Annotated in this window: 107 protein-coding genes and 24 pseudogenes (1 of these 131 cut by a window edge); 57 read left to right on the top strand and 74 right to left on the bottom strand. The window is 60.8% G+C overall.

All coding sequences use genetic code 11. The annotated features are described in order from the left end of the window. Positions 1-415, top strand: a pseudogene (locus tag H9L15_RS16325) (LL-diaminopimelate aminotransferase) (it extends 763 nt beyond the left edge of the window). A gap of 1 nt (position 416) precedes the next feature. Here the strand turns inward: H9L15_RS16325 and H9L15_RS16320 are convergent. Then, on the bottom strand, positions 417-974 hold the full coding sequence (locus H9L15_RS16320; protein WP_187714725.1) for a D-Ala-D-Ala carboxypeptidase family metallohydrolase: 558 nt from the start codon (positions 972-974) through the stop codon (positions 417-419). A gap of 71 nt (positions 975-1,045) precedes the next feature. Between H9L15_RS16320 and H9L15_RS18245 the strand changes: the two are divergent. From H9L15_RS18245 to glpX, 4 genes and pseudogenes are all read left to right on the top strand, one after another. Continuing rightward, positions 1,046-1,965, top strand: a pseudogene (locus tag H9L15_RS18245) (alpha-L-fucosidase). Positions 1,966-2,065: 100 nt separating this feature from the next. After that, positions 2,066-2,488, top strand: a complete 423-nt coding sequence (locus H9L15_RS18240; protein WP_223276759.1) for an alpha-L-fucosidase — start codon at positions 2,066-2,068, stop codon at positions 2,486-2,488. A 197-nt stretch (positions 2,489-2,685) separates the two neighbouring features. Beyond that, complete coding sequence (locus tag H9L15_RS16310; protein WP_187714726.1) at positions 2,686-3,162, top strand: DUF2721 domain-containing protein; 477 nt, start codon at positions 2,686-2,688, stop codon at positions 3,160-3,162. A gap of 63 nt (positions 3,163-3,225) precedes the next feature. After that, positions 3,226-4,213: pseudogene (glpX, locus tag H9L15_RS16305) on the top strand (class II fructose-bisphosphatase). Here the strand turns inward: glpX and H9L15_RS18235 are convergent. The 4 genes and pseudogenes from H9L15_RS18235 to H9L15_RS16290 form a co-directional block, all read right to left on the bottom strand. Next, positions 4,210-5,361, bottom strand: a complete 1,152-nt coding sequence (locus tag H9L15_RS18235) for an SDR family oxidoreductase (protein WP_223276758.1) — start codon at positions 5,359-5,361, stop codon at positions 4,210-4,212. The pseudogene glpX and the gene H9L15_RS18235 sit on opposite strands and share 4 nt — an antisense overlap. A 233-nt stretch (positions 5,362-5,594) precedes the next feature. Further along, complete coding sequence (locus H9L15_RS18230; protein ID WP_223276757.1) at positions 5,595-6,251, bottom strand: family 1 glycosylhydrolase; 657 nt, start codon at positions 6,249-6,251, stop codon at positions 5,595-5,597. Between the two features lie 121 nt (positions 6,252-6,372). Continuing rightward, the gene (gene glf, locus H9L15_RS16295) at positions 6,373-7,557 is read right to left on the bottom strand and encodes a UDP-galactopyranose mutase (RefSeq protein ID WP_187716050.1); all 1,185 of its coding nucleotides are present in this window, start codon (positions 7,555-7,557) and stop codon (positions 6,373-6,375) included. Continuing rightward, positions 7,554-8,767, bottom strand: a pseudogene (locus tag H9L15_RS16290) (glycosyltransferase family 1 protein). Before H9L15_RS16290 ends, glf begins: the two are co-directional and overlap by 4 nt. A gap of 283 nt (positions 8,768-9,050) precedes the next feature. On the opposite strand from H9L15_RS16290, the pseudogene H9L15_RS16285 reads away from it, so the two are divergent. The 4 genes and pseudogenes from H9L15_RS16285 (at position 9,051) to H9L15_RS16270 (ending at position 12,373) form a co-directional block, all read left to right on the top strand. Next, positions 9,051-10,533, top strand: a pseudogene (locus H9L15_RS16285) (acyl-CoA carboxylase subunit beta). Between the two features lie 281 nt (positions 10,534-10,814). After that, a pseudogene (locus tag H9L15_RS16280) lies at positions 10,815-11,275 on the top strand (OsmC family protein). Then, positions 11,272-11,690, top strand: a pseudogene (gene mce, locus H9L15_RS16275) (methylmalonyl-CoA epimerase). The pseudogenes H9L15_RS16280 and mce overlap by 4 nt, the downstream one beginning before the upstream one ends. Next, positions 11,690-12,373: an alpha/beta hydrolase gene (locus H9L15_RS16270; protein WP_223276756.1), complete on the top strand. Its 684-nt coding sequence runs from the start codon at positions 11,690-11,692 to the stop codon at positions 12,371-12,373. The pseudogene mce and the gene H9L15_RS16270 overlap by 1 nt, the downstream one beginning before the upstream one ends. On the opposite strand, the gene H9L15_RS16265 is transcribed toward H9L15_RS16270, so the two are convergent. From H9L15_RS16265 to H9L15_RS16225, 9 genes and pseudogenes are all read right to left on the bottom strand, one after another. Then, a complete protein-coding gene (locus H9L15_RS16265) occupies positions 12,354-14,360 on the bottom strand; it encodes an acetyl-CoA carboxylase biotin carboxylase subunit (protein WP_187716048.1) in 2,007 nt (668 codons plus the stop codon). The two genes, H9L15_RS16270 and H9L15_RS16265, sit on opposite strands and share 20 nt — an antisense overlap. 13 nt (positions 14,361-14,373) lie before the next feature. Beyond that, the gene (locus H9L15_RS16260) at positions 14,374-14,763 is read right to left on the bottom strand and encodes a lysozyme inhibitor LprI family protein (RefSeq protein WP_187716047.1); all 390 of its coding nucleotides are present in this window, start codon (positions 14,761-14,763) and stop codon (positions 14,374-14,376) included. Continuing rightward, the gene (scpA, locus tag H9L15_RS16255) at positions 14,760-16,892 is read right to left on the bottom strand and encodes a methylmalonyl-CoA mutase (protein ID WP_187716046.1); all 2,133 of its coding nucleotides are present in this window, start codon (positions 16,890-16,892) and stop codon (positions 14,760-14,762) included. The genes H9L15_RS16260 and scpA overlap by 4 nt, the downstream gene beginning before the upstream one ends. Before the next feature lie 45 nt (positions 16,893-16,937). Continuing rightward, positions 16,938-17,342: an alpha/beta hydrolase gene (locus tag H9L15_RS16250; RefSeq protein ID WP_187716065.1), complete on the bottom strand. Its 405-nt coding sequence runs from the start codon at positions 17,340-17,342 to the stop codon at positions 16,938-16,940. Positions 17,343-17,985: 643 nt separating this feature from the next. Next, positions 17,986-19,500, bottom strand: a complete 1,515-nt coding sequence (locus tag H9L15_RS16245; RefSeq protein ID WP_223276755.1) for an AMP-binding protein — start codon at positions 19,498-19,500, stop codon at positions 17,986-17,988. Next, a complete protein-coding gene (locus H9L15_RS16240; RefSeq protein WP_187716045.1) occupies positions 19,497-19,889 on the bottom strand; it encodes a RidA family protein in 393 nt (130 codons plus the stop codon). The genes H9L15_RS16245 and H9L15_RS16240 overlap by 4 nt, the downstream gene beginning before the upstream one ends. Continuing rightward, a pseudogene (locus tag H9L15_RS16235) lies at positions 19,886-21,033 on the bottom strand (acyl-CoA dehydrogenase family protein). Before H9L15_RS16235 ends, H9L15_RS16240 begins: the two are co-directional and overlap by 4 nt. A 143-nt stretch (positions 21,034-21,176) precedes the next feature. Continuing rightward, positions 21,177-21,986, bottom strand: a complete 810-nt coding sequence (locus H9L15_RS16230; RefSeq protein WP_187716044.1) for an enoyl-CoA hydratase family protein — start codon at positions 21,984-21,986, stop codon at positions 21,177-21,179. Further along, positions 21,983-22,750, bottom strand: coding sequence for an SDR family NAD(P)-dependent oxidoreductase (locus H9L15_RS16225; RefSeq protein WP_187716043.1), 768 nt, complete (start codon positions 22,748-22,750; stop codon positions 21,983-21,985). The genes H9L15_RS16230 and H9L15_RS16225 overlap by 4 nt, the downstream gene beginning before the upstream one ends. Before the next feature lie 61 nt (positions 22,751-22,811). Between H9L15_RS16225 and H9L15_RS16220 the strand changes: the two genes are divergently transcribed. From H9L15_RS16220 to H9L15_RS16200, 5 genes are read left to right on the top strand one after another with little or no spacing between them, the layout of a single operon-like run. Beyond that, positions 22,812-23,489: a type 1 glutamine amidotransferase gene (locus tag H9L15_RS16220; protein WP_187716042.1), complete on the top strand. Its 678-nt coding sequence runs from the start codon at positions 22,812-22,814 to the stop codon at positions 23,487-23,489. Between the two features lie 31 nt (positions 23,490-23,520). Next, positions 23,521-24,633, top strand: a complete 1,113-nt coding sequence (locus tag H9L15_RS16215; RefSeq protein WP_187716041.1) for an S-(hydroxymethyl)glutathione dehydrogenase/class III alcohol dehydrogenase — start codon at positions 23,521-23,523, stop codon at positions 24,631-24,633. An 11-nt stretch (positions 24,634-24,644) separates the two neighbouring features. Beyond that, positions 24,645-25,031, top strand: a complete 387-nt coding sequence (locus H9L15_RS16210) for a VOC family protein (protein WP_187716040.1) — start codon at positions 24,645-24,647, stop codon at positions 25,029-25,031. A gap of 2 nt (positions 25,032-25,033) precedes the next feature. After that, complete coding sequence (gene fghA, locus H9L15_RS16205; protein ID WP_187716064.1) at positions 25,034-25,873, top strand: S-formylglutathione hydrolase; 840 nt, start codon at positions 25,034-25,036, stop codon at positions 25,871-25,873. Further along, on the top strand, positions 25,867-27,129 hold the full coding sequence (locus tag H9L15_RS16200) for an MgtC/SapB family protein (RefSeq protein WP_187716039.1): 1,263 nt from the start codon (positions 25,867-25,869) through the stop codon (positions 27,127-27,129). Before fghA ends, H9L15_RS16200 begins: the two co-directional genes overlap by 7 nt. Before the next feature lie 326 nt (positions 27,130-27,455). Here H9L15_RS16200 and H9L15_RS20690 read toward each other — a convergent pair whose 3' ends face one another. From H9L15_RS20690 to H9L15_RS16190, 3 genes and pseudogenes are all read right to left on the bottom strand, one after another. Continuing rightward, positions 27,456-27,911: a LytR/AlgR family response regulator transcription factor gene (locus H9L15_RS20690; protein WP_398287044.1), complete on the bottom strand. Its 456-nt coding sequence runs from the start codon at positions 27,909-27,911 to the stop codon at positions 27,456-27,458. After that, positions 27,909-28,121, bottom strand: a pseudogene (locus H9L15_RS19230) (LytR/AlgR family response regulator transcription factor); the annotation flags it as partial. The pseudogene H9L15_RS19230 and the gene H9L15_RS20690, both read right to left, overlap by 3 nt. Before the next feature lie 109 nt (positions 28,122-28,230). Next, a complete protein-coding gene (locus H9L15_RS16190) occupies positions 28,231-29,313 on the bottom strand; it encodes a sensor histidine kinase (protein ID WP_187716037.1) in 1,083 nt (360 codons plus the stop codon). A 184-nt stretch (positions 29,314-29,497) separates the two neighbouring features. Between H9L15_RS16190 and H9L15_RS16185 the strand changes: the two genes are divergently transcribed. After that, the gene (locus tag H9L15_RS16185; RefSeq protein WP_187716036.1) at positions 29,498-30,001 is read left to right on the top strand and encodes a PadR family transcriptional regulator; all 504 of its coding nucleotides are present in this window, start codon (positions 29,498-29,500) and stop codon (positions 29,999-30,001) included. Positions 30,002-30,115: 114 nt separating this feature from the next. Here the strand turns inward: H9L15_RS16185 and H9L15_RS16180 are convergent, their stop codons facing one another. The 6 genes from H9L15_RS16180 to H9L15_RS16155 all read right to left on the bottom strand — a co-directional run bounded on the left by H9L15_RS16180 (position 30,116) and on the right by H9L15_RS16155 (position 37,438). Further along, positions 30,116-31,531 (bottom strand): TonB-dependent receptor domain-containing protein, encoded by a 1,416-nt coding sequence (locus H9L15_RS16180; RefSeq protein ID WP_187716035.1) that lies wholly within the window; start codon positions 31,529-31,531, stop codon positions 30,116-30,118. A gap of 403 nt (positions 31,532-31,934) precedes the next feature. Then, complete coding sequence (locus H9L15_RS16175) at positions 31,935-32,372, bottom strand: hypothetical protein (RefSeq protein WP_187716034.1); 438 nt, start codon at positions 32,370-32,372, stop codon at positions 31,935-31,937. An 89-nt stretch (positions 32,373-32,461) separates the two neighbouring features. Next, complete coding sequence (locus H9L15_RS16170) at positions 32,462-33,505, bottom strand: TonB-dependent receptor plug domain-containing protein (protein WP_187716033.1); 1,044 nt, start codon at positions 33,503-33,505, stop codon at positions 32,462-32,464. Between the two features lie 73 nt (positions 33,506-33,578). After that, the gene (locus H9L15_RS16165; protein ID WP_187716032.1) at positions 33,579-35,378 is read right to left on the bottom strand and encodes a TonB-dependent receptor; all 1,800 of its coding nucleotides are present in this window, start codon (positions 35,376-35,378) and stop codon (positions 33,579-33,581) included. Then, complete coding sequence (locus H9L15_RS16160) at positions 35,375-36,745, bottom strand: TonB-dependent receptor plug domain-containing protein (protein ID WP_187716031.1); 1,371 nt, start codon at positions 36,743-36,745, stop codon at positions 35,375-35,377. The genes H9L15_RS16165 and H9L15_RS16160 overlap by 4 nt, the downstream gene beginning before the upstream one ends. Positions 36,746-37,000: 255 nt before the next feature. Beyond that, positions 37,001-37,438: a BlaI/MecI/CopY family transcriptional regulator gene (locus tag H9L15_RS16155; protein ID WP_187716030.1), complete on the bottom strand. Its 438-nt coding sequence runs from the start codon at positions 37,436-37,438 to the stop codon at positions 37,001-37,003. A gap of 335 nt (positions 37,439-37,773) precedes the next feature. Between H9L15_RS16155 and H9L15_RS16150 the strand changes: the two genes are divergently transcribed. Continuing rightward, positions 37,774-38,562: a hypothetical protein gene (locus tag H9L15_RS16150; protein ID WP_187716029.1), complete on the top strand. Its 789-nt coding sequence runs from the start codon at positions 37,774-37,776 to the stop codon at positions 38,560-38,562. A gap of 6 nt (positions 38,563-38,568) precedes the next feature. Beyond that, a complete protein-coding gene (locus H9L15_RS16145) occupies positions 38,569-39,030 on the top strand; it encodes a tyrosine-type recombinase/integrase (protein WP_187716063.1) in 462 nt (153 codons plus the stop codon). A 109-nt stretch (positions 39,031-39,139) separates the two neighbouring features. Here the strand turns inward: H9L15_RS16145 and H9L15_RS16140 are convergent, their stop codons facing one another. The 10 genes from H9L15_RS16140 to H9L15_RS16105 form a co-directional block, all read right to left on the bottom strand. Further along, the gene (locus H9L15_RS16140) at positions 39,140-40,066 is read right to left on the bottom strand and encodes an HNH endonuclease (RefSeq protein WP_187716028.1); all 927 of its coding nucleotides are present in this window, start codon (positions 40,064-40,066) and stop codon (positions 39,140-39,142) included. A gap of 20 nt (positions 40,067-40,086) precedes the next feature. Next, a complete protein-coding gene (locus H9L15_RS16135; RefSeq protein WP_187716027.1) occupies positions 40,087-40,497 on the bottom strand; it encodes a (deoxy)nucleoside triphosphate pyrophosphohydrolase in 411 nt (136 codons plus the stop codon). 6 nt (positions 40,498-40,503) lie between these two features. Then, the gene (locus H9L15_RS16130) at positions 40,504-41,520 is read right to left on the bottom strand and encodes a hypothetical protein (RefSeq protein WP_187716026.1); all 1,017 of its coding nucleotides are present in this window, start codon (positions 41,518-41,520) and stop codon (positions 40,504-40,506) included. Between the two features lie 305 nt (positions 41,521-41,825). Then, entirely contained in the window at positions 41,826-42,413 is a 588-nt protein-coding gene (locus H9L15_RS16125; RefSeq protein WP_187716025.1) for an ATP-binding protein, read from the bottom strand. A gap of 188 nt (positions 42,414-42,601) precedes the next feature. Then, positions 42,602-42,904 carry an ABC-three component system middle component 5 gene (locus H9L15_RS20685; protein ID WP_398287021.1) on the bottom strand — a complete coding sequence of 101 codons (303 nt, stop codon included), beginning with the start codon at positions 42,902-42,904 and terminating at the stop codon, positions 42,602-42,604. Then, positions 42,901-43,197, bottom strand: a complete 297-nt coding sequence (locus tag H9L15_RS18225; protein ID WP_223276754.1) for an ABC-three component system protein — start codon at positions 43,195-43,197, stop codon at positions 42,901-42,903. Before H9L15_RS18225 ends, H9L15_RS20685 begins: the two co-directional genes overlap by 4 nt. Then, entirely contained in the window at positions 43,167-43,454 is a 288-nt protein-coding gene (locus H9L15_RS16120; protein WP_187716024.1) for a hypothetical protein, read from the bottom strand. The genes H9L15_RS18225 and H9L15_RS16120 overlap by 31 nt, the downstream gene beginning before the upstream one ends. 4 nt (positions 43,455-43,458) lie before the next feature. Next, a complete protein-coding gene (locus tag H9L15_RS16115) occupies positions 43,459-43,656 on the bottom strand; it encodes a hypothetical protein (protein WP_187716023.1) in 198 nt (65 codons plus the stop codon). Between the two features lie 81 nt (positions 43,657-43,737). Beyond that, positions 43,738-44,361 carry a hypothetical protein gene (locus tag H9L15_RS16110; RefSeq protein WP_187716022.1) on the bottom strand — a complete coding sequence of 208 codons (624 nt, stop codon included), beginning with the start codon at positions 44,359-44,361 and terminating at the stop codon, positions 43,738-43,740. Then, the gene (locus tag H9L15_RS16105) at positions 44,361-44,573 is read right to left on the bottom strand and encodes a hypothetical protein (protein WP_187716021.1); all 213 of its coding nucleotides are present in this window, start codon (positions 44,571-44,573) and stop codon (positions 44,361-44,363) included. Before H9L15_RS16105 ends, H9L15_RS16110 begins: the two co-directional genes overlap by 1 nt. A 120-nt stretch (positions 44,574-44,693) precedes the next feature. On the opposite strand from H9L15_RS16105, the gene H9L15_RS16100 reads away from it, so the two are divergent. Continuing rightward, positions 44,694-45,872 carry an IS1 family transposase gene (locus H9L15_RS16100; protein WP_187716020.1) on the top strand — a complete coding sequence of 393 codons (1,179 nt, stop codon included), beginning with the start codon at positions 44,694-44,696 and terminating at the stop codon, positions 45,870-45,872. 15 nt (positions 45,873-45,887) lie between these two features. On the opposite strand, the gene H9L15_RS16095 is transcribed toward H9L15_RS16100, so the two are convergent. Together H9L15_RS16095 and H9L15_RS16090 are read right to left on the bottom strand one after the other, a co-directional pair. Next, positions 45,888-46,406, bottom strand: a complete 519-nt coding sequence (locus H9L15_RS16095; protein WP_187716019.1) for a hypothetical protein — start codon at positions 46,404-46,406, stop codon at positions 45,888-45,890. Between the two features lie 8 nt (positions 46,407-46,414). Then, positions 46,415-47,449 (bottom strand): YaaC family protein, encoded by a 1,035-nt coding sequence (locus H9L15_RS16090; protein ID WP_187716018.1) that lies wholly within the window; start codon positions 47,447-47,449, stop codon positions 46,415-46,417. Between the two features lie 288 nt (positions 47,450-47,737). Here H9L15_RS16090 and H9L15_RS16085 point away from each other — a divergent pair, with 288 nt between their 5' ends. The 4 genes from H9L15_RS16085 (at position 47,738) to H9L15_RS20680 (ending at position 50,390) form a co-directional block, all read left to right on the top strand. Further along, on the top strand, positions 47,738-48,349 hold the full coding sequence (locus H9L15_RS16085) for a hypothetical protein (RefSeq protein WP_187716017.1): 612 nt from the start codon (positions 47,738-47,740) through the stop codon (positions 48,347-48,349). A 104-nt stretch (positions 48,350-48,453) separates the two neighbouring features. After that, positions 48,454-48,816 (top strand): DUF3768 domain-containing protein, encoded by a 363-nt coding sequence (locus H9L15_RS16080; protein ID WP_187716016.1) that lies wholly within the window; start codon positions 48,454-48,456, stop codon positions 48,814-48,816. A gap of 349 nt (positions 48,817-49,165) precedes the next feature. Further along, a complete protein-coding gene (locus H9L15_RS16075; RefSeq protein WP_223276753.1) occupies positions 49,166-49,420 on the top strand; it encodes a hypothetical protein in 255 nt (84 codons plus the stop codon). Between the two features lie 247 nt (positions 49,421-49,667). Continuing rightward, positions 49,668-50,390, top strand: coding sequence for a beta-1,6-N-acetylglucosaminyltransferase (locus H9L15_RS20680; protein WP_187716014.1), 723 nt, complete (start codon positions 49,668-49,670; stop codon positions 50,388-50,390). A gap of 348 nt (positions 50,391-50,738) precedes the next feature. On the opposite strand, the gene H9L15_RS16065 is transcribed toward H9L15_RS20680, so the two are convergent. The 7 genes and pseudogenes from H9L15_RS16065 to H9L15_RS16035 form a co-directional block, all read right to left on the bottom strand. After that, positions 50,739-50,948 (bottom strand): hypothetical protein, encoded by a 210-nt coding sequence (locus H9L15_RS16065; RefSeq protein WP_187716013.1) that lies wholly within the window; start codon positions 50,946-50,948, stop codon positions 50,739-50,741. Positions 50,949-51,797: 849 nt separating this feature from the next. Then, positions 51,798-52,097: a hypothetical protein gene (locus tag H9L15_RS16060; RefSeq protein ID WP_187716066.1), complete on the bottom strand. Its 300-nt coding sequence runs from the start codon at positions 52,095-52,097 to the stop codon at positions 51,798-51,800. Next, complete coding sequence (infA, locus tag H9L15_RS16055; RefSeq protein ID WP_187716012.1) at positions 52,054-52,317, bottom strand: translation initiation factor IF-1; 264 nt, start codon at positions 52,315-52,317, stop codon at positions 52,054-52,056. The genes H9L15_RS16060 and infA overlap by 44 nt, the downstream gene beginning before the upstream one ends. 454 nt (positions 52,318-52,771) lie before the next feature. Next, positions 52,772-52,969: pseudogene (locus tag H9L15_RS18220) on the bottom strand (cold-shock protein); the annotation flags it as partial. 785 nt (positions 52,970-53,754) lie between these two features. Continuing rightward, a complete protein-coding gene (locus H9L15_RS16045; RefSeq protein ID WP_187716010.1) occupies positions 53,755-53,931 on the bottom strand; it encodes a hypothetical protein in 177 nt (58 codons plus the stop codon). A 13-nt stretch (positions 53,932-53,944) separates the two neighbouring features. Next, entirely contained in the window at positions 53,945-54,181 is a 237-nt protein-coding gene (locus H9L15_RS16040; RefSeq protein WP_187716009.1) for a hypothetical protein, read from the bottom strand. Between the two features lie 345 nt (positions 54,182-54,526). Further along, positions 54,527-55,360, bottom strand: a pseudogene (locus H9L15_RS16035) (aldo/keto reductase). Between the two features lie 86 nt (positions 55,361-55,446). Here H9L15_RS16035 and H9L15_RS16030 point away from each other — a divergent pair. The 3 genes and pseudogenes from H9L15_RS16030 (at position 55,447) to H9L15_RS16020 (ending at position 59,261) form a co-directional block, all read left to right on the top strand. After that, a complete protein-coding gene (locus H9L15_RS16030) occupies positions 55,447-56,262 on the top strand; it encodes a TMEM175 family protein (RefSeq protein ID WP_223276752.1) in 816 nt (271 codons plus the stop codon). Between the two features lie 36 nt (positions 56,263-56,298). Then, a complete protein-coding gene (locus H9L15_RS16025; RefSeq protein ID WP_187716008.1) occupies positions 56,299-56,613 on the top strand; it encodes a putative quinol monooxygenase in 315 nt (104 codons plus the stop codon). Positions 56,614-56,654: 41 nt separating this feature from the next. After that, positions 56,655-59,261 (top strand): annotated as a pseudogene (locus tag H9L15_RS16020) (excinuclease ABC subunit A). Positions 59,262-59,571: 310 nt separating this feature from the next. Here the strand turns inward: H9L15_RS16020 and H9L15_RS16015 are convergent. The 4 genes and pseudogenes from H9L15_RS16015 to H9L15_RS16005 form a co-directional block, all read right to left on the bottom strand. Beyond that, positions 59,572-60,512: pseudogene (locus tag H9L15_RS16015) on the bottom strand (hypothetical protein). Positions 60,513-61,234: 722 nt separating this feature from the next. Then, positions 61,235-61,443 (bottom strand): annotated as a pseudogene (locus H9L15_RS20765) (glutathione S-transferase family protein); the annotation flags it as partial. 371 nt (positions 61,444-61,814) lie between these two features. Further along, positions 61,815-62,030, bottom strand: coding sequence for a hypothetical protein (locus H9L15_RS16010; protein ID WP_223276751.1), 216 nt, complete (start codon positions 62,028-62,030; stop codon positions 61,815-61,817). Positions 62,031-62,120: 90 nt separating this feature from the next. Next, a complete protein-coding gene (locus H9L15_RS16005; RefSeq protein WP_187716006.1) occupies positions 62,121-62,456 on the bottom strand; it encodes a hypothetical protein in 336 nt (111 codons plus the stop codon). 414 nt (positions 62,457-62,870) lie between these two features. Here H9L15_RS16005 and H9L15_RS16000 point away from each other — a divergent pair, with 414 nt between their 5' ends. From H9L15_RS16000 to H9L15_RS15990, 3 genes are all read left to right on the top strand, one after another. Next, positions 62,871-63,875, top strand: coding sequence for an LLM class flavin-dependent oxidoreductase (locus H9L15_RS16000; protein WP_187716005.1), 1,005 nt, complete (start codon positions 62,871-62,873; stop codon positions 63,873-63,875). Positions 63,876-64,103: 228 nt separating this feature from the next. Then, complete coding sequence (locus H9L15_RS15995; protein WP_187716004.1) at positions 64,104-64,262, top strand: hypothetical protein; 159 nt, start codon at positions 64,104-64,106, stop codon at positions 64,260-64,262. A 379-nt stretch (positions 64,263-64,641) separates the two neighbouring features. After that, entirely contained in the window at positions 64,642-65,661 is a 1,020-nt protein-coding gene (locus H9L15_RS15990) for a sensor histidine kinase (RefSeq protein ID WP_187716003.1), read from the top strand. Between the two features lie 144 nt (positions 65,662-65,805). Here the strand turns inward: H9L15_RS15990 and H9L15_RS15985 are convergent. The 6 genes and pseudogenes from H9L15_RS15985 to H9L15_RS15960 all read right to left on the bottom strand — a co-directional run bounded on the left by H9L15_RS15985 (position 65,806) and on the right by H9L15_RS15960 (position 70,205). Next, positions 65,806-66,482: pseudogene (locus H9L15_RS15985) on the bottom strand (aquaporin). Next, complete coding sequence (locus H9L15_RS15980) at positions 66,472-66,975, bottom strand: arsenate reductase ArsC (protein WP_187716002.1); 504 nt, start codon at positions 66,973-66,975, stop codon at positions 66,472-66,474. The pseudogene H9L15_RS15985 and the gene H9L15_RS15980 overlap by 11 nt, the downstream one beginning before the upstream one ends. Beyond that, positions 66,972-67,415, bottom strand: a complete 444-nt coding sequence (locus tag H9L15_RS15975; protein ID WP_187716061.1) for an ArsI/CadI family heavy metal resistance metalloenzyme — start codon at positions 67,413-67,415, stop codon at positions 66,972-66,974. Before H9L15_RS15975 ends, H9L15_RS15980 begins: the two co-directional genes overlap by 4 nt. A 13-nt stretch (positions 67,416-67,428) precedes the next feature. After that, positions 67,429-67,752 (bottom strand): annotated as a pseudogene (locus H9L15_RS15970) (ArsR/SmtB family transcription factor); the annotation flags it as partial. Between the two features lie 721 nt (positions 67,753-68,473). Then, entirely contained in the window at positions 68,474-69,067 is a 594-nt protein-coding gene (locus tag H9L15_RS15965; RefSeq protein WP_187716001.1) for a methyltransferase, read from the bottom strand. Positions 69,068-69,318: 251 nt separating this feature from the next. Further along, positions 69,319-70,205 (bottom strand): annotated as a pseudogene (locus tag H9L15_RS15960) (iron-containing redox enzyme family protein). 52 nt (positions 70,206-70,257) lie between these two features. Here H9L15_RS15960 and H9L15_RS15955 point away from each other — a divergent pair. Both H9L15_RS15955 and H9L15_RS15950 read left to right on the top strand, forming a co-directional pair. Then, positions 70,258-70,674, top strand: coding sequence for a hypothetical protein (locus tag H9L15_RS15955; protein WP_187716000.1), 417 nt, complete (start codon positions 70,258-70,260; stop codon positions 70,672-70,674). A 2-nt stretch (positions 70,675-70,676) separates the two neighbouring features. Beyond that, positions 70,677-71,558 (top strand): phosphoribosylglycinamide synthetase C domain-containing protein, encoded by an 882-nt coding sequence (locus H9L15_RS15950; RefSeq protein ID WP_187715999.1) that lies wholly within the window; start codon positions 70,677-70,679, stop codon positions 71,556-71,558. Here H9L15_RS15950 and H9L15_RS15945 read toward each other — a convergent pair. Both H9L15_RS15945 and H9L15_RS15940 read right to left on the bottom strand, forming a co-directional pair. Beyond that, entirely contained in the window at positions 71,486-71,896 is a 411-nt protein-coding gene (locus H9L15_RS15945) for an SET domain-containing protein (RefSeq protein WP_398287041.1), read from the bottom strand. The genes H9L15_RS15950 and H9L15_RS15945 overlap by 73 nt on opposite strands. 182 nt (positions 71,897-72,078) lie before the next feature. Continuing rightward, positions 72,079-72,321, bottom strand: coding sequence for a DUF6582 domain-containing protein (locus H9L15_RS15940; RefSeq protein ID WP_187715997.1), 243 nt, complete (start codon positions 72,319-72,321; stop codon positions 72,079-72,081). Between the two features lie 445 nt (positions 72,322-72,766). On the opposite strand from H9L15_RS15940, the gene H9L15_RS15935 reads away from it, so the two are divergent. Together H9L15_RS15935 and H9L15_RS20675 are read left to right on the top strand one after the other, a co-directional pair. Further along, complete coding sequence (locus H9L15_RS15935; RefSeq protein WP_187715996.1) at positions 72,767-73,867, top strand: alpha/beta fold hydrolase; 1,101 nt, start codon at positions 72,767-72,769, stop codon at positions 73,865-73,867. Between the two features lie 187 nt (positions 73,868-74,054). Further along, positions 74,055-74,336, top strand: a complete 282-nt coding sequence (locus tag H9L15_RS20675) for a UrcA family protein (protein WP_187715995.1) — start codon at positions 74,055-74,057, stop codon at positions 74,334-74,336. Positions 74,337-75,543: 1,207 nt separating this feature from the next. Here H9L15_RS20675 and H9L15_RS15925 read toward each other — a convergent pair. From H9L15_RS15925 to H9L15_RS15915, 3 genes and pseudogenes are all read right to left on the bottom strand, one after another. Continuing rightward, positions 75,544-75,783 carry a type II toxin-antitoxin system HicB family antitoxin gene (locus H9L15_RS15925; RefSeq protein ID WP_187715994.1) on the bottom strand — a complete coding sequence of 80 codons (240 nt, stop codon included), beginning with the start codon at positions 75,781-75,783 and terminating at the stop codon, positions 75,544-75,546. A 1,476-nt stretch (positions 75,784-77,259) separates the two neighbouring features. Further along, positions 77,260-77,433: pseudogene (locus H9L15_RS15920) on the bottom strand (DUF1214 domain-containing protein); the annotation flags it as partial. A 90-nt stretch (positions 77,434-77,523) separates the two neighbouring features. After that, positions 77,524-78,225 carry a LysR substrate-binding domain-containing protein gene (locus tag H9L15_RS15915; protein ID WP_223276749.1) on the bottom strand — a complete coding sequence of 234 codons (702 nt, stop codon included), beginning with the start codon at positions 78,223-78,225 and terminating at the stop codon, positions 77,524-77,526. A gap of 314 nt (positions 78,226-78,539) precedes the next feature. On the opposite strand from H9L15_RS15915, the gene H9L15_RS15910 reads away from it, so the two are divergent. The 6 genes from H9L15_RS15910 to H9L15_RS15885 all read left to right on the top strand — a co-directional run bounded on the left by H9L15_RS15910 (position 78,540) and on the right by H9L15_RS15885 (position 84,099). Beyond that, positions 78,540-79,082 carry a YybH family protein gene (locus H9L15_RS15910; RefSeq protein ID WP_223276748.1) on the top strand — a complete coding sequence of 181 codons (543 nt, stop codon included), beginning with the start codon at positions 78,540-78,542 and terminating at the stop codon, positions 79,080-79,082. A gap of 343 nt (positions 79,083-79,425) precedes the next feature. Next, a complete protein-coding gene (locus tag H9L15_RS15905; RefSeq protein WP_187715992.1) occupies positions 79,426-79,632 on the top strand; it encodes a cold-shock protein in 207 nt (68 codons plus the stop codon). 375 nt (positions 79,633-80,007) lie between these two features. Then, on the top strand, positions 80,008-80,232 hold the full coding sequence (locus H9L15_RS15900) for a hypothetical protein (protein WP_187715991.1): 225 nt from the start codon (positions 80,008-80,010) through the stop codon (positions 80,230-80,232). Positions 80,233-80,453: 221 nt separating this feature from the next. After that, a complete protein-coding gene (locus H9L15_RS15895; protein ID WP_187715990.1) occupies positions 80,454-80,801 on the top strand; it encodes a DUF6481 family protein in 348 nt (115 codons plus the stop codon). Between the two features lie 92 nt (positions 80,802-80,893). Beyond that, the gene (locus H9L15_RS15890) at positions 80,894-82,549 is read left to right on the top strand and encodes a carbon-nitrogen hydrolase family protein (protein ID WP_187715989.1); all 1,656 of its coding nucleotides are present in this window, start codon (positions 80,894-80,896) and stop codon (positions 82,547-82,549) included. Positions 82,550-83,430: 881 nt separating this feature from the next. Beyond that, a complete protein-coding gene (locus H9L15_RS15885; protein WP_187715988.1) occupies positions 83,431-84,099 on the top strand; it encodes a Crp/Fnr family transcriptional regulator in 669 nt (222 codons plus the stop codon). A gap of 165 nt (positions 84,100-84,264) precedes the next feature. On the opposite strand, the pseudogene H9L15_RS20670 reads toward H9L15_RS15885, so the two are convergent. From H9L15_RS20670 to H9L15_RS15865, 4 genes and pseudogenes are all read right to left on the bottom strand, one after another. Next, positions 84,265-85,628: pseudogene (locus H9L15_RS20670) on the bottom strand (HD-GYP domain-containing protein). 339 nt (positions 85,629-85,967) lie between these two features. After that, on the bottom strand, positions 85,968-86,177 hold the full coding sequence (locus tag H9L15_RS15875; protein ID WP_187715987.1) for a hypothetical protein: 210 nt from the start codon (positions 86,175-86,177) through the stop codon (positions 85,968-85,970). Positions 86,178-86,620: 443 nt separating this feature from the next. Beyond that, positions 86,621-87,145, bottom strand: coding sequence for a hypothetical protein (locus H9L15_RS15870; RefSeq protein ID WP_187715986.1), 525 nt, complete (start codon positions 87,143-87,145; stop codon positions 86,621-86,623). Positions 87,146-87,264: 119 nt separating this feature from the next. Next, a pseudogene (locus H9L15_RS15865) lies at positions 87,265-88,073 on the bottom strand (NYN domain-containing protein). Positions 88,074-88,719: 646 nt separating this feature from the next. Here H9L15_RS15865 and H9L15_RS15860 point away from each other — a divergent pair. Further along, positions 88,720-89,070: a hypothetical protein gene (locus H9L15_RS15860; RefSeq protein ID WP_187715985.1), complete on the top strand. Its 351-nt coding sequence runs from the start codon at positions 88,720-88,722 to the stop codon at positions 89,068-89,070. Between the two features lie 484 nt (positions 89,071-89,554). On the opposite strand, the gene H9L15_RS15855 is transcribed toward H9L15_RS15860, so the two are convergent. After that, positions 89,555-89,749 carry a GlsB/YeaQ/YmgE family stress response membrane protein gene (locus tag H9L15_RS15855; RefSeq protein WP_187716058.1) on the bottom strand — a complete coding sequence of 65 codons (195 nt, stop codon included), beginning with the start codon at positions 89,747-89,749 and terminating at the stop codon, positions 89,555-89,557. A gap of 625 nt (positions 89,750-90,374) precedes the next feature. Here H9L15_RS15855 and H9L15_RS15850 point away from each other — a divergent pair. The 4 genes and pseudogenes from H9L15_RS15850 to H9L15_RS15835 all read left to right on the top strand — a co-directional run bounded on the left by H9L15_RS15850 (position 90,375) and on the right by H9L15_RS15835 (position 92,029). After that, positions 90,375-90,848, top strand: coding sequence for a GAF domain-containing protein (locus H9L15_RS15850; RefSeq protein ID WP_187715984.1), 474 nt, complete (start codon positions 90,375-90,377; stop codon positions 90,846-90,848). 88 nt (positions 90,849-90,936) lie between these two features. Beyond that, positions 90,937-91,164 carry a hypothetical protein gene (locus H9L15_RS15845; RefSeq protein WP_187715983.1) on the top strand — a complete coding sequence of 76 codons (228 nt, stop codon included), beginning with the start codon at positions 90,937-90,939 and terminating at the stop codon, positions 91,162-91,164. A 23-nt stretch (positions 91,165-91,187) separates the two neighbouring features. Continuing rightward, positions 91,188-91,301, top strand: a pseudogene (locus H9L15_RS15840) (PEPxxWA-CTERM sorting domain-containing protein); the annotation flags it as partial. Between the two features lie 407 nt (positions 91,302-91,708). Next, complete coding sequence (locus H9L15_RS15835) at positions 91,709-92,029, top strand: SOS response-associated peptidase family protein (RefSeq protein WP_262985004.1); 321 nt, start codon at positions 91,709-91,711, stop codon at positions 92,027-92,029. An 871-nt stretch (positions 92,030-92,900) separates the two neighbouring features. Here the strand turns inward: H9L15_RS15835 and H9L15_RS15830 are convergent. After that, the gene (locus tag H9L15_RS15830; protein WP_223276745.1) at positions 92,901-93,347 is read right to left on the bottom strand and encodes a hypothetical protein; all 447 of its coding nucleotides are present in this window, start codon (positions 93,345-93,347) and stop codon (positions 92,901-92,903) included. Positions 93,348-93,975: 628 nt separating this feature from the next. Between H9L15_RS15830 and H9L15_RS15820 the strand changes: the two genes are divergently transcribed. The 8 genes and pseudogenes from H9L15_RS15820 to H9L15_RS18200 all read left to right on the top strand — a co-directional run bounded on the left by H9L15_RS15820 (position 93,976) and on the right by H9L15_RS18200 (position 99,769). Next, positions 93,976-94,881 carry a Crp/Fnr family transcriptional regulator gene (locus H9L15_RS15820; RefSeq protein WP_187715980.1) on the top strand — a complete coding sequence of 302 codons (906 nt, stop codon included), beginning with the start codon at positions 93,976-93,978 and terminating at the stop codon, positions 94,879-94,881. A 767-nt stretch (positions 94,882-95,648) separates the two neighbouring features. Further along, positions 95,649-96,089, top strand: a pseudogene (locus tag H9L15_RS20665) (PAS domain-containing protein); the annotation flags it as partial. Positions 96,090-96,187: 98 nt separating this feature from the next. Next, positions 96,188-96,475: pseudogene (locus tag H9L15_RS20660) on the top strand (PAS domain-containing protein); the annotation flags it as partial. A 9-nt stretch (positions 96,476-96,484) separates the two neighbouring features. Then, positions 96,485-96,934: a hypothetical protein gene (locus H9L15_RS20655; RefSeq protein ID WP_398287039.1), complete on the top strand. Its 450-nt coding sequence runs from the start codon at positions 96,485-96,487 to the stop codon at positions 96,932-96,934. Then, the gene (locus tag H9L15_RS15810; protein WP_187715978.1) at positions 96,859-97,830 is read left to right on the top strand and encodes a GGDEF domain-containing protein; all 972 of its coding nucleotides are present in this window, start codon (positions 96,859-96,861) and stop codon (positions 97,828-97,830) included. The genes H9L15_RS20655 and H9L15_RS15810 overlap by 76 nt, the downstream gene beginning before the upstream one ends. A 28-nt stretch (positions 97,831-97,858) precedes the next feature. Beyond that, positions 97,859-98,541: pseudogene (locus H9L15_RS15805) on the top strand (EAL domain-containing protein). A gap of 69 nt (positions 98,542-98,610) precedes the next feature. Continuing rightward, positions 98,611-99,108, top strand: a complete 498-nt coding sequence (locus tag H9L15_RS18205; RefSeq protein WP_223276744.1) for a serine hydrolase — start codon at positions 98,611-98,613, stop codon at positions 99,106-99,108. A 49-nt stretch (positions 99,109-99,157) separates the two neighbouring features. Next, positions 99,158-99,769 carry a serine hydrolase domain-containing protein gene (locus H9L15_RS18200; RefSeq protein ID WP_223276761.1) on the top strand — a complete coding sequence of 204 codons (612 nt, stop codon included), beginning with the start codon at positions 99,158-99,160 and terminating at the stop codon, positions 99,767-99,769. Positions 99,770-100,263: 494 nt separating this feature from the next. Here the strand turns inward: H9L15_RS18200 and H9L15_RS15795 are convergent, their stop codons facing one another. From H9L15_RS15795 to H9L15_RS15765, 7 genes are all read right to left on the bottom strand, one after another. Beyond that, on the bottom strand, positions 100,264-100,710 hold the full coding sequence (locus H9L15_RS15795) for a hypothetical protein (RefSeq protein ID WP_187713850.1): 447 nt from the start codon (positions 100,708-100,710) through the stop codon (positions 100,264-100,266). Between the two features lie 123 nt (positions 100,711-100,833). Beyond that, positions 100,834-101,307, bottom strand: a complete 474-nt coding sequence (locus tag H9L15_RS15790) for a hypothetical protein (protein ID WP_187713849.1) — start codon at positions 101,305-101,307, stop codon at positions 100,834-100,836. 150 nt (positions 101,308-101,457) lie between these two features. Further along, positions 101,458-102,162 (bottom strand): fimbrial biogenesis chaperone, encoded by a 705-nt coding sequence (locus H9L15_RS15785; protein ID WP_187715976.1) that lies wholly within the window; start codon positions 102,160-102,162, stop codon positions 101,458-101,460. Continuing rightward, a complete protein-coding gene (locus H9L15_RS15780; protein WP_187715975.1) occupies positions 102,159-102,896 on the bottom strand; it encodes a CS1-pili formation C-terminal domain-containing protein in 738 nt (245 codons plus the stop codon). Before H9L15_RS15780 ends, H9L15_RS15785 begins: the two co-directional genes overlap by 4 nt. Positions 102,897-103,209: 313 nt before the next feature. Next, positions 103,210-104,571, bottom strand: a complete 1,362-nt coding sequence (locus H9L15_RS15775) for a TcfC E-set like domain-containing protein (protein ID WP_187715974.1) — start codon at positions 104,569-104,571, stop codon at positions 103,210-103,212. 60 nt (positions 104,572-104,631) lie between these two features. Beyond that, a complete protein-coding gene (locus H9L15_RS15770; RefSeq protein ID WP_187715973.1) occupies positions 104,632-105,147 on the bottom strand; it encodes a hypothetical protein in 516 nt (171 codons plus the stop codon). A 42-nt stretch (positions 105,148-105,189) separates the two neighbouring features. Next, on the bottom strand, positions 105,190-105,735 hold the full coding sequence (locus tag H9L15_RS15765; protein ID WP_187713844.1) for a hypothetical protein: 546 nt from the start codon (positions 105,733-105,735) through the stop codon (positions 105,190-105,192). Positions 105,736-106,835: 1,100 nt separating this feature from the next. Here H9L15_RS15765 and H9L15_RS15760 point away from each other — a divergent pair. After that, positions 106,836-107,273 (top strand): hypothetical protein, encoded by a 438-nt coding sequence (locus H9L15_RS15760; RefSeq protein WP_187715972.1) that lies wholly within the window; start codon positions 106,836-106,838, stop codon positions 107,271-107,273. Here H9L15_RS15760 and H9L15_RS15755 read toward each other — a convergent pair. Continuing rightward, complete coding sequence (locus H9L15_RS15755) at positions 107,264-107,572, bottom strand: hypothetical protein (protein WP_187715971.1); 309 nt, start codon at positions 107,570-107,572, stop codon at positions 107,264-107,266. The two genes, H9L15_RS15760 and H9L15_RS15755, sit on opposite strands and share 10 nt — an antisense overlap. Before the next feature lie 136 nt (positions 107,573-107,708). Between H9L15_RS15755 and H9L15_RS18195 the strand changes: the two genes are divergently transcribed. From H9L15_RS18195 to H9L15_RS15745, 5 genes are all read left to right on the top strand, one after another. Beyond that, positions 107,709-108,488, top strand: coding sequence for a glycosyltransferase family 2 protein (locus tag H9L15_RS18195; protein WP_223276743.1), 780 nt, complete (start codon positions 107,709-107,711; stop codon positions 108,486-108,488). Positions 108,489-108,493: 5 nt separating this feature from the next. Continuing rightward, positions 108,494-108,733, top strand: coding sequence for a glycosyltransferase (locus H9L15_RS18190; protein WP_262985009.1), 240 nt, complete (start codon positions 108,494-108,496; stop codon positions 108,731-108,733). Between the two features lie 26 nt (positions 108,734-108,759). Continuing rightward, positions 108,760-108,984 (top strand): hypothetical protein, encoded by a 225-nt coding sequence (locus tag H9L15_RS18185; RefSeq protein WP_223276741.1) that lies wholly within the window; start codon positions 108,760-108,762, stop codon positions 108,982-108,984. 226 nt (positions 108,985-109,210) lie between these two features. Further along, positions 109,211-109,744, top strand: a complete 534-nt coding sequence (locus tag H9L15_RS18180; RefSeq protein WP_223276740.1) for a hypothetical protein — start codon at positions 109,211-109,213, stop codon at positions 109,742-109,744. 46 nt (positions 109,745-109,790) lie between these two features. Next, positions 109,791-110,027: a hypothetical protein gene (locus H9L15_RS15745; RefSeq protein ID WP_187715970.1), complete on the top strand. Its 237-nt coding sequence runs from the start codon at positions 109,791-109,793 to the stop codon at positions 110,025-110,027. 534 nt (positions 110,028-110,561) lie between these two features. Here the strand turns inward: H9L15_RS15745 and H9L15_RS15740 are convergent. The 3 genes from H9L15_RS15740 to H9L15_RS20645 all read right to left on the bottom strand — a co-directional run bounded on the left by H9L15_RS15740 (position 110,562) and on the right by H9L15_RS20645 (position 113,261). Beyond that, positions 110,562-110,741, bottom strand: a complete 180-nt coding sequence (locus tag H9L15_RS15740) for a helix-turn-helix domain-containing protein (protein ID WP_187715969.1) — start codon at positions 110,739-110,741, stop codon at positions 110,562-110,564. Positions 110,742-111,324: 583 nt separating this feature from the next. Beyond that, positions 111,325-111,582 (bottom strand): MarR family transcriptional regulator, encoded by a 258-nt coding sequence (locus H9L15_RS20650; protein ID WP_398287036.1) that lies wholly within the window; start codon positions 111,580-111,582, stop codon positions 111,325-111,327. A 932-nt stretch (positions 111,583-112,514) separates the two neighbouring features. Beyond that, on the bottom strand, positions 112,515-113,261 hold the full coding sequence (locus tag H9L15_RS20645; protein WP_187715968.1) for a TorF family putative porin: 747 nt from the start codon (positions 113,259-113,261) through the stop codon (positions 112,515-112,517). Positions 113,262-113,320: the final 59 nt, after the last annotated feature.

Here is a 113,320-nt window from a genome sequence, read left to right as displayed (position 1 = left end):
GCGCCTGATCGCTGCCCTTGCCCGCGTGAAGTCGTACCTCGACTATGGCGCTTTCACGCCCATTCAGGCCGCCGCAGTTGCCGCCCTCAACGGCCCGCAGGACATCATCGAGGCGAACCGCAAGCTCTATCGCAAGCGCCGCGACGTCCTGGTCGAAAGTTTTGGCCGCGCCGGCTGGAACATTCCGGTCCCGGAGGCCAGCATGTTCGCCTGGGCGCCGATCCCCGAGCGGTTCCACAATCTCGGCGCGATGGAGTTTTCGAAACGGCTGCTGACTGAAGGCCATGTCGCGGTCGCGCCCGGCGTCGGCTTCGGCGAAGAAGGCGAAGGTTATGTCCGCATCGCGCTCGTCGAAAATGAGCAGCGGCTGCGCCAGGCCGCGCGCAGCGTGAAGAAGATGCTGGCCGGGTCCTAAATCAGCGCAGCAGGGCGCTGGAAACCGTCACCACGCCCCACTGGGTCATCTCACCCTTGCTCGGGATCGAGGCGATGCGGGTCGAACCGCCGAATGCGAACGCGAAGTGACTGTGATCGCCCTCGTCCAGGGACTCGACGAGTTGATAACCGGCATTGCGGAACGCCGCTGCAATCATCGAGTGGGTCACGCCGGGCCGGCGAGCGATGTCGATCGCACGACCACGCAAATGATAGCTGTTCCGTACTCCGCCGACCGCTCGATTGTGCGCCGGAGTGCGGTACGTGCTCGTCACGCGGCCCCAGTGCGAACCGACATTGGCAGCGGAATTGAGACTGCCCGACCCGCCGCCGATCGGCGCCCAGTTGCCGCCGGCCAGGACAGGCTCGGAGGCGACGCGTGCCTGCACATTGGTCGATTCGCGGACGGCGGCCTTTTCGGCAACGCCAACCCTGACCGTCGCACGCTGTCCGGACAGTGTACGGATTCCGAAGTCCGTTCCTGCCGAAGCGCTCGTCGCGCTTGATAACAGTATCAAACCGATGACGAATCGCGTCATACATGAGCCCCCGCTCTATGCGGCTTTCTTAGCTCTTTCAGTGAGTCCCAACAATCGTCAGTAATCAGGGCATGTTCTCAAGACGGGACAGCATCGCCGCCGGGGCCGCAGCATTGCTTGCCGGTTCGGCATCTCCGTCCGCCGCATCGGAAGCCGGCGAGAGCATGGCGAGCCACCCTGTTCCCGACTGGTTTCGCGACGCCAAGTTCGGTCTCTGGGCGCATTGGGCCCCCAATGCGTGCCCGAAATGGGCGATTGGTACGGGCGGCTCATGTACGTGCCCGGGTTCGCCGCGTGTGATCATCACGCCCGCACCTACGGGCACCCCAGCCGCACAGGCTTTCTCGACATCATCGGCCATTGGAAGCCCGACGAGTGGCAGCCGGAATATCTCCTGCGCCGCTACAAGCAGGCGGGGGCGAAATATTTCGTCGCGATGGCCTGCCATCACGACAATTTCGATCTTTTCGATAGTGCCCACCATCCCTGGAACAGCGCTAGCGTCGGCCCGAAGCGAGATTTCGTCGGAACCTGGGCAAAGGTCGCACGGGACGCCGGACTGAGGTTCGGCGTATCGAACCACAGCAGCCATGCCTGGCATTGGTGGCAGACCGCTTACGGCTACGACGCCGAAGGTCCAATGCAAGGTCGCCGCTACGATGCATATTGGCTGCGGAAGCAGCATGGCCGCGGAACCTGGTGGGATGGTCTCGACCCGCAGGATCTCTACACCGGCCCCAGTTTCGTCCCGCCCGATGGCCTCAACAGCAACAAGGCGATGGCCGACTGGCACGGCGCACGCGATGGCCAGTGGCTGGAAGATGCTCCGCAAAATCCTGGGTTCGTCCGCAAGTGGCTGCTTCGACAGAAGGATCTCGTCGAGAAGTATCGGCCCGACCTCCTCTACTTCGACGATTACGGCGTCCCGTTTGGTCCAACGGGCCTGGAAGCGGTTACCCATTTCCAATCGCTGACGCCGGAGGGGTTTTGACCGCGAAGCAGCTCAACGACGACCAACGCAGATATGTCGTCGAGGACGTGGAGCGGGGTTTTCTCGCCGATACCCGGCCGAGCGCCTGGCAGACCGATACGTGCATCGGCAACTGGCACTACGATCGCCCCCTCTACGAGAAGGGGGCTACAAGAGCGCGAAGCAGGTCATTCAGCGCCTTGCGGATGTGGTTTCCAAGAATGGCTGTCTGCTGCTCAGCATTCCCGTTCGCGGCGACGGATCCATCGACGACAAGGAGGAGCGCGTCCTCGACGGGCTGGCGGCCTGGTTCCAGGTCAACGGAGAGGCGATTTACGGCACGCGGCCGTGGCGCCGCTTCGGCGAAGGCCCGACCAAGCCACCCCTGGGGGTCATGGCCGAAGCGGAAGCGAAGCCTTTCACGAGCGAGGACATCCGCTTTACCTCTCGCGGTGGGACGCTTTACGCCTTGCTGCTCGACTGGCCATTGAGCGACATTACCATTCGTTCGCTCGGCAAGCCGAGGGTGAAGTGCATCGCCTGACGTTACTCGGGGACCTGAGCTGAAATTCAGCCAGGACCGGCAGGCTTTGAAGCTCTCTGCCCTACCACCTGGCGACGGCCGCTTCGTTCCCGTTCTGAAGGTCGAGGGCAATGGCTTGGCGGCGTGACTGCGGATCGCAGAATGGGGCCGCCGTCGGAACGCTTTGACAAACCCACCCGCTGGCGCACAGAAATCGCATGGCCATCGACTCCCCGGCATCCGCCTACAATGTCGCACAGATCATCCAGCTAGCTGTCGCTCCCGTGTTCCTGTTCGCCGGGATCGGCGCCTTCCTGAACGTATGCACCGGCCGTCTTTCGAGAATCGTCGACAGGGCACGCGACGTTGAGCCCTTACTCCTCGCCAGCAGGGGATCGGAACATGAGAGATGGCTCAACGAACTTCGCGTGCTCGATCGCCGAATGGTGCTCGTGAGCCGCGCAATCTTCCTTGCCGTGCTGGCCGCCGTGCTGACCTGCGCAGTCGTCGTCCTTCTGTTCGCCGCAACTCTCACCAACGACAAGTTCGGCACGGAAATCGCCGTGCTGTTCATCGTCTCGATGCTGTCGATCGGTGCGGCGTTTGCGGTCTTCCTGATCGAGACCCGAGTCGGCTCGCGGGCGGTCCGTATTCGGTCCGAACTTTTGGCGCATGAGGCCGATCCGGACGCCTAGCGTCGCCTCGACAAGAGCGGTCGCCCCCCTTATCGCGCTTCCCATTAGGGAGACCCGCCAACCATGCTTCAACACCCTCGCGTACCCGCGTCCCAGGTCCTTGACCGAGTCCTCGTGCTGGAAATGGTCCGCGTGACCGAGGCGGCTGCGGTTGCTGCCTCCAGGTGGATCGGCCGGGCGACAACGATGCGGCGGATGCGGCGGCGGTCGAAGCCATGCGTGAAGCGCTCAACGAGCTCCCGTTCGATGGAACGGTCGTCATCGGCGAGGGCGAGCGCGACGAAGCGCCCATGCTCTACATCGGGGAGAAGGTCGGCTCGGCCCAGGGGACCGGTCCGAAGATCAACATCGCGCTCGACCCGCTCGAGGGAACGACGCTGACTGCGAAGGCAGGGCCCAATGCGCTCTGCGTGCTGACCATTTCAGAGGAGGGAGGCCTCCTCAACGCACCCGACACCTACATGGACAAGCTGGCGATCGGGCCGGGCTATGCTGAAGGAACGATCGACATCTCGCGCAGCGTTACGGACAACATCCGCGCGATCGCCGAGGCGAAAGGCGTCCCGGCCAATGAAATCATCGCCTGCGTCCTCGACCGGCCTCGGCACGACGCGATCATCGACGAGCTGCGGTCTCTCGGCTGCGGTGTGAAGCTGATCACCGACGGCGACGTTGCGGGTGTGATTGCGGTCACCGATCCCGACACCAGCGTCGACGTCTATCTCGGCAGCGGCGGAGCGCCCGAAGGCGTGCTCGCGGCGTCCGCGCTTCGCTGCGTGGGCGGTCAGATGCAGGGCCGCCTCGTCTTCCGCAACGATGATGAGGTCGCCCGCGCGCGCCGCTGGGGATCGAAGACCTCGACCGGGTCTACTCGCTCGAGGAAATGGCGAAGAGCGATTGTATCTTTGCCGCCACCGGGGTCACCGACGGCTCATTGCTCAAGGGCGTCCATCGCCGCGGCGATCGCTTGACTACGGAAAGCATCGTCATGCGCGCCAGCTCGGGGACCGTCCGCAGGGTCTGGGCCGAGCATCACAAGTGGGACGACTAGGCCGCCTCATCCAATAGCCGCCTCAGCGGCTCGGAGCTGTCGACAAAGTCCGAGATTGCACGGTCCAGCGGGCGAAGCAGGACGCCTCGGCTGCTCGTCAGGCTGGTATCCGACGGTTCGTCGTGGTCCGGAACGATGATCTTCCCAGCATCGGAACGGGTGTGGTCGGCGACCGCCTGGGCAAGCTCATGCCAGCTCATCGATCCCTGGTTGGTCAGGTGCCAGATGCCCTTCTCCTCATCCAAGAGCAGATCCAGCGTCGCGTGGACGAGATCGGGGACATAGGTCGGCGAGACGATCGTCCGCGCGCTGGCGAAGACGTCTTCACCGCGCCGCAGTTGCTCGATCGTATTGAACAGGAAGTTGTGCCGGTCCCAGGGGCCGAAGAAGGCGCTGGTGCGGACGATTAATGCGCCTGCATCGATCGAAATCAGTCGTGCCTCCGCCTCCGCCTTGCTGCGGCCGTACTCGCAAAGCGGTGCGGGCGCGTCGGGTTCGACATAGGACCGCCCGAGTTGGCCGTCGAACACCAGGTCCGACGAAAAGGTGACGAACGGAATGCCGTGCAGCTTGCAGGCCTTCGCCAGGAGCTCGGGCCCCGTGACGTTGGCGAGAAAGCATTCGTCCGCCTTCTCGTCGGCCTCCCACGTCCGGACGAAGCCGGCGGTGTTGATGATCGCCCACGGCTTGACCCGGGCTATCGCGCTCGCAATCGACCCTTCGTCGCAAATGTCGAGCTGGGAACGTTCCGTGAGCACGAACGGCAGGCCGCGATGCGCGCAAATCCGCGCAAACGCCTGGCCAAGCGTTCCGGTCGCCCCGGTGATCAGGATCGAGCGGGCATTCGCCGCCCTTCGCGGCAGGGTCTCGAACCTGCGGCGCGCGTGTGTTCGTCCAGGCCGTCGCCACCATCCCGGCAAGTCGAGAACGGGGTGTTCCAGCCGATCCCCCCGCCCTAGCGCCGCGGCTGCCTTCGCAAAAAGGGTGGGTCGCGGAATATCGGACCGCGTATCGAACGCACCGGCGTCGTAAGCGCCTTCCTTCTTCGTTAGCAAAGATCGCCAGTCGACCAGGCCGAAAAGCGCCCAGACGGTCACCGCCCGGATGTCGGCACCTCTGGCTCGCTCCTGTTCGGCGGCGGTCCACATCTCGTGAAGCCAGCGTACCTGCTCCTCTCGCGTACAACCGTGGTGAACCTCGGTGATCGCGATCGGCGTTCGGTACCGCTCCCAGATCTCGCGAAGGCGCAGCCCTGGACCGACCTTGGACCGGAGCTTGGCGACGCGGACCGCCTCGACGTCGACATAGGTGTCACGCCCGTTGGAGCCGGGCTCGACGTCCGGATATCGCTCGGTGCGGTGATCGAGGAAGCGGTCGCTGGTCAGGTAGTGGTCGAAACCGATGATGTCCGGCCGCCCTCGCCCGTAGCCAGCTCGTCGAGCACCTCCTGGGACGCGGCCTTGTTGCCGAGCCAGCGCCGGAACTGGTGTCCCTCAACCACTCGGCCGAACAACAGGTCGAAGGTCAGCCAGCGCCGGCCATTGTCATGCTCGGCTTGATAGGCGAGTTCCGGCGTCGAAAAGGTTTGACCGACATCCTCGGTCGCGATCAGCTTCGAGTGAGGGCTGTCCTTGCGGATCGCCCGCATCGCGCGAAGGGTCCCCAAACACTGATTCACCGTCGCCCGGAACGCGGAATTGATGTCGTGAAGGTGCGGGTGCCAATGCCCGTAAAGGCAGGAGAAGCGAGCCGTCGTGAACGGCTCGTTCACCGGCGTCCACATGTCGATCCACGGATAGCGCTTCGCAACCCGAGTGGCGTACGCCGCCAGCTTGTCGGCGAAATCGGGATCGAGAAGGCTCGTATATCTGGGCCCCGCCCCGTGATGGACCAGGCCGGCAATGATCTTCATGCCGTGGTCGCGAAGGCGTTTCAGCCGCTCGTCGTGCCACGAGAAATCGAGTTCGTCCGGGCTCTCTGGAGCGACCGTCTCCCAGATGATCGGATAGCGAACCGCCTTGACGCCGAGATCGGCCATGGCGTCGATGTCGGATAACCTCGACGCATGACCGGTCTCGACGACCTGGTTGCGGAATTCGTCGCCGATCCGGACGACGCTGCATTCGACGCCGCCCAGAGTTCCAGCGCGGGAGGCTTCACTAGGCCGCTTCGACCGCTTCCGGCTGCGGCCGCTCCTTGCTCAGCTTTTCGTCCATGCGCCGGAACGTTGCGAGCGCCTGCCCGACGATCTGGTCCATGTTGTAGTAGCGGTAGGTCGCCAGCCGCCCGACAAAGGTCACATTGTCGGTCGCGTCGGCCAGCGCCTCGTACTGCTTGAACAGTTCCTGGTTCTCCGGCCGCGGGATCGGGTAATAGGGATCGCCCTCCGCCGAAGGATATTCATAGGTTATCGTAGTCACGGGCGCAGTCTGTCCGGTCAGGTGTTTGTACTCGCTGATCCGGGTGAACGGCACATCCTCGTTCGGATAGTTCACCACCGCGACCTCCTGGAACTGCTCCTGCTCCAGGGTCTGGTGGTCGAACTTCAGGCTGCGATACGGCAGCTTGCCGAAGCGGAAGTCGAAATATTCGTCGATCGGCCCCGTGTAGATGAGGTGATCGGCGATCTCGAAGGCGTTGTCCTTGAGCTCGGCGAAATCCACGCCCGTCCGGATATCGATGAGCGGATGGTCGAGCATCCGCTCGAACATCTTCGTATAGCCTTCCAGCGGCATGGCCTGGAACGTGTCGCCGAAATAGCGATCGTCCGTATTCGTCCGCGTCGGGATCCGGGACGTAACCTGCTTGTCGAGCTCCGACGGGTCCAGGCCCCACTGCTTGCGGGTGTAGCCGCGAAAGAACAGCTGATAGAGCTCGCGCCCAACGGCGTTGATCACAACGTCCTCGGACGTCTGGATGTCCGCTACCGGCTCCGCCCGCGAAGCGAGATACTCCGCCGCCTGTTCGTCGGTCTGAAGGTCAAGGCCAAACAGCTTGTTCAACGTCGTCCGGTTGATCGGAATCGGAACCAGCTGCCCGCGCACATGCGCCAGTACCTTGTGCTCGTACGGTCGCCATTCCGTGAACTGCGAGAGATAGTCGAACACCTGCTCGCTGTTCGTGTGAAAGATGTGCGGCCCGTACTTGTGGTACAGGATGCCCGCCGCGTCCTTCTCGTCGTAGGCATTGCCGCCGACATGCGGCCGACGATCGATCAGGAGGACACGCGCGCCACGCTGGCTGGCAAGTCGCTCGGCAATCACGGAGCCGGCGAAACCGGCTCCGACGATGAGATAATCGTATTTGGCCGGGCTGCCTGGCGGAGTGAAGCTGAACGCGTTCATTCGGCGGCCACCAGCAGAGCCGGCGCCTCCTCGTCGGCACGTTCGCCCAGCACGTTGGCGATCAGCCCGGACATTCGCGCCTGCGTCGTGTCCCAGCTCGTCGCCGAGAGCATCAGATCCGCCTCGGCGAGCCAGTCGCCACCTTCGCGCGACTGTTCCAGCGCCTTTTCGCAGCAATGGACGAAGCCGTCCGCGTCGTGGGCAATGTGGACGCCCTGCAGATGCCCATAGGTCCGAACCACGTCGCGAACTGGCGTCGACACCACCGGCTTTCCGCCCGCAAGATATTCGGGGTCTTGGTTGGCGAGATGAATTGCGTGGATTCATTCATCGCGAACGGCATCAGCGCCACGTCCCAGCCGGACAGGTACACCGGAAGCTGCTCGTAGGTTTTCCCGCCCAGGTAGTGGATGTTCGCGGCGCGCGGCAGCTCATCCTCGCCGATCTTTACGACCGGACCGACCATGACGAACGACCAATCCGGTCGCATGTCCGCCATTTCGCGCAACAGGTCGATGTCGAACCGCTCGTCGATGACACCGTAGAAGCCGAGGCGCGGGTGCTTCAGCTCCACCTGGTCAACGGGCTGCTCCAGCTCACGACGCGCCTTGGCGAAGTGCGGGCGATCGACCGAGGACGGGAAGCAATGGACGCTGTGGTGGCGGCTCTTCTTCGCCTCGTAGAGGCTGGCGCCGCCGGTAAAGACCAGGTCCGCCTGGTCGATCAATTCTTGCTCCAGGTCGAGCAGACGCTCGGGTGCGAAGCGGAACTTGGAAAGCTCGTCCATGCAGTCGTAGATTGTCGCGGTGGCGTCGAGATGCCGCGAGAACGGCAGCATCATCGGCGTGTAATACCAGGTGATGAGCGGACGGGCGCAGACGCTCACGTGCGCGTCCAGCAGCCGGCGCAGCGTTTGCTCACGCTGTTCCTCGCTCAGTCCCTCCGGAATGTGAGGGGTCGCGATCCGCACCGCAGGGAAGTCTTCGGCCTGACGCACGCGCAGATAGGCGGTCTCCCGCTTGGCGACCTCGATCGGCTCTTCCCAGAAGATGACCGTCATCTCCCGCGCGAAGCGGCTCATGATGTGCTGCGGGCGCTGGAAGACGAAATCCCACCGCAAGTGCGAAAAACAAAGCAAAGTTGGACGTGATGGATCCGGCGCCGAATAGTCGGCCTCAGACGCAACAGGGACACCGGCGCTCGTAAGCATTTTAGACGTAACCTCCCGTTTTTCGGAAACTTAAGCTTCCAACGGTGGCACGCGGTTACGGTTCCGGAACCTTGACCGAGATTAAGACGAATGGAGCCATGTTGCGGTGCACAATGCGCTCAACTGCGATTCGTCAGCGCCCAAATGAAAATTTAACCGGAAACGAAGCGGCTTGCCGGCGGTCATTGACCGTGCCGGGCGACCGTGGAAGGACGCTGAGCCAAGGAGATTGGCCTTGGCCACAACAATCGAAGAACTCGAAAAGCGCCGTGCCGCGGCGCAGATGGGCGGCGGCGAGAAAAGGATCGCCGCCCAGCACGCCAAGGGCCGCCTGACCGCCCGCGAGCGGCTGAGCGTCCTCCTCGATGAGGGCAGCTTCGAAGAATATGACATGTACGTCGAGCACAATTGCGTCGACTTCGGCATGCAGGACCAGACCTTCCCCGGCGACGGCGTGGTCACCGGCTCCGGCACGATCAATGGCCGCCTGGTCTACGTCTTCGCGCAGGACTTCACCGTGTTCGGCGGCTCCTTGTCCGAGCGGCACGCTCAGAAGATCTGCAAGGTCATGGACATGGCGATGAAGGTCGGCGCGCCGGTGATCGGTCTCAACGACAGCGGCGGCGCCCGCATCCAGGAAGGCGTTGCGTCCCTCGCCGGCTATGCCGAGGTCTTTCAGCGCAACGTCCTCGCTTCGGGCGTCGTCCCGCAGATCAGCCTCATCATGGGCCCATGCGCGGGCGGCGCGGTCTATTCGCCAGCGATGACCGACTTCATCTTCATGGTGAAGGACAGCTCGTACATGTTCGTCACCGGCCCGGACGTGGTGAAGACGGTCACCAACGAGGTCGTGACCCAGGAAGAGCTTGGCGGCGCAATCACCCACACCACCAAGTCGGGCGTTGCCGACGTCGCGTTCGAGAACGACATCGACGCTTTGCTGGCGACCCGCGAGTTCTTCGACTTCCTGCCGCTGTCGAACCGCCACGATTTGCCGGAGCGGCCGACCAGCGATGCAGGCGACCGCATCGACGAAAGCCTCGACACGCTGATCCCGCCGAGCGCTAACCAGCCGTACGACATGCACGAGCTGATCCGGAAGGTCGCCGACGAGGGCGAATTCTTCGAGCTTCAGCCCGGACATGCCGCCAACATCATCGTCGGCTTCTGCCGCATCGAGGGACGCACGGTCGGCGTCGTCGCCAACCAGCCGATGGTCCTCGCCGGCGTGCTCGACATCGCCAGTTCGAAGAAGGGCGCCCGCTTCGTCCGCTTCTGCGATGCTTTCGAGATTCCGATCCTGACCTTCGTCGACGTGCCGGGCTTCCTCCCGGTGTCGCGCAGGAGCATAACGGCATCATCAAGAACGGCGCCAAGCTGCTCTTCGCCTATGCCGAGGCGACCGTCCCGAAGATCACCGTCATTACCCGCAAAGCCTATGGCGGCGCCTACGACGTCATGGCCTCCAAGCACCTCCGCGGCGATTTGAATTACGCCTGGCCGACCGCCGAAATCGCGGTGATGGGCGCCAAGGGCGCGGTCGAGATCATCTTCCGCAAGGACATCGGCGATGCCGAGAAAATCGCCGAACGCACCCGCGAATATGAAGAGCGCTTCGCCAACCCTTCGTCGCCGCGAGCAAGGGCTTCATCGACGAAGTGATCATGCCCCACTCGACGCGGCGCCGGGTCGCACTCGGACTACGCAAGCTGCGCAACAAGCAGTTGGAGAACCCGTGGAAGAAGCACGACAACATTCCGCTGTAGATCCGGATTCGGTCACGCCCGAGGAGATCGGCCTCGCACTTCTGGCGGGCTGGCTGGATCGCCGTGGCAGCTGGAATCGTCTGCCAGATCATGTTGGGCGGCCGATATGCCTTACTGGGCATTCTGGCGTTCGCATTATCCAGAGCGCTGATGAGGATCTGGCAGCTCGCACGCCGGCAGTCCTTCCCTCGAAACAAGGCATCTTCCCGGATGATTAGGGGTCTCGCGATCTTCTGGCTGTTCCTCTCGCTCTGCTTGAGCCTACCGTTCTGGGCTGTGAAATGAGCACCTACACCGCCACCATCCGCTGGACCCGCAAGGACGAGAGCGACTTCCTCAAAGGCCAGTACAGCCGCGCGCACACGTGGCAGTTCGACGGCGGCGTGACCGTCCCTGCCTCCCCAGCCCACATGTCGTGCCGCAGCCCTGGTCCGACCTCAATGCGGTCGATCCCGAGGAGGCCTTTGTGGCGTCCCTCTCCTCCTGCCACATGCTCTTCTTCATCGACTTGGCCCGCCGGGCGCGGTTCGTTATCGACAGCTACGTGGACAATGCCGAGGGCGTGCTCGACAAGCGCCCGGACGGCCGCATGGCCATGACCCGAGTCACCCTCCGACCGCAGGTTCAATGGGGCGGCGAAAGCCAGCCCGACGCCGCCGCCATCGCCGACCTCCACCACCGCGCCCACGAAGCCTGTTTCATCGCCAATTCGGTGACCTCGGAAGTGACAATCGAACAATGAAGCTTGGCCGCCTGAACCATGTCGGCGTTGCCACGCCCTCGATCGAGCAGAGCCTCGAACTCTATCGCACTCTCTTCAACGCCGAGCCGCACGGCCCGGCCTTCGACCTCCCGCGCAGGGCGTTCGCGTGTGTTTCGTCGATACTCCGAACTCGCAGATCGAATTGATCGAGCCGCTCGGTGAGAACTCCCCAATCGCGAAGTTCCTCGAGAAGAACCCGCTAGGCGGCCAGCATCACGTCTGCTTCGAAGTTCCCGAAATCCACACAGCCAAAGCCGAGTTCGAAGCGAAAGGCGCCCGCGTCCTTGGCGAACCTCGCATCGGCGCCCATGGCACCCTGGTGTTCTTCGTCCACCCCAAGGACATGGGCGGAGTGCTAACGGAAATCATGGAGACTCCGAAATCCGCGCATTGATGCGAGCGTTGATCGTGGCCGGTGCGGCGTTGCTCGCGATGCCGGCCGGATCGGGTGAAGCGCGGACGCCTGCGGTCGTCCAGCAGGTGACGCCGAAGGCGTTCTCCTATGTTCCGGCAAACCTCACGGCTCCTGCCCCGCTGGTCGTGCTGCTGCATGGCGCCGGTGGCGACGCGCGCAATTTCCTCCGCCAATTTGAGCGTGACGCCGACGAGCGCGGCGTGATCCTGCTTTCCGTCCAGTCAGCCGGCCGCACATGGGCACAGCGCAAGCCTACTGACGAGGAAAAGGACGTTGCCGACATAAAGGCTGCGATCGTAGCGCTGTCCTCACGGTCCCAGGTCGCGGACGGTCGGACTTCGGTCATGGGATTCTCCGACGGCGCGAGCTACGCGCTATCGATCGGCCTCGCCTATCCGGAGCTGTTCCGCACCATTGTCGCCTTCTCGCCCGGCTACGCCTTTGGCCCCGCTGAGCTCGACACGACGCAACGCATCTTCATCGCGCATTCCCGCCGTGACCCCGTGCTTCCCGCCGCCAACGTCCGCGCGATGGTAAAGGCGTTCGAGGAAGCCGGCTACGCGCCAGAGGTAAACTGGTTCAACGGCGGCCACGAAATCGACCCACAGCTCAGAAAACTGGCATTCGACTTCGCGCTCGCGCCTACTCAAACTCCACGATGACCTGATCGACGGCGACGCTTTCGCCGGCTTTCACCGGTGTCGCCTTGACCGTCGCGGCCTTGGGCGCGCGGAGGATGTTTTCCATCTTCATCGCTTCCATGATCGCCACCGTCTGGCCCGGCTCGACCTGGTCGCCGGTCTTCACGTCAAGGCGCGTCACCAGGCCCGGCATTGGCGCGAGCAGCAGCCGTGAGAGGTCGGGCGGCGCCTTTTCGATCATGTGCACCGACAACTCGGCGACGTGCGGGTCGAGCACTTGAACCTTGTGTGTCGCACCGCGTGTCGCAAGCTCCCACTTGCGGCCCTGACGGTCGACCTGCACCGTCCGTTGGCGTCCGCCGATGGTCAGGCCCAGCAGCCGTTGGCCCGGCGTCCAGCTGCCGAAAATCTCGACCGGCGCGCCGCCGTCGACGCTCGCCATCGTCCCGCCCTCGAACGGCTCGATGTGCACTCGGTGGACGGCCCCGCCGATCTTCACCGCGTGGTCACGCGGCGGTTCGATGTTCGTGTCGAGCTGGTCGCTGATCAGGCCCGCGCGCGCTTCCCGCGTCGTCTCGATCATCGCGGCGATGGCGGCGAGGTCGGCGATCAGCTGTTCGTCAGCCGGAGCGCCCTCGAAGCCTTCCGGATATTCCTCGACGATGAAGTTGGTGGTGATGTTTCCTTCGCGGAAGCGCGGGTGCTGCATCAGCGCGGAGAGGAAATCGACGTTGTGGCCGATGCCGTCGATCTCGAACGCGTCGAGCGCCGCAACCTGCGCGTCGATCGCGGCTTCGCGGGTCGGCGCCCAAGTGACCAGCTTGGCGATCATCGGGTCGTAGAACATCGAAACTTCGCCGCCTTCGAACACGCCATCGTCGACGCGGACGACGATGCCGTCGCGCTTCTGAGGTGAAGGCCGATAGCGGACGAGGCGGCCGGTCGAGGGCAGAAAGCCGCGATATGGGTCTTCGGCATAGACGCGGTTCTCGACGGCCCAGCCGTTGAGCTTCACGTCGTCCTGCTTGAGCTTCAATTTCTCGCCCGCTGCGACGCGGATCATCTGCTCGACGAGGTCGAGGCCGGTGACTTCCTCGGTCACCGGATGCTCGACCTGCAGCCGTGTGTTCATCTCGAGGAAGTAGAAGCTCTTGCCACTCGTGTCCGCGCCGGAAACGATCAGCTCGACCGTGCCCGCGGAATAATATCCGACCGCGCGGGCGAGGGCGACGGCCTGCTCGCCCATCGCCTTGCGCATTTCCGGCGTGACGAAGGGCGACGGCGCCTCCTCGACTACTTTCTGGTGGCGGCGCTGGATCGAGCATTCGCGCTCGCCAAGATAGAGAATGTTGCCGTGCTGGTCGCCGAGCACCTGGATCTCGATGTGGCGCGGCTGCTCGATGAACTTCTCGATGAAGACGCGGTCGTCGCCGAAGCTGTTGAGGCCTTCGCGCTTGGTGGCGTCGAAGCCCTCGCGCACATCCTTCTCCGACCACGCTAGGCGCATGCCCTTGCCGCCGCCGCCGGCGGAGGCCTTCATCATGACCGGATAGCCAATGTCCTTGGCAATCTTCACCGCATCGTCGGTCGTAGCGATGTCGCCGAGATAGCCGGGGACGACGTTCACGCCCGCTTTCTGCGCGAGCTTCTTGGACTCGATCTTGTCGCCCATCGCGGCGATCGCCTTGGGCGGCGGACCGATGAAGGCGATGCCGGCCTTTTCGAGCGCCTTGGCGAAGGTCGTGCGCTCCGACAGGAAGCCGTAGCCGGGATGCACCGCTTCGGCGCCGGTCGCCTTGCAGGCATCGATGATCAGCTCGGCCTTGAGGTAGGATTCCGACGCGGGCGGCGGGCCAAGTCGAACCGCTTCGTCGGCCATGCGAACATGCGGCGCGCGAGCGTCAGCATCGGAGTAAACCGCGACCGTCTTGATGCCCATGCGCTTCGCCGTGCGAATGACGCGGCAGGCGATTTCCCCGCGATTGGCGATCAGGATTTTCTTGAACATCAGTACCGGAACCTCACAGGGGCTCGTCGCTATTGGGATTGATCGTCAACGTCCGCAATTCCTCGGTGCGTGCACGGGTCATTCCAAACATGCAAACGTAGTAGTTCATTGGCGCGATCGTCCCGGCGGAAATCCGGGCCGATGTCTCACAGCTTTGTTCGCGGTACATCAGCCAGGCGCGTTGTGCTTTCAACAAAGTATCAGCGCTGGCGCCTCGGTATGATGGCCACTCGCTCATGGCTTTGTCGTGGCGCCGAAGCGTTGCGAGCGTCTTTGTCCACTGGACGTTAAGTTCGCGATCGGCCTGCTTGTAATATCTCGCTGCACATTCGTTCAGTTCGCGCTGCGATCCGTCACAAGTTTCCGGCTCGGGAGCTGCGACCGCCAACAACAATGCAATCACTCAGCGGCCTCATCGAGCGGCGGGCGGTTGTGGCCGAGCAGGCGCAACACTTCGTCGGCCGCGTCGGCGAGGTTCGTGCCTGGGCCGAAGATCGCCTGCACGCCCGCCGCGCGTAGGAGCGCATAATCCTGTGCGGGAATGACGCCGCCGGCAACGACCTTGATGTCAGCGCGGCCCATGTCTTTCAGCGCCTCGATCATTTCCGGAATGAGCGTGCGGTGGCCTGCGGCGAGCGACGACGCGCCGACGACGTCGACATCATTCTCAATCGCCATTTGCGCGGTCTCGCGCGGGGTCTGGAACAAGGGTCCGGGGATTACTTCGAAGCCGAGGTCGGTGAACGCCGACGACACGAGGTTAGCGCCGCGGTCGTGGCCGTCCTGACCCATCTTGGCGATCATGATTCGCGGCTTGCGGCCGAGCCGATCGGCGACCGAGCGCGTTCCGCCTTCCGCAGCTTTCCAGCGGTCGTCGTTGCGCGTCTTGCCGTAGATGTCGCGCACCGGTTCGGGCGTCGTGTGGTAGCGGCCGAAGGCGCGCTCCAGCGCGTCCGAAATCTCGCCGAGCGTCGCGCGTTCGCGCGCTGCCGCGACGCTCAGTTCGAGCAGGTTCGCATTGCCGCGCGCGCCTTCTTCCAACGCCGTGAGTGCCACGCGCACCTTGTCCTCGTCGCGTGACGCGCGCGTCTTTTCGATCCGCGCAATCTGGCCGGCCCGAACGCGGGCGTTGTCGACCTCGAGAATGTCGACCTCCGGCTCATTTTCCAGCCGGTAGCGGTTGACGCCCACGATCACCGTTTCGCCCGTATCGACCTTCGCTGCACGAGCCGCGGCCGCTTCTTCGATGCGATGCTTCGGCAGTCCTTCGGCGACCGCCTTGGTCATCCCACCGTGCTGCTCGACTTCCTGGATCAGCGCCCACGCGCGCTCTTCCAGCTCTCGGGTCAGTTTTTCGACATACCAGCTTCCGCCGAGCGGGTCGGCGACGGCGGTGATGCCGCTCTCCTCGGCTAGGATCAGCTGCGTGTTGCGGGCGATGCGCGCGCTGAAATCGGTCGGCAGCGCAATTGCTTCGTCGAAGCTGTTGGTGTGCAGCGACTGCGTGCCGCCGAGCACCGCCGCCAGCGCCTCGACCGTGGTGCGCACGATATTGTTGTACGGGTCCTGCTCGGTGAGGCTGACGCCCGACGTCTGGCAGTGCGTGCGCAGGCGCTTGGACTCGTCCTTCTGCGCGCCGAGGTCGGTCATGATCCGGTGCCAGAGCGTGCGCGCCGCGCGCAGCTTCGCGACCTCCATGAACAGGTTCATGCCGATGCCGAAGAAGAAGCTGAGGCGTCCGGCGAAGGCGTCGATTTCGAGCCCCTGCTTCATCGCCGCGCGCGCATATTCCATGCCGTCAGCGAGCGTGTAGGCGAGCTCCTGCACCGCCGTCGCCCCGGCCTCGTGCATGTGATAGCCGCTGATCGAGATCGAGTTGAACTTCGGCATCTCGCGAGCGCAGAAAGCGATCACATCCGACACGATCCGCATGCTCGGCTCGGGCGGATAAATGTAGGTGTTGCGGACCGCGAACTCTTTGAGAATGTCGTTCTGGATCGTGCCGGTCAGCTGCGCGTGCGGGACGCCCTGTTCCTCGCCCGCAACGATGAAGAAAGCCATGACCGGAAGCACCGCGCCGTTCATGGTCATGCTGACCGACATCTCGCCGAGCGGGATGCCGTCGAACAGAACCTTCATGTCCTCGACGCTGTCGATCGCGACGCCCGCCATGCCGACGTCGCCCGCAACGCGCGGATTGTCGCTGTCGTAACCGCGGTGGGTGGCTAGGTCGAAGGCGACGCTCAGCCCCTTCTGACCCGCGGCGAGGTTGCGGCGGTAGAAGGCGTTGGACTCTTCGGCGGTCGAAAAGCCGGCGTACTGGCGGATCGTCCACGGCCGGCCCGCGTACATCGTTGCATAGGGGCCGCGGGTGAACGGAGCGACGCCCGGATAGCCGCTGTCGATGCCGGCGTCGGGTCCGTAGACATTGTCGAGGCGGATGCCCTCGAAGGTCTCGCGCGTCAGATCCTTGCCCCGCGACTCCTTCGCAGCGAGCGTCTCCCAGGCGGATTTGGTCGGCTTGTCGGTCACCGCGAAGCCACTAGCGCGGGCCGCGGCGAACCTCCACCCTTGCCGCTACGGCGCGAGCGCGAAGTCGAAGGCGGCTTTCTTGAGCTGTGGATCGATTTCGTGACCGCCGTTGAACCAATGAACCTCCGGTTCGAAGCCGGCGCGCTCCAGTCCCTCGACCATCCGCCGCGTGTTGTCTGCCGGCAGGATCGGGTGGCGGCGGCCATGCGAGATGAAGATGCGCTGCGTCGTATCGAGATTCCACGGCGCGAAGGCATAACCGGGTGAGAAGGCAACGATGGTGCGGAAGAGCTTCGGATAAGCCATCCCGACGGACAGTGCGTAACTGGCGCCGTCAGAGAAACCCATTACGACTGTGCGCTCTGGTGCGATCAAAGTTTTCCCCGACAAGCTCGCGATCGCCGCCTTGATGTTGGCGACGTCCGCTTCCCCGTCCCTCGGCTTCCGCAGCGCCCAGGTTTTGCCGGTAGATTGGACCGATAAGAGAAGTACGCCCTTCGAGCTCGCATCCCGCTTGAACTTTCAATGAATTCGCGAGCGTCACCACTCGCGCCGTGCAACAAGACGATTAGAGGCGCAGGGTCCGACAAGTTCGCTGGCACATAAAGATAAGCTTTGGGACTCACGAGCTGCACAGATTCGTAGGAGTGCGCCAAAGTCGGCTGCGAAAGCACCGAAAAGATCACAAGCACCAAAGAAACACCTGAAGTGACTTTGATTTAAAAAGAATATTGGTAGTATTACGGAAAAACAGGACACTCTTGATCTCGCCGATTCTGTCTTCTTTTGAGAAAGGCTTCGTGACTTCGTAATGGAAAGGGAACTTGTCGCATGCTATAGCATTTTTCTAACCAGACACTGGACGGTAACGGGATTTGGCCATTGACCTAGGTAGGCGAGCACCGAAAGGATGAAGGTGCCACGTCAGCTATCCGACCGTTCTTTGCGCTCGGTTCAGGAACGCTCCCCGGCCTGCCCGCTCCAGTGTCGTCTTTCCCGTGCTTGAACCGATGGCGATTCAACCTGGGTCACCTCCTTAATTCGCTTCGCCGGAGCTTACCCGTCGCCGTCTTCGGCAAGGCCTCCACGAATTCTATCTCGCGGGGTATTTGTAGGGGGCGATCTGGTCTTTCACGAAGGACTGGAGCTTTTCCTTTAGCTCGGGGCTGGGTTCGGCGAAGTCGGCGAGGACGATGAAGGCTTTCACCTTCTGGCCGCGCTCGGCGCAGGGGATGCCGATGACGGCGCATTCGGTGACCGCGGGGTGCGCCAGGAGGGCGTTTTCGACTTCGGGAGCACCGATGTTGTAGCCGGAGCTGACGATCATGTCGTCGCTGCGGGCGAGGTACCAGTAGTAGCCGTCGGCGTCGCGACGGTAGGTGTCGCCGGTGATGTTCCAGCCGTTCCCGACGTATTTCGCCTGACGTTCGTCATCGAGGTAGCGGCAGCCGGTCGGTCCCTTGATCGCGAGCCTGCCTTCGCCTTCTTCCATCGGTTTGCCGGCGTCGTCGAGGATGGTCGCGGTGTAGCCCGGAACCGCTTTACCGGTTGAGCCGGGGCGAATGTCCTCGCCAGCCGCAGAGACGAAGATGTGCATCATCTCGGTTGAGCCGATGCCGTCGGTTATCTTGATGCCCGTCCGCTCATGCCAAGCACGCCAAGTCGCTTCGGGCAGATGCTCGCCGGCGGAGATGCAGTAGCGCAGGAGCTTCAGAGCCTCGTCGAGACCGGATTGCGACAGCATCGCCTTGTAGGCGGTCGGTGCGGTGCCGAGGTGTGTCACGCCGTGCTTCACCATCGCTTCGATCATCTTCGGCGGCGTTGCCTGCTCGATCGTCGCGGCAGCGGCGCCGAAACGCAGCGGGAACATCAAGGTGATACCGAGACCGAAGGTGAAGGCCATCGGCGCGCTGGTCATGAACACGTCGCCCGGCTTCGGTCCGACGAGGTGCTTCGCGAACGTGTCGCACGGCGCGAGAATGTCGCGGTGGAACTGGACGCAGCCCTTGGGCACGCCGGTCGTGCCGCTGGTGAAGGCGATCAGCGCGGGGTCGTCGCGGTGCGTGTCCACTGGCGTGAGCGGTTCGAGCGGTCCCGTGCGGGATTCCAGTTCGCCGTGCCCGTAGTCGCCGTCGTATTTGACGATGTGCTTGACGAAGTGGGTCTGGTCGACCGCCTCACGGAAGTCGCCGATGAAGCGGCTGTCGACGATGGCGTGACTGATCTGCGCGCGTTCGATCACCGTCGCGATCTCGCCCGGGCGCAGCAGCGGCATGGTCGAGACGACGACTCCGCCGGCTTTCAAGACACCGAGCCAGGCGGCGAAGATGGTGTATCCATTCGGCCCGCGCAGGAGCACGCGCTTGCCCGGAATGAGCCCCTCTTCCTCGACCAGCAGGCGCGCAATGCGGCCGCTGAAATTGTCGAGGTCGGCGTAGGTCCAGCGGCCATGATCGTTGACGATCGCAAGCGCGTCGGGCGCTCCGCCTTTCAACAATTCGGCGGCTGCGTTCAGGCGATCCGGATACTGAACTTCGGGCAGATCAAAGCGAAATTCCGGAAGCTGATCCGGAGCGGGCAATCGTTCTTCGACGAACCGGTCTCTCACTCCGGTACCACCGCCGTCGCCTCGATTTCGACCTTGGCCTGCCGCTCGACCAGCCGAACGACCTCGACCAGCGCCATCGCCGGATAATGCTTGCCCATGATCTCGCGCCAGGCCGCGCCGATTTCCTTCGCGCTTTCGAGATATTCGTCGATCGAGGTCACGTAGCAAGTCAGGCGCACAATTCGCGAGGCGTCGGCGCCGTCGCAGGCGAGGATGGCGACGATGTTACGCAGCGCCTGCGCGAACTGGTCGGCAATGCGATTGGACGCGAAGCGCTCGTCCTTGTCCCAGCCGATGACACCGGCGGTCACCACGACCCGCCCACGCGCGGCCATGCCGTTGGAATAGCCCTTCGGCCGGGGCCAGCCGGGCGGCTGGAGCGTTTTCATGCGCGATGTTCCTTGAGCAGATCGCGGGCGATGATCTGGCGCTGCACCTCGCTGGCACCTTCGTAGATTCGGAGCGCGCGGATCTCGCGATAGAGTTCTTCGACCTTGGCGCCCTTCGTGACGCCCATGCCGCCGTGCATCTGCACCGCCGCGTCAATCACCTGCTGGGCGGATTCCGTCGCAGTCAGCTTGGCCATGGCGGCCGCACGGCGATGATCGGTTCCGCCGACGTCTTGCTGCCACGCCGCCCGATAGATCAGCAGCGCCGACGCATCGATGGCGGTCGCCATGTCGGCGAGCTTGGCCTGCGTCACGGCATTTTCGGCGAGCTTGCCGGTGCCGAGGCGGCGGTTCGACGAAAAGGCCAGCGCTTCGTCCAGCGCCCGTCGCGCGAAGCCAAGCGCCGCAGCGCCGACGGTCACGCGGAACAGGTTCAGCGTTTCCATGCCAACGCGAAAGCCTTCGCCCGGTTCGCCGACAATCGCATCCGCAGGGATTCGGACATTGTCATACTTGAGGCGCGCCAAGGGGTGGGCGGCAATGGCGTCGATGCGCTCGACGATTTGGACACCGCCGGCCGGCACAATGAAGGCGGATAGCCCCGCGATCCTTCGCCCTCACCGGTGCGCGCGAAGGTCAGATAGAAGTCTGCAATGCCGCCGTTGGAAATGTAGGTCTTCTCGCCGACCAGCACCCATTCGTTGCCGTCGCGCATCGCCGAGCTCGCCATGTTCGCCGCGTCCGATCCGCATTCGGGTTCGGTCATGGCAAAGGCAGCCACGGCCTTGCCGCTGGCGACACGCGGAAGCCATTCGCGCTTCTGCTCGATGGTGCCGAACAGGCTGATCGCCCCGGAGCCGAGCCCCTGCATGGCGAAAGCGAAATCGGCGAGGCCGTGATAGCGCGCGAGGATCTCGCGGCAGATGGCGAGGCTGCGGACGTCAGGTCGAGAATCCCCATCGCCGACGCACAACTTCAGGAAACCCGCGCTCCCCAGCTCCTGCACGAGCGAGCGGCAAGCCTCGTCCGGGTCGGCGGCTTCGGCATCGTGAATCGTAGCTTCGCACCAAGCTTCGAGTTCCGCCGCCAGCGCACGGTGTCGCTCCTCGAAGAAGGGCCAGGCGAGGAAAGTGCGATCGCTCACCGCGAATGTTCCCAATGTTCGCAGTGACGAGCATGATTCCGCGACGGAACACGAGCTGCGTTCGAGCTGACATTCGACCGAAAAGATGCGCGGCTCGACATCGGACGACGCCTAACCCAAATCATAGGCTGTAGGACAGCCGGTCAATCGCCCTTGAACTCCGGCTTCCGCTTGTTGGCGAAGGCCTCGTAGGCGCGGTGGAAGTCTTTGGTCTTCATGCAGATCGCCTGCGCCTGCGCCTCCATCGTGATCGCCTCATCGATGGACACATGCCATTCGGCATCGAGCTGGCGCTTGGTCATCGCGTGCGCGAAGGTCGGACCGCGTGCGAGCTCCAGCGCAAGCGCATTCGCTTCCGCCAGAACGTCCTCGACCACGCGGTTCCAGAAGCCCCAGGCGAGGCCTTCGTCGGCGCCCATAGACCGGCCCGTGAACAGCAGTTCCGACGCGCGTCCGTGACCGATGATGCGCGGCAGGATCGCGCATGCGCCCATGTCCGCACCGGACAGGCCGACGCGTGTAAACAGAAATGCGGTCTTGGCGCTTGGCGAGGCGAAGCGGATGTCGCTCGACATCGCCAGGATCGCTCCCGCGCCAGCGCAGACGCCTTCGACAGCGGCAATGATCGGTTGCGGGCAGGCACGGATGGCTTTGACAAGGTCGCCGGTCATCGTCGTGAACTGCAACAGGCCGGAGTCATCCATTCTGGTCAGCGGGCCGATGATCTCGTGCACGTCGCCGCCAGAGCAGAAATTGCCGCCCTCGCCGCAAATGACGACGACCTTGACGTCCTTCGCATCAGTCAGCGCGCGAAAGGTATCGCGAAGCTCGGCATAGCTTTCGAACGTCAGCGGGTTCTTGCGCTCTGGCCTGTTGAGCGTGACCGTCGCGACGCCGCCTTCGAACTTCCACAGGAAGTGTTCGGGGCGAAACGTCGCAGGATCGAATCTCACGCGGCCGTGCCCCCATCGATGGTGATCGCCGCCCCGTTGATGTCGCGACTGAGCGGCAGGCAGACCGTCAGCACCAAATTGGCGATCGCCGTCGGATCGACCAGCCGGCCGCTCGCATTCATGTTGGTGATCGCCGACCGCGCGAAATCGTCGCCCTTCCCCGTAATCTGCGACACGCGCGATACGGATTGGTCCGTCATCGGCGTATCGACATAGCCCGGGCAGATCGCGTTCACAGTCATCCTGGACTTGGCATACTCCGCCGCCATCGACCGCATCAGGCCGAGCAATCCGTGCTTCGATGCAGCATAGTGCGCCGCGTAAGGAACGCCGCGCAGGCTGGCCACCGAAGCAATGAACACGACGCGGGCATCTTCGGCCTGGAGCAGGTCCGGAAGGCCGGCCTGAACCGTGTCGAAGGCGCCGGTCAGATTGACCGCAATGATGCGATCCCAGCTCTCTCGGGTCATCTTGTGGAAGGGCGCGCTCTCAGCGATCCCGGCGTTGACGATCAGAAGATCAATCAGGCCATTGGCAGTCCGCGCCTGCTCGAACGCGCGCGTGATGTTGTCGTGGTCCGTCACGTCGCACTGAACCGGTGTCCCGCCGACGGCACTGGCGACGTCGCACAGGGGCTCCAGCCGGCGTCCGAGCAGCGAAATTCGTGCGCCCGCCGCATGGAGAAGCTCCGCGGTTGCGGCGCCGATGCCGGTGCCGCCGCCGGTGATCAGCGCGTGACGGCCTTCGAGCGGTCTGTCAGTCATCGCTCTCCCCTTTCACGCAAACGCATTGGCCGAAGCCAAATCCGGTGGCAAGGCGGCGGCCATGAAGCTTGCAATCCTGGAGACGGGGCGCGCGCCCGGCCGGCTTGCCGAGGAGTTCGGCAGTTACCCCGCAATGTTCGAAGCGATGCTCGGCCCTGGGTTCGAGATCGAGGTGTTCGACGTGCAGGCCGGCGAGTTGCCCGATCCCGGCAAGCATGATGCCTGCCTGGTCACGGGGTCGCCGGCGGGCGTGTACGACCCGCTTCCGTGGATTCCCGGCCTGCTGGAGTTCATCCGCGCGGCGAAAGACAGCCGCATGGTCGGGATCTGCTTCGGGCACCAGGCAATGGCGGAAGCGCTCGGAGGGCGCGTCGAGAAGTCCGACAAAGGCTGGGGCGCAGGCCTTCATCGTTACGACATCGTCCATCGGGAGCCATGGATGGATAGTGCGACCACGATCGCCGCGCCCGCCTCGCACCAGGATCAAGTGATAATTCAGCCATCGGATACCGAAATTATTGCGCGGTCCGATTTCACACCGTTCGCCGGTCTCGCCTGGACCGACCGGCCCGCTATCTCCTTCCAATTCCACCCGGAGTTTTCTCCGGCATTCGCCAAGGCGCTGATCGAGAAGCGCTACGATGTCGTCCCTGACCCGGACGCGGCGATTGCCTCGCTGGACGCTCCGAACGACAATGCGCGCGTTGGCGGTTGGATCAGGCGCTTCTTGGAGGCATAGGCACGGCCAGACCGATTGGGGGAACCGACTCATGAAGACCCGCGCAGCCGTAGCTTTCGAGGCGAAAAAGCCGCTCGAAATCGTCGAACTCGACCTCGAAGGTCCGAAGGAAGGCGAAGTCCTGGTCGAGATCATGGCGACCGGCATCTGCCACACCGACGCCTACACGCTCGATGGCTTCGACAGCGAAGGCATCTTTCCCTCGGTCCTCGGCCACGAGGGCGCGGGCGTCGTTCGCGAAGTCGGGCCGGGCGTCACCAGCGTGAGGCCCGGCGACCACGTCATCCCGCTCTACACGCCGGAGTGCGGCAAGTGTAAAACCTGCCTGTCGGGCAAGTCCAACCTCTGCACCGCGATCCGCGCAACCCAGGGCAAGGGATTGATGCCGGACGGTACCAGCCGCTTCAGCTACCGTGGCGAGACCATCTACCACTACATGGGCTGCTCGACCTTTTCGAACTTCACCGTGCTGCCCGAGATCGCCGTCGCGAAGATCCGCGAGGACGCTCCGTTCAAGACCAGCTGCTACATCGGCTGCGGCGTGACCACCGGCGTCGGCGCGGTGATGAACACCGCCAAGGTCCAGCCGGGGGACAATGTCGTCGTCTTCGGTCTCGGCGGCATCGGCCTCAACGTCATCCAGGGCGCCAAGCTTGCCGGGGCGAATAAAATCCTCGGCATCGACATCAATCCCGACCGCGAGGAATGGGGCCGCCAGTTCGGCATGACCGACTTCCTCAACACCAAGGGCATGAGCCGCGAGGACACGGTCGCCAAGATCGTCGAGATCACCGATGGCGGCGCGGACTATAGCTTTGACGCGACCGGCAACACCGAAGTGATGCGGACCGCGCTCGAATGCTGCCACCGCGGCTGGGGTACGAGCGTCATCATCGGCGTTGCCGAGGCCGGCAAGGAAATCGCCACGCGACCGTTCCAGCTCGTCACCGGCCGCAACTGGCGCGGCACCGCGTTCGGCGGAGCCAAGGGCCGTACCGACGTCCCGAAGATCGTCGACATGTACATGGACGGGAAGATTGCCATCGACCCAATGATCACCCACGTGCTGACGCTCGACGAGATCAACAAGGGCTTCGACCTGATGCACGCGGGCGAGAGCATCCGGAGCGTAGTCGTCTACTAGGGAGAGGAATCATGTTCAGCCACGTCATGCTGGGATGCAGCGACCGCGAACGGTCGAAAAAATTCTACGACGCGACGCTGGGCGCGCTCGGGCTTTCGCCCGGCCAGGACTTCGGCAAGTCCGACTGGTGGATGACGAAGCAGGGCGCACTTGGAATCGGGGAGCCACTCAATGGTGAGGCGTGCAGCCACGGCAATGGTTCGACAATCGGCTTCGCCGCACCAAGCCCTGAGGCCGTCGATGCCTGGCATGCGGCCGGTCTCGCCAACGGCGGGACAGCGATCGAGGATCCGCCCGGAATCCGCGACGGCGGCTTCGGCAAGCTGTACCTTGCCTACCTGCGCGATCCCGACGGCAACAAGCTCTGCGGATTCTACCGGGTCCCGGCGGGCCAGTGAGTTTGGAAATCGTCAGCGACGTCCGGTCGCACGGCGGGCGCCAGCTTGTCGTGAAGCATGCGTCGGCCGCGACCGGCACGGACATGACGTTTTCGATCTTCCTGCCTCCGCAAGCCGAAGGCGGAGGGAAGCTCCCGGTCATTTGGTACCTGTCAGGCCTGACCTGCACGCATGCCAACGTGACCGAGAAGGGCGAATATCGAGCGGCGTGCGCTGAGCATGGCCTGATCTTCGTCGCGCCTGACACAAGCCCGCGCGGCGAAGGCGTCCCGGACGATCACTCCGGATCTTACGATTTCGGCCTCGGCGCCGGCTTCTATGTCGACGCGACACAGGAGCCTTTTGCGAAGAATTATCGCATGTGGACGTACGTCACCGAGGAACTTCCCGCACTTGTTGCGGCAGAGTTTCCGGCAGACATGGGTCGGCAAGGTATCACCGGTCATTCAATGGGAGGGCATGGCGCTCTGACCGTGGCTCTGAGCCATCCTGGCCGCTTCTCGAGCGTCTCGACCTTCGCTCCCATCGTCGCCCCGAGCCAGGTTCCGTGGGGTGAGAAAGCGTTGGGAGGATATCTCGGCGACGAGCCGGAGCAGTGGCGCCAGCATGACTCCGTCGCCTTGATTGAAGACGGCGCGAGACTGGATGAGCTGTTGGTGGACGTTGGCACGGCCGACCCCTTCCTCAATACGGAGCTGAAGCCGGAGCTTTTGCGGCGGGCCTGCGAGGATGCGGGCATCGACCTGCAGCTGAACCTCCGCGAAGGCTATGATCACAGTTACTATTTCATCTCGACCTTCATGTCGGCGCACCTCGCCTGGCACGCGGAGCGGCTTTGCTGATCGGCGCCTGGTACCTACAAGCGCTTGCGGTTGGCACCGCGATTGCCTGCGGCCTGCTGATCGGAATAGAGCGCGGCTTCACCCTTCGTAGCGAGAAGGAAGGCGCCCGTGTCGCCGGCGTCCGGACCTTCACCCTGATTGGAATGGCGTCTGGCCTTTCCGGTCTCATCAGTAGCCAGGGTCATCAACTGGCTGCCGGAGCCGTGGTCGCCGGAGCTGCGGCCGTCATGACAATCGGCTATGCGCACCGGGTCGACATCAATGATCGCCCCGACGCAACGAGTCCGATCGCGGCCATGGCGACCATCGCGCTTGGCTTCGTAGCGGGAAGTGGCAACCCGGCGCTCGCCATCGTCGGCGCAACACTCGTGACTCTCGTCCTCGCCCTGAAGGCAGAGGTGCACGATTTCATCGACCGGCTGGATCAGGAAGACGTGAAGGCCCTCGCCCGTTTTGCGGTGATCGCTGGCGCGATTCTGCCGTTCCTGCCGGATGGGCAATACGGTCCCTACGGAGCCTGGAACCCGCAGAAGCTTTGGCTCGTGGTGGTCCTCGTCACCGGTTTCTCATTCCTCGGATACGTGGCGAACCGCATTTTCGGGGAACGCCACGGGACCATCGCGACGGCCGTCATCGGCGGGCTGTACAGCTCGACCGCTGTAACCCAGTCGCTTGCCCAGCGTCTCGGCTCCGACCAGCGCGCGGGAGCCGAGCCGGCGGGCATCGCGCTCGCTTCTGCGATCATGTACCTGCGCGTGCTGGTGCTGGTGGGGCTAATCGCCACGCGGCTGCTCGTGCCGTTCGCTCTGATCGTCGCCCCGGCAGTGATCGTCGCTGCTCTGGCAGGATGGTGGCTTTACCGGAGTGCACCGCACAACGAAGGATCATCAGCGCCCGGCAATCCGATCGCGCTGCTGCCCGCACTTGCCTTCCTCGTCTTCGTCGCGGCCGCCGCCGCGGCGGGCGCCTGGGCGCAGGGCCGGTTCGGCGAACGAGGCATTGCCGTGCTGCTCTTGATTATCGGAACGATGGACGTCGATGTAGCAATCGTGACTGCCGGTGGTCTGCGTCCAGAGATGATCGGCGCCACATTTGCCGCGCTGGCCCTTGCCGGCACCATTCTCGCCAACATGGCGGTCAAGCTTGGCATTACCCTTGCCTACGCCCGGTCGAAGGGCAAATCCGCCGCACTCGCGCTCGCTGCAAGCATGCTGGCGCTGGCCGTCAGTATCGGGATTACTTTCCTGTCGCTCTAACGATCGCTCCGACTAACCGTCGGGAATCCGGCAGGATTGTCGTTGAAGGGACCCGAAACAGGCCGTTCACCGAACCAAACGTGCGAGTCGGCGAAAAGGCACTCCCGAAGCTAACTCCGGTCAACGTAACGCCTGGAGGAGCGACTAAGGCGTTTAGCGGTCGCCCCTGTGGAGTCCGGCATGAGTCGAGTTGAGCCAAGTTCAGTCTGGCAAAAGGTCGAAAGAAAGCCGTTCGATGACGGCAATCGCCGGTCGAACCGGAATTCGACCGTCCAGTCTGAACCGAGTAAGCCTGTCGCTCGCCCCAGGCCGGGCCTCTACTAGGATCAGATTCCTAGCGCCGCGCGCGTCGCCTTTTTGTACGTGCGGCTGACCGAAACGGCCGATCCATCCACGAGACGCAGCTGGAGGACGCCGAACTCCGTCCTGCCGACGCCCGCGACGGAATGTGTCGCCACAATCGCGCTGCGGTGGACTCGAAGGAATTTCTCCGGGTCGAGACGCGATTCGAGGTCCCGCAGGCTGTCGTGGATAAGGTAATCTCCGCCTTCAGCGTGAACGACGACGTAATCGCCCTCCGCCTGAAACCAGCGAACCTCACTGACCGGCACACGCGTGACATGTCCCCGCGAACTCACCCAGAGGTGCTTTTCGTAGCGTGATTGCTCCCGAGCTTCATCCTCGATCTGGAGCGACGTGAGCGCACCGCGCAATTCAGCGATACGTTCCCCGGCATCCCGGGTCTCGAGCGACCGCCGGGCACGATCGACGGCAATTGCCAGGCGCTCCTCATCTAACGGCTTGAGCAGATAGTCGATCGCGCCCTCCCGAAAGGCATCGACCGCGAAGCTCTCATACGCGGTGATGAATATGACTGCGGGAGGCGACGGAGAATCCAGCGCTTCGATGAGCTGTAGGCCCGACAGTTTCGGCATTCGGATATCGAGCAAGACTACGTCCGGGCTTAGTTCGGTGATAAGCTCAAGCGCCTCTTCTCCGTCCCTGCCGAACCGACGATCTCAATGTCATGCAGGTTGCCAAGAGCAATCTGCAAGCGGCGAACCGCGAGGGGCTCGTCGTCCGCAATCACGACGCGTAGCGTCAAGCCGCGGCCTTTTTCAGCGGCAGCGCGAATTCCACCCGATAGCCGTTCGGGCTCAGCGGCCCGTCGTCGAAAGTGTATCGGTCGCCGAAGCGGCTCGCGAGCCGTTTCTGGACGTTGACCAAGCCGATGCCTGTTCCCGGAAGACCTTTGCTTCCGGCTTTGCCGTCGTCGGTCACCGACAGTTGCAGCATCCCGCCAACATCTCGTGCCACGATTCTGATCGTCGTCCGTTCGTTGCTCGGCGCAACGGCATATTTGACCGCATTCTCCACAATTGGCTGGAGGATGAAGCTCGGGACAAGTGCGTTCCGCAACTCGTCGGGAATGTCGACTTCCACTGACAGGCGCTCCGGAAACCGAAGCTGCTCGATGTCGAAATAGAGCCGCTGGTGATCGACCTCGTGTTGGAGCTGGACGTCGTCCAGTGAATCGCCCGCCAATCCCTGCCGAAGGAACCCTGACAGCTTGCGGAGCATGGTTTCCGCGACGCGGGCGTTGCCGTCGAGCATCAAGGCGGCGATTGAGTTGAGCGTATTGAACAGGAAATGCGGATTGAGCTGGTACCGCAGCGCGCGCATCTGAGCCTCATGGGCGAGCGCCAAAGCCTCGGCACGAAGGCGCTGCTCACGCCGGGCGCGTAGATTGTATTGCAGCGCCAGCAGGCAGACTGCCCAGCCGAAGTAGATCCACACCCACGACGTTGCCGATCGAACCAGCTCCATGAGCATGGATCCCTCAATGGTCAGGGGCACGCCGGTGGCAACCTTCGAAAAGTAGACCGCGCCCGCCTGGATGAAGGCTGCCGGGAAGCACAATAGTCCCGCGATGAACAGCTGCGTCGCGAACCGTGAATCGCGGAACTGACCAAGAATGAAGTAGATGGCGGCGCAGATTGCGGCTCCCATTAGGGTCCAGCCGGTCCGAAGGACGACGACCGTAGCCAGCTGGGCTCTTTGAACGACGAAGTCGCGCGCCGTGAAGATGACATAATGGGCGACCCAGACCGCTACCGTCAGCGCGAGGGCTTCCCGCCGAAACGAGCGCCTTTCCGCACTACTGAAGACTTCCGGCCTCACCATGCTGACTCGCCCCCGCGACTTCTACGATCGAGCATCACCATTTCGTCAACAAGCATTGCGACACTCTTGTTACATACGCTTGCCCAACGATACGCCCCTCTTTATCTCTCGGTGCAGGCTTAATTTCTAGGCGAGCGGCCGTTGTGCCAAGGGGAAGCGCGACCTGACCGATAACGAGGGCACATTGCTCTCGCTCGTGCTGCGCATTCAACCGACGACATCGTACCAGATCATCAAGATCTACTCGGACTCTCCGATCAGCAATTTCAATACGAGCAAGGGCAAGATCTACCCGCTGATCAGCCGGTTGGAAGAAGAAGGGCTGATTTCGAAGCGTCGAAAGGATGCCGATCGACGCGGAACAGAGGAGCTGAGCTGCACAGCGCTGGGCCGACGGGCAGTCAAGGACTGGGTGCTGAAGATACGCCCCGATCACCTCCTTCTGGATGATCCATTACGCACCCGTGTGCAGTCATTTGAACTGCTGAGCGCGGATGAGCGGGCGCGATGGGTTCTCAATGCGAAGGAGCAGCTTCACTCGAAGCTTGACGAACTCGAAGAGTACGGCCGGTCGGTCGAAGTGCCGTTCAAGGAGTTCGTCCACGACAGCGCCGTTCGTTCCCTGCGGTCCAGGATCGACTGGCTCGACCGAATGTACATTTTCCTGAAGAACTCCGAAGCCGCGTAGCTCTTTCGATCTTGGAGCTGAGCAGGCTCTCACGGCTCGTCTTGCCCTCCTGCCAAAGAAAAGGGCGGCGGACCGTTTGGTCCACCGCCCCAATCTTCGAGCTAGCGTTTCCGCTTAGCCGCGCTCTGGCGCCGGCGGCGGCGGCGGAGGCGGCGGCGGCGGAGCCGGGCATGCCTCGGTCGCCAGGATCACCGAGCCGTCCGGGCACGTCTGCGTGGCAGGCGGCGGCGGGGGCGGCGGCGGAGGCGGCGGCGGCGGTGCAACCGGAGCCGGAGCCGGCTTCGGCGGCAGGAAGTCGATCGTCGCGCCTACCCAGAGGAGACGGCCGAGCGCATCCCAGGTGCCCGGGTACGTGTTGCCGTTGCACGGACCAGCCGGGCAAAGGTTCGAGCCGGCACGACCTGCGTTGCCACCCGTGATGAGCGGCGGATCGTTGTCGGTCAGGTTGTTGACACCGGCACGCAGGTTGATCCGATCCATCAGCGTGTAGGTTGCCGACAGGTCGAGGTAGTTCTGCGCCTTCACGTGCAGGCCCGGATCGAAGTTGAACGCACCGTTGACGGTGTTGCTCGGATCCAGCGTTTCCGCCTTGACCTTCCCGATATGACGCCACTGCAGCGACAGCCCGAGGCCGAAGTTCGACGTCCAGGTCGTCCGCAGCTTGTGCCTCCAGGTCGGGATCGGCGCCGACGCGGCAACCGTGCCGCCGGAGCAGACCGGACCATAGCGGCCCTTACAGGAGTAAGGCTGCGACAGGCCGTTGTTGACGTCGTACTTGTCCATGTACGTCCCGACGAAGCTCCAGCCGAGCTTGCCGAGGTTGAACAGTCCATGGGAGTAGGACGCGTTCACGTCGAGGCCGGCTTCCTTGATCGTCGCCGTATTGACCGGCGTGTCGACCACGAAACCGTTCGGCGTCAGCCAGATCGAGCCGGCGGCATCGCGCTGGATGAGAGCGCAGGCCGGGGACACGAACGTCGCGGTCGTATCACCAACGCAGGTGTTGATGATCGCGTCCGCACCATAGCCCTGGATGGCGTTCTCGAGCTTGATGTTCCACCAGTCGATCGTCAGCGCGAACCTCGGGATGAAGCGCGGCTGGATGACCGTACCGATCGTCCAGGTCGTGCCCTTCTCCGGCTTGAGGTTCGGGTTGCCGCCGAGCAGGCCGTTATACTGGCCGGCCGGGTTGGCAGTCGGCGACTGGCCGACGACCAGGCCCTGCGCAAGGCAGCCATAGTCGGTCGCGGTAATGACCTTGGCGCAAGGATCGTTGGCGCCATCGAGGCCGACGAACTGCGGAGCGAACAGCTCCTGGATGTTCGGGGCACGAGCCGCACGGTTGTACGAGCCGCGGAACCGGATGTCGCTCACCGGAGCGAACTCGGCCGAGATCTTGTACGTGTCGGTGTCATAGCCACCGCCGCTGCTGATGTCGTACCACGACTTCCGGTAACCGAGGCCGATCGTGAACTCCTCGATCCCTGGTTCTGGATGATCGGGATCTGGGCTTCGCCGAACACGTCCCATACGCGGAAGTTGCCGCTGACTGGAAGCGTCGGTGCACCCTGACCCGTCAGATCGCCCGTCTGGAACGACGTGTCCGGGTTCAGCTCGAGCGATTCACGCCGGTACTCGACACCGACGTTGATGCCCACGCCATCTTCCGCCCACGGCGTCTTGATGCCGGCATCGCCAAGCAGGCCGGTGATGTCGAAGTGGCCGATCTGTTCCGACGTGATGCCCTGGATGACGCCGAAGACGTTCAGGTAGTTGATCGACGCCGCCGACGGAGCTGCGCCGAACGGATCATACGGGACGCAAGTCGGATCACTGTTGTCGAGCACCGAGCGGCAGACGATCGACGAACCGGGCGTTCCGACCGGGACGACGACGCCATTGGCATCGACGTTCACGGCGTTGAGCGCGCGGTTCAGGCGAGCGATCGAGAACTCGTTCTTGTAGACCTGCGTGTAGTTCGTGCGGCCGTACTGGAAGTAGGCGTCGTACGAGAAGATGCTCGACAGGTCGCCCTTGGTTCCAAGAACCCGCGCCACGCCTGGTGACGAAGGTCGGAAATACGCGGGCCGCCTTCCGTGTTACGACGGAGAAGCTGGAAGAACGCCTGGTTATAGGTGTTGCCGCGGGCGTCGAAGAAATTGATCGGCGCCGCACCCGGGTTCGGATTGTACGGAGCGCCGGTCGCCAGCGGGAAGTTCCCGACGAAACCGTTGATGACGTTGTTCGGATTGCCGCAGATCACCGCCAGCTGCGCAGCCGACATCAGCGGGTTGTCGCAGTTGATGGTCAGCGTGTTGCCGAAGTCGCCCGAGGGCGCGATCTGCGCCAGCGTCCGGTCGTCCATGAACATGAACTCGAGGTACGGCTTCAGCGCAGGGCTGATCTCGTAATCGGCGAACGCGCCGGCGATGTAACGCTCGTCCGGCCGCTGGAAGTAGTTCAGCGGCGCGAAGTTGTAGAGGTTCTGGGCGAACGGCGTGATCGTTCCCGGCCGAGTGCCGCAACCGTCGACGTAATGGCCGTGCCATTGGTCGTCGTGGTCGCAAAGATCACCGCAGTGCCCGGGTTCGCAGTGGCGGAACCACCGCAACGGGGAACGCCACCGCCGGTGTTCTGCAGCACGCACGCCGAAAAGTCGCGGTCGCGCTGAAGAACCGGCTTGGTGTTGCGATAGCCGAAGTAGGCAACGGCATGGCCGCGGCCGTCGTCGAAGCCGGCGCCGATGGTGACCGTGCCGTCGAACGAACGTCCGTCAGTCGTGCTGCCGGTCGGAAGCGGGAAGCCGCGAGCGTTGATGATGTCGCTCACGTGAAGGCCGCCGCTGACGCTTGGATCGTCCTGGTTGTGCTGCCAGATGCTGTAGTTGCCGTCGAAGCGGATGCCCTCGAAGCTGGTATCCATGATGAAGTTGACGACGCCTGCGACCGCGTCAGCACCGTACACGGATGATGCGCCGCCGGTCAGGACTTCCGCCCGCTTGATCAACGCTGCGGGGATGACGTTCAAGTCGGCCGACAGGTTGCTGCTGTTCGGATCGCCCGGCATCATGCGGCGGCCGTTGATCAGAACCAGCGAGCGCTTGCCGCCCAGGTAGCGAAGGTCGACTTCGGCCGTACCGGTCGCGCCGTTCGACACACCGGACGTCTGCGCGGCGCCGACGGACGGGAGCTGGTTGAGGACGTCTTCGATCCTGGATGTACCGGAGAGCTTCACGTCCTGGTCGGAAACGACCGTGACCGGTGCAGCCGATTCCAAGTTCGGCTGCGGAATGCGCGAGCCGGTAACGATAATGTCCTGTCCGGACTCAACGGCATCCCCATCGGCGGCGACCGTTGGAGTCGGCTGCGCCTCAACCGGTCCGGTTGGCTGCGAAGCCGCTGGATCCGCTGACTGCGTGTCCTGTGCCCACGCCGGCGTTGCCAGCGCAGCCGTACCGACCAGCAAGGTCGATGCGAGCAGGTTTTGACGGAAGCTCGTCTTCATTTTGGTCCCCTATTTCTCAGGTGCATTCAACTAACTGAGGGAGCCCGGGCGGATGCCCGGGCTCCCAAATTGATCAAAAGATTTTGGCTTGTGCGTTGATGAAGAACGTCCGGCCACGGAAGTCCCATCCGGACTGCAGCGGAATGTTCGCGATGGTGTTCACGAACGGATCCTCGGCAGTGATCTTCGGCGGCTTCTTGTCGAAGACGTTCCGAACACCGGCCGTCAGGCTGTAACGGTTGTTCGGCTCGTACCGAAGCGCCGCCGTGTGCAGCCAGTAGTCCTTGACCGAGAAGTCGTAGACGTTCGTTGGGAAGTCGGCCGGATCGACCAGGAAGTCGTCGTTGGTGTGGCCGATGTAATCGACACCCCAGCGAGCGTACCACGGACCCCAGTCGTATCCGACGTGACCCGTGCCGGACCACTTCGGATTGCCGATCGAACCTTCGAAGTGCGTTGCCGCGAACGCCGGATCGTTCTGGTTGACACGATCGATAATGCGAACCGCATTGATGCCGAGGTCGAGCTTGCCCGGGCCCAGCTCGCGGTCGTAGCGGAGGGTGAAATCGATACCCTTCACCATGTCCGTCGCGACGTTGATGTACGACTGGACGATCGTCAGCTGGCCGGTGCCCGATCCGGTGTACGGATCACGGGTGACGAACTGGCAATACTCAGGCCGCGTTCCGTCGTAGCAGCCACGGGCGAGGTTGCCCGCACCAAGCTGCGACACGCCGTTGTTCACCTCGATGCGGAAGTAATCGATGGCGAGCGACAGGTTGCCGAAGGCCGGACCGAAGGTCGGCTGGATCACCGTCCCGAAGGTCAGGTTCTTCGACGTCTCCGCCTCAAGACCCGAGTCCGCTCCACCACGCTGAAGAACCGTCGTGCTGCCGTTGTTGATGAAGTTGTTGGGCAACCCATCGGCAAGGCAGTTGGCGACGATCGTCTGGTTGGTGACGTTGAAGAGGCTGGTGCACGGATCGGTGCTCTGAGCCGACAGGAAGCCCGTCGTCGAACCCAGGAACTGTTCGTACAGCGCCGGAGCACGATACGAGGTGCCGTAGCTGCCGCGGAACGACAGCCAGCGAACCGGCGACCAGATACCGCCGATCTTGTAAGTCGTGTCCGAACCGTACGAATCGTAGTGGGTAAAGCGGCCCGAAGCGTTGAAGGTCAGTTCCTCGGCGAACGGAACGTTGCGCAGGACCGGGAACTCAAGCTCGGTAAATGCTTCCCACACACTGTCGGAGCCCTTGGTGATCGGCGCCGAAGTGAAGTTGTACAGGTTGTTGCGCTGCGCATCGGACGACGGGACGTCGTTGATGCTCGACTTGCGGTATTCGAAGCCGACCACAGCCTGCGCGTTGCCACCCGGAAGGCGGAACAGCGGTCCGTCGAACGTCGCGTTGAAGGTCGTTTCACGGAATGCCGTGTGACCGACGACGTCGTCAGTAATGTAGTCGAACCATGCCGCCGCGGCCGTGCGAGCCTGACCGCCGATGATCGCATTGCTGATCGCTGGCGCGGCAACGCAGCTGCCGGTTGTGTCGACGCAGACGAAACGCGCACCCGGAGTGTTCGCAATCGTCGGGACGAAGCCAACAGGCGCCGTCGGAGGAACCACGATGGTCGAGCCATCGGCGTTGACCAGGCGAACGTTCAAGCTCTGGGCGAGACGATCCGCGAGGATCTGCTCATAGCTGTAGGTGCCGTCAGCCCAGCTCTTGTTGGCGTAGAAGTCGTAACGCCACGTCGGCAGGAACGGCAGGTCGCCACGGAAGCCGGCCGAGAACTTCACGAAGTCCTGCGTCTGGCTGCTGTCGTAGATGCCGTAGTCCGCGAACACGCGAACGCCGATGGCGGAGTTCACCCGGCGCGGCTGAGTTGTGAACAGACCGCCATTGGCTGAGAGCAGCAACGGGCTGTTCGGGCATAGTCGAGCGTCAGCTGGCGCTGGCCATTCTGCTGCGACTTGCGGCGGGTGATCAGCAGTTCCGAATAGAGCTGGCCGTCACCGAAGAAGCCGGTGTCGTAGGTCGCCGAGAGATAGCCCGTGTAGTTGCGGGTCGGCGAGATGACGTCCTGCTTCAACATCGACGGCGCGAAGGTGTCGCGCGGCTGACTGGTGTTGCTACCGAAGCCACCACCCGTGGTCGGGTTGTAGATCAGGCCACCCACGCACTCGAACCCCGGAAGCGTCGATCCAGCCCCGGCGTTTGGACGCCAACGGTTACAATAGAGATAGTAGCCCGGAGGATTTGCTTCAAAGCCGGGAGCAATGTCGCTGCCCGGATTGTCGACGAAGTAGAAGCCAGTTCCGATCGTGTTGACCGTGACGCCGCCCTCTTCGAGCGGGAAACACTTGTTCGAATCGTTGAAGCCGAGCGGGCTCAGACGACGCTGCTGCGGGCAACGGGTCCAGGGCAGGTCGCCCTGCGTGATGCGGTTGCGGTCGAACACTTCGATCGAGCCGAGGATCGAGAAACGCTCGCCCGACGTGCCGGCGGTGATCGAGTAACGCTGCGACGTGCCCGCGCCGACTTCCGGCGCAGTGATGTCGGCTTCGACGGCAAGGCCGTTGAACTTGCTCAGCGTCACGATGTTGACGACGCCGGCGACGGCGTCCGAACCGTAAATCGACGACGCGCCGGTGTTCAGCACTTCGATCCGGTCGAGGATCGAGGTCGGCAGAACGTTCAAGTCGGTGGCACCGACCTGTCCGCGGGTACCGGCCGGAGCAATACGGCGGCCGTTGAGCAGGATCAGCGTACGCGTTGCACCAAGGCCGCGCAGCGACAGCGTGTTCACGCCCGGGCCGCCTTCGACGACCAGGCCGCCGAAGGTGTCGGTGATCTGGCCCGTGCCGCCGGTGACGCCGACGCTCTGAAGCACTTCAGCGGTCGAGTTGAAGCCGGCATCGACCGCGGCGTCGCGGTTGATGACGGTGACTGGGTCAGCGCTGTTGAAACGGTCGCGGCGGATGCGCGAACCAACGACAACGACGCCCTGGTCTTCAGCAGTCGTCGTGGTCGCGCCCTGGGCAATCGCTTCTCCCGCCGGAGAATCGGCGGTAGGGCAATTGGCACTCGGGTCACGCTGATCCGCAGGAGCCTGACACGGATCGCCGCCCGGAACGGCCGGCGCCGGAGTCTGCGCATTCGCAGGCGCTGCAGCAGAGAGAGCAAAAAGCGCTGCTGCCGAAACAGACGACAGCGCCAACGTCTTTGAAATTCGCATAACCCCGATTTCCCCGAAACAATTCGATATCGGGGTCCTGTAGTGCGAATCAGACCATTAATGAGAAGACAAATTTTGGTACGATACGTACTTTACCGCGCATTGTGACATCATGGTCACAGTGTTTCGGACAGGCTGATGACGCTGAATCAGCAGGCCGGAAATTGCGATTGGCAGCAGCTTCGAGCGCTTCGCGCCGGAGCGTTGGTGAAGGAGAAGGCACGACGTTCGCGGACCATGAATTCCCGCGCGAGATCAGGCCGCGATGTTGAGCCCGTCTTCGAGCTGGTGGGCTTCGGCCCCGACCTTGGATGCCTTAGCCGCTTCCTCCGCAACGCGCAGGAGCGATCCACCGAAATAGTCTCGCGCGACCTGCTGGAGCGCACGAATCCGGACAAGTTCCGGCGTGATCGCAGGTGTATAGACATAGGGAATGCGGCGATCGGTCGAGCTGTGCGAGCCGTCGATCTTGTGCCGACGCAAGATGCCTTTGGTGCACAGGCGCTGGAGCATTGCGCGCAACGCGCTGTTCGAAATCTTGCGTGGAAGCCGGGCCTCGAGGAGTTTCGCGGTCATCCCTCCTTCGAGATAAATGACGACTGCAACCTCGCGCTCGCATCGCGCGAGATTCAGCACCTGAGGCGGAATTGGCCCCAGTGCTTGTGCTCCACCCGGATTGTCACCTTTGCGCACGGCAATATCCTCAAACCTGAGCATATATTAGTGCGTTTCGTACTAACGTCAATTTCTCGTTGGTTACAACAATGCTACGCCCGGCCCCGAGAACGTCTCGCAACCGGCTTAGCCACAATTTTGATTGAGCGCTGGTGACCCCAACGGGACTCGAACCCGTGTTTTCGCCGTGAAAGCAGCGGCGACAGAGGGTGTCGCGAACAGTTGCGAACAATGATAAACATCTGCGAACACAGGATTTTTTAAGTCTCACTGCAAAACTTGTTCTTGGCCGTTCGCGGCCTTTCGGCTATGGTTTTGCAGTGAAATTGCAGTGAAAATTTTGGGGCATTCGCATGGCCAGGACCGCTCGAGACCGGAAGCTTGACAGCCGCAGCGCACGCGCCGCGCTGCCGATCCGAAACGCGCCCTATTGGTGCGCCATCTCGAAGGGCCGGACCCTTGGCTATCGCAAAGGGCGGAACGGCGGGTCCTGGGTTGCAAAGTACCGGGCGCCGGGTGGCGATCGATTTCAAATCGCGCTCGGCGACGCTGACGATCACCTCGACGATCACGCCAATGCCGTCTTGAGCTTCTCGCAAGCTCAGGAAAAGGCGCGCGAATGGTTTGGCGAGATTGAGATCAACGAAGGGCGCCGTGTCGGCCCCTACACAGTGAACGACGCTCTCGACGATTATCTGTTCGCCTTCACCGGGCGCTCAAAGGACAAGACGAGCTGGGTCGCCGATCGTTACATCCGCCCAGTGCTCGGCGACCACCAGGTCCGTACGCTGACAACAGACACGATCCTTCGGTTTCACCGCGGTCTCGCCGAAGCACCCGCCGGCTATCGGCCGACCAAGAAAGGGTTCAGGAAGATGCGACCGGTGACCGAAAGCAACGGCCGCCCTCGCCGAGCGACAGCCAACCGGATGCTGACCGTCCTTCGCGCTGCTCTTAACCGGGCATTCAACGACGGGAAGGTCGGCTCCGACCTCGCCTGGCGCCGAGTGAAGCCGTTTCCGAAGGTCGATGCTCCCCGGATCCGATACCTGAATCCCACAGAGGCGATACGTGTCGTCAACGCGGCGTCCCCGACCTTCAGGCCGATGATCCAGGCCGCGCTCCTGACGGGCGGCCGCTAGTCCGAAATTCACAAGATCCGGGCGATTGACGTCGATCTTACCGCGGGCGCGATTCACTTCCCGGACACCAAGTCCGGCAAGCCGCGCTGGGTCCACCTGACCGACGAGGGCATCGAGTTTTTTCGGCGTCACTGCTTGGCGAAGAAACCGGATGACGTCCTGTTCACCAATGAGAATGGGCGCCAGTACGGCGCAAGTCATCAAGTCCGCCCGATGAAGGAGGCGATTACCGCGGCTGGACTCGAAGGGGTTGGCTTCCACATTCTACGCCACACCTACGCGTCCCGCTTGGCGATGGCAGGCGTGCCTATTGCGGTCATTGCAGAAGCGCTGGGTCACGCCGACGAACGGATCACACGCCGCCACTATGCGCACCTGTCGCCATCCTATGTGCGCGACGCAATCCGAGCGGGGCTTGGCCGAATGGGCATATTCGAAAGCGACAACGTCGCTCCGCTTGTCGCGTAAAGCTCGGAATTAAAAGGTGGTGCCGGATTTTCGCGTCCGACGTCACGGAAACTCAACAATGCAGCATTTCGAGTTAGTTTGAGTTGACATCCGCATCGCCGAGGTGCCGCTAGCCAGGCTTAAAGAGGTGCTTCCGATGGTATGCCAGATAGCTGCTCTGCTTCGATGAGAAGGTTCCTACGTTAGCGACGGCGTGGAGCCCCCAGGCAGGCCAGATATCCGCAGCAACCAATCGGGATCGCAATACAGTCCCATCATCATCGAAGCTGATCAGCCCGCGGTCAAAAAGGCGATCGACGTGTGGGGACAGCAGCAGGCCATTACACCCATCTAGCTTTTCAAAGTCTGACGATTTCGACCAGGGTTTGATGTGACTCGCGATCAAGAGCGTCTGATCGGTGATGCCGGTCAACCGGCATCTCTTCTCGTTCAATCGAACGTTCGCCTTGAAGATTCCTTGTCCTCGTCGCGCCTGTACAAGTTGCCTCTTTTGGGTCTCCCCGATGTCGGTCCTACCTTCGAGCGCAACCTCTTCCCGGTCGTCGTCCGCATCTCCAATGTTCACCTCATTTGCGACGACGGCCTCCAAAGTTGTGCCCATTCGGCCCAATATAACCCGCACGAAGCCCTCGGAGACCTCGGCGAGATATACGCCTTGGTTTCCGTCGCCAGATCGTTGGAGAGGATCATATTTCCCTCGGAGGTGAGGCAGGAGATCAGCAATGAAATCCTTCGGACGGACAGGGTCGCTCACCACCTCAAATTCAGCCGGCACGAACCAGCCTTCTTTTTCCCAGTAGGCTCCGGCGCTGCCGAAATCGGGTTTGTCCGCAGACACTGCCGGACCTGTCGCGATGCCGATCGCTTTGATCCGGGTATCGCAAAACGACAGTATGAGGTCTCCGGGCGCGACCTCAGTCATGTTCACATAGAACTGGTTTCGGGAGCCGTTTCGATTGACCTTCGGAGACCACAGGAAGCCTCCTGGCACCTCGTGTTTATATGTCTGATTTTGATTGACCCACCAATAACGCATCGCCGACCCCCAACTCTGCACTAACTAAACCTTCGACTGATCTCCTCAGCGATCGGAATATCGGCTGGCGCGAGTTCCGCTGTAAGCAAATCGATTGGTGCGAGCCATTGGACCTCGTCGTGAACGGTCAAGAACACGTCACGTTTGGCTGCCTCCGCTACCACTGCGATCAAATTTATTGCACCGCCGGGATACCTAAAAAGCGATTCAATGAGTGTCGGACCCGGCTCTACTGCCAGCGACAATTCCTCATCTAACTCCCGTACAACGCAGGATTGCGGAGTTTCGCCAGGTTCCAGCTTTCCGCCCGGAAATTCCCACAGTCCTTCAAGGTTCTGACCGGGAGCGCGACGAGCAACCAACACGCAACCCTCATGGAAAACAATCGCGGCGGCGACCTGTTTGACGTTTCCGTGCCGATGCCGCGACATCTCTGATCAGCCAGCGATCAACAACGTTCGTGTGTCGTGGGTCGATCTGCGACCTACGACGAACTCGTCAGTATCCAACGCGGGATTGATCATGGCCGTCGCGAAGATGACCTGGTGGTCGGCTTCGATACTCGACGATCTGTCGACCAAGAGTTGCTGGAAGTTTTGGCTCCTCGCTGGTTCCATACCCTTGTCCTCGATGGTGTCCAGAATGAGGAATCGAAGGTGACGGAACTGGCCGTCCCGAGCGGCAGAAAATAGGAATGCCGCGAGGAATGAGTTTTTCAGGTAGACCTTGGAAGATGCCGAAAAGTAGCTTTCCCCATCAACTGAGATTTTGTCTTCCCCGAAACTGAACGTGACGGTTTCGGCGTTCTGGAAAGAGTCCTGCCTCGGCAGATCATGGTGCAGGAAATGTACCGTCTCCGTTGCCACTTCCGAATATGCTTTTGCCAACCTCTGGGCCTCGGAAGCCTTCAATCGCTGGTTCGTATCGACCAGCTCGGTAATGTTGGCTGCCAATTCTGCCTTCTGGCGCGACATTTCGTCTAAGCGACCGATCAGCGCAGCCTTTTCATCTACTCCTTCGAGCTCGCGCTTTAGATATCCAAATCGCTCATTCAGAGCCCTGAGCCGATCCTTGTCTTCGGACATTGGGGACCGGCGAACTCGTGTCAGCTCGCTCTTGGCCGCATCCCACTTCGCTCTGAGTTCTGACTTCCGCTGAGCGACTTCCTCAAGAGCCTTTGAACGATCGCCCTGCAACGCCTTCGACTGTTTCACCTGAACGATCATGTCGCTGATTTGGCTGACCATTCTCTTGCGAAGGCGTTCCTCATCGAATGGCTCTTTGCAGAGCCGGCACGCATGCGGATTATTTTCGGCCGCGAGTGGCGCGAAACAGACCGGACACCACTCGTATTGAACCTCCGAGATTGTTGCCGCGACGGTCGAGGAGTTCTGAAGTGCCTGAACTTTCCTCTCCAAGGTCGTGATGAAAACCTCGGAATCGGCGAAGTCCAATCGCAGCGCTTGTTCTCGATCTTCTAGCTCTGACAGCTCTGCTTGCAGCCGCTGTACTTCTGTAAATGCGCGCTCCTGAGGCGCGAGGCTAAGATCGCTCGAAGCTTCTCCTAGATAAGCTCGCTCCTCAGTCTTCGCGATCTCTACGCTTACTGCTTCCAGCTCAGCTTCGACCTTACGCCTTTCTTCGTCCAGCCAATTCAGTGTTAGACTATGTTCAACTCCCGATAGGAGAGCGTAAATCGTTCGCAGTGAAGCATCTATGCTTTGAAGTTCCTTCTCCAGTTCACGTATGCGAAGCTGATTTAGATATATATCAGCATCGTATGCCCGAAGAGGAGTCTACCTACGGCTTCCCTAAGTGCTGGAGTATCAAACCTCTCTTCTCTGAATATCTTTTCGACTGGGCTCAGCTGATCAGAGTAGAGAAGTCTGAGAATTTGGTGGAGGGTCAACTTCCCCGACGCCTCTGTCTCAAGCTCAGGAACATTCAACAAGTGGAATACAGCTTGGGAAAAACTCTCCTTCGACTGAGACGTCCTGTAGGGGTACCTCGTCCAAGCAGCGGTCGGCGCTTGCTCAGACTGGGCCAAATCCCCGATGAAGATGTCCATCGGCTGACCGCTTTGCTCTGAAATCGCTCTCGAAAGGGTGACGATACTGCCGTTCAGCGACACCTCAACCGCAACCCGGTCACACAGCTTCGCGTGCTCGCTCCAGGTCGAGATGTCTGCGCCCAGCCCGTACGCAAGCAAGTTTAGAATGGTCGATTTGCCTGAGCTGTTCTCACCGCTGATGATATTCACGCCCTTGTGAAATGACGCACGATAGGCGTGTTGAGCGCCGCGATAGATCGCCAGCTCACGGACCAGCAGCGTCGGCTCAAACAACATCGTATCGAAACTCCGCCAAACCAGACCGATCTTTCAGCCCGTTTGCGCCCTGAGTCGGAAACGCTGCCCCAGGGCTTTCAACGTATCCATCAGGGAGCGCTCGTTCTCGTTCTGTTCCTCACAGAGGTCAAGTAGCGGAGCCGGTACACGGTCGCGGCTGAGCCGCAGCTTTTCGCCGTCGGCGTTGGCTAATCCTTTCGCGAGGAGCGTCTGGCTCGCTGCCGTCTGAGCTTCCGCCATTCGTGCAAAGAGAGGCCGGCTGGCTGGGAGCGTGTCATAGGGAAATCGCGGTTCAATGGGGTTCGTTTCACCAACGATCGCAGAGCTGGCGTCAGGCGAGCGCTCTCAATCCGTTCGGGAAAAAGAAGGAAAAAATCGAGAATGCGTAGTGCCATCGGATCCAAGCCGTCTGGACATGCGAGCAGAATCCGAACCGACCTCAGGAACGCGTGGTACGCATCGAATGCGGGATGATAAACGAGCTGAGTCATGCGTGCCACCGGACGTAGCATCGCTCTGCAAGCCAGTACGTCATGCCCAGAACCAAGCCATGATTTAGTGCGAAAGCGCCGAGGCCATACTCTTCGACGACCTTCTGGATGATTTGACCACTGATGATCTGATCCAGCTTGGTGACAGTGGCCTCACCGCAGACCGGATGCACGTGTGCTTCAAACTCGCAGTGGATTCGGTGCAAACACAGCGCCAATAGCTCCTGTGCCGCTCCGTAGAGCGAGTACTTCGTCAGGAATTTTACGAAGAGTTCCTTGTGCCTGATCGCCAAGGGAATTTTGTCGGGCCGCCGCACTTCTCAAGCTTGGCTTCCAGTCCGATGACACCGTCAGGCGCATAAGGTTCTTCGAAGAAGGCGAGATTGTCGATCCACTGCTGCTGAATCTCGTCCTTTTCCATCTCCTTGGTGAGGCGCTCAACAAGCTCACGAACTTGTTGATGCTTTATCATATGGACGTTCGTGATCTTGTCGCGGCCAACGATGTCGCCGCCGGCGTTCGCGCCGCCCTGATTGACGCTGTCCGACACTGACTTAGTCGTTGATCCGAGTGACCTTATCTCGGCCGACGATATCGCCGCCGGCCTTGGCCTTTGTCTGATCCACATAGTTGCTGCGGCCAGACTGGCGGTGCGAACGGAAGCGTAACGCGAAACCGCCGCCGATGATGGCAAGCACTGCTGCCAAGATGGCTGCCCAATGCTCGGACACGAACTTCGTAACTTGGTCCATTTAGCCTCCCCCGAGCCAGGCGGGTATGGCTGTTTAGTTCAACAATCACAAGCGCTTCCCAAGCAGCTACTAATTGAGCGCTCAGCTATCATTTGAGCCAATACCCGTAAGACGCCGAACGGTGCGTTGGCCCGGACGTTGAGGAAACTCGACGGTGATGATCGGCTTGCGTCCGCGTTCGACTAAGCGCGCACCGATCAAGGCGAGATTAAAGACGACGTTCAGTTCTTCAGTGTCAGCGATGAGGTGATACGGATCGTCAACGATCCGCGCTTGGTGCCACTCATCTAGGACCAGGTAGTGTGAAGCCGTTGGGCAACCAACGAGGAGGCTCCCAAGCTGACCGCTGTCCTCCGCGAAGGTGGTGAGGAACTCATCGACTTCATCTGCCGGTCCGATCACTTCACACCCTCCGTGAGTGAAGACCGCGTGTAACATCGCGGCGGAGGCGGCAGCCGAGAGGTCCAATTGCACTTCGCTTGGGGGAATTCCGACTTTGCTTAGCGCGTAGCGAAAAGTCGTCTCGATCGCTTCGGCGATGCTGAAGCGCGCGTGCCCCGCGCTGCGAGTCGGCAGCTGGCCCCGTCGTCTCCACACGCGCTGCATGTCTGTGCTGAGCGCGCTGATGCGAGCCAGTTCGCCGGGCGTATATTCGGCCTTGGTGAGTGTCGCGCGGGCCAACCGATCTTGAAGCGCAGCGCTCATCAGTCGGACTCCACAATCATCTGGATTCGGGAAAGCGGGATGAGTGCCGATCTGTTTGAGCAGACGCCAAACTCGTCGGGGACGTCGATCAACTCGCCTGCGACAAACCTGCCTGACCCGACAAGCCGTTCAACTTCGTTCACGGATGCAGCAGCCATCTCGACCGGCAGGCCGCTCGGATGTCCCGTCAGATAAATTGTGAATCGTCCCATTTCGAACCTCTATTCTTGTTTTGTTCTGTCGATTCGCAAAACACGAGTAAACCGTGAGTGTTGACCCGGTTTGGAACTGTTGTCAAAGAGCCTGTGAGTTCAACAGGGCACGGAGAGGTGGTGAACAGATTATCGGTTGGTGAACGGGCATTGATTTTGCACTCGCTGTGCGAGGGCATGTCCATGCGCTCGTGCGAGCGAGTTTTTAGGAAGCCGTTTGGGACGATCAGTCGGATTGTGCGTGAGGTTGGGGACTGGGCAATCGACCATCAACGAAACCTCGCGCCCGTCACGTGCGATCGTATCCAGGTCGATGAGCTTTGGTCATTTGTCGGCGAAAACGATCGTCGTTCAGCCCTTAAGAGGGGCGATGGCGGGGTCAGCTGGGTCTATCTTGGAGTAGATCGCCGCACGAGCCTCGTAATCACCTACCACATCGGCCTTCGTGGCAAGGTCGATGCGACGAAGTTCTTTCGGAAGCTCGATAACAGTCTCGCAAAGGACGCTTCAGGAGATTTCATTTGTCGGCCGACAATCGCGTCGGACGGAATGAAAGCGTACCGTGACGCGGCGGAGATCGTTTTCGCGGATCGAGTGAATTTCGGTCAGTATTCGAAAATCTACACCGACACTGATGATAACGAGGAGCCCACGCCGAGAAGCAAGTTCGCAGGCGCGCATCGGCTGATTGTTATCGGCCAACCCGCTTTGGAAGACATCACGACCTGGCGAGTGGAACGAGAGAACGGCTTCGTTCGGCAGTCAAACCGCCGCCTCACACGTAAGACGAACGCATTCTCCAAGGCTTTGGAATATCACGAGCGCCAGCTCGCAATTTCCATCATGTTTCGGAACTACTGCTGGATTCCCCGGCCGAAGCGTCCGACCGATGGATCATCCAGTTGGGTCAAGCGGGTTCCCGCAGCAATTGAGTGTGGCCTGACTGATCGTGTCTGGACTCCGGAAGACATGATTGTCGCCGCCGATGAGTTCATTGCTCGCCAGGGGAAGAGCGAACCGTCGCTGGAACAGCCGACGGCGCGCGATCAGGAAAAGCGCTTTTGGGTGGTCCATCAGCCGTACCACCAGAAAGCCATGATCCACAAAGCTGAATGTTCATCCTGCAAAGGCGGTTTGGGCAGGATGGATGGAAGCTCGAAGATAACCTTTTGGTGCGGCCTTCCTACTCTTGAGGAGGCAACTGCTCTCGCTGCGGAGAAGGAACCCGACGAACACAAAATCTGTAAGAAGTGCCTCGGGCAATACAACACGCTGACCCGCTATGGCCGCAGGCTTTGATGTGGGCAGGCGCAATCAACCCTGATCGTAAAGTTCGACGGCCTCTACAGCGGCCCTGATCGCGTCAGATTGTTCCGCGTACTCGATGGTCCGCCGGATTGAGGGTACTCCGAGCGCCATCAATGTCACGATGCCCGCGCCAACCTGTAGATGGTGCTCACTGTGATCAGGGTTGCGATAGCGGCGGCTGGGTACTCGGTTGTTCGCATAGTCGCCGATTAGAAGGATGATCGGAGTGTCAGAATTGTCGGCAAGCTGGAGTTCAATGCCCATCCCAGTGGACGGGAAGCTCGCGTCCGCCACCACGATGTCCGATTCCTCGACCATCCGACGATCCCAATCGTAACAAAGCGCCGGCTGCTCGTTTTGAGGCTTGGTCTCTAACTGCGGATCACTATCGACCAGAGCGTACCTCACTTGTTCGACGGAGGCGCTTGCTTGAAGCGCCGAGGCGAGAGCATGGATGTAGCCGACGTACCGTTCGAAATGCTCGGCCGGAACATGTGTCAGCCCGCACGCAACATAGACCTTCATATGCCCAGCTATACGGGTAGTCGCACGTTGGGCACTAGTATCTGGTAGCCCGTCATTTCCGCGGCGACTTCATCGATAAACTGCGGCGGCGACATCTGGATGAATTCCGTCAGGAGCCAGTTCCGTTGCCCGTTAAGCAAAGAATTCAAGTGAGCTGGGTGGTATCTGCTGAGTTCGCTCAACCTGTGCATCGCCGCCAGCGTGATGGTCAGCTGTTCGCGCGCGATGTCGGACGGCGTATCAACTTTGAGATACCAAAGGGTTGAGGCTCCTTTGATGTACTTGAGGCGACCCCTAACGATGCGATTTAGATCGCGGAGATGGCCTAGATCGGCGGTTTGAGGATTGGTCGCGGTGGTGGTTACCACAAAGTCCACGGACTGGATTACTCGTTTCACGCCACGCGGATAATGTAAGAAATTCGCGGGCAGATACCGCCGGTAAGCCTCCCAATCGACATCGTTGGCAACGTACGCCTCGAATCTGGTTTCTCCTGTGATGTCGTCACGGGTGAAAACAGGTTCCACGAGCGGCAGGAAGATGTCCCTGCGGGTGGGATATGTGAGGCAATACGTCCGGTGAATATGGACGAGATTGTATAGGAGCTCCTCCAAGCTGTGGACCTGTCGGGTCTCTGTCTCACCGAAGTAGGTTGAGAGCGCGGGAAGCACGCCGCTGTTGAAAATCCGAATGCCTTCATTGCTCAGTACGATCTTGCCGCCAGGCCGACGCATATTGCGGCTACCAACCCCGTGTTTTGGTGCAAAGGTGATGCCGCGAGCAGTCAACAGCGCCTTTATGGCATTCATGAACGAGTAGTAGAGAACAACCGGCTTGGCCTCGATCGGCAGTGACTCGGCGCTTCGGTAGAACGACGCCGACTGACGCCAGAAAAACAAAGCGTCATCTGCGTGCTCACGGCGCAGCCAAAGGTCCACGTACACGAACGGGTCATTCGTGAGCACGTTCGGCATGTCGAAGCGTGCAGTGACGATCGCCTTATGCGGCCGGAGTTTTTTCTGATCGAGCCGAACCTCTGTCACGGCCGCGGTTTAGAGCACAGCTGTTGAGAAGCAATCAAACTGCCGTGGCGTGAAGTTCCACGAGCTTTTCCACGTCGATGTTAAGTCTCCGTGACACGCTTCTGAAAATCAGTCACCACCAATTAAAACCAAAACTTGACATTTGTTCACCTTTTGTGCTAAGCCTGCACAACGCTGTAGCGCAGCGCCTTGGCTTACTTGGCAAGGGGACGAGATGGCTGGCGAAGTCAGTGACCCTTCCCTGCCAGACCGCGTGCGTCATTGCCGTGGTGCCCGAGGGCGGCACCCATGATTACCCTGTCTCGGTTTCGTAGGATCGAGGCGGCAGTCGTCCGAGCTGGTCATGGTGAGGATGTTCAATGGGCCGAGCAGATCGGGCAGCCTGCTGACGCCCGTGAATTCGCCGGGATCGCCATCAACGTCGTTTGCAATTCAGGAATGAAGTTCTCGATCGCTCGAGAGATTTTTGGTCGATGCATGGCGGCGCTGGAGCAGTCCGGTTCGGTCCGGGGCGTGTTCGGCCACCCGGGCAAGGCCCAAGCAATCGAGGTCATTTGGTCAGAGCGGCAGTGCTTGTTCGACCAGTTTCACGCTGCAGAAGACAAGCTCGCCTTCTGCGAGGCTCTTCCCTGGGTTGGGCCGATCACGAAGTATCACCTGGCTAAGGACCTCGGCCTAGATGTCGCCAAGCCCGACGTGCATTTGGCGAGGCTCGCACGGCGAGACAGGATCTCCGTCCAGAGAATGTGCTCGAGACTGGCCCGCCAGGCGAACCTTAGAGTGGCCACCGTCGACACAATCCTTTGGCGAGCCTGTGCCACCGGCATTCTGGATTCTGACCGGTATGACGGTGAAGGCTGGCTTGCGGCATTCCGCGGCCACCCAATCGTAAACCACTAGTTCCGCGGCGCTGCGGCGCCGGCTTCATCACCGTTGGCTCCACTCAACGGCACGCGTGCCGGCGACGCTGCGCGTCCAAATTCCACCAAGCGAAGGAGGTCAGAATGAACTGCACTGCACAGTCGAGTTGCGTTCCGAACGTTCCTCGAGCCGAACAGATCGCACGACTGAACGACAAGCTCCGCACGACAGCGACTGGCGGGACCGTGCTCATTACTAGTGGCATCAGGAACCTGGGGGAATTCAATCCGCTCGAGCTACTGCACCGGCTGGCAGCGTATCAGGACTTTGATGCCGATAGCGACCCTCATGGCGAGCGCGACTTCGGAGCAATGGACCTCTGGTCAGCGGAGCTCCTTTGGAAAATTGACTATTACGCACCGGATCTGATGTTCGGTTCAGAAGATCCAGCCGACCCGACCAAGACCCACCGCGTCCTGACCGTAATGCTCGCCGAGGAATACTGAGGTGTTTGTCAGTCTTGATGGGAGGGGCCAGTGCGCCCCTCCTCCGTCGGCAAAGCTCCCGGGATCGGGCCTGATTCAACCGCTTTGGCACGGCGACGATTGTCTGGGTTTGAGCGGCCTCTTCGCCATTGTAAACGCCATCAGGCTACTCCTGGCACCTGCACGAGGAATAAGCGCCGCCGATCAGCATGCACTTTTGAGGATAGGCCTGCAATTCCTGAACGGTCGGCTCACGCCTGAGCAAGCCGTGATTTGCGGGCTGCGGAAGACGCTTTGGCATTCGCTCGCTCACTCACTGTGCGATCACGCCAGGCGTAACTTGGGCCACCTCGTCCGAGTTGAGCGAATTATGATGTCGCCGCTCGCCGATCGAGGTGACGCATTCAATGTCATCCACCAAACCGTTCTGGAAAGACGGGCCATGCTTCTGCTGATGCGAGGCGGCAGATACTCCGTCATCAAAGGCTACTCGCCTTCGAGCTTTTCCTTGTTCGATAGTGGTGGTTCCTGGTGGATGATGAAGAATGTCACGGGCGTCTGCGGAGATTCAGGAGATGCTCGCCACGTGTTCTACCCGGCGACGTTCCTGGCGATGAGCGCCTAAAACAAAAGGCGTCTGAGCCCGTCGTGAGGTTTCTCCTCAAATTGGCCTTTGAGAGGTCGAGGCCGACCTGTCGCGGTACTTGGCCCCGCAAGCCGGCTGGACAGCATCGGAGCATTGAGTACCGTTCCTGCTGTTGTGGTGCCGGAGGGCAAGTTTGTCAGTGAGTTCCGGAGCGTCCGTTGGGTTCGTTATTCTTTCGCACGCCCACCCCGAGCAAGCGCTTCGGCTCGTGGATACATTGAACCGAATGTATCACTTCCCTCCCATCGCGTGGCACCACGATCTGTCACAGTCGCCGCTCGATGTGGCGAAGGTGCTCCCGAACGTACGCCTGGTCACGCCGTCTCTGCGCACTGGCTGGGGAAAGTTTAGCGTGGTCCGCGCGTTCCTTGCTGCTCTGGAACTTCTCTACACCTCGGATGATCCGGATTGGTTCTGCCTTCTGAGCGGCGCCGACTACCCGACATCCAGCGCCGATGCCGTACTGCAGGAGTTGGAGGCTGCAGAATGCGATGCGTTCCTCGACGTCCATCAGCTTGGTCCGACGCGACCGAGGGCGCAAATTGTCGGGGACTGGAATCCTTCGCTCGCTCACTTGGAAACGTCCGAGCAGTACAGAGCCAAGGACCGGTTCTATAACAAGGGCCAATTGTGGGTACCCTTGCTGAGGACGCGTCCCAGGCTCCGACTAGGTCGGCACACGTTCCATCTGCCGATTGATGGGAGGCATCCATACTCAAGCCACTTTGGCCTGTTCTGGGGCGATCATTGGTTCACGGCAAACCGCCGGGCAGCCGACGTCCTGCTCTCACCGACGGCCAATCACCGAAAATTGGCACGCCATCTTACTCGGCGAGTATTTCCCGAAGAGTGCTACTATCAGACAGTCCTCTGCAATTCCCCCGCCTTACCATCTGTCGCGACAACAGGCGCTTCGCAGTGTGGAATGGCGGAGGAGCCCACCCGATGATGCTTGGCGAGGCAGAGCTGCCGCCGATTCTCGCGTCCGGCGCACATTTCGCAAGAAAGTTCGCGCCCGGCGCGCCAGTGTTGGATGATCTCGATCGTACATTGCTTGGGTAGCTTGAGGCTACGGTAATGCCGGTTCGAATCAGCCAGAAAAGACCGCGCCACCGACTATCAAAATACCCAAAGGCACCTGCCAAGGCGAGCAAAGGTCACCACCGAGTCGGTGATTGGGAAAGGCGCAGAGTGCGACGCCAGAAAGTCGTCGATATAGGGGCCTGAGGGAGTGCTTCGAATCACTCGTAAGCGACAATCGCAGACCGTCATTGTCCCTTGTCGGATTTGCCCATGCTCAGGCGTCGCGGTCCGGCATTTCGCTACCCCGATTAGATCGAAAGAGTTTCTTCAATGGATACCAGATCAGCCCCAAGGCTCCGATTCCCACGGCGGCGATGAGCGCGAATAACGAGCCGATGAAAGCAAGTCCGGCTCCTGGACCCATGTAAGCATAGGCGGGATCAGCAGCGAAGAGTACTGCCAAAGCGAGCACGGCGACGCGCATTCTTCCCTCCTCGATCGAGAGCAGCGGCTATCGGGCTCGTACCTCAATGGCCGATTATTAACCATCAAATCCGAACCGCCCGTAGTCTCTATTTGGGATGCTCGCTAATCAGGTCGTCGCACCGGGCCGACTGCATCGCTAAGCCGCGCGGTTAAGGACCACTGTCATCAGGACTCCAAGATGCATTTTTGGTTTGCGATCGCCGCGACAATTTTCGCGCTCAGCACGACCATAATCAGTGTAGCCTTGATTGTTAGATCAGGATTGGAACGCCGTGACCCAAAAGTTGATCGACGCTCAATCGCTCGCCCATCGTCGCATCTATAGATCCTGACACCTGCCCCAGCGGTTTCCGCACGTGCTGCATTCGGTCGTCAGGTTGTTCCAACGTGCATCGTGGACAATTTTGGTAGCGAGTTTGGTGAGAACGATTTTTGAGGACGCGGAAGCCCGTCAATTGCGGGAGCTGCTGGCTTGGCAAAACTCAGAGCAGTTCAGGTCCGAGAACAGGCCTCTCTTGCCCGACCGCTCAATGTGGAATTGGCGTCCCGCCGGAGGACGGCTCACAGGCTTTCCTATTGATCCGCATCGTTGAACAATCAACTAATCTTCGATGACCCATTCGGACGGTGGAGGCGGCGGCTCGCCAGTCTTCCAACAATCCAGATCCGACGACCACTGAAGGATCGCCAAAAGTATGGGCTGGGGGATATACGGGCAGGTCTCTTCGATCGCAGCGCGAACGCCGCGCAGATAGGCGTCACGAAAGAGCTCTTCTTGGTCCACCGGGATTTGGGTAGTCCCTACCTGCACTTCCGTCATTAACCTGAATTGTATTGGGTCCCCTCGTCAGTGAGTATCTGAATGCTGCCCATCCCATTCGAGATTGGCAAATTCAACCATCGCGGCGTCCCATATCTTGCGGTCGTGCTCGTCGAGCGTCTCCCGAGACTCTACCGTCACGATCAAACCTGTTTTGCGGTAGGCATAAACGACCTGTGGCGGAGCCCTATCGGCTATAAGTGCCTCTAGGATGCCTGGATCGCATCTGGTTGAATTGGTGAGACGGTTCATCGGGAACAGAACCTTAGGCTTACTATCGCGCTCATCGTCGGAACTGCCGCCGCCGGGGACCGGGTTGGTGCCCAACCACCTTCTCCCGATAGACGATTCGTCCCTTCGATAAGTCATAGGGAGTCATCTCGACATGGACTCGATCCCCGACGATGGACCGTATCCGGAAACGGCGCATCTTCCCTGCCGTGTAAGCAATGATCTTATGCTCGTTATCCAACAAAACACCGAAGCGCCCGTCGGGTAGAATTTCATCGATTACGCCTTCGACTGTAAGCAGCTCTTCTTTCGCCACGGATTAATGACTTGGCGAAGTCGTGAGCGAAGATCCTTGCTCGTGATCAGTTTCATCCGCCGCGACGCTCAGGCAGGTGAAGCGCGGCCGCGAAGCAATTCGCGGTGTCTCTGTCGCTGAGACTAGACGAAGCCTTGGCCGAAGCTGATGAATGTTGCTGTGAGAGGAAACCATTTGAAGCCTTTCGAAGACGGAGTAGCAGTCTGGCCAACATTATGGGCCGTGCAGGCCGATGCTGCGTCGAACCATCGTATCGATCCAATCATCAGTGCCGTCCGATTGCGCGTCACCGACCTGGCGGAACTCGTTTGGAGCTGCTGGAGGCCGTCGGTGCGGCTTTACCCGCCTGGGACGCTTGGCCAAGCTAGGAGCCTTTCGAAAGTAAGTCCTGTTCGGTTGATACTCCGTCCGATTTAGGAGACGGCTGGTCCGAACTGGCCGTCTCGTCCCCCACCTTCAGGTTGATCGCACTCATCTTGCCCGGGCGTTCCTCGGCCAGATCATAGGAAATGCGCTGGTTTTCGCAGAGCCCACTCATGCCCGCCCGCTCGACGGCGCTGATGTGCACGAACGCGTCCCTGCTGCCGTCGTCGGGCTGGATGAACCCAAAGCCCTTGGTGGTATCGAAGAATTTTACGGTGCCGATCGGCATTTTGATTTCCCTTCCTTTGGGCGCCGGACATCGGCGACCTCTGCTAGAAGCTGCGTGAGAAGGAAAAAGGGCCGCTAAGCGCCAAAAACCGTCAGTTGTAGACTGGTAGCCTCAAATATGTAGCAGCCAATGGGCAGCTTTGTAAGCCGGGAACGAAAGTCATTCCGATGTTTAGGTTTAGATGTTGAATCGTGTTAATGGCCCTCATCGCGCGATTTCTTCGACAGGCTTGCGCAGCTGAGAGACCGATCGCGTTCCCGCTGGCGTTTTGGGAGCGTCTTATGGACCTCAATTATCTTACAGAAGGCAACAAGTCTCCTTGTTCAACGCCGACAATGCTGCCTGCGGCAGGTCGCGCCTTGCACATCAGTAGTTGGCCGACGCCTACGCCGCGCTCATCTCCGTAGCGAAGAACAGGAACGACGCCCGCATGGTAAGTCCCATGGCCTCAGGCGAAGGATCGCCCAAGTTGACGCGCGAGATTTTTCCGAACCTCAGCGAGAAGTTCGTCGCCCGCCCAATGCGTCGAAGCGAATGTCGGGATCTCGGCCATTCTAAGGTGGGAAACATGAAGTTACACGGCAGCACCGAGGGAAACCTCATCTCGGCAATTCGCAGCGCCGGTCGCTTGCGGCAACGTCCGGTTCACGCGGACACCATAAAGTTCTGGTCAGACCTCGTATCGCACGCACGGACCGAATTGTCCTCCTGCGTGGCCTTGCCGTCGAACGGGCTGAAGCACCTGATTTCGGAGCTGGAGCTGGAGATCGCCCGGCGAGCGCGACCTACAAGACAGCCCAGCGCTGAAAGATGACCGACCCGGCCCGGTTCACCAATTCTACCCGATGCGCTTTTTCGAGGCCGATCGCCGCGACCGCCAACTCCTTGGCTTCTTCCAGCGGCGCTTCTAGGAGCTCTGTGCGGGTGAGCTTGTTTCCGCTGTAGAGATTCAGTCGGTACATGGTGCCGACCGCCCTAATTCTCGGCTTGCACGATACGGATGAAATCGATCGGACTGGGGCTGGCTTTCATGAGCTCGGAGGCCTGGTGGAGCAATGCATCGAGCTGCACCCGGTCAAAGCCGTCGCGACCCGGATCGAGTTCGAGGTCGGTTTCGACGCAAAGGACGACTTGCCTCTCAGCGCCCTTGATCTCCCATTCATGCCAGTAGTCGACAATTGACGTTTCATCGCTACTACTCGTGCTGGACATCACACTGCACCGCCCCGCTGAAGATCCATGCTTCGCTGCGGCGATAGCGTCACTTGCGCTGGAATAAAGGTACCCGCTCCATTTGCCTCCGCGCTGCCGTTATCGGAGGCAACTTCATTCATGGCCGACTCCCGACTTGTAAGCGGGAGCACTTCGACTCTCAGTCGCGCACGCCTACAAAGAGGGAATTCCGCGCGATGTATTCATGTACCATGGACGCGACAGCTTACCAACGCGCAATACTGTATTTAGAAGCAATGTCCGCTTCCCACCAAGTGCAGACAGTTGCGGAACGGCGGATCACCGAAAATAAATTCCGAAGCCCTTTCAAACCGCGATGAGCTGCTAAAGCATCGGCAGACCTGCGGGTTTTGGCCCGCGAGGGAAGGCAGCGTCGATACGCGCCAGTTCGATGTCGGACAGCTTGAGATCGCCTGCGGCGGCGTTTTCGCCGGCATGTTTTGAACTCGACGCCTTAGGAATCACGAACGTCAAGCGAGCGAGAAAGGCGAGCGCGACCTGGCGGGACGTCGCATCGTGGGCCGCCGCAATCTCCGCGAGCACTCGTCCTGCCGGCGAATGCTCGCCGGGGAAGTTCCCGTGCCCGAACGGGCTGTAGGCGACCACTGCCGTCCCGTGCCGGTCGCACCACGGGATGACTTCATGCTCGATTGCCCGTTCTTCGAGATTGTAGAGGACCTGGTTGCAGGCGATCTTGCCCGGGCCTGCAATGTGAAGCGCTTCGTCGAGATCGGGAACGTCGAAGTTGCTGACGCCCCAGGCGAGAATCTTACCTGAACGCGTCAACTGCTCGAATCCCGCGAATGTTTCACTCAGCGGAATCCGGCCGCGCCAGTGCAGCAGGTAGCAGTCGAGACGATCCGTCCCGAGGCGTGACAGCGAGCGTTCGCACGCCGCGATTACCCTATCGGCCATCGCATTCTGGGGAAGGACTTTCGAGACGAGAAACAGCTCGTCGCGTCGGCCGTCGATCGCTTACGCGATCAGCAATTCGGCGTCGCCGTACATTTCGGCGGTGTCGATGTGTGTCATGCCCTCGTCGAGGCCGCGGCGGAGCGCTGCAATGGCAAGCTCCCGCTTACTCTCATCGATCTCCCAAGTGCCCTGGCCGACGATCGGAAGGTCCTGCGCGGTTAGGCCAAACTGCCGAAACTGCATCCTCGACTCCTGATGTTGCCCTGAGGCTCGCCTCGACGGAAGTTTCGCCGTCGTTGACAGCGATCATTTCACTAAATCCGTGGTGAGTGGGCTTCGTTCCGAATGCGTCTCCGATCCGGCTCGCCGCGAACATCCCCGGCGATGACCAGCACTTGGAGCGTGCGGTTTTGAACGGCATTGGCAACTTCATGCCGTCCCATCTGTTGGCCTACAGATGGGATAGCCTCATGGCGAAGAATTACGGCGCGATTCGGGGCCTTGCTCGCTTCGAAGGCTTCACGGACGGGGTGTTTGCGATCGCGCTCACCCTGCTAATCGTCGAGATCAAGCCGCCGGGCGCTCCCGATGGGCCACACGGCTATACGAGCCTCGGCATCGCCATGGCGGAGCAATGGCGCGAGCATCTCGCCTTGCTACTCTGCTACATCACCATCGGCGCCTTTTGGTTGCAGCACCATTATACGGGCCGGATCTACGCGCGCAGCGATCATGTCTTCGGGCTGATCAACCTTCTGTTCCTGCTGGCGATCGTGGTGACCCCCTATCCGATCCGGGTTTGGTGCTATCAATTCGGCACCCCGTCCGAGCCGGCGGCGGCGGTGACGCTGACCGTCGGGATGGCCGCCACGGCGGTCGTCTGGATGATGAAATGGTTCTACGGAATGTCGGGCGAGCGTAGGGTGATGGACGATCGCCTTGCGCCAGACTTTCTGAAGCAGATGACGCGACGTTACGGCATCGCGACGCTGATTTTGATCGCAGCGGTGCCCGTGGCGGCAGCGGCGCCACAGATCGGCGCCGGACTTTCCATGCTTACAGTCGCCTGGTTCCTCATTCCGCAGCCCAGCCCGCGCTATCGGCCCGGGCAGGAACCGCGCCGCGAAGAGAAAGAGGATTCGTAGCTTCAAGTTCCCATCTATCGAAGAAGGAGAAAGCTGATGATTGACCGTGCATTGTTCGTTCGCCTCAAGGCGAAGGAAGGCAAGGAGGACGAGGTCGAAGAGTTCCTCAGGAGCGCGCTTGACAACGTCATGGAGGAGGAGGGAACGATCGACTGGTATGCCGTCAAGTTCGGCCCGCGTGACTTCGCGATCTTCGACACGTTCGGAAGCGAGAAGGATCGGCTGGCGCATTTGGCCGGAAAGGTCGGCCAGGCGCTGATTGCCCACGCCCCGAATTTGCTCAGCAACGTCCCCCAAATCGAGCATGCCGAGCTGCTGGCGTCCAAGGAAGCAGTGGCGGAAGCATTTTAGCCACGAGACCCGCGTCCGATTTCCGTAATCCGGTGTCAAAGATGATCGCCCCTTCAACGCAGCACGACGGGCTCGGTCGCTCAATCCGAAGAGGAGTGGTCCGCGTGACAGATGCTAAGGTCTCCGGCTTCGTCCGTGTGCGCGGTGCACGGGAACACAATCTCAAGAATGTCGATGTCGAAATCCCACGCGACGCGTTCGTCGCGTTCACTGGCGTGTCGGGATCGGGCAAGTCGTCGCTCGCTTTCTCCACTCTCTATGCCGAGGCCCAGCGCCGCTATCTCGAATCGGTCTCGCCCTACGCCCGCCGTCTCTTTCACCAGATGGAGGTGCCCGAGGTCGACGAGATAGAGGGCCTGCCCCGGCGGTGGCGCTTCAGCAGCAGCGCGGATCGCCAACGACGAGATCATCGGTCGGGAGCGTCACCACCCTCTCTAATCTGCTGCGCATGCTTTACTCGCGCGCCGGCGACTATCCGCGCGGACAGCCGCATCTCGATGCGGAATCCTTCTCGCCCAACACGCCCGAAGGGGCTTGTCCGCGCTGCCACGGTCTCGGCTGGATCCACGAGGTGACGGAAGCCTCGATGGTGCCCGAACCTTCGAAAACCATCCGGGAGCGCGCCATCGCCGCTTGGCCGACGGCCTGGGGTGGCCAGAATCTGCGCGACATTCTGATCAGTCTAGGGATTGACGTCGACACGCCGTGGCGCAACCTGCCGAAGGAAGTGCGCAACTGGATATTGTTCACTGACGAGCAGCCGCAGGTGCCCGTCTATCCCGGCTGGAGCCATGACGAGATCCAGCGCGCGATCCGCCGGAAAGTCGAGCCGGCCTATATGGGCACGTTCTCAAGCGCAAAGCGCCATGTCACCCACAGCTATGCGACCACCCAGAGCGCGATGATGAAGAAGCGAGCGGCCCGCTTTATGATCGGCCGCGCCTGCCCGGTCTGCCACGGCAAAAGGCTGCGGCCGGAAGCCCTGTCGGTTCGGTTCGAAGGGCTGGACATCGCCGAGATGGGCCGCCTGCCCATGGCCCGCTTCTCTAAGATCTTCGCGCCTTATGCCGAGGCTAAAGCCGGCAAGCTGAAGGCGCTGCGCAAGACGCACCCCGAGAAGGCGTTGGTGGTCGAGCGCATCGCCGGCGATCTGTGCCGCAGACTGTCGGTACTGCTCGATCTCGGCCTCGGCTATCTGACGCTGGAGCGGAGCACCCCGACCTTGTCGCCGGGCGAACTCCAGCGGCTGCGGCTGGCGACCCAGGTGGTCTCCAACCTGTTCGGGGTCGTGTATGTGATGGACGAACCTTCGGCTGGGCTCCATCCCGCCGACACCGAGGCTCTGCTGCGTGCGCTCGACGGATTGAAGGCGGTCGGCAATTCGCTGTTCGTCGTCGAGCATGAGATGGACGTCGTTCGCCGTGCCGACTGGATCGTCGATGTCGGCCCGGCCGCCGGCGAGCATGGCGGCGAGATCCTCTATAGCGGCCCGATCGAGGGACTGCGCAGCGTCGAGGCCTCGGAGACGCGCCGTCATCTGTTCGCCGAGGGGGCGGCGTGCCGAGCCGGCTGCGTGCACCGGCGGGGTGGCTTCGGCTGGAAGGGGTGACGCGCAACAATCTCAAGGCGCTCGACTGCGCCTTTCCGCTCGGCGTGCTGACGACGGTCACGGGGATCTCCGGATCTGGCAAATCAAGCCTGGTCAGCCAGGCGCTGGTTGAGTTGGTCGGCGAAGCCCTCGGCGCTGCGGCACCGGTTGAGGAGCCGGAAGATGCCGAAGCCCTGCTCGAGGACCGTCCAGCCGCTCCCAGCGAGGGCCGGATCGTCGGCGGAATCGAGGACATCAGGCGCCTGATCGAGGTCGACCAGAAGCCGATCGGACGCACCCCGCGCTCGAACCTCGCCACCTACACGGGGCTGTTCGACCATGTCCGCGCCCTTTTCGCGGCGACTCCCGAGGCGAGGACCAGGCATTACGACGCCGGCCGATTCTCGTTCAATGTCGCCAAGGGCCGCTGCCCGCGCTGCGAAGGCGAGGGCTTCGTGATGGTCGAATTACTCTTCCTTCCGAGCGTCTACGCGCCCTGCCCGGTCTGTCACGGCACCCGCTACAATCCGAAGACGCTCGAAATCATCTATCGCGGCAAGTCCATCGCCGATGTGCTCGCCCTCACCGTCGAGGGAGCGTGGGATTTCTTCGCCGACGCGCCCAATGTCTGCCGGTCGCTCAAAGTGCTTCGCGAGGTCGGGCTCGACTATCTGCGTCTCGGCCAGCCCGCGACCGAATTTTCCGGCGGCGAGGCGCAACGGGTCAAGCTCGCCACCGAATTGCAGCGCGCGCAGCGCGGCGGCGCGCTTTATGTGCTCGACGAGCCGACCACCGGACTCCACCCGACCGATGTCGAGCGATTGCTCAACCAGCTGCAGACCCTGGTCGACACCGGGAACAGCGTCATCCTCGTCGACCACGACATGAAGCTCGCAGCGGCGAGCGACTGGGTGATCGACATCGGCCCGGTGCCGGTGAAGATGGCGGCCGTATTGTCATCGCAGGCCCGCCGGCAAGAATTGCGTCGTTCAAGACCAGCTGCACCGCAACCTATCTACGGCGCGCGCTGGGAGAGGAGCCGGTCGCAAGCGCGGCCTGAGCGACGATTGGGGACGCTCCGTGGGAAGCAATCTGCGCGATATCGTGGAGTTACTGTGCGACCCGCATAAGCTGCACTGGTTCAGATACCAACGACCACCACAAACCCCTCCCCAGGGAGGTTCGATCAGTTGGTCGGAATGCCGACTGTTTCCAGATTGGTGGCTTCATTAGCTGAGCAGAGCGAACGTCTTTTTCGCCGATTCTGCCGCTAAAGCGCAGTTAGCATCTCTGTGAGCGCCCGATCGAGAGCCTCCTCAAGCCCTGCCAGCACAAGAACTGAGGACGGCGCGTCCCGAGCAGCCGCCGAGTTAGTCTGCCGGAATGGCGCCCGCCAGCGCGGCGGCGCGTGTTGTCTTCTGCTGTGTCCGCAAGGCGCCGGACAGCCAGCTTGCGATGTTTAGCGCGTAACAGTGCGTGTCCGCCATCGCTTGTGGCACTCGCAGCAGGCCGTCACCCGGCTTTTCGCTGACAAAGCTTGGGCAGCCGGCCTGCGGGTCCCAATTATAGTCGGCGAAGTGGTGGAAGGTGCTTTCGGCAATCGCTGCGCCGCCATGCTTGCCAGGCTCGAAGGCGACAGCGATGTTGAAGTCGACGCCGGTCGCCTTGCTCTTCCCTTTCACGATAACCCGCGCATCCTCTCCTTTCGGAGCGCCGATGTCGCCCTCGTGAGGGTGAGACGGCAGGAAGTGGATCGAGCCCATAGGTGATCGTTCGTTGGCGAGCACGGGATGGGCCTCCCCGACAACCTCGATTTCCTGAAAATCGCCGTTCGCCCCGGAGTGAAAGTTCGGCCAATCAATGTCGGCCGTATAAGGGTCGTCGCGCTTGCGACGGCTGACGTCCGGATCCGGCTGTTTGGAATGGAAGTAATGCGCCTTTCCAACGCCGCCTAAGGTGCAGACTGATGACCCCAAGTCCATGTGGTCGCGCGTCACGAGCAGTCCCCGCCATTCTTTCTGAAGCGGGAGATGGCAGCGCAATCCTCCTCTGTGAGACCGTTCCCGGTATCAACTGCGAACAGCCAAAGCTCGTCGAAGTCGCTTCCATCGATGGTCGATAGCACCGGGTCCGGCCTCCCGGGCGGATCGCGATCGCGCGCGGTCACTTCGTAGAGAGTGTTGCCGCTTTCATCGCGCGCATCGCGAAGCAGCGCAGCAAGGCTGCTGAAGCGCGCGATCGACCAATCGTCTTCGGTTGTCGGGATGGTCGTTTGAAGAAGGATCTTCTTCGGCTCCGGCTGTTGATTCACAACTTGGCTCCTTGATTGGCAAGCGGGAGCTCGATGGTCTCTCTGCCAGGCGTATGCTTACGGGAGGGAAGCCGCCCAATTGCCGTCTCGTAGCACCGAATGGAAGCGAACGCTCGACTTATCCAAGTCTGCTCCACGAGAGTCGGCTCAAGCAGAGTGTCCGCTTTCCCCAAACTTGCCGCGACGTTTTTCGACCCATTGCAGCCAATCGCCCAACGGCGATAGATTCACTTAAGCACGGAGGCGGCATGAACAGAGGCAATGGGTTTATCGCTGGAATCTTCATAGGTGTCGCGGTTGGCTTTGCCTTGAAGAATGTCGCCATAGGGATCGGAGTGGGTGTTGCTTTGGCGCTTGCCTTCAGCGCCAGCGCCAAACGGACTCCTACCGACGACGCTTAAAGTGCGGCGTGACAATGAAGTGGCGGCTTTCTACCCTTTCGCGCCGCGACAGCCTTGGCCCCATTCCTGCCATCACCGAGTTGGCGTAATCACTGGTCAGCAGGCTTCGCAGCTTCGGCGCTGTGCACGACACCGATGCAATCAATTTTTGGCGCCTTGAAACACCGCAAACTGCGCCTCAAACGCTCGCTGGAACGCTGGTCGACTTTTTCCCCGCTCAACGTAATCGGCGAGGTTTGAGGATTCCTCCACGATGTTGCGGGTGCCAGGAAAGTTCGACGGCTCCAGCGCCGAAGCACAGTGACCATGAGGAGGCCGCGCTGACTCGAAAAGGACGAGTCGCCCCTCCTCGTAGGTGGGGATGCTGCCAAAGGGGTTGAGCGAGAGGTAGCATGGCTGTTTGAGGACTTCCAACGAACGCAGCTCCGTAGGGCCGACCGACCTCCTCAAAGGCCCAGCTAAGGCGCATGTCACGGGCGTGGCCCTGCCCCTTACCCCGGGGAAGATTCGAAAGCGGTGATCGTTGGCATGGCGGACTCCAGCGCAGCTAGGCCACGGGCATCGTCCAACGACCGCTTTTCGACCCATTGCGTACACTAGCGCACCATGAGACGCCGGCGTGATGCTGAATCCGTGCTGTGAAGAGCTGCGAAGGGACGCGACTATTATAAGCGCGTCACTGAGATCGACTTACCGGACGCACTTGTCGAGCTACATCCGACTGCGGGAGCGGCGACGATGTTGCTAACGTCGAGCGGTCGCTACGACTGCTTCATCCAGTTCTGCCCATGGTGTGGAACGCGCATCGGCAAGGAAACGCAGGAGCTTGTCTACTTCGGTTTCAACCCATTCGAGTAGCGTCCGCTGTCGACCTAGAGCGGACACTACACGTCCGACTACGCTAGCTGGCCGCACGTTTGGGCGGAACAGAAATCAAATCGCTGCGCTCGGATGAAATGCCGAGGTCCATTTTCATCTCTTCAACGATAACCACGGGCGAGGCTGACGGGCCGGCTGCTGAGTTTTCGGTCGACAGAAGTTTCGGCAAGAAGCTTGAAGAGTTGGACGGCGCCTTCTTCGGGGCTGACTCGATACGCAATGGACGGCTCGTCCCCACGCGTAAGACCTTCCATTCACGGCCGAGTGTAGCATTTGCATTGGTTCGGAATTGCTTCCTTCGTCCGGCACCGACTGAGCCAAGGACTTCTCAACGGCTTTTTGACGCCTTTATTCTCGCATCTGCGCTTTCTTTGATCGCATCAGCTTTCATATCCGCCTGCTTCCGGACGATCTTGGCTTCATCATTCAAGGCCTGCGCTCGTACATTCAAACGCTTCCCGGTCATGCCACCCGCCTGATTTGCTTCGTTCCCCAGATCAGAGGCTTGCTGCTCTAGTCGATCTGCTTCGCTAGCCGCCCGTTTCTCGACTGACGCGCCTTCTTGTTGGGCATCGTTCCGTAACTCGTCTGCAGCCCGCTGCTCAGCTGTGCGTTGGCAAGCGGCCGCGGCAAAAACAATGATAGCAGCAAGTAGCGGACGCATTCAGCACCTCATGACGAAGTGAGACTCCAACGCGTTTCTCCCTTCATTGTGCCAAGGCGCAATTCCCTAAACATTTGTCACTGATCTGGAGGTACCCTCGGTGAGATTGGCTCGGAAGTTCCGAAGCCGATGAGAGACAGAGCGCCCCTTCAAGTGAATGCCCCGTGAGGATCGCGTTCACCTGCCGTCGAGAAAGAACAGTTGGACCGCAGACCGGTGAAGCCCACTTGATCGCGAGCTCATAGTGTCCGCTTTCCGCTCAAAGCAGACATAAGTCGCGACCCACCTTCGACATCGGCAGATTCCTCGTTTTGTGCGCTTTGACGTCAATGCGACTTGGATCACAGCTGATCGGGAGCATGTACTTCAGACGGTACGGGTTGATCTCGTCACTCGGACGACCATCTCGTGCGAATGATCCCTTTGTCCGTTCTAGATCTCGCACCCATTGTAGAGGGAGCAACTGCTGGCCAAGCTTTTCGCAATTCCGCAGGGCTTGCACAGCTTGCGGAGCGGTTGGGTTACAGGCGCTTCTGGATGGCCGAGCACCATTCAATGCCCGGTATTGCCAGTGCCGCCACGGCCGTTGTGCTTGCTTATGTCGGTTCGCAGACCTCCAACATTCGCATCGGTGCGGGAGGCATCATGCTCCCAAATCATGCCCCGCTGACCGTCGCTGAGCAGTTCGGAACACTTGAGTCTCTATACCCCGGCAGGATCGATCTTGGATTGGGGCGTGCTCCCGGAACAGACCAAGCCGCGGCTCACGCTCTCCGACGCAATCTCGCGTCCGACGAAAACCAGTTCCCGCGAGACGTCGTCGAGCTTCAAGAGTACTTCCGCGGTGAAAGTGGCGGGGTGCGTGCCGTTCCGGGCGAGGGGCTCAACATTCCGCTTTGGATACTCGGATCTAGCCTGTTCGGGGCTCAGTTAGCGGCGATGCTGGGGCTTCCCTATGCCTTTGCGTCTCACTTCGCGCCGCAAATGATGATGGAAGCCGTCTCGGTCTACCGAGAGCGGTTCAAGCCATCTGAACAACTTGCGAAGCCGTACGTCATGCTGGGCTTCAACGCGATCGTTGCGGACACTGACGAGGAAGCAAAGCGGCTAGCCACCTCGGTACAGCAGGCGTTTGTCGCGCTTCGAACCGGACGTCCGATCCAGCTTCCACCCCCAAAGGCAGGCTACCTCGAAGAGCTTCCGCTCGAAGGCCGTGCGCTTCTCCGGTCAATCCTGTCTGTATCCGCAATCGGCAGCCGAGAGACGGCGCGCCACCAGCTTCAACAGTTCGTCGATCGCACCAAGCCCGACGAGCTCATGGTAACCTCTCAGGTGTTCGATCACGAAGCACGTCTCAAATCATACGAACTGCTCATGACAGCCGTGCAGCAAACGTCCGAGACCCCAACAACGGGCTAACCTCGGTATGCGGGAAGTTTCCCGCTCAAACTGCCGTGGCAGCTTCTTCAACGACGAGATCCCGTGCTTAAAGAGACGTTTGAACTAGGTCGGAAGGTTTTGACGTTGAGCCCAATCACGCCGACCATTTCACGCGTGGTCACCTTCCGGAACTCATTGCTCCCCGTCTTGTTCAGTCTCTGTCAGAAAACACAGTGCGGCATCGCCGCCGCGGCTGCGGGGGCAAACTTGGAAGAGCCTGTGTTGCTGCTGGTCGAAGATGACGCACTGGTTGTCATGGTTGCCGAGGATGCCCTCGAGCTGGGTGGTTATGCCGTTAGAGTAGCCATGACCGGTGCCGAGGCTCTGGACGCGCTCGACGCACCGGGGCGGGGTTCGCGGGACTGATCACCGACATTGGCCTGGGTGGTGGCCCCGATGGCTGGGAAGTCGCCAGATATGCGCGGGAGCATCAGGCTGACATTCCGATCGTGTACATGACTGCGTTGAGTGCCGGAGAGTGGCCCACACACGGAGTTCCGAACAGCCAACTTGTGCAAAAGCCGTACGCTCCGGCACAGTTGTTGGCAGCAATCTCAGCCCTGATTACTACCGCAGATGCCAACCGAGCCGCGTCCAGCATTCCATGTGATCCTCCGCCGGCAGCGAACTAATCGGTAGTGGGATCGTTATCCCAAGTAGAGTATAACCATCTCATTACCGGACAGGCGAATCGCGTGCCGGCAACAGAGAGATGCGAAGCTCCCGCCCGATTGGAGCTACCAAGATGAAAGAGTTAGACGATAGGGAGCAAGCGCAAGCCTTGGCGCTGGCAATCGTCGACACTCTGCCCGAACCCTTCCTGGTCTTGGATGACACGTTGCGTCTTCTCGCGGCTAGTCGTTGCTTCTACGAGGTCTTCGGCGAGGTTCCGGCCGCTGTGCACGGCAATTCGTTGTTCGAGCTTTCGGGTGGCGCATGGGACATACCGGGCCTGCGACAGCTGCTAGCCGCGGTTGTCGACGATCGCGGGACTATCGAAAGCTTCGAGTTCGAGCGCGATTTCGGCAAGGTCGGGCGGCGAACCTTATGTCTAAATGCTCTTCCGATCCGTGACGGCGACGGGTCGGGCAGGATGGTACTGGTGGCGATCAAGGACATCACCGAACGTCGGATCGCCGAACAGGAGAAACAGAAACTACTGGAGCATACGGAGGAGCTGTTAGAGCAGCAACGGACTCTTCTTCGCGAGATGCGGCACCGCATTGCAAACAGCTTGCAGATCATTGCCAGCATCTTGCTGTTGAAGGCCGGAGCAGTGACCTCAGAAGAAACCAAGAATGAGCTCCGTGCTGCCCATCAGAGGGTAATGTCCGTGGCGGCGGTGCAGGGCCACTTGCATGCGTCTGATGGCATCGAGCAAATTGAGATTGGTCCATACCTTGCGAAGCTCAGCTCGGGCCTTGCCGCGTCCATGGTGGACCCCCGTCAGGACATCGACATCACTGTCCGTGCTGACCCTGGCGTGCTCCAAACGAGCCACGCGGTAAGCATCGGCTTGATTGTCACCGAACTGATCATCAATGCAGTCAAATATGCATTTCCTTTGCCCAATTCGTCCGCCCGAATCCGAGTGACCTTCGAGATGGCAAAGTCGGATTGGAAGCTCACTGTGGCGGACAACGGTATCGGGAGAAGCGAGACAAACGAACCAAGTGCATCAACCGGGCTTGGCACGGCGTTAGTGGCTGCGTTAGCGAAACAGCTGAACGCTCAGGTATCTGAAACGTCATCCATGGGGGACTAGCCGTCACGGTCACTAAGGCCACGTTTGAATCACGAGTCACACACGCGGCCTGAGGCTCCCCCGCCATAAGTTAGCTGACGTAGTGGCAGCTTTCGACCCATTGCTGCCATTAGGTTAGTGGCGGCATTCGACCCATTCCCGCCACTAGGCCGCCCTGTCAGAGAAGAGCCACTTCGCAGTCAATGCAGCCGCCATCGCTCCAATCAGCTGAGCAACGATGAACAGCGGAACATCGGCAGGAGCAATTCCGGCAAACGTATCGGACAGGCTTCGAGCGACGGTAATCGCGGGATTCGCAAAGCTAGTTGACGAAGTGAACCAGTAAGCCGCGGTGATGTAGAGCGCGACGGTGGCGGGGACCCACTGCGGGCGGTGCTTCACGGTGCCGAGAATGGTCAAGATCAAGCCGAAGGTGGCTACCGCCTCGCCGGTCCATTGGCCGAGGCCGGTTCGGGCCTTCACCGACAGCTGGAGCGTCGGAAGATCGAACATCAAATGCGCCGCCCAGGCGCCAAGGATTCCGAACGCCATTTGCGCGAGAATGTAGGCTCCTGCATCGGTCCACCGCAGATCGCCCGCGAAGCGGCGACTAGGCTGACCGCCGGGTTCATATGCGCTCCGGAAATCGGCCCAAGCATGGTGATCAGCACGAATAAAATCGCGCCGGTTGCAAGCGTGTTTCCGAGCAAGGCGATTGCGTCGTTTCCGCCGGATAGGTTCGCGGCCATGATGCCCGAACCGATCACGCACGCGAACAGGAGGAACGAGCCTATACCTTCCGCCGCAATGCGCCGCCCGAGCGGCGGAGCGTCAGGCGGCATCCTGGTCGCCGGTTCGCCCTATCTCCCGCAGCCTCGTCTGAAGGCTCAGTTCGTCGCTGCTTTCGAAGGGCAACGACAGGAACAACCCGATCCGTCTTTGCAGCGCATAGTAGGCATTGCGGAAGGCTTGCGGCTGGCGCTCGCCCTGGACTGCGGCTGGGTCTTCGATGCCCCAATGCGCCGTCATCGGCTGGCCCGGCCAGAATGGACAGGTTTCGCCCGCTGCATTGTCGCAAACGGTGAAGACGAAATCGAGCAGCGGTGCGCCATCGGCGGCGAACTCGTCCCAGCTTTTCGAGCGGAAGCCCTCCGACGGATAGCCGAGTTCGTCCAGGAGCTTGAGCGCCTCGGCATGGACCTGGCCCTTGGGAAAGCTGCCGGCCGAAAAGGCGTTGAAGCGTCCTGCGCCGTCCTTGTTGAGGATCGCTTCGGCGAGGATCGAGCGGGCGGAGTTCCCGGTGCACAGGAACAGCACGTTGTAGGGACGGGTCATGCCGCTGCCCTCGGTGCGCAGCACTTAGCTTCGCAAGGCCTCAGCGTGTCGAGCGCGGGGCTGTCGCCGTAGGTCGTCGCTTCCCCGTTGGTGAAAAAGGCTTCCCAGACGACGCCGTCCGGATCGCTGATCCAGCTTTTCTCGGACTTGGCGTAGCAACAGGTCGTCTGGCCTTCTTCGAGGACTGGCCGGTCGGCGGCCTTCAGGCGTCCGTAGACTTCGGAGAGTTCGTCTGGGCTTTCTACCTGGATGCCGAGATGCTCGATGCCCTTGCGAGCATGATTGCCCGCGGAGATGGCGAAGTTAACGCGCGGATCTTCGAGCATCCACTTGGCGTAATCGTCCTTCACGACGGTCGGTTCGGATCCGAACAACGTCGAGTAGAAGTTCATGGAGTGGGCGAGGTTCTCGACCCCGACGTGGACGTGCAGGCGCTTCAAGCGGATTTCCTTTCCTGGCGGGAATTTCGCAGGCTGTATCCGCGCCGCAGTCGGCACCGGCACAGCAGTTTTCCATGAGATACCCGACGAGCTTGTTCATCGCCGGATAGTTGGCGCGGTAGATGAGCGAGCGGTGCTGCCGCTCCTGCAGGATCAGTCCGGCATTCCGGAGCTGCGCGAGATGGAACGACAGCGAGCTGTTTGGGACGCCAAGTGCATCGGCGATCGCGCCCGCCGCCATGCCCTTGTCTCCGGCCTGGACGAGCAAGCGGAACAGAGCGAGCCGATGTTCCTGCGCGAGCGCGGCGAGCGCCTCGACAGCGTTTTCCGCGCGCATCTTAGCGGAAGCTCGCCCAGTTGATGGCGGAGGCGCAGCACGGAACCGGCGGGAGCGCGGTGATCGCGGTCAGCAGGGAGCGGAGAAGACTGGATAGAGCAGCCATGAGCCGTCCTTTCGATGAAACTCGAAATGACAGAATCACGATGTCCAGTCAATTATATTTCGAATACAATCGAAATGACGTTATGGCAGCTGTCCACATTCCCGCCGCTAGAGCGCTAGTGGCAGCTTTCGCCCTAATGCGGACAATTCTGGCCCTGCTCTTGCGTCACTGTCGTTGCGATGCTCCTTTTGCGCCGACGTTAGGATGCTGTCGGGAGCAAGTATGGAAACAAAGCGCGGCGTAGCTTCCAGATTGGGCATCGTATTGCTCAACATACTCGCGCCTGGGCTTGGAATGCTTCGCTTGAGGCGCTGGCAAATAGCTATCACGCTACTCGGCGTTTCTCTCGTCACTCTCTTGGTCGTGTCTCTGGGCCGCTGGTGCCCTTTCTAGTTCTCGCGCTAGTTGTGGCTGGCCTCAAGGTTCGGCGCGCCCTCGGGAAACCTTACGGGCATTTGAAGCCTCGCAAAGATACGGGCGAGTTCATCCGCGGACCGCGTCTGAGAGTACCCGCCTAGTCGAGCAAACTGTTCCTAGCCCAAACGGACTAAGCTGACCGAATGATTTTGATCCCGAACGCGGCAATCCGCTCAACTTCTCGGTAGGGCTCCTTCGTTAACTCCTCCCGAAAACATCGGGGTCCAGTTCAGTGAGCGTCACGTCGGCCCTCGCTGCCCTGCATTCTTGTGCAATTTCCGCAAGCAACGGAGATCGCCCATCCACAAAAGCGACGCCGGTGTACAGCAACATCACTCCCGCGGGCGACAGCTTCTCGAGCGCCTGGCGCACCCAACCCAGCGCGACAGCTCCTCCGAACATCTCACCGCCGTGCCGGTATTGGCGCCGTTTGTCGTCGACGATGTACGGCGGATTGGCCATGACAAGGTCCACGTTGTCAGGAATGCAATCCGCTTCCAACAGATTCGCGTCAACGCCGGCCGCCGCAGCATTCGTGGCCGCCATCGCGAGTGCGACAGCATTGACGTCAACGAGCGTGATCCTGGCGCCGTCGAGCAGTCGGGCCACGGCAATGCCCCCTGCGCCATTGCCCGCACCCATGTCCACGATGCTCCGCACGTTCGAAAGGCTCGGCACCTCCCGTTTAACGAAGTTCACGAACCGATAGCTATCCGGACCAAAGAAGACGGCGTCGCGATCGTTCGTAGGAAAGCCAGAATGAACGAGCAGATCGTCGCCCAGGCTCGCCACGCGAACGCGACTGATGAACTTGTCATTCTCACCGGTAGAGATGGCACCTGCCCGACCGAGCAGCCCGAGCAGAACAGGCTCGATCTGGTCGCTCGAAAAGGGCCTGTTCCATCCGAAAATGTCACGAAGACCGGTATCGGAAACTTCTCCTCGCGCTAGCACCCGCGAATGGGTTGTCGGTGTCACCGTCGTGAATCGGTATTCGTATAGTCGAAGGAAGTGCAACAGCTCGACGAGCGCTGCGTCAGCCTTCACCACAGTTCGCTACGATAACGGTCGAAGCATCGCGCGCCACAGGTCAGGCGGATGAGTGCGCCTTCGGCAATCGCCCGAGCACGCGCCGGGTCCTCGGCTACCGCCGGCCCGATCGCTTCGGCGTTCCACGCCAGGCTGTGCTTCACATCGAGCGTGGCGTGAAGGTCGAAATATGTCCGCGTTTTGGGAGCGATCCCGAGCCGGCGCAGCCCCGAAGCGACCGCAGCCGATCGGTCCGGGCAGTGAGTTCGATCACGCCAAGAGCTCCCAGTGCATGCCATGCGAAGTCGCGGCGCGTGGCCATGGCGGTCATTGCGTTCGCGAGCGCGAGGCTCTCCCAGACGGTCTGCTCGATCGTCGGGCGAATGCCGAGGGCGACGCTCAGCCGCTCAAGCATCGGCCCGTGCATGCCCTTCTCGTTGCCGCGACCCATTTCGTCCCAGTAGTTGCGGGCGAGCTCCAGCTTGATACGCGTCGGCAATCGGATCTGGGTCAGAGCCGTAAGATCATCGAAGCCTGCTTCGCCTGCCGCCTCTTGGAGCAGGTACCAGCGCATCTCGTCCAGTGTCGCCGTCTTCTCGAGCCAAGGGAACAGAGGATCGCCTTGGCCCGGGCCAACTTCCTTCAGTGCCTCGAACCAGCGGACAAAGCCGTCCGCATCGTTTGGAGCGATCGCGGCGGTTGCAGCGACCTCTTTACGAAGCATACTCAAGAGCGCGCTCTCAAGGACGAGTGTTTCATGATCGGAGGCGAATGCGGATTCCCAATCGTTGTCCGGAAGCCTCGGCGCAAGCCGATGCCGGTTCCAATGCGCAAGCCGTTGCTGCACATTATCAGTGAAGACGCCGGCCTCTTCACCACGCCACTTGAAGACGCTTGCCATGGCGCCAAAACATCGTTGCGTATCAGTCAGTTCCGTGCGCTAGCATATGATAGTGCGCGTACTTGGTATCACCGAAACCTGTGACCTCGGCTCCATGTATCGGCGGCTGCTTGCCGAAGGTCATCAGGTCCGTGCTTCCATCAGCAATCCCCTCGCCAGTGGAACCATGGCGGGACTGGTGCCCAGGTCATCGGATTGGCGTTCAGAGCTGGGCTGGATTCGCGAAGCCGGGGACGACGGGATCATCGTCTTCGAAGCGATCGGCTTCGGCGAACTTCAGGATAAACTCCGCGGCGCGGGATTTAATGTTGTAGGCGGCAGCGCTTTCGGCGACCGCCTGGAGAACGACCGTGCCGCTGCCCAGCGGCAGCTCGCTGAACTCGGATTGAATACGGCAAGCACGACCGAGTTCGCCGACGCCGAAGAAGCTTTCTCGGATTTGGCGATACGCCCCGACGCTGCGTTTTGAAGATGAGCGCATCGGCCGGAGACACTTTTGTCGGCGTGCTTCCCGACGGTCGAGACGTAAGCGCCTTGCTTCGCGTGAAGCCACCCGTCGCCCCGTTCATCCTGATGGATTATGTTGAAGGTATTGAGGTAGGCGTCGGGGCTTTCTTCAACGGCACTAATTTCCTTCGGCCAGCTTGTCTCGACTGGGAGCACAAGCATTTCTTTCCGGGCGATCTCGGCGAACTGACGGGCGAAATGGGCACGGTCGCAACCTTCGAGTGGTCCGATGCGATCTTCAACGCGACGCTGGCAAAGCTCGAAAGCGGACTGCGTAGTGCGAGCCACGTGGGCTGGGTGAACCTGAACCTCATCATCAATGAGCAAGGAATATGGCCGCTCGAGTTCACGTGTCGCTTCGGCTATCCTGGTTTTGCAGTGCTCGAACCTCTGCAAGGCATTAACTGGGGCGATCTGCTTCACGGATTGTGCAACCGCTCGTTGAGCTGCCTCCCGACGAGGCCAGGATTTTCAGTGGGCGTCGTGATCAGTACGCCGCCGTTTCCGCTGTCGCGTGCAGAAGTCGATTCTGCGATTGGGTTGCCGATCGTGGTCGATGATTTGGACGATGAGCACCTGCATCTAGGAGAAGCTGGTATCGATAAGGAGCAATTGGTGACGTCGGGACTCTATGGATGGACGGCGGTCGTGACCGGCACAGGCTCAACCGTCGATCAGGCGCAGCGCGCTGCCTATGACCGCGTCCGCAAGGTTGTCACCCCCAACATGCGTTACCGGCAGGATATCGGCAATAAGCTTGCCCGTTGGCAGCTTCAGCAATTGGCCGATTGGGGCTGGATGAAATCCGTTCCTTCGAGCCTCATGGCGTCGCAGATCGTCCGATAATCGCTGGTCAGTTCGGTTCCGGCCGGAAGATCCTCCGCCGCGACGTCATCGCCGAATGCAATCCCGAGGGACGTCGTGTTCGGGTAGTCAGAGTGGTTGAAGTGCCGACCATTGTCCCCGCACAGCACCCAAATCCGCAGGTCGCCGTGCAGCGTGGAATAGGTCCGCAGAAACTCATGGAGAATGGTCGGTAATTCGCTCAGCTCGGCATCGGAGAAGACTTGATCGATGCGACTATCGAACCGCCAGATAAGCTGCCCCTTTCGAACGTGCTCGGAAAGAAAGACGCCTATTCCGTGGATGGGACTGGCTCTGAGCTCTGTTCTAACCATCATCATCGTACGCAACTCCCATGAACTTGCCAGTCGTAACGGGTAGACGCGCGAATGGCCGTGCTACATGCCCCGTCAGCGACGCTGGACTGCTGGCGTCCGCTTTCCAGCTATTCCCGCCGCTTAAATCGCCTGGGCGTCTGCTTTCGACCCAGTGCGGACATGAAACGGGCAGCGAGGCCGGCGCCTCAATCTTTGCCGATGTCCCGCCAACTCTTCTCCGTCACCTCGACATTGAATTTCTTGGCTGCGCTTTTGATCCTCTTCCAGGCGGCATCGCGCTCGCTGTCGCTGACACCTTTGACCTGCTTGAAGCGTGCGATGGCGTTGCGGACGTGGCTCGCATTTTCGAGCGGCTCCTTTTCCTCTTTCGGAAAGGCGAACGCGCTCTTGTCCAACTTCTTACGTTCATCGGCGCTGAGTTTGGCCACGGCTACATCTCCTATTGGTCTGCAAGATCAGGCAAACGCACAGCTCTGATTGAAGTTCGCCATCAAGAGCCCCTGCCCTGCCCCAATCCGCCATCAGGCCTTGTGTCCGTTTCCCACCCATTCCCGCCGCGACCGATTTCGACCCAAACCTGCCGCTAGCCTCGGTTCTCGAAGTCCAGGCGCCGAGCGCATGCCATGGAGCCGATTTGGGCGGACGCGACGACCCTCGACACACCCCGCCGCGGCTGTTTTTGATTTATCGCCGTTGCCGAGGGTAAGATCGCACCGCGGGTATCGGAGAAAAGGACTTGGACGCACGTCGATCATTCAGCGGCGGGGTCGACCTCGCACATGAAGCGAGCTTCAAACTCGGACGAGCTGAAATTCTTCCCTCCACGCGTCACGTCCGGTGCGGCGATCAGAGCAAAGTCGTCGAGCCCGAGCCATGCAGGTGCTGGTTGTCTTGGGGCGTGCACACGGCGAGGTCGTTAGCCGGGACGATTTGATCGACCAATGTTGGGGCGGACGGATCGTCACCGATGACGCGATTAACCGCGTGATCGCGCAGATTCGGCGTGTGGGTAGTGAATTTTGCCAGGGCGAGTTCTCAGTCCAAACCATTCGGAGTGTGGGCTACCGTTTGCATGGCGAGTTCGGAAGAGCATTCGGGCCAGCAAATTCAAACCAACGCGAACTGGTCGATCGTCTACGCGAGCATCAGAAAATCGAGTTCTGCCGCACCAGTGATGCCGTTACCCTAGCCTACAGCCGACTTGGCGAAGGCTATCCGTTGGTCAAGACCCCCAACTGGCACGGTCATCTCGAACAAGAGATCGAGAATCCGTTGTGGCGCCATTGGGTTGCCGAGTTGTCGAGCCGCAGCACGCTTCTTCGCTATGATCAGCGCGGGACCGGCATGTCCGACCGATGCATATCGAATTTGAACTTCGATAGGTTGCTGGAAGACATGGTCACCGTCGTCAATACGGCTGGTCTAGAGTGTTTCGACCTCCTCGCCATCTCGCAGGGCACACTTCTCGCGGTTGCGTTCGCTGCTCGCCATCCGCAGCGGGTCAGGAGACTCGTTTTAATCAACGGTTTCTCGTCGGGATGGCGTCACTCTCCCGACCCCGATCATGTCGACAGCTGGGAAGCCATGTGCACGCTGATCCGCGCAGGATGGGGCAAAGACAGTCCTGCGCTCCGGCAAGTCTACACCAGCCAATTTCTTCCAGACGGGACAGGTGAACAATGGGCGAGTTGGAACGACTTCCAGAAAGTCAGTGCGGCACCTGAGTCCGCCTACCGCATCCTGCAGATGTTTGGTGATGTCGATGTTGCCGATCTGCTAACCAAGGTTCGATCTCCGACACTCGTCATGCACTGCAACCGCGATCAGCTAATTTCACTTGAGCGCGGGCGGTTCATTGCTTCCAAGATACCCGGCGCCGAATTTGTTATTCTGGACGGGCGAAATCACCTGCCTCAGCCCGAAGATGTAGCCTGGAAACAAATCCAGGCCGAGCTTCGACGATTTCTCCAATGAATTTAATCGCCTGAATTACCCCGCAGATCGGCAAATCATCGGCAAAAAATCGGCTTTTCCTCCGCGCAGCGCCAAGGCGCTTTTGTGATCCTGAGAGCCGCGAAGAAGCGGATCGTTGCGGGAGTTTTCTGTGCGGGGATTTCTACTGCGGGCTGCAACGACCTGCTTAGTTGCAAATGTGCTGAGCATGCCGGCGCAGGCAGCTTCGACGGGAAAGGTCCCCTCCATCAGGATTCAGGTAGCTCCTGCGGATCTGGCGACCGATCTTGCGGTTGAGAGCCTTCACCTGAAGCTGAAGAGATCTGCCCGACAGGTCTGCAAGGCCGAGCTCCGGAATGATGCGATCCAGTTGTACTGGCACGCTTGCTATTCTGGAGCACTCGACGATGCCGTGGCGCAACTCAAAGAGCTGCGAACGCTCCATCCCGCGACTTTCCCCAGTTCGTCAATCCTGGTCCTAGCCAGGTAGCCGACGCAGGCCCCCGCCATCCACTCGATTCAACGACCATCCGATCCAAGGAGCAATAAAATGCGAGCATCAGTATGGCATTTCGCGGCTTGCGGAGCGCTCATTTCACTCGGCGCCTCGGCCGCGGCTGCAACCGAGATTGCCGACGGAACGGGGACTTCCTAGCTAGCTACACGGGACCCTCCAGCAGCGATCTCGACTTGATCGGCGCGAATGTGAATTTCGACGGATCGAACTTTATTTTCGACGTCACAACAGCCGGTCAGGTTGGCACGACGCCTAATTCGCTTTTTGTGTGGGCTATCAATCGTGGGAGCGGCGTCTCGCGACCTGGGCTGGCGCCTCCGGACGGCGCATCGCTGCTCTGGGATGCTGTCGTTGTGATGTTTCCAGACGGCACCCTGAGAGTGGTAACGTTCCCTCAAGCGGGCCGCCATCGATCGCTAACCTCGTTGGAGCTACGGCAGTACTTGGAAACGAGCTTTCTGGATCCGTTCTTTCCTCGATGCTGCCTTCGACCGGGTTTGCCGCCAGCGACTACACGTTCAGCTTGTGGTCTCGGGTCAGGGTCAATCCAGCCGCTGACGGTCTCAATTCCGAAGTCGCTGATCTACTCTCCGGCTCCGGAAATATCAGGGCCTCGGCTGTTCCAGAACCCGCGACCTGGCTGACGATGCTTCTGGATTTGGTATTGTCGGTGGCGCCATGCGTAAGATGGGCAGCGTTCGGCGGGTCGGTGGGAGAGCCCTGAGCTAACTAGCGGCACTTCTCCACCCACACCTGCCGCGACCGTCTTCGACCCATTCGTACCCCTAGGAACGTTCCCCAAGCAGCGAGACTATGTGGTCGGCAAGCTCCCGAGCGGTCGCATCACCGCCAATAGTCAGAGTTCGAAACCAACCCTGCCGTGTCGTCGACCGCGCATCAGCAAATGGACGCAGCTCGATGCTGTAGTCCCTTCCAGCCGTTCAAGAAGGTCGATGCTGTCCCAGCCGGTAATGCAAAGTTCCGCGCCGATAAGCATATCAGCGTCTACCGCGGCACCGCGTCCGGCAATCTCTCGTAGAACCGAAAGTATGTGCTTAGGATGGCATCTGATGTGTGGTCCATCGTCGCCCGCGACCGTATTCGACCCAAATCGGCCGCGACTGTTTCGGTAAGCCATTCCGCTTCCATCCCCATTTGCCCTGAAACCAGCCCAGCAGGATCAAGAACACGGCCGAGAAGATCGTCGTCGAACAACCAGGCTGTTAATCTTGAGCCTCTTCCCGCTCTCTGGCCGCGCCGCCTCCAGCCAGCAGCCGATCGCATCCTCGAGGTTGAGAAGAGCGATCGCACGGCTTTCGCCATCGGCGACACATCCCTTCAAGGCCGGCGCGAAAGCGACAAAGCCGCCACCCAGCTGCTCGCTGAGCTTGCTCACTTCGACAAGACGGCCTTCGATCATCATTCCAGCTTTATTGCGCCTTCAACCAGCGACACCAGCAGCTGGATGTAGATGGGCTTGATCGGGCGTTTCGCGGGATAGTCAGCTGCCCATCGATCTCCGGATGCCACACGACATAGTTCGATCCGTTTGACGGTAGATCACCCTTGATGCCGAAACTCTGGCATAGGGAAACGACGTCATGAATTGTCCAGTCCCCTCGTGGGTTGCGCTTCATTGAAGCCAGTTGCGACATCGAACGGGACGGGCGCTTCATCGACGCCCATTAACGCGCGGCGAAACACGGCAGTCTCCTTGGGCGAATGCAAAACAGCGTTCAGTGTTTGTCATCGGGTTTCCCCTCGCGATCATGATTTATCCTCGTTACAATCGCAATCGGAGGCGGGCATGATGCATTACGGCGCGAGCAGCGGCTTAGAACTCGTCACTGGCGTGTCTTATCTAATGATTCTTGCCGGCTTCGGCCTGCGGAACATGCTGGAAGGGACGAGAGCGAGGTTGCTCTGGCCCTGGTTACTCATGGCCATATTCGCCATATGTGGCGTAACGCGCTTGGATTACGCGGGCGTCTTCTCGACTAATTCCCTCCTCCTGCTCGTCCTGCACTTCACTCTAGCATCGTGCTCTTTGGCCTATGGGGTCGGCCAACTGGCCTACGCATTCTGGCCCGAGCTATTCTCTGACAGGGATCTCGGTCGTCCGGCGACGTGATGCTTCGGATGCTCCGCTGACGCGAGTGGAACCCAACCTTGAGACGCTTCTGCCCGTGCTAAAGGCGCTCAACGTACGGTTGGACGTTAGACCACTAGAAGCCGCCTGAGGGCGCTTTACAATTGATGTAAAGCGCGCTTTACGTACGCCGTCTCTAGATCGCTCGGAGCTTGAGGCATCCCCTTGGCGAATTGCGCCCCAACGCCTCCAAGGGAGGGAGCGGTTTGGCTTACCCACACTCGGCACCGGGCCGCTCCCGCCTTTACGGTGAAGGCGCGACTACGAGGAGACTAGTGGCAGGTTTCGACCCGCTGCGGACGCAAGCGAGGTCGCTAGGACCGACGAAGCTGGATTTTGTTCGCAGCCGCCACCCGGTAGATCGCGTCCGAAGTACGACCCATTTCCCGCGCTATAGCCCGCGCGGGAAGCCCCCTTTGGCTAACCGTCGTAGCTCACCAATCTGATCGGTCGTCCACGGCGCTCGATGATTCATGAAGAACGACATTAGAAGCCTCTCTGGTTCCTGAGAGGTAACGCTCACTAATCGATATCTCTACCGGCCTTCGTTGCTGTTCATCTTCGCCCCTGCTCAGCAAGTTTTCCCGCCGGCTCCAAACCGAAAGCCTAATGACAGCTTTCCACCCAAACTTGCCGTAAAGTAGCGTCCGCTTTCGACCCATTGCGGACACTAGGTAAATGCTGGCCGCTGCGCCGTAGAGCGAGATGATGCGAATATCCGTCTCGCTGCTTTGCTTCTGCGGTGGATCAGGCCTTAGCGATGTCGTCGGGCCTCCAAGTCTGGTCGAAGAAGGGCTCCAGAGGTCCGTAGAGGCGGATGTAGGTAAACCAGCCTTTCCCCGGCACGGTCTGGACCCAGTTTTCCTCCTTGCCGATAGGTGCGGCTGGCCCGAAGTAAATGTCGTAGGAGCCGTCGCCATTCGGTTCTGGCTGACCGAAGCTGCTCAGGCTGGGCTGCGGTTTGTTTTCTGCAGCAGGGAACGCCCGTTTTCGAACAATGAATATTCGGGATTAGCAGAAGCAACTCGCGACGGTCTCTACGAGCCAGGCGATGCTCTGATCCAGCATCGCTGCCTCGGGAACGATCGCGATGAGATCTGAAGACATCATCTCAAATGGCGCGTTGACGATTTGCAGATCGTAGGTTCGCGCAGCCTCTTTCGCAAAGCCCCGCGGCAAGGCTCCGATGAGGTCGGATGAGGCGATCGCGGAAACGGCCATTAGGAAGCTTGGCACGGTCAAGGCGATCCGCCGATCAAGGCCGCGCTCGGCGAGCAAGCGATCGACATTGCCGGATGTGTCGCCCGTGGCCGAGACCAGGACGTGGCGGGCATTCGCGATAGCCATCACCGTTGGCTTGCGCCCCAGCGGATGCCCGCTGCGCGTCACGAAGACAAAATCCTCCGGGTACAGCGTCGTTGCGTGAAACCGGGCCTGCGCGGGTCGGTGAGGAAGGATCGCGAGATCGAGCCTCCCCGCATCGAGATCGGCCAGAGCATCGCGCCAAGCTTGGTCATGAGAGTTGGAGCCGGGCCGGGGGAGAACCTGGAGCATTGCAAAGTCTATTCCCGGAGCTTCTTTCTCCAGCCGCTTCATCAATACGGGCACAAGGATGGAAACCGCTCCGTCCGGAGCGCCGAGCCTGAAGCGGCGGGTTGCTGTCGTAGGGTCGAAATGTTCGGCCGATGAGATCACGCCACTGATGCGCTCCACGATGTCTCGGATCGCCGGGGCCAGCGCCTCAGCGCGAGCGGTCGGCACCATCCCCTGGCGGTGGGAAGGAACAAGGGATCGTTGAGCGTCGTCCGGAGCCGGCGAAGGGCGTGACTGATCGCGGAGGGCTTAAGTGGAGCCGCGTCGCTGTGCGTCCGGCATTCCGTTCCTCGAACAGCAGATCGAACACCAGCAATAGGTTGACGTCTGTTCGAGCGAGTTGAGTATGATTCAACATAAGAGTGAATTAATACCATTTGAATCAAAAGCGGTCTGCAGCGAATTGGGGCGTCCTGAATAAAGAAGGACGCCGAATGAACATTCCAATGATCACGACGCTCGTGGGTGCCGCTGCGGCGGTCCTCGCGGCCACCGCTGTAGCCTTGCCGAGCGAAGCATTTGCCACCGATGCAGTTCAGGCGATCGAAAGCGCCTACGCGAAAGCCAATGCCGCTTTGATGCGCGGAGATTCCAAGACCTGGCACGAACTTGTGCCGCTCACCCAAGACGGCGTTCTGGTGTCGCCCTTCGGCGGGAAGCCATCGCGCTTCGCAGACTATACGCCCGAACGGATCGAGCGGATGGGCCGCCTTTTCAAGGAAGGGGAATTTGAGCAGGAGATCGTTCAGGCGTTCAAGAGCGATGACATGATCGTGCTTGCGACGATCGAGCGGGCGAACGTCAGCGTCGGCGGTTTGCCAAAGCAGAACTGGGCGCTTCGAGTAACGTCCGTGTTCAAGCGCGAAGGGGCGCAATGGAAGCTTGCGCACCGTCATGCCGACCCGTTCGTCGAGGACGTTGCAATCGCGGAAGCCGCCCGGCTCGCGCGAGGCGAGCGAATGGTTGCCGCAAAGTAGATTGTTGCGTTGCCGCGTCAGGGCAGCCACCGTCCAACGGGGCGCTGACGCGGACAACGGCACTCGCCGTTTAGGTGTCTAATCGAAAACGGCCGCTCTCGACCCAAACCGGACATTGCGCCGATGGATCAAAAATCGGATCCACTCCGACCACGCGCAGTGGTTCGCAACGTGAGCCGTCCTTTCCTTTTACGCGCACGTCGCTATATAGGATCGCGCTGATCGTCGCCTGCGACGGATGATGGGCCGCTTCGGCTCCTCCCTTTGTCCCTTTCTAGCTTCAAGACGCCGGGATGTGCTGTGTTAGCGCATGCCCGTCACCCGTGGGAAAAGGATACCCATCATGATCACCGGAACCGTTAAATTCTTTAATAATGACAAGGGCTATGGCTTCATTGCGCCGGAAGATGGCAGCAGCGATGCTTTCGTTCACATCTCGGCCGTAGAGCGCGCCGGCATGTCCACGCTCAATAAGGACCAACGTGTGTCCTATGAGCTCGAGACGGATGGTCGTGGCAAGACCTCCGCGGTGAACCTGCAAGGCGCCTAAAAGTCAGTGGCGGATGCTAACCCATCCGCCGCTTATTTCCACTCGAGCACAGGCTTTAGCCGGGACGATCGAGCTCTGGATCGATGTGCCCCGCCGAGCATGAGAGGCCCCCATGACAAGAACCGCCGTCGCCCCTACCTGATCACCAAGGATGACGAAGGGCAATTTCGGATCACGATCCGCAGCACCCGTTTCAACTCCTGGAACTACCCACTCGTAACATCGAGTTTGCAACCCGAGCTTTTTAGGAGCGCAATCGCTGCTCGTGCGCATGCCAAGCGCGAGTTTGGCGCCGAACCTGGGCAGTTCGCGTCGAAGTAGGCTCCCGAAGTGCGCTCATCGACTGAAGGCGAACATGACCTTACGGCCCAGCAGTTGCTCGAGGCTCAGCAAGCGCTCGACGTGGCTGCGTTCAATGGGATCTTAAGCCTGGCCATCGTCTTGCGAAAGAGAAAGCTGCTCACCGACGCTGAAACGAAGAGCTTGCACGATATCATGAGCCAGCCGCTTTCGCTGGCGGGCAATGCTGACAATCCCGTTGTCCAGGATGCTCAACAGAATCTCGATCAGCTTTTCGCACTCATCGTCGAGCGGGGATAGGGCTATACAGCTACGCGCTTTCCGCCCAACAATCCTGCTTCCGATTCCAGCTACAGAAGCATCGTCTGAGCAAGCCGCTCTGATGGAGCTGCGCGCTCCTTTGCGGAGGCCACCTGCGCTTTGGCGCCATCCTTCTCCTGCCACCGTTGCAGGAAACGTCTTCGCAGAAGAAACAATTAGCGACTTAGGTCGCCCACATCCCTAACTAAGGAAAATAGCTCTTGGCTTCGTTTAAAGACCCTTCTTTTCAGGATCGTGTCGCATCAGCCAGCAAGGCCAAGCAGAAGGCCTTGGATCAACTGAAGGCAAGGCCCTCGGTCGACGAGGCACTGATGGCAACGCGGCGGCAAAAGCGTGAAACACGGGAGCAAGCTTTGGAGGAGGAGCGGGCTGCCAAAGCTCAAGAAAAGGCAGCCGCCAAAGCCCAGAAAGCTTCTCTCAAAGCGGCCGAGCAGGCAGCAACGGATGCCGCTGCGGCGCTGAAGGCGGCCAGATTGAAGCCGTCAAGTGCGGAAGAAATGAAGGCAGCACGAGATGCGCGGTATGCGGCTCGGAAGGCACGAAAGTAAGCCAGAAATCAGCGTCCTTAAGGGTGCCGCCAGACGTTGCGAGGCCCCGCCTAAGACCGTCGGACCGAATGAACCGAAGAGGAGCGGCATGAGTGCCCAGGAATAGCCCCGCCAAATTGGAGGTGCGGGTCGCCGTCCCAGACGACGTCAACGCCATCCTCGCTCTCATCAGCCGTGCTTACCCAGGCTTTGGTAACTACAGCGCAGGCCAGGTCCTTGGCCAGATCAACAACTTTCCGGAGGGCCAGTTCGTGGCCGTCCTTGAGGGCACTATCGTCGGCTATTGTGCATCGTCGCGGATCGACGAAGCTGTCGCCCTCGCGCCGCATGACTGGACGACCATCACGGGCAATGGGTTCGGGAGTCGCCATGATCCCACCGGTGACTGGCTCTACGGGATCGAAATGGCGGTCGATGACAGGCAGCGAGGCCTTCGGATCGGCAAACGCCTTTATGAAGCACGTCGAGCCCTTGCCGAGCGGTTGGAACTGCGTGGAATCGTCTTCGGTGGTCGGCTTCCGAATTACGCACGCGCAAAATCCAAGGTCGGTGATCCAAAGCTTTATCTAGAGCAGGTCCAGCAAGGCCGGCTACGCGACCCAGTGATCGGCTTTCAGCTGGCGAACGGCTTCCAGCCAATCGGCATCCTCCGCAACTACCTGCCGTTCGACAAGGAATCTGACGGGTTCGCTGCGCACATGGTATGGCGCAACCCTTACGTGGATCCCAATGAACCTCCGGCGTTCCGCGTGCCGCGAGGAGTTGAAAGCGTCCGGCTTGCCACGGTACAGCTTCAGGCGCGGGCTGTCAGCAACTTCGCCGAGTTCGTGAAACAGGTCGAATACTTCGTGGACGTCGCCGCCGACTATCGCGCCGATTTCGTTGTTTTCCCCGAACTGTTCACCATGTCTCTTCTGTCGTTCGAGACAGAGACGCTGTCGCCCATGGCTGCGATCGACCGGATGACCGAGCATCGCGCCCCGTTTGTGGCCGAGCTTTCTCGGATGGCACTGCGGTACAACATCAATATCGTTGGTGGATCACATCCGACGCGCACGCACGACGGCAGTATCCAAAACGTGGCCTACGTGTGCCTGCGCGACGGATCCGTGCATGCCCAGGAAAAGATTCACCCCACTCCTAACGAGGCCTATTGGTGGAAGATCAAGGGCGGTAGCTCGGTCGACGTCATACAAACGGACATCGGCCCGATCGGCGTGCTCATCTGCTATGACAGTGAGTTTCCGGAGCTGGCGCGACGCTTGGTCGACGAGGGCGCGCGTATCATCTTCGTCCCGTTCTGCACCGACAACCGTCAGGGCTACATGCGCGTGCGCTACTGTGCCCAAGCACGAGCCATCGAGAACCAGTGCTTCGTGGTGCTGTCAGGCAATGTCGGCAACCTGCCAGGCGTGGACAACATGGACGTGCAGTATGCCCAATCCTGTATTCTGACGCCGTGCGATTTTCCATTCGCGAGGGACGGCATTGCAGCAGAGGCAAGCGAGAATATCGAAACCCTGACGATTGCCGATGTGAACCTTGCGGATCTTACGTGGGCACGCGCGGAGGGAACCGTGCGCAACCTGGCCGACCGCCGTTTCGACCTCTACCGGGTTGATTGGAACCGCGGTATCCGCGCCGAGGCGACATTGCCCGAACCCCGAGCGATGAAAGCCAAGGGCCTGGAGGCGGCTGACCCTCGCAAATGTCCGCCTTTCCCGCCCTTCCGGAGATTGGCGGCTTAGGTCAGCTTTCGACCCATTCCTGCCATTAGCAGCGTGTGGGTATCTTTCGACCCGTTGTCGCCACTGGGCTATGACGATTCGTGGCCCGAAGCCCAATATGCTTTCAGCATTGCGCGCCGCCTTGCGATTGACAATGTCTACCCTTCTGAACCTGCTCAGTGAAATCCCGATCTTGGCGCTTGCGGTCTTCCCACTCGGCGCGAGTGCCGCAGAACCGCTTGGTCGCGAGCCGGCTACCGATGGGAGTGATGTTTTCGCAGATCTTCTCGTCCTTGGGACCGACGTTCGTGTTGCTAGCAGGTACGGTTTGAACAGGCTTCGACTCCGCGTCCGCGGTGGTTTGAGACTGGCTAAAACAGGGCGTCGCAAGCAAAGCGACACAGAGCGCGAACGGTGGAAACAGACGCTTCGACATTGTTTAAACTCCAACCCGTGAGCAAGGCCCAAATTACAGGAGAAAAGGAGCGAAGCAAACGCGGTCCAGCGTTGAATGGCGGGTGTCATCACCGACATTGTAGCCGATGTTACAATGGACTGAGTTAGGTTAGCTCACTCTCACCACTCAAACTTGCCGCGACAGCCTTCGACCCAAACCTGCCACTAAGTACGGGGTAGAGATCTCAAGAGCCAGTTTCCGCGACGCACTGACAATCGAGCCACCGGAGATAGGCATCTTCGGTTAGGAACCATTGCGACGCAGGTTAGTAGTTTCACGATCACCGTCCATTCTGCATGCAGGCGCCTGGTGACTGAGAGATCGTACGTGCTCCCGCTTGCGAGACGGAGACACAACGATGTCCATGCCGAGGCGCCCAGATCTTGAAGCATTTTTGACCAGACTTACCAATCGCTCAGTCCTTTCGGAGGACGAGCGGAACGCCGTGCTCAACCTCCCTGGTTACGCGGAGCAAGTTCGATCCAACCACGACTTCGTGAAGCTGGGAGAGCGTGTTGATCATTCATGTCTGATCGTGGCGGGCGTCGTCGGTAGGTTTGATCAGGATTCGCAGGGCAATCGCCAGATAATCGCGCTGCATATACCAGGAGACATGGCCGATCTTCACTCGGCGGTTCAGCCGGAGGTGACTTCGGCGCTCCAGGCGCTTTCAACAACCACAATCGTTCGCATCCCTCACAGCGCCATTCTTAGTGCGGCCAGGACTTATCCAACGCTAGGTGAGGCTCTTTGGCGGGATTGCATGGCGGACTCTGCGATCCTTGCGGAATGGGTGTTCAACGTCGGCCGGCGAGATGCCAAGAAGAGAATCGCTCATCTGATTTGTGAGATCGCAGTTAGGGTCGGAGCCGCACCTGCGAATGGCATGATCATGTTTCCATTCCCGCTGACTCAAACGCATGTTGGGGACGCGGCGGCTCTAACGCCCGTCCACGTGAATCGAACGGTGCAAGCGCTACGACGCGAGGGCCTCGTAGACATCGGGAAGAACGTGAAGATCAACGATTGGGGCGGCTTGGTAGCCGCAGCTGATTTCGACGATCGCTACCTTCATCTTTCGACCAAACCAAAGCGTGTGCCGCTTATTCATTAAGGTTGATGGTTGGCCTCTATATTGCCGCAGCAATGACCGCCTGATGTTTCCACGGCCGGCCGAACTTTACGAAAAGTCCGACCCGGTTCTGCTGACGTGCTAATGGCAGATTTCGACCCATCCCTGCCGCTCGAAGCCGACAGGAATGCTGCCTCGCGCCTTGAGCTACTGCGAGCTCGCCACATGCGTTCGCAGTACTTCGAAGCAGTCGCCGTCAACCCCTCGACCGACTTCGCCTTCGATGATGCTGAGCGCTTCCTTAGATGGCATTGCCGATCGGTACGGTCGATCGGCGGTGAGGGCGTCGTAGAAGTCGCAGATCGTAATGATCCGCGTTTCCCGACCGATCTGGTGCTTTTGCAGGCCTAGCGGATAGCCGCTGCCGTCCAACCGCTCATGGTGTGCCGCAGCAACGGGCGCCAAGTCGGCCAAGACGCCGACCCTGCCAAGGATTTCCTGGGTATGAGATGCATGCGTGCGCATCACTTCCCATTCGGTTTCATCAAGCTTTCCAGGCTTATCGAGGATCTTGTTTGAGACGCCCAGCTTACCGATGTCGTGAAGCAAAGCGGCCCGGCGGAGCCAGCGCGTGCGCGCTTGGGGAACGCCCATCTTTCCTCCGATACCCATTGCGAACTCGGCAACCCGGGTAGAATGGCCGGCAGTGAAGGGGCTTTTGGCATCCACGACTTGGCCAAAGGCGGCAGCGATCGAATCAAGATAATCGTCATCGACCGGTTCCGACGCCTCGGCGGGAGCTAGCGCCACCAATCGGGCATCCAGGAATTTCGATTCGAGGCCGCGCCACAGATCCTCATTTTCGGCCAATCGTGCGAATAAGTCGGCCAAGGTCGGATCAAGCCAGGTTCCGGATCGGCGTCGGACCTCTTCGATCGTCGCGTCGCGGCCGGCATGGGTGTGGAATACGTCCGCGACCTGGGCGAGCAGGGCGATCCGCGAAAACAAGGGGATCGCGTCCCGCGCAGATGACCCGGGCGGCCCGACCCATCCCAATGCTCGTCGAGATGGTAGATGCCGTCACAGACGGCGCTTGAAAAGCGCAACGTTCGTGCGATGTCAGCACCGCGGGTACAACGAGAGTGGATCATCTCGTCGGCGATCGCGACGCCATTCTTTAGAATGTTGCCTACCGCAGTTGCGCGCTGTCCAAAACTGCTTCCGCGCGCAGTCTTGGCGAAGACAAAATGGAGCGTCGCCGCCAGGCTCGTTCCAACAGTTTTGAAACCCTTCTTGAACGCAAGATCGTCGGCTTCATAAAGTTCGCAAATTCGCGCCGCATTGCTGCTGCAGCCAAGATCCTTGAGTAGCAACGTGTAGTAAAGGTCGTGTCGCTCAGCCGATGAGAGGCCTAGGGCGCGCCCGATATGGCTTCCGATCCAACACGCCCGCACGCAGTGTCCCGGCGGCTGGCCTTCGGTGATATCCAAGGCATAGCTGAATGCACCGACCAGCTCGGCAAGCGAGACGGACGTGAATTTCGTCGGTCCGGTGATTGCCCGATGGAACATTCTCACACCATAGCGAACCGAAGTTAATGACAATCAAAGGCTTGCGTGTTCGCAGATCGGTGAAGTGAGCCCATCGCCGCCACCAGTCGATCTCCTGCTGATGCTGGCCGCTAATTGCCGCTTTCGACCCAAACCTGCCTCTAGCGTCGTGGCAAGTTTTGGCTCAAGGCAGACATGGCAAAACTCGGCCCCACCTTTTTCAGCCAGGCTTTCGCTGCATGAACCTAAAACAACAATCCCGGACAGCGGCGAAGACAGGTGTCTCTCAGCTGCTGCCGGGATCGGCGCCCCTGCGGTCAGGGAAGACGGGCGAAGAAATACATGCCGCGCCCGCAATGATTAGACCGTCCGAAGATTCAGAGCGCGCGGCTGGTGCGTTTCGTTCGTGCCTTCTTCATACGAAAGGCGCTGGCCGACCGTCGGAAGGACATTCTTGTCCCACAAAACCGCGTTCTTTTCGAAACGAATAGGATCAATGCCCGTTTCTGGCTTGATTTCGCGCTGGCCCTTGATCGCGTCGAACGACTGTACGGTTCCAAATAGCTTCATGATGATTTCCTTTATGGGCACGCGCCCAAATTGGCAGTGCCGACTAAAAGGCGGAAAAGAGGGAGAAAGGTGCGACTTAGCGCCAAAGACCGCCGATCACGACTGGTAGTTTCATCCAAGTGGGCTATTATTGGACCGATAGCAAGGGCACATTAAAATAATTCCAGAAAGTCTTAGCTTGTAATATAGGAGAATGTAATTAAGTAGCATAAGCAAATCTAAACGTTATATTCCTTACGCATTTCTGAAAAGCGAGACATTCGAATCGGGATGTTTCAATATTAATGGAATTTTTCGATGAAATATTTTGGAACCGTCAAGTCGTTTGACGAGAAGTCGGGTCACGGCTTCATCCTGCCGGAAATCGGGGCGAGGCTCTCCGCTTCGCTCAAGGCGCGGGCTCCTGGACGCATGTCGCCCCGCCGCGGCCCGGCCAGCGCCTGTCATACGATCTGCACCACACGAATGGGCTGCCCAGCGCAGTGAACCTCGCAACGATCTAGGCAATCGATACCGGCCGCTGGATCCTTCGGTTTCTGTAATGAGGCCTGAAGCAGGGCTTGTTCACTGAGAGCCGCCTGGTGTCTGCTTTCCACCCGAACCTGCCGCGACGTCTTTCGACCCATTCCTGCCGTGGCGGCCTTCGACCCCAAGCAAACATTGTTCAGATCGGGTACTAACACGCCACGCTGGGTTGGGAGGCTTTCGCCAATTAGGGAGAGGCCATCGTGAAGAATAGAGGACACCGCAGCAGTGCCGAGGCCGCTCGCGCAGCTGCCGACGAGACTGATCTGCCAAACGTACGAGCCCGCCACATACGATCTGCGGAGGCGCACGAAGCCGCCGCAGATCGTGAGGAAGTAGCTGCGGCGAAGCTGAAAGTTCGGCAGAAAGAAGCCGCCGCGCGAAGGGCCGACCAAGCTGGCGTTCCCGGCCATCGCAACGATGGAGAAGATGACGAGGTCCATTGGACCTAGCCCGCCAGCCATGAGCGATACGGCCGGGTACCGGCGGGCGATTGTTCGACCCAAGCTAATGGCAGCTCACGACCCATTCAGACATTGACTGCAAGCGTCAAAAGTCGCTGTCAAAGAGTCGGCTTCGGTGTGCGATCCTTATTGCGTTTATCGGCGACGTATGTCTGGCCATTTTCCGGCTTCAAAATCTCGAACAACCCCGTGGCTTCGAAGAGAGCCGGAAAGTTTTTCACGCCATAGTTGCGCGGATCGATTGGTGCCTGGCGTTTCGCCGCACTGCCTGCGGTTGAAATCAATGCCCAGCCATCCTCGCGGGCGGCTGCTTCCACCCACCACGGAGCGCTGTGACTAGGGTGGCGTCCTGCGCGAGCGGCCGGCCCGATTTAGCGACCATCTTCGGAACGCTTTCATCGGATCTACCAATTCCCGCGTGTGATACACTGCGTGCAGCCGCTTCCGTTTCGCCGAGGCTTTCAAGGAAAAGGAATGTCGTGCAAGCGTTCACGAACGGCTCGGGTGTCTTCCGCTCACCGAACCCGTAGACCTCCAGTCCATTGGCCTTCAGTTGCATAACGAGCGGAGTGAAGTCGGCATCGCTTGACGCGATGCAGAACGCATCAAGCTCCTGCGTGTAGAGCAACTCCATCGCGTCGATGACCAGCGCAATGTCGGTCGCATTCTTCCCGGCCGAGTAACTGAACTGCTGGACGGGTCGGATCGCGAAGGAATGGAGTCTATCCTTCCACCCCTTCAGAGCGGAGCTGGTCCAGTCGCCGTAGGCTCGGCGGATATTCGCCGTGCCGTACTTCGACAGCTCGGCAAGGATCGTTCCGATCTTCGCCTGAGAGACGTTGTCGGCATCGATTAGAAGGGCGATGCGGCGGTTAAGCGCCGGACTTGCGTCTTGCTCGGTGGCCATTGGTCACTTGTGAATTGGGCGGACCACTCGAGCAATACCTTCATTGCCCAGGATGCTCGAGGCTAGTGTCAGCTTTCGACCCATTCCTGCCATTAGCGCCTACGAGCGGGCGCTAGGTTGGGTCCTTTCGACATGGCTCACGGCGGAATGTCACGTCCTTGATCCACGTATCATCTTTGGAGGTGCCGGGCGGGCTCTCTAGCGTCACGATGATGAGGCAGCGATTGTCCTTCGAAAAACTCATGTCGCAGTAACCGGGACTGACCCCTGACAGTTCCCCAGTTCGGGATATCGTGCGCAGGTAGCCCTAGCGACGCCTGTGCACTCGCCGGGGAACGGCTTCCACCCGTATCGCAAAATCAGGTCGCGAGCTTTGTCGTAACCCATGCCTTCGAGCTTCGGTGCTTTCGTCGGACGAGCGACCGTCGCGCTACCGTCTGTCAGTAAGAGAATGAGTGGGAGGAGATAACCAATACGCATTGCGCGATGCTACATTTGAAGGGGCCTTGGTCAATGGCAGCTTTCCACCCAAACCTGCCGCGACGGCCTCAGCCCTATTGCGGACACCAGCAGGCGATGCTTCAACCAAACTATCATGCGCCAGATTTCGTATTGTGAGAGATCGCCGCTGTTAGTCGCTCTAAGCTTGGCGGTCGCGGCATTACCATCTGCACCAGCATTCGCTTGCTCGATAGTCCTTCCGCCTGACTACGAAGGCAGTTCTGCGCAACGACGCAACATCAAACTTGAAATCGAAAAGGCAAGTGCAATTGTTGACGGAGAAGTCATTCGGCCTTGGACGCACGAAACTCCTGCGTTGGTCCGTGTCCATCATGTCCTGAAGGGCGACGTTGAAGAGATCATCGAAGTGGGCGGTGAGGGCGCCGGAGGAGACTGCTCGATTGCGCTGGAACGTGTGGGCGAACGAAGTCGGATGATTCTCAACGGTGGCCCGGGATTTACGACCTCTACTATGACCAGTCAGAAGCTCGCTTAGAAGATCATTATTTGAAGTCAGATCGTCGAAAAGTTTGGCCGTATTACGCGGACCAGGAGAGCACAGGAAACTGAGCCGCTGCGCCGTTTCCTAGTAATGGCAGGTTTTGACCCAAACCCGCCGCGATCGTTTCGACCCATTTCGGACGTAAGATCGCAGCCGCCGGTCTCAGTATTAGCGGTCCGTCTTACCGCCGGACAATCCTTGGGACGGGTTGACACGCTTTCCTCGAAAAATCCCCCAGTTCGCCGTCTGACCTGGGGCTGACCCGGAATGACATTACGGCCCGTTCTCAGTGACCGAGAACGGGCCGATTTCACGCGTGAACAGGGGAACTCTACGCGAATTGACCTAACGTTTCCTGCTCTTCCACGTTCCGCTGCGTCCGGCTTTCGACAGGTCCGTGCGCCCGAAGGTTGCGAAACCCGGCCAGACAGAATGCGGGCGGCAGTATCTCCGTTTCTGCGGGTCGAATTCAACTTGCTTAGCGGACCGTTCCGCGTCGGATGAGGTTCACGATTGCCAGCAGCACCACGGCTCCGAGAAGCGAGTACAGGAAGCTCTCAATCGTAACCTGCTCATTAATGCTCCCACCGCCGATAAGGAATCCGGCTAGGAATGCGCCAACTATACCGACGACTATGTTGAGGATGATGCCTTGTTGGCCATCCGTCTTCATGATCAAGCTGGCGAGCCAGCCGACAACTCCGCCAACAATCAACCAGATTAAGATCCCGACCACTGCAGTTCTCCTGAACGTTTATTTTTACCTACGGCGAACCATTTCACCGCCGATCTGTTCCGGCAAAGACCCAACTCCACGAGCTCTTTGATCAGTCGGAACTCCCGACGGGCATGACTCTCGCCCCTAAACCCGATCGCGATTAGATCCACTCTCGGGCGTAGAGACTGCGCCAAGGGCAATAGCCGCCAAACTATCGATGACGATCGTATGCCCCTAATTCCAGTCTCCCCACGAGCCCCGCGATGGCTGCACAGAGGTCCAGGATTGCGGTCAGACTATCCGAACTTTGACCAAGACATTGGTTTGCTGAATTGTCCTAGATGTAGAAAGCTCGAACCTTCTGCGACGACATCTCGCGAACGCTCAACGTCGTCGAGAGCACGCTGAAAGCCGTGGACGAGCCTATCGTAGAAGGGCGCGGCACCCTGAGACCGTCATCGGTGCGAAGTCCGCCCGCGACAAACCCATAGAATACGTCTCGTTGCGGCGTTACCATTGCGGAGATCGCGGCCTCGATAGGATTGTCAATTGGAAGCCACTTGGAGACTGCGGGACCCCAATGAAGGACGATTTCGCAGCGGGAGTCGCCGCCGAGGGTGACGACGAAGAAATCCGTTCGATCCTGCTGGAAGTCGGCAACGCGACGCACATGGGCTTCGTGGCGGTTGCACGGGTAACCGAGGATCGGTGGATTGCCGCACAAGTCCTTGATCGGATCGAGTTTGGACTGGACCCGGGCGAGGAGCTGGACGTTAAAAAGACTATCTGCGACGACATCCGCGAGTGCGGCCAAGCAATCATCATTGATCGGATTGCTGAAGATCCCGAATGGCGCATGCACCCGGTACCCATGCTCTACGGCTTCGAGAGTTATGCCTCGCTGCCTGTCCTTTTGGAGGATGGGAGCTTCTATGGGACTCTTTGCGCGATCGATCCTGAGCCACGTGCACTGAGCGGCTTGGAAACAGTGGCGTTGCTGCGACGCTGTGCCGAGCGTGTTGCTGCAATCATGTCACGGAAACGCTCGATTTAATCGTCATCGCTCGTTTGTTGGTTCAAGTGGTTGGGGCCGAGCGGAAGTTCGCTGAGAAGGGCGGGATTGCGCTGGACGTTTGCCTTTATTGAACGAGGACGCGCTGAGGCTACGGAGTGTCTGCTTTCCTCTACGACCCGGCCATGGGGGCCTGATTCTTGACTTCCTGATCCCGACCGACGCGACGGTCTCGGGCTCCGGGTTCGGCTTCCTGACGTTTGATACGGTGAACACGCTTGACGACGGCATCTACAGCCTTGTCGACATCTTCAATGGTGCAGCCACCACCGGAACGCAGTCAACGGCGGGGCGATAACGCAGTTCACGACCTCGCAAATCGCTGCCGTTCCGGAGCCCGCGACCTGGGCAATGATGCTGTTCGGGTTCGGTGCGGTCGGCCTCTCGATGAGGCGGCGTAAAGCGATCGCAATCGCACGCCGGCAGATCGCCTAGTTCAGCTTGTAGACAGTGCCGTCAGTAGCCTGGCGGCACCTTCTACCAGTAATCGCGGTGTCCGCATTCCAGCAAAACTTGCCGCGAAAGTCTTCGGCTGTTTCAGACTCTCCACCCCGCGACGGGAACATGCGCTAGACCGTTCGAGTCATGTGCAATCTCTACACGCAGAGCAGGTCTCCCGATGAGATCGCGAGGCTCTCACCGCAGCGCAGATTCCGCTCTCGTTTCCGGAAGGAATTCCAAACCTTCAGCCTCGAGATGTCGCGATCACAGACTCGGCCCCGATCCTCCGCAGCACCGGAGGATACGACCTGGTCATGCGCAATTGGAGCTGGCCAGGTCCCACTGGCAAGCCAGCCTACAACTTTCGGTCGGACGGGCGTGAGTTCCCGGACGGACGGGTCTTGATCCTGACCGACGGCTTCTACGAGTTTACGAAGCCCGCTGATCCAAAGCAGAAGCGGAAGGATCGCTGGTTGTTTTCAGACCCGGCTGGCGGAATGACCGCAATTGCTGGCATTGTCCGCGCCGTTCCTGGGCTGGGCGAACGCTTTACGATGCTGACAACGCAACCTGGTCCCGACGTTGCGCCATACCACCAACGTCAAGTTGCAGTAGTATGCCAGCAGCATTGGCAACAATGGCTTGACCCCTCCGTTCCCGCGCCAGAGATCATCGGGCCAGCTCCTGCCGGACTGCTGAAAGTGCAAGCCGCCCATCGATAGCGTCCGCGTTCGACCCAAACCTGCCGTGACAGCCTGCGGCTCGAATTGCCGCGACATTTTCCGATCATTCCTGCCGTCAGCCGGATGATCCACTTCCACTCGATGCGGCCAGTTTGATCAGCTCAGGTAAAATGCGGCTAGGGCGACGGCTAAGCTCGCGAGCAGGACCGTCACAGCAAAGGGGGAAATGCGCCGGCCCGGCGTCTTGGGAGGCGCGGGTCCCCAGTGATACGTTTGCTTCTTCATCCGGGCCTTCAACGTGAATCCGCGACATCCGCGGCACCCTCAAATCAATGAGTTTGCTATATTTTTTCAGTGCAGCGTAAACAAGTATTAACATCGTCGCTCGTAAGGCTTCAATGTCTTCTCGGGCCTTCGACATCCCGGGTCGATCTCCGTCTTGAGCGGCTCGGGCGAAGGCTCGGGCCGCTCATTTCGGCCTATCTCTGCATCGCTCAGCGTGAAGGCTGGAAGCGAACTAGCAGGACGCTAACCCACCCATCCCGGCCATTTCGGTGTCAGGGCCTCCTTCCGTCGCCAATCGGATAAGCCTTGCTGAGAAGAGGACCGAGAATAGAAGCGCCAGGAATACTCCGAGGATGAAGTACCATCAGTTCATCGCGCTGGGTTCCGCTCGTCTCACTTTGAAGCGGCTACACCTTCTATATGTATTGGCGGCGAAACAGCGGCGGGCCTTGGACAACTTAAGTCAAGCCAGTCGCACAACCCGTTAAGCGATTGAATCAAGGCAGCTCGATGCGGGTAGGATGCGCCCCGTCGCCCGTCAGCGTCAGTGCCCCTGTACGCCAACACGGATTCCTCCCCGATCGAAACTCAAGCGACGGGTCCAACTTGTGTATATCTCAGATCTTCAATGCGAAAACAGTGTTTGCAAGACTGTTCTCATCTTCTCAGAACCTGAAGAGGTCAGCTCCACGAATGTCCGCTGTGGGTCGAGGAGGTCGCCCACACGTTTAACGTCCCCTTGCCGCTCAAGCGCCTCGAGCCAGCGCTTGCCGGTCGTGGCGGCAACATGGGAAAGCTCGCACAGGCGCCTGACTGACGTTCGTTCTCGCGACAGCCTTCTCGAATAGAGATGAACTATCATTTCCCACGCTGGATCGGAGAACAGAGCCGAGCCGAATCGTTCGCGAGCTTCGGAGCGGGCTCGGATGTAACCCCGAACCTGTTCCCGCTCCGATTGAATGGTTTCGGCGACCCTCTCCGACTTGCCAGCAGCGCCGCAAATCAACGGCGAACGAAGGGAAACATTACGTTTGCAACGGACGTTGGGATTGTCACACGCCTGATGAAGCATTGTCGCCACCTCCTTGAAAGCACCGCACATCGAGCACGCTCTAGCTGCCAAAAAGGTGGTTAACAGACCGTATCAAATGCTGAGGATTGCTCGGAAATCACGACACTCGTGCAGTGAATGAGCCACCTAGAGGACTGTAGCATGGCGTCGCATCGCTCAGATCCGGTCGACCATAAGATCCGCAAATGGGATCCAACAAAGGGTCGTCCTCAATTTCCAATGCTGGTGGGCCGTGAGCGCATCGACGAGAGCGCGCGTCCCACCGGATCGGGCGACAGGATGAACGATCGCGAGATCGAACGTTCGATCGATTTGAGGACCGGAGCCATGCCGAAAGGGCACAAATTGTGCGCTTGGCCGCTGGCGGCCGCCGCTGCGACTCTGAATGGTCCGGCCAAATCTTTCCCGGGCCTCCAGCGTAGGTAGCGTAAGTCATGGTCGAGCGGCCAGTCCGCCTGTTTTGTGACATCGCCCTACAGATTCGGGGCCTTGTCGCCGATTGCCGCGGTCAGCTGCAGTACGCCGACTTGTCTCACGACAAGCGTACGGGGCTGCAAATTGCCATCCACAAACTGGAAATGGCCGCACAGCTCCTCGAAGCGAACGCTTCTCAGGCAAACTGAACCCCATGGAAGCGCTGCCCGGTTACGTATCAAAGCTTGCCGGCTGGTTCCGCGGTGAAGTGGCCGTGGAGAAGGCCGTCAATGTGATGGCGCGCCGATCGCTTGCGAAGGTCGACGGGCCGGTGCTCGTTCAGTCCGGCCTGATTGCCGTTACCAGGTTCGAAGCATCGGGTACGCGGCGGACGATCAGCCTTCATTACCCGGGTGAACTTTTCCATCCTGTTCGAGCCTGCGGGCCGGTTGTCCTGGAGGCCGTTTCAAACAGCGTGTTGGAGCTTGCTCCGCAGTCCCATTTTGACGCGGCCATTTCAGCCGCCCCAGACATGTTGTTCGCCTTGAATCAAACCTTGAACCGGGAGCGGGCCATTGCCTACGAATGGCTGGCAAGGATCGGTTTGCGCAGCTCCATGGAGCGGCTGGCCCACTTCTTGTGCGAGACCTGTGTTCGATTGAATGCTGACCCGTCCGCGCTCGCCCTGCCGTTCAATCAATGGCAACTCGCCGAGATCACGGCGCAGACGAGCGTTCACGTGAACAGAGTGCTGGGAAAGCTGGACCAGAGCGGCCTCATCCGCCGCCGCAGGAAGACATTTGAGATCGGGGACTGGTCCGCATTGGCCCGCTTGGGTGAGTTCCATCCGGGTACCTCACGGACTAGCGTCCCGCCGCAGACCGCGACAAACGCCCCGTACCAAGGCTGTGGTCGGCATTCGCTCGCCAAAGCCTTCCAGGCGCTTGCAACAAAACGCTTTCGGCCAGGTACGCGGCTGTCTGTTCGAAGGACGCGTGAACTTTCGGTCCTAGCCGGGTCGAATGATGAGAGTCCGATCCCGCAGAAGCTCGTTCGCCGTCTTTGCAAATGTCTCAAGCTGCGACGCAATTGTTCCGACAAGCTCGTTCCGGATGTCTAGGCTCGGATGAAGGTAGACATGGCCGTCAGCTTCCCTGGCCAGGAACCCGTGCTCGACCAGGCGCGTAACTTTTCGTCGCGTCGTCTCCCGGTTCAACCCGGTCGCGAGGGCAACGGAGCTGATAGTGCACCTTCTCAGCATGTGGGGCGGAACGGCGCTCCTGAGATCGGCGACTCCATGCTTGAACAGCGTGGCGCGGTCGAGACTCTCGGTGTTGATCACGGCGACTGCCAACATGATCATGACGCAATCCTGGTCGCCGATGAGAGCGCGCCATTGCTCCACCATGCGCAAAGTCATCGACACCAGGCGGATGGCCGACAGCCGGCTCTGAGGGGCAGCTTCGGCCGCGTTGACAACAACGCGCATTTCGCCGGCTTCGCGCTTGTCACTCATCAGCGAATAACGACTTTCACATCGACGGGCTCGAAGTGGAAAGCGCGATCTCTACGTCCGCCAGTCCCACCGCGCCGCGATCAAACCATAGCAGACCTTTGAGGCAGATTACCCAAAAGCGACGAATGGATAACGAACCCAGGGGTGACCCCAAAACGTGCTGCCCACGTCAATCCGAACAAGAACGTCCCAGCCATTTCGAGACTCCCACGGACTGAACTGTTCGCTCGGCCGCATCACGCCGCAAGACGGCCAGGTCTCACCGCTGGCGAACGGTTGCTTAGAGCAACCAAAATGAAGCAAAGGGTAGACACGGGTTAACTGTTGCCGGGCTAGGCGGTCGCTCCAGTTGCGTGAGGCTTGAAACCTAAATGCCCAAAATTATCTCAAAGCGGTCACAGTCAGCCAACGCCTCCCAGTCCGCGGACAACCTCGACCGGGCGCTGGCAACCCTGATGGAACGCTACCGATTGGCGGCCAGGGCGACGAATGATCTGGTCTGGGACTGGGACCTCGTCACCGACGGCATCGAGTGGAACGAGGCGTTCGAAAACCGCCTCGGGTTCTCGGGTGATGATTTGGGCACGAGTGGCGCCTGGTGGTTTAGCCGCGTGCACCCCGACGATGCTGAGCGGGTGAAAGCGGAACTCGACAATTGCATCGTCGGAAGCTCGGGCCGGTTTGAATGTGAATACCGGTTCATGACGGCCGACGGCAGCTATGCGTCCATTTATGACCGCGGCTTCGTCATTCGGGACGCCGACCAGGTGCCCATCCGCATGGTTGGAGCAATGCAGGACAACACGGAGCGCGACGCAGCTTTCCGACAGCTGAGCGAACACCGCACGCAGCTGTCAACCGTGTTTGGCCAGGCCATGGTCGGGATCATGCACGTCGACGCCAGCGGCGCCCGATCATGGTCAACAGCCGCTTCTGCGAAATCCTGGGCCGACACGAAACCGAGGTGCGCGAATGCCGCGTCTGGGACTTCACCCATCCCGACGATGCGGACTGGACCAAGTCGCTTTACGAGCGTGCCCGCATGGCGGGCGAAGCCTACCAGATCGAGAAGCGCTACCTTCGCCCAGATGGCACTTGCGTGTGGTGCGAAGTGAGCGTCAGCTTCGTGAAAGACGCCGATGGTGGTGTCGAAACGTCGATCGCGGTCGCCCAGGATATCACGACGCGGAAGAAAGCCGAGGCCGCCTTGGCCGAGCAATCCAGCCTGCTTCAGAATGTCGTCGACAGCGTCGCCGACCTGATCTTCGTCAAGGACCTGGAAGGCAACTTCATCCTCGCCAACCGCGCTCTCATCGAGGGCTGTGGTGACATTGTCGGGTGGAAGACAACGGACCTGTTCGACGCTGATCTCACTCCCACTTACGAGGAAGCCGACAGGGACGTCATTCGAACGGGTCGATCGCTCATGGTCGACGAATGGATCCCGATTGGCGGCAACCCCGACTGTTCGAAACGGCGAAGGTCCCTTGGATCCGCGACGGCGAAATCCACGGCGTCATCGGCGTCTCGCGCGACATTACGAACCAAAAAGCCGCTGAGCAGGCCATTCGTGATAGCGAATTGCTATACCGAAGTGTTCTGGAAGCGAGCGCTGACTGCATCAAGATCATCGGTCTGGATGGCTGCATCAAGCTGATGAACACACCTGGGCAGCGTGCACTTGACCTCGACACGTTCGAGCAAGTTCGGGGCAAGAAGTGGGTGGACATGTGGCCGAGGGAAAGTCGGGCCGCGCTCCGACGGGCGATGGACGAGGCCCGCGACGGCCGGGTGGCGCGCTTCACTGGCTACTGTCCGACTCTGCAGCGTACGCGCAAGTGGTGGGATGTTGTCGTCACGCCCATGTTCAATGACGGCGGCGACATCACAAACCTCCTCGCAATCTCCCGCGATATCACCGCACAGCGCCAGACTGACGAGCAGTTGCGCTGGGCGAGCGAGCATGACGCCCTCACGGAGCTGCCTAATCGAAGGGCATTCCAAAACCGCCTCCAGGGAGCAACGCTTCGCGCCATGGAAGCGGGCAGCTCGGTCAGCCTGTTGCTCATCGACCTTGATCACTTCAAGCACGTCAACGACACGCTTGGGCATGCTGCTGGCGACTACTTGCTGCAGAAATTCGCGAAGCGACTGCACGAGAGCGTGAGGGCTGATGATTTCGTAGCCCGGCTCGGAGGCGACGAGTTTGCAGTGATCATCGAGAACAGCCCGGCCGACGGGAGCCTCGTCGAAATCGGAAATTCAATCCTTGACCGGTTGCGCAAGCCGATCCGATACAACGGGAGGGTCATCAGCAGCGGGGCGAGCATCGGCGGCGCCGTCTTCCCAACCGATGCGGAAAGCGCCCACGCGCTTTTCAACAATGCCGATACGGCTTTGTACTCACTCAAGGCGGCGGGGCGAGGCGGGACCGCCATGTTCCACCCAGGATGCGCGAGCAAGCACAGCGCGTCGCCTCCCAGCTCAGCATGGCCCGGACCGGCATTTCAGAGCGGTCGATCGAGCCTCACTACCAGCAGAAAGTCGACTTGAGCTCGGGGCAATCGTCGGGTTTGAAGCTTTGCTGCGGTGGCGGCACCCGTCATTCGGAATCCAGCTCCCGAGCAGCGTTTCGGAAGCGTTCGAGGATTACGAGCTCTCGACGAAAATTGGCGAGCTCATGCAGCGCCACGTGTTCGAGGACATGCGGGAGTGGTCACGGCTTGGGCTGTCGCACGGCGTGATCGCGATCAACGCGTCCCCGCGGAATTCCTGAGGGACGACTTTGCGGAGCGCTTGCTCAGAAAAATGGACAATTACGACATCGACCCGGCCTCGATCGAGATCGAAGTCACCGAGCATGCGTTCATCGACCGCGGCGCCAAATATGTCAGTCGCGCCCTCAAAGCGCTGAGCAAGGCCGGGGTCAGCGTTGCGCTGGATGACTTCGGGACCGGCTATTCATCCCTCTCCCACCTGCGCGACTTCCCGGTGGATGTCCTCAAGATCGACCAGTCGTTCATCCGCAGGATGAACGATGATGCCGAGATCGAGTCGATCGTGAAAGCCGTGATCGGTCTCTCGAAAAGCCTGAGCATCGCTGTCGTCGCGGAGGGTATCGAAACCCTCGAGCAGAAGATGGCCCTGCTCGAGCACGGCTGCTCATTCGGACAGGGGTATTTGTTTGGCCGGGCGGTTGGACGCGACGAAGTCCAGCGACTGCTGCTCGACTCCAGCCACCAGTCGCAGCTGAGGGCCGCGTGACCCTGATTTTCCTGCCTGACCCAACAAAGCGGCGCTTGGCAGCAACGGCCCGTCGCTAGGATCCTGCGGATGCGGATCCTTGCTCGCCTGTTCGCCATCCTGGTCCTGGCGCCGGTTTTGTCGCCAGCCTCGGCTCCCGCCACGACGCCCGGACGGGCAGCCGCCATCGACAGGGTCGTCGAGGCGGAGCTTGGCAAGGCCAAGGCCAACGGCCTTGCCGTCGCCATCGTCGAACACGGCCAAGTCGTGCGGGTGCGCTGTTACGGCACCCGCAACGTTCGCGGCGACCCGCTCACCCCGCAGTCCATCATGTACGGCGCCTCGCTGACCAAAGCCGTGTTCGCATATACGGTGATGCGACTTGCGGACGAAGGCAAAGTCGCACAGGATGAACCGATTGCCGCAATGCTGTCGAAGCCGCTCCCCGACTACGGCAACCTCGACAAATACGGCAATTGGGGCGACCTCGCTGGTGACAGCCGCTGGCGGAAACTGACGCCCGCATCCTGCTCTCTCACGCCGGCGGCTTCGCCAATTTTTCGTTCCTGGAGCCTGACCAGAAGCTGAGGTTCCATTTCGAGCCAGGGGTCGCTACGCCTATTCGGGCGAAGGCCTCATCCTCCTCCAATTCGCGATTGAGCAGAGGCTTGGCCACGGCTTCGAGGAGGACGCCCAGCGCCTGGCGTTCCGCCCGCTTGGCATGACAGATTCAAGCTTGCACTGGCAGGACCGCTTTGCCGGGCGCCTCGCCGACGGCTGGCAAGTCGATGGTACGGCCATCCTCCATGACCGACGGGATAACGTCAGGGTGGCGGGCTCCATGGACACGACGATTGCCGACATGGCGAAGTTCGCATCGGCGCTCGTCACGGGGGTTGGCCTGAGCCAGGCAAGTCACCAGGCCATGCTGGCGCCGCAACTCCCAATCACGACGGCCACGCAGTTTCCAACCTTGCAAAGTGAAGTCCCGCAAGCCCGGCGTGTCGCAGGATTGGCGGCCGGCTTGGGCGTTGTCGTTTTTGACGGGCCGCAGGGGCGAGGCTTTTACAAGGGTGGCCACGATGACCAGACGGGGAACGTCATGGTTTGCCTTCGCCAGGGGCAGCGGTGCGTCGTCCTCCTTGGCAATGACGTGCGCGCCGAGCGGGCGTTCCCGGCGATCGTCAAGGCCGTCCTCGGCGACACCGGCGTGCCGTGGCAATGGGAATATGGGATCCAGCAGCCTTGACGGTGGAGGACGCGTCGGCCACGCTTTTGACGCGTTTTATCCCATGACCGTGGCTAAGAAAATGTCATGGGCGTCGCCGCCTTGACGCGACGCTAGGCCATGCCAAGCGGGTGCGCGGCATGTGTCACTACAAAAGTGACAAAAGTTACTGCAAGCGCCGCCGGACCGGGCCTTTCCACTTTTGTCGAAATGGGCATGCCCAGGGCGCCGGTCCGTCACTTGCCCCTTCCCTACTTGAGGGGCGCTGCGGCTTTCGCCAGCGCTGCCGAATTCCCTCCGATCCGGTTCGACAGGCAAGGTTGCGGTAAGGCACGCCGCCTAGATGGAAACCAGCACGTTCGTCCCCCACGGCGAACGTGACGAACCAAAAAGGGGAGGCCCGATGTCCAATTCCTCGGGCCTCCCCAATTCCCGTCAATGAGGGCAAGCCCCAGGCTGTCGCGGAAGACTCCGGGGCTTCCCCGGCGACCAGCACAGCACGCTACTTTCGGCGGCTAACGTCGCTGGCGGTCGCCGGCCAAAGCGTCGCTGAGAAAAGCGTCCAGGCCCGCCCGTCCCCTCGGGGTCAAAATGACCGTAGCGCTGGAAGACAGCCCACTGACCTGGACGAGTTTCTCACTGGCCAGATGCGAAAGCCAGCGCCGCGCAATGCCTTCAGACACTCCCGACAACATCGCCAGCTGATCAACGCCAAGCCCACTGCCGGTCGACACGTACAGCAGCAGGAGCATTTCCCAGCCGGGCTCACCGAAGGTCGCCGCGCCGAAATGCTTGGCCCGCCGCTGTCGCAGCGTGAGGATGCGCCGGGCTTCGTGCTTGAGTGCCCGTCGGTCGCTTTCGATGCGAGAAAAAAGCTGTTCGGGCAGGTTGGGCGAGGGATCATCCGGAGACGCCGGCAGCTGCCCGCCCCGCTTGAAACGCTCGTGACCCGGATCCCTCAACCCCGTTACTCCCGCGCAAACGATACATGCGCCGTGATCATTTCACCGAGCGGGACGACGCTAGCGGGGCACGAGGTCCCCGCAAGGGACACGGCGACCCGTGCTGCGTTCAGAGACTCGGGACTATGGGAGGAGGATCTTGATGCCGCTCAGTATTTTTGCCCTTCCATCCTCGCAATGCGGCGCAGCAACGAGGCGGACCCTTCGCGTTTCTCCGACGGCGGCACGAATTTCCACGTCGAGCGAAAATCCCTGCCGGTGGTCGATAGCGTAGGACCGCAATCGCTCAAGCTCGAAACGCGATTGTCCGGTGTAACAAGCGACGCACTGCGCGCGCGAAACGGCTTGCCCGCGCGCAAAGCCGAAAATGTCGTACACTCCGCCCGACCAGGTCAAAGCGTTATTCTCAAGGTCGCACTGGAACGCGCCGACGTGGTGATTGCTGACGGCCCCGACGACTGACGGAGAGACGGCATCAATCGCTGCGCAATTGAGCAGGCTTGCGAGGTCGACGTGACGGGACAGGGCCAAGGCGGGCCACACCTGCTTGAGGCGGCGAGGATGGACATCCTCCTTGTTGAGTCCGGCGAGATCCATGGCTGTGCCCAGATAACGCCAGTGTTGCGAACGACAAAGGCTGTTGTCGACCAGCGAACGCTGCCCGGCGTCGCCCGTTCAAGTTTGCCCACGACGCTTGCCAGCGCGGCGCGCTTTCCATTCCGGCCCGTGCCGTTGACTCACACCCTGTCAAAAGCTTTGCTTGGTCGCCTTGCCATTGACGACCACGGTATAGCTAACCGCTCCATCCGACTTCAGGGGGACAGCCCAACGGGCGCCGGCATAGAGTCGCTTTCCCGGGAGCGGGACGCAATTGGTCTTGGGCGACGTGCACTGGCTGCCGTCGACCAGCTCGAGGCTTGCGTTACCGTCGTTGCGAAACACCAATTGCCTGCCGTCGCGGGAGGCCGCCAGCCGCGGCAGCGGCGCCGTTGGCCGCACCAGCACCAGGACGTCATAGCCAACAAGCAGCTTCAAGCCCGATTCAGCGGCGCTCAGTTCACCAGTCACCGGCTTGACGGTCACTCGGTACACGCGCTCACGGTCCGAACGCGCGCCGATCGCGGCCACCCGAAGCAACTTGCGCTGCCCGGGCTCAAGGATCATTCGCGCCGGGGACACGAGCAGGCCGCGCTTTTCGGGATCCGGCTCGGTGACCCTCCGCTCCTCGCTCGACCCGGCGCCGACGATCTCGCTCGGTTCAGCCAGAATGTAGGAGCGCTCATCCGAGTTGTTCCAAATTTCGATATCGGCGCGCGTCTCGTCCGTCTTCGCCAGGTCGATGATCAACTGGCTCAAGACCAGCTCGGCGCGACCGGCGCTCGTCACCGACAACAAAGTGGCAGCCAACACGGCGTGACGCGCAAAGCGCGAAAGCGCGAAGGTCTTGGTCATTTGCAAATCACCTCTCCAAGGCGGGCATAGTCACCCTCCAAATGAACACCCGCAAGCGACACCGTGCAGGGAGGCGATCCCCCTGCCTGAAACTCGAGCGTTTCGCCCGGCGCCGCATCGACTTGGAAATAGCCGTTTTCATCGGTCTGTCCGGTTTCGGTGGATGATTTGATGGCGGCGTTCACCAACGGTGACCCATTGGCCGCGACGGCTTTGCCGAACACGGTAACGAGACGGTCCGCGCTCCAGCGAAGGTGCTGCACTGTCCCTGGATACAAAGTGATGGTGCGTGACTGGCTGTCGTAAGCGACCGGGACTGCCTCGACTGGCTGCAGCCGGAGCTGATAGGCGTGATAGGCCTCCAGGAAAATTGGAACGCTCGATCCAGCAGTCAATCGCGCCCTCGGCACGTCGTCGATCAGCACGTCAAACGCCGTATTGCTTGAGCTTCCGGCCAGTGTTGCAATGACTGCGCTCTGGTTGAGGTCACGCCCGCCGACTTTGAGCGCGCTCGACCCGAACGCGACGCCGGTCTGGAAGTTAAAGCCATATTGCGTCGCGCTTCCCCCCTCGATGCCCTGCAGGACTTCGACCCGCGCGCTGCCCAACTGACTGCCGATCTCGGCATTGGCCCTAGCCGTCGTTGTCTCGACGTCGCGCTGGATGGCTGCCTCTAACGCAACCTGCGTGTGGTCCTCGGTTTCGTTGAACCACTGCGCACTGAGGCTCCCCACCGCACGGGCGGATCGGCGCCCATCGTCGCGGTCCTTGAGACTGGCATAGCCCGCGGTCGCAACGGCGGACTTGCCGCCATCGGTGTATAGAAGGCGGACCCCGCGAATGCTGCGGCCGTGCTCCTGCTGCGCTGCGCGTCGGCGTTCAGGATCAGTTGGAAGCCGCCGCGGTTAAGGACCGGCCAGCTGATGGCGGGCCCGATGCTGTAGTCGGAGCGATACCCCTCGTCGTGCCGGTAGGACCCGGAAAGACTGAGGAACGCAGAGCCGATGGAGTAGGTCACGCTGCCCGTCGCTTGCGCATAGGAGCCGCTTAGCGACTGTGCCCTAATGGCGGGACCGATCCGAAATTGTCGACATAGGTCGGCAGCGGGATAAGCGGCTCGCCGGTCTTGCTCCACACCCGGCGAACGTCGAGGCTAAAGTTCAACTTGCTCATGCCGGACGACCCCAACTGGAGAAGAACGCCCTTGTCGCCCTTTCCGGAAATCAGCGCGGCAGCCCGCACCCTGGCGACGTCGGTGATCAGCCATCCCCCAAGCTGCGCGATGGGCTTGTCTTCGGTGCCAAGGATGGCCGCATCGACCGCGACTTTCTCGTTCAAGCGATAGGCCGCGCCGACCTGGTAGTAGACCGTGTTGGAAACGCTGATCGCTCGGTCCGCGCGCGTATTGGCAAGCAGCCCCGCGAAGGCGAAATAGACGGGCTTGCCCAGCGGCGCGATGGCGGAGCTTTTGACGAAGAAGCGGCGCTCCTCGCGCACGCTTCCGTCGGGTGCCCGAATGCGCAGGAGCAATGTGTAGGAGCCGTCGGGCAGCGCTGACGAGTCAATGGCCTGGTTTCCGGCGGGATAGCTGCCGGACGTCACGAGCCGCCCGTCGATGAGGATTTCCACTCGGGAAGGCTGGCTGAGGAACAGGATGAGCGGCGTTGCCTGCAGCGCTTCGTGGTCAACGCGCGTATCGAATTGCGTTGTAAAGCCCACGCCGGCAATCCGCCGCCGTCCGGTGAAGTCGATCCCGGGCGCCCAGAACAGGCCGGCCGCGTAGCGGTGCTGGCGGGTGTCGACCTCGGCGACGAGGTCGTCGACGATGAACCCCAGGTCCGAGGCGTAAGCGCTGTCGCTCCTGATCCTGCCGTTGCGAAAACCCAGGATCGTTCGGTTCTGGAAGTTGTAGACCGTCTCGCCTTGCGTCGAGCCGGCAATCGCCCCGCCGATCGAGCTGGTTAAAGACAAGGGCGTGGTGGGCGGCTGCAAATACGCATCGCTTGACCCCACGACGTTCAGGAAGCGCGGGTTGACGAAGAGGTCGAGCCTGAACCGGTCCGCGTCGTAAATGACGTCGATGTCTTGGGTCTCGAGCGGCTTGCAGCTTGTCGAGCCCGGAACCGGACAGACTTGGGCGACGTGATCGGGCAGCTTGCCCGATAGTCGAGCCATGACCTCGGGCGACGCACGTAACTCGGGCAGGACCTTGAACAGCTGCGCTGGATCCTTGAACGTCACCGAACCCGGCTGCGCAATCAGCCAGGCTTCGCCGACTTTGCGGTTGCCGAAGTAGAGATCCGCGACAACTTCGCGGGGCTGCTCGAGCTCACCGAAGCCGGCGGGCGGGCCGACGGCCTTGATGACGCTTGAATTGGCAAGCGCGGCCATCGGCAAAGTTGCCGTCATGACGCCACTACAGCCCAGCAACATGGCGGCGCGAATTTTGCAGCGCTTCCGCATTTGGGCTTATTCGGGTCCGATGACCAAAGTGAGCGTGCCGGCGTAGGACCCCGCCCGGGCATTCGACAACGTCGTCGAGCGCAGGACAACGATGAGCGACGCCGACGTCGCCGGGCCGCTGTTGCAGGATTGCTGCGTCGCGGTGCTGGTGAGCCCGGTCAGGGTGACGTTCGGGCTGAGCTGGGTGCCAGAGGACTGGCCAGCCGAAGGACTCCACTGGACGTCATAGGCAAGCTGGTTACCGCCGGACAGCAGCGCAAAGCTGCCGCCTGGCGCCGACCCCGTGGCCGTAACATGATAACCCCTGGTCGCCGCCTGCGAGAAGACGCAGACGCTTTGATTGCGAACGGCGTCAACGCCGAGGTTCGTCAGGGACCCGAACGCGACATCACTCAGCTTGGTGATCCGGACACGCTGGGCGGCGGCGGGACTTGGCGCAACGGCAGCGGCAAGCAGGCCGACGGCGAGCACGAGGAGAAGCCGCATGGCGCGAACGGGCGCCGCGCCGCTTGGCGTCGTCATGGGAACGACGGCAGGAGGCGACGGCGCCACGATTTGCGGGCCTTATTCGGGCGCGACCAGGAGGGTGAGCGTGCCCGTGTAGTTCGTCGCAGCAGTCATCGTCTGGAGATCGGTTGCAGCGATCTTGACGATGAGGCTCGCGCTCGAGGACGGGCCCGACGCGCAGTTTGAATTCGTTGCGAGCGAAGTCTGACCCGTGAGCGGCGTTCCGACCGCGAGGGCCGTGCCGCTGGTCTGCCCGGACGACGCGCTCCACTCGACCGTATAGGGAACTGTCAGGCTCGCATTGGCCAGGGTGAACGCATTGGCCGCGCCGCTTCCGGTCGCCGTCACGCGGTAGCCCTTGGTGCTCGTGTTGCTCCAGACGCAGACGTTCTGGGCGTTGGACGCGTTCAAGCTTGGATCGGCGTTGGTGAACGCGACGTCGCTCAAGCCGCTGATACGGACGCGGTTCGGGACCGAGGCCGAAATCGAGACGGAGCCCGTCGAGGTTGCGCCGAGACTACCTTGTGTCGCCGCCTGAGCCGTGCCTGCTGATGCAAGCACCGCGAGCGCGGCCATGACCGACGGAATATACTTTCTGACCATGAACTGACCCCCACCGAGCAAAATTCATCCGAAACGGATCGATTAATCGGCACGGGATACAACCAACAAAGTTAACAGACCGTCAATTTGCCTGCCCCGCCGCCAGCGTAAACGCTCCCCACCCTCGTGAAGTTATGTTTACAAAGCGGGGACGGCAATCGGGAAAATTGCTCGAGCTCGAAAGCCGTCATGTTCTATTGGGGTGAAACAATCAGGAGCGACGCTGAGGGCCACTCGATCTCAGGCCCTGCTGGGAGCACAATCCGGGCCTGTTCGCGTTCACAGTCAGCGGCCGAGCCCAGGGCTTGAACGTCGACAGCCTGGCCCGGCTTCAACGCCATCGGTGAACCGGCGTGTTCCAGCGTGGTAGCCGGCCCAGGAAGTTCGCCTGGTGGAAGCAGCGCAATCGAAAATGTCCGAGAGGCCATGGTCGACCAAATGCAGATACCGTGGTCCGAGGAGCGGACGCCCTGCCCTGCCGATCCGCGTGCGAGAGACACGCCCGTCCGCGGCCGGACACTGACGCTGAGGCGAATGCTCGAGCGCGAAGTCGGACCAATGGTGGAGGGTTGTGGTCCGGCTGTCGCGGACGCGCCGGCGGGCAGCGCCAGCACGACGAGGAGCGCTTTTGTCCACAATTGCAAACGTGATCGAGACATGTCGGCATGCGGTCCTTTTGATCGCGAGGATCAGGACCCTGGCGAAGGCCGATTGCTCGGAGCCTAACCATTGCTCCATAGTGGATGGAATTCGCACATACCTCCCGCCCACGAGGCGAGACGAAGCGCTTCCGGACTTGCCCAGACTGACGCATCACCCAGCGAGGGATCATTGAGATTCGCAATGATCGCGGGCCTGAAGAAATTTCGAAGGCGTTGCCGCCTTTCAAAAAGGGGTGCTGGCCATACCGAAAACTCCCGCATTTGATATCGATCCGTTTCGGAGCTTTGATTCACCATCTCTCCAAGATTGAGACCGCAGATTGGGGCCGTGTCGTCACCAAGGGCTCCAGTGCTGTCCAATACCGCCATCAGCGATCCAAGATCTGAACTGCGATCTCACGTTTTTCTCATGGCCGTGCTGCGGACCGCGACTGAGAATTGCCCGGTTCGCGTTCGGAATCTCTCGCCCAGCGGGCGCTGCTGGAGGGAAGCCATTTTCCTGCGGCGGGCCACGCCGTCCTCCTTCGCCGCGGCAGCCGATCCGTGTCCGGTGAGATCGCCTGGGCAACGGATCGTCAATGCGGCGTGCAATTTGCGGAGGCCATCGACGTTGCCGACTGGATGGACCTGGCCGGCCCGTTCGACCAGCAGCGCATCGATGCCACCATTGCCCAGTACCGCAACGGGACGGCACTGGAGGCGGGCTCTGCCGCGGCACTGTGCGGGCAACAATTGTCCGGCCTGAGTGCGACCCTGCTGCAGATCACCAGGCGCCTCGCGGATCAGTCCGACCAGTCCCCGGCACTCGCCGAGGAGATCCTCCGTCTTGAAATCCTTGCCCAGGAGCTTGCGGCGATCGGGAAGCTTCAACACTGATGGGCGACCAAGGTTTGCGACCGCCGAAGCGCTTCGATCCGGGTGATCTTGCCGACGTCCCGAGCGCCGATTTGACCAATCGAGAATGCCTGTCCGGTGCCGTGCGTGAGGCCTTTCCCCTGCCCCGCTCGGGTGCTTTCAAGGACCTGCTTGACGCAATTGATACCGGTGGCCGCATTCGGCCCTGACCCCGAGGTCCCCTCCTCGATGGCTTCACCCAACCTCCACTGACGCTTCGGGGCCCTGCGCAGTGGCCGAGAATCCTTCCGGTTCGGAAGCGTAGTAAACGCAATCTTCACCATCTGATCCTAGTCCGGATGACGGGCACTTCTCCGGATAGTTCAACCTGTTGAGGGTTTTTCAACCGGTTGCGCGACGCGGCCCCGGTTGACCGTGAATGATGGCGCCGCCGCGCGAAGCCCATCGAGGCGCTTCGTGTTCGCGAGCCTTGAGGAATTGCTGAAGGTTTCGATGAACGCGCCAGTATCAACCGACCTCCTGAAGACTGCGGTCCCGTACCGGCGACGCTATCTGTCAGTGCGGATCAAATTCGGCGTCGCCCTGACGATCGCCATCGCGTGGACGGCGTTCAGCGTCAGCGTGGCGTCGGCCTGGATGCGCGATCTCGCCGAGCTCACGAACCCGTTCCTCGCGCTCTGGACGCTCACATTCGTCGCGTTCGTACCGGGGTTCATGAACGCATTCCTGGCGACGTCCCTTCTTCTCGACCGCAGGCCGCCGCGACGAACGCCCCTCTCCTATCCCGGCGTGACCATCCTCATCGCCGCCTACAACGAGGAAGCCGGGCTTGCAGCCACGCTCGAAAGCATTGCCAACCTCAATTATGTCGGCGAGGTCGAAGCACTCGTCCTCAACGACGGCTCCAAAGACCGCACCGTCGAAACCTTTCATTCTGCCCGCAAGTCGCTCCAGCTTCCCGAGAATATTGACGTTCGCCTCCTCGACTTTGAACAGAACCGGGGCAAGGCGGCTGTCCTCAATGACGGCCTTGCCGCCGCTCGCCACGACCTTGTCTGCACTATTGATGGCGATAGCCGCCTCCGCTCCGACAGCTTGAAGGAGATCGTGGAGCGGTACTTGTCGGACCCGCCCGGACGATGGCTGTCGCCGGCGCGGTCCTGGTGCGAAACAGCCGCGCCAGCCTGGTCACCGCCGCGCAGGAATGGGACTACTTCCACGGCATCTCTGCAGTGAAGCGCATGCAGAGCATGTATCACGGCACGCTTGTCGCGCAGGGTGCTTTTTCCCTGTACCGCAAGTCGGCGCTTGAAGCGGTCGGTGGCTGGCCTGAATCGGTCGGCGAGGACATCGTCATGACTTGGGCGATGCTCGCGAAGGGGTATCGCATCGGCTACGCCGAGGACGCCATCGTCTTCACCGACGCCCCGCTTCGTTCCGCCAATTCTATCAGCAGCGAAAGCGCTGGTCGCGTGGCCTGATCGAGGCCCTGCAACGGCACAAGAGCTTGCTGTTCAAACCCCGGCTATCGACGCTCTTCGTGTGGTGGAACATGCTGTTCCTGCCGCTCGACCTGACGTTCACGTTCATTTTCATTCCGGGTCTTCTTGCCGCTGCGCTCGGCTATTACTGGATCGCCGGCCCCCTCACGCTGCTGCTGCTCCCGCTCGCGGTGGTGTGGAACGGGTCATTTTCAGGATCCAGCGCCGGATGTTCGCATCCAAGGGCCTGAAAGTACGCCGCAACGTGGCCGGCCTCCTCTTCTACGTCCTTGTCTACGCCATCGTCATGCAGCCCGTCTGCCTGTGGGGATACGTGTCCGAACTGACGGCCGCCGCAAAACCTGGGAACCAAATGATGACCCGCTTCCACTCTCTTCTCCTCGTGGCTGGCTTGGCCTCCCTCCCTCGCCCGCGGCCGCCCAGGCAAGCGACCAGGCCACCGGGCCCGCCGTTGGCGTGGAGCTGTTTGCAAGCACCGACTCCGACCATACGGACGTGGTCAAGCTCCTTGGGCGTGGCGCAATCCTCGACGCCGGTCCGGATCGCTATTTCGGCGTCGCCATCGAGCAAGCCTGGTTTTCGCCGCTTGGGCAGAAAACCCGCAAGGACCAGCGCGTCTATGCGGATCTTGCCGGAAAGGCGGGCAAGGACTGGCTGTGGAAGGCGCGTCTCGGAACAGATGGCAAGACCTGGCTCGGCTCCGCCAACCTGCGGTCCAAGGATTGGTCGAAGGAAGTGTTCCTCGAACGCGAGATCATTGAAACACCCCGCGGCGTCGACGAGGGCCTGTATTACACGTTCTTGGGCGCCAGCTTCGACGTGCCCGTGGCCAAGGACACGCTGACGTTCACCGGCGCGGTTCAGGCGTTCACGGGCGGAACGAAAGGCTTCACGCACGGGCGAGTTATGTCCACGTCATCAAGGCGGACATTGGCTCAGTGCCCAGCTGCGGACCCGTTTTTTTCATTCCACGGCGCCTGGCGAGTATGACTATTACTCTCCCAAGAACTTCTTCCAGCTGTTGCCCGTGGTGCAGATGCGCCGGTTCACCACGTCCGGCTGGATGCTCCTGGGCGCCGTCGGATATGGCGCTCAGCGCGCAACCGGCGGGGCTGGCCTCGGCCCGCCTGGCCGAAGTCCGCGTGGAAAGCCCGCGTGGACGGCACGCTTTCAGGCTTTTGCCCAGGCGCAATATTCAAACAATTCGATCAGTGGATCGGGCAATTATGATTATGTCATGGCCCGGATCGGTTTGACCAAGTCCCTCAATTAAGCCCAGCCGGTCGGCCGGCCAAGGCGGACTTGGTCGGCCGCGCGGCTATTGATGCTCGACGAGGCGCAGGAGAACCGGGCGTCCGGTGTCGTCCTTCCTCACCACTTCGCGCCGCTGCAGATCGCTTGGCGCGGTCCAATTTTCACGGCGCACTTGGACACTTCGCTCTATCCGGACGACCGCCTTGGCCTGCGGCGCCACGCGTGGCGGCGGTGCGGCGCTTTCAGCAAGAAGGAGCAGCAGAAACACCGCATTGCTATCGGGTCAGGCGGCTTTCCCAAACCCTGTCCATTGATCCGGATCGGAAGCAATTCGAACAATGCCGTGACGAGTTCAGGAGCCGCAGACTGGAGCGCGATCGGGGACCCGCGGAAGAAAAACGGGTGCCCCGAGCTGGCACCCGCGATTCGGCATCGCTGTAGGACTGACTTAGGGCCGCAGAGCTCGGCGGATCAATGACATATATGAATCAAATGACGGATAGGCGGTCAATATCGTCGAAATAGCCATCAATTGCTTGCCGGCCAGAATGGGTCAGCACGATGAAGACCTGGCGTCCATCGAGCGGTGACGTGCGCGTTCGACCAGGCCTTCACTCTCTAGCGCCTGGATCCACCGCAGGGTCGTAGTCAGTGCCGTCTGAGTCCGTTCGGACAGTCGAGAAATGGAGAGGCGCCGGTCCCCACTATCGGCGGCGTAAAGCTCAAGCAGCATGTCCCAGGCCGGGTCGGAGAAAAGCTTGCTGCTGAAGTGCTGGTCGCGGCGGAGGCGGGCCTGGAGAATCTGCCGGACCTTGCTTGCGCGGTGGGCCGACTTCCCGGTGGAGTCGACACGTAATGTTCCTTCAGGACGTCCGGCGCCGCCGTGGGAAACAGGGTGGCGGGATTGAACTCCTTCCGTGCTGCAACCGCGGTCATGATTGAACTCCCTCGACCGTTTAAGACCGGGGTGTTGATTAACCACGTTGGGTAGGCCCTCGCTTAACGATCGGCCCATTTTGGGAGAGTTTTGATCCAATTTGAACGGATCCGGCTCGTCACCGAAATCCTAGCCGTCGACTTGAGCGCTCAGCTCCTGCACGTCTTCGATCACTTGCTGGAGGCGGGCCCCGACGGCGGGCTGGCGTCCAACGATCGATGATGACGAGTGCTTGTTCAAGCAGCGCAAGCGCGCGTTGCATCGTCCAGTCCTCCGACGGATCGTCGGCTTCCTGACTGACTGCAGGCATACACGTAACCCCGAGCAGACGAGCGCGCTGAGGCCAAAGTGCGCGCCGATCGAACCGCCCGATAATGCCTTAGCCAAAAAAGGCTACAATTGTGTAAACCTTACTTTGTCTCAGAAAGATACACGGACAGGAGCGCTCGGCCCTTCTCGGTGAGGCTGACGAAATTCTGCGCTTGTCGGTAGGATGCTCGCGCCGCTCCGCGAGCCCGTGATCTGACAAATAGTCGATCCACCTGAGGCCAGTCGACCGCGAAGCCCCTGAAAGCTCGCCAAGCCTCGACTGGGTGATCCGCTGCCGTCCCTCACTCAGAAACAATAGAAGCAGCATTTCCCACGCGGGTTCGGCGAACATCTGGCTACCAAAGATCGCAACGCGTTTTCGCCGGTTATCGAGTTCAACCCGCGCCTTGTCGACCAGGTCATTCCGCTCGGGCCGTGGTCTCCAGCATCCGAAACGTCGTCCCGCGGCCGGAGGGGTGGAGCTTGGCGAGGAGACGCGAAGATCGTCGATGTCACGGGAATCCAGCGAGATGAGCCGGTGCTCATCGCTGGTTGGGCGCGGCCGTTCCCTGTTCATGACGTCGGTCGCTCCTCCGTCCACTCGCCTGCCACACGGCATGACGGGCGCACCATGATAAACCGAGCGATGCGACGGTAGTTTCAAGCGACGGGCGTCGCAACTCCCTGCACTCCTAGAATTCGCTAACCCCGAGTTGGTTGCGCGTTTGATTCCCCGAGCGCTTCGCGGACCGCCGCCATGGGCGCATTGAAAGCCTGGGCCACGGCGCCGAACGCCGCCAGGGCGATTGCCGCCGCTACGGTCGCAATTCCTGCAAATTCGATTGCCCGGCCGGCAAGGCGGCTCGCGGCATGAGTATCGGACGGTCGTGGCGCGTGGCGGCGTTCGACAGGCCCCTGCACCTTACCCGCCGCCGGGGCCTCGCCTGAAGTGTCGTTGAGCAGGCAGTGAGGAATATAGGGTCCTGCGAGCGGAGCCCGGCGCGATGGCCTTGTTCCAGGCGACGCGTGCCACGATCGTCTGCGGCCGCGCCGGATTTCGACATAAGTCCGCGGGCAGGTGGCTCGGCGCTCTGAACCCCGAGGCCATGAAGCGACACGTTGAGGATGCAGACGTCATGCCAAGCGGAAGAGCTCCGCATGCGCGCCCTGATCATTACTTTCTCTCTGTTCTCGCGAGTTTCAACGCCGGCTTCCACGCAACGGCCGGCCCAACATCGGTCGGCTTCCAGGGAGCTGGATTTACCACCCGCACCTCATCGAGCGCCTTAACCAAAGCTCCGAAACGAGAGGATTCGGTTGCCTATCCAGAGTCTTAGGCGAGAGCGTAGGCTGCCTTGAGCGAACGCCGAGGATTTTCAAAATTGCATGAAGAGCGATGCGATCAAGCCATTCGAGCCCGCGTTGTGCCGACATAGTCAAGGCCGATGCGCGCATTCGGCAACTCGGCGCCAAGGCCCATTGTCCAGCTCCACTTCGATCGACCATCAAGCGTATCCCAGCGCCGCGTTCGCGCCCGAGCTCGACGTTGAGGAAGATAGGTGACTTGGGACGGTATATTGGCTGCCGTGAAAAGGTAGAGATTGCTGTTCGCCGTCCAAGGTCGTCCTCGGTGCCCCGTTGCGACGGCGCAAAGCTCGCCCCGGCTTTTCCCGTCAGCGGTCCGACGTTCGCTTCGACGGACGCCGTTGCCTCAAACGCGTTGGTGCTGCTGTCGCCGGGATAACAATAAAACGTGCTCGACAAGTCGAGGCCGACTTTGTCGGAAAGCTGGACAGCATAGCCACGTAGCATCCAACTCGAGCTTGCCGGCGCCTTTGATCGTCGATGTCCAAGTTCACCATAGGCACCGCTCTCAAGCTGCGCGCTCAGCGAGGCCTGGAACGCCGGCTTGCCACCCGACAAGGACACACCACGGTAGCGATAGTCGCTGACGATACCGGCCTCCGCCGACCAGTCCGCCGCCTCTGCGCGTTGCCCGTTGCCCACCGGCCAGGCCGAAGGCGATGGCAATGATGCGCGCGCATGGCTCAAGCCGCGCTGGAAAT

The organism is Sphingomonas daechungensis, assembly GCF_014489495.1.
GTDB classification, from domain to species: Bacteria; Pseudomonadota; Alphaproteobacteria; order Sphingomonadales; family Sphingomonadaceae; genus Sphingomicrobium; species Sphingomicrobium daechungense.
This window is presented reverse-complemented; position numbering and strand designations above follow the sequence as displayed.

Bases quoted from the DNA above. Each gene is read 5' to 3' on its own strand.
- H9L15_RS16320 (WP_187714725.1), bottom strand. From the start codon at position 974: ATGACGCGATTCGTCATCGGTTTGATACTGTTATCAAGCGCGACGAGC.
- H9L15_RS16310 (WP_187714726.1), top strand. From the start codon at position 2,686: ATGGCCATCGACTCCCCGGCATCCGCCTACAATGTCGCACAGATCATC.
- H9L15_RS18235 (WP_223276758.1), bottom strand. From the start codon at position 5,361: ATGTGGACCGCCGCCGAACAGGAGCGAGCCAGAGGTGCCGACATCCGG.
- H9L15_RS18230 (WP_223276757.1), bottom strand. From the start codon at position 6,251: ATGGCCGATCTCGGCGTCAAGGCGGTTCGCTATCCGATCATCTGGGAG.
- glf (WP_187716050.1), bottom strand. From the start codon at position 7,557: ATGAACGCGTTCAGCTTCACTCCGCCAGGCAGCCCGGCCAAATACGAT.
- H9L15_RS16270 (WP_223276756.1), top strand. From the start codon at position 11,690: ATGCGAGCGTTGATCGTGGCCGGTGCGGCGTTGCTCGCGATGCCGGCC.
- H9L15_RS16265 (WP_187716048.1), bottom strand. From the start codon at position 14,360: ATGTTCAAGAAAATCCTGATCGCCAATCGCGGGGAAATCGCCTGCCGC.
- H9L15_RS16240 (WP_187716045.1), bottom strand. From the start codon at position 19,889: ATGAAAACGCTCCAGCCGCCCGGCTGGCCCCGGCCGAAGGGCTATTCC.
- H9L15_RS16225 (WP_187716043.1), bottom strand. From the start codon at position 22,750: ATGACTGACAGACCGCTCGAAGGCCGTCACGCGCTGATCACCGGCGGC.
- H9L15_RS16220 (WP_187716042.1), top strand. From the start codon at position 22,812: ATGAAGCTTGCAATCCTGGAGACGGGGCGCGCGCCCGGCCGGCTTGCC.
- H9L15_RS16215 (WP_187716041.1), top strand. From the start codon at position 23,521: ATGAAGACCCGCGCAGCCGTAGCTTTCGAGGCGAAAAAGCCGCTCGAA.
- H9L15_RS16210 (WP_187716040.1), top strand. From the start codon at position 24,645: ATGTTCAGCCACGTCATGCTGGGATGCAGCGACCGCGAACGGTCGAAA.
- H9L15_RS16190 (WP_187716037.1), bottom strand. From the start codon at position 29,313: ATGGTGAGGCCGGAAGTCTTCAGTAGTGCGGAAAGGCGCTCGTTTCGG.
- H9L15_RS16180 (WP_187716035.1), bottom strand. From the start codon at position 31,531: ATGGGACGTGTTCGGCGAAGCCCAGATCCCGATCATCCAGAACCAGGG.
- H9L15_RS16175 (WP_187716034.1), bottom strand. From the start codon at position 32,372: ATGTTCATGGACGACCGGACGCTGGCGCAGATCGCGCCCTCGGGCGAC.
- H9L15_RS16170 (WP_187716033.1), bottom strand. From the start codon at position 33,505: ATGAAGACGAGCTTCCGTCAAAACCTGCTCGCATCGACCTTGCTGGTC.
- H9L15_RS16160 (WP_187716031.1), bottom strand. From the start codon at position 36,745: ATGCGAATTTCAAAGACGTTGGCGCTGTCGTCTGTTTCGGCAGCAGCG.
- H9L15_RS16150 (WP_187716029.1), top strand. From the start codon at position 37,774: ATGGCCAGGACCGCTCGAGACCGGAAGCTTGACAGCCGCAGCGCACGC.
- H9L15_RS16140 (WP_187716028.1), bottom strand. From the start codon at position 40,066: ATGCGTTATTGGTGGGTCAATCAAAATCAGACATATAAACACGAGGTG.
- H9L15_RS16135 (WP_187716027.1), bottom strand. From the start codon at position 40,497: ATGTCGCGGCATCGGCACGGAAACGTCAAACAGGTCGCCGCCGCGATT.
- H9L15_RS16125 (WP_187716025.1), bottom strand. From the start codon at position 42,413: ATGTTGTTTGAGCCGACGCTGCTGGTCCGTGAGCTGGCGATCTATCGC.
- H9L15_RS20685 (WP_398287021.1), bottom strand. From the start codon at position 42,904: ATGACTCAGCTCGTTTATCATCCCGCATTCGATGCGTACCACGCGTTC.
- H9L15_RS16115 (WP_187716023.1), bottom strand. From the start codon at position 43,656: ATGGACCAAGTTACGAAGTTCGTGTCCGAGCATTGGGCAGCCATCTTG.
- H9L15_RS16110 (WP_187716022.1), bottom strand. From the start codon at position 44,361: ATGAGCGCTGCGCTTCAAGATCGGTTGGCCCGCGCGACACTCACCAAG.
- H9L15_RS16105 (WP_187716021.1), bottom strand. From the start codon at position 44,573: ATGGGACGATTCACAATTTATCTGACGGGACATCCGAGCGGCCTGCCG.
- H9L15_RS16095 (WP_187716019.1), bottom strand. From the start codon at position 46,406: ATGAAGGTCTATGTTGCGTGCGGGCTGACACATGTTCCGGCCGAGCAT.
- H9L15_RS16085 (WP_187716017.1), top strand. From the start codon at position 47,738: ATGATTACCCTGTCTCGGTTTCGTAGGATCGAGGCGGCAGTCGTCCGA.
- H9L15_RS16080 (WP_187716016.1), top strand. From the start codon at position 48,454: ATGAACTGCACTGCACAGTCGAGTTGCGTTCCGAACGTTCCTCGAGCC.
- H9L15_RS16075 (WP_223276753.1), top strand. From the start codon at position 49,166: ATGATGTCGCCGCTCGCCGATCGAGGTGACGCATTCAATGTCATCCAC.
- H9L15_RS20680 (WP_187716014.1), top strand. From the start codon at position 49,668: ATGTATCACTTCCCTCCCATCGCGTGGCACCACGATCTGTCACAGTCG.
- H9L15_RS16065 (WP_187716013.1), bottom strand. From the start codon at position 50,948: ATGCGCGTCGCCGTGCTCGCTTTGGCAGTACTCTTCGCTGCTGATCCC.
- H9L15_RS16045 (WP_187716010.1), bottom strand. From the start codon at position 53,931: ATGTACCGACTGAATCTCTACAGCGGAAACAAGCTCACCCGCACAGAG.
- H9L15_RS16040 (WP_187716009.1), bottom strand. From the start codon at position 54,181: ATGTCCAGCACGAGTAGTAGCGATGAAACGTCAATTGTCGACTACTGG.
- H9L15_RS16025 (WP_187716008.1), top strand. From the start codon at position 56,299: ATGATTGACCGTGCATTGTTCGTTCGCCTCAAGGCGAAGGAAGGCAAG.
- H9L15_RS16005 (WP_187716006.1), bottom strand. From the start codon at position 62,456: ATGCGTCCGCTACTTGCTGCTATCATTGTTTTTGCCGCGGCCGCTTGC.
- H9L15_RS16000 (WP_187716005.1), top strand. From the start codon at position 62,871: ATGATCCCTTTGTCCGTTCTAGATCTCGCACCCATTGTAGAGGGAGCA.
- H9L15_RS15990 (WP_187716003.1), top strand. From the start codon at position 64,642: ATGAAAGAGTTAGACGATAGGGAGCAAGCGCAAGCCTTGGCGCTGGCA.
- H9L15_RS15980 (WP_187716002.1), bottom strand. From the start codon at position 66,975: ATGACCCGTCCCTACAACGTGCTGTTCCTGTGCACCGGGAACTCCGCC.
- H9L15_RS15950 (WP_187715999.1), top strand. From the start codon at position 70,677: ATGAGCGCATCGGCCGGAGACACTTTTGTCGGCGTGCTTCCCGACGGT.
- H9L15_RS15945 (WP_398287041.1), bottom strand. From the start codon at position 71,896: ATGATGATGGTTAGAACAGAGCTCAGAGCCAGTCCCATCCACGGAATA.
- H9L15_RS15935 (WP_187715996.1), top strand. From the start codon at position 72,767: ATGCAGGTGCTGGTTGTCTTGGGGCGTGCACACGGCGAGGTCGTTAGC.
- H9L15_RS20675 (WP_187715995.1), top strand. From the start codon at position 74,055: ATGCCGGCGCAGGCAGCTTCGACGGGAAAGGTCCCCTCCATCAGGATT.
- H9L15_RS15925 (WP_187715994.1), bottom strand. From the start codon at position 75,783: ATGATCGAAGGCCGTCTTGTCGAAGTGAGCAAGCTCAGCGAGCAGCTG.
- H9L15_RS15910 (WP_223276748.1), top strand. From the start codon at position 78,540: ATGAACATTCCAATGATCACGACGCTCGTGGGTGCCGCTGCGGCGGTC.
- H9L15_RS15905 (WP_187715992.1), top strand. From the start codon at position 79,426: ATGATCACCGGAACCGTTAAATTCTTTAATAATGACAAGGGCTATGGC.
- H9L15_RS15875 (WP_187715987.1), bottom strand. From the start codon at position 86,177: ATGAAGCTATTTGGAACCGTACAGTCGTTCGACGCGATCAAGGGCCAG.
- H9L15_RS15870 (WP_187715986.1), bottom strand. From the start codon at position 87,145: ATGGACCTCGTCATCTTCTCCATCGTTGCGATGGCCGGGAACGCCAGC.
- H9L15_RS15855 (WP_187716058.1), bottom strand. From the start codon at position 89,749: ATGAAGACGGATGGCCAACAAGGCATCATCCTCAACATAGTCGTCGGT.
- H9L15_RS15850 (WP_187715984.1), top strand. From the start codon at position 90,375: ATGAAGGACGATTTCGCAGCGGGAGTCGCCGCCGAGGGTGACGACGAA.
- H9L15_RS15830 (WP_223276745.1), bottom strand. From the start codon at position 93,347: ATGCTTCATCAGGCGTGTGACAATCCCAACGTCCGTTGCAAACGTAAT.
- H9L15_RS15820 (WP_187715980.1), top strand. From the start codon at position 93,976: ATGGAAGCGCTGCCCGGTTACGTATCAAAGCTTGCCGGCTGGTTCCGC.
- H9L15_RS18205 (WP_223276744.1), top strand. From the start codon at position 98,611: ATGCGGATCCTTGCTCGCCTGTTCGCCATCCTGGTCCTGGCGCCGGTT.
- H9L15_RS15790 (WP_187713849.1), bottom strand. From the start codon at position 101,307: ATGGATCTCGCCGGACTCAACAAGGAGGATGTCCATCCTCGCCGCCTC.
- H9L15_RS15785 (WP_187715976.1), bottom strand. From the start codon at position 102,162: ATGACCAAGACCTTCGCGCTTTCGCGCTTTGCGCGTCACGCCGTGTTG.
- H9L15_RS15775 (WP_187715974.1), bottom strand. From the start codon at position 104,571: ATGACGGCAACTTTGCCGATGGCCGCGCTTGCCAATTCAAGCGTCATC.
- H9L15_RS15770 (WP_187715973.1), bottom strand. From the start codon at position 105,147: ATGACGACGCCAAGCGGCGCGGCGCCCGTTCGCGCCATGCGGCTTCTC.
- H9L15_RS15765 (WP_187713844.1), bottom strand. From the start codon at position 105,735: ATGGTCAGAAAGTATATTCCGTCGGTCATGGCCGCGCTCGCGGTGCTT.
- H9L15_RS18190 (WP_262985009.1), top strand. From the start codon at position 108,494: ATGCAGAGCATGTATCACGGCACGCTTGTCGCGCAGGGTGCTTTTTCC.
- H9L15_RS15745 (WP_187715970.1), top strand. From the start codon at position 109,791: ATGCGCCGGTTCACCACGTCCGGCTGGATGCTCCTGGGCGCCGTCGGA.
- H9L15_RS15740 (WP_187715969.1), bottom strand. From the start codon at position 110,741: ATGCTGCTTGAGCTTTACGCCGCCGATAGTGGGGACCGGCGCCTCTCC.
- H9L15_RS20650 (WP_398287036.1), bottom strand. From the start codon at position 111,582: ATGCTGCTTCTATTGTTTCTGAGTGAGGGACGGCAGCGGATCACCCAG.